Source organism: Arthrobacter mobilis (genome assembly GCF_012395835.1).
Lineage (GTDB): Bacteria > Actinomycetota > Actinomycetes > Actinomycetales > Micrococcaceae > Crystallibacter > Crystallibacter mobilis.
Genome location: NZ_JAAZSQ010000018.1, coordinates 11,770 through 94,959, shown reverse-complemented (window position 1 = coordinate 94,959; position 83,190 = coordinate 11,770). Strand labels below are relative to the sequence as shown.

Annotated in this window: 101 protein-coding genes, 8 tRNA genes and 1 riboswitch; of the genes, 55 read left to right on the top strand and 54 right to left on the bottom strand. The window is 67.6% G+C overall.

Annotated elements, in window-relative coordinates; all coding sequences use genetic code 11:
* Nucleotides 1-36: 36 nt before the first annotated feature.
* Genes ybaK through HGG74_RS16255 form a run of 3 tightly spaced genes read right to left on the bottom strand, consistent with a single transcriptional unit; the run spans nucleotide 37 to nucleotide 1,938 of the window.
* Nucleotides 37-531 carry a Cys-tRNA(Pro) deacylase gene (ybaK, locus tag HGG74_RS16265; RefSeq protein ID WP_168488028.1) on the bottom strand — a complete coding sequence of 165 codons (495 nt, stop codon included), beginning with the start codon at nucleotides 529-531 and terminating at the stop codon, nucleotides 37-39.
* A gap of 15 nt (nucleotides 532-546) precedes the next feature.
* Nucleotides 547-978: a SufE family protein gene (locus HGG74_RS16260; RefSeq protein ID WP_168488041.1), complete on the bottom strand. Its 432-nt coding sequence runs from the start codon at nucleotides 976-978 to the stop codon at nucleotides 547-549.
* Between the two features lie 39 nt (nucleotides 979-1,017).
* Nucleotides 1,018-1,938 (bottom strand): sulfurtransferase, encoded by a 921-nt coding sequence (locus HGG74_RS16255; protein ID WP_168488026.1) that lies wholly within the window; start codon nucleotides 1,936-1,938, stop codon nucleotides 1,018-1,020.
* Between the two features lie 202 nt (nucleotides 1,939-2,140).
* On the opposite strand from HGG74_RS16255, the gene zapE reads away from it, so the two are divergent.
* On the top strand, nucleotides 2,141-3,184 hold the full coding sequence (gene zapE / locus HGG74_RS16250) for a cell division protein ZapE (RefSeq protein ID WP_168488024.1): 1,044 nt from the start codon (nucleotides 2,141-2,143) through the stop codon (nucleotides 3,182-3,184).
* Between the two features lie 89 nt (nucleotides 3,185-3,273).
* Here zapE and HGG74_RS16245 read toward each other — a convergent pair whose 3' ends face one another.
* Together HGG74_RS16245 and HGG74_RS16240 are read right to left on the bottom strand one after the other, a co-directional pair.
* Nucleotides 3,274-3,528, bottom strand: coding sequence for an antitoxin (locus tag HGG74_RS16245; protein WP_168488022.1), 255 nt, complete (start codon nucleotides 3,526-3,528; stop codon nucleotides 3,274-3,276).
* A gap of 86 nt (nucleotides 3,529-3,614) precedes the next feature.
* Entirely contained in the window at nucleotides 3,615-5,117 is a 1,503-nt protein-coding gene (locus HGG74_RS16240) for a PucR family transcriptional regulator (protein ID WP_168488020.1), read from the bottom strand.
* 116 nt (nucleotides 5,118-5,233) lie between these two features.
* Here HGG74_RS16240 and pxpA point away from each other — a divergent pair, with 116 nt between their 5' ends.
* From pxpA to HGG74_RS16215, 5 genes are read left to right on the top strand one after another with little or no spacing between them, the layout of a single operon-like run.
* Nucleotides 5,234-6,004 carry a 5-oxoprolinase subunit PxpA gene (pxpA, locus tag HGG74_RS16235; RefSeq protein WP_168488018.1) on the top strand — a complete coding sequence of 257 codons (771 nt, stop codon included), beginning with the start codon at nucleotides 5,234-5,236 and terminating at the stop codon, nucleotides 6,002-6,004.
* An 11-nt stretch (nucleotides 6,005-6,015) separates the two neighbouring features.
* Complete coding sequence (locus HGG74_RS16230) at nucleotides 6,016-6,255, top strand: acetyl-CoA carboxylase (RefSeq protein WP_168488016.1); 240 nt, start codon at nucleotides 6,016-6,018, stop codon at nucleotides 6,253-6,255.
* Between the two features lie 5 nt (nucleotides 6,256-6,260).
* Entirely contained in the window at nucleotides 6,261-7,616 is a 1,356-nt protein-coding gene (locus HGG74_RS16225) for an acetyl-CoA carboxylase biotin carboxylase subunit (protein ID WP_168488014.1), read from the top strand.
* Nucleotides 7,613-8,512 carry a 5-oxoprolinase subunit B family protein gene (locus HGG74_RS16220; protein WP_168488012.1) on the top strand — a complete coding sequence of 300 codons (900 nt, stop codon included), beginning with the start codon at nucleotides 7,613-7,615 and terminating at the stop codon, nucleotides 8,510-8,512. The genes HGG74_RS16225 and HGG74_RS16220 overlap by 4 nt, the downstream gene beginning before the upstream one ends.
* A complete protein-coding gene (locus tag HGG74_RS16215; protein WP_168488011.1) occupies nucleotides 8,502-9,482 on the top strand; it encodes a 5-oxoprolinase subunit C family protein in 981 nt (326 codons plus the stop codon). The genes HGG74_RS16220 and HGG74_RS16215 overlap by 11 nt, the downstream gene beginning before the upstream one ends.
* 18 nt (nucleotides 9,483-9,500) lie before the next feature.
* Here HGG74_RS16215 and HGG74_RS16210 read toward each other — a convergent pair whose 3' ends face one another.
* Nucleotides 9,501-10,523: a LacI family DNA-binding transcriptional regulator gene (locus tag HGG74_RS16210; protein WP_312856871.1), complete on the bottom strand. Its 1,023-nt coding sequence runs from the start codon at nucleotides 10,521-10,523 to the stop codon at nucleotides 9,501-9,503.
* 233 nt (nucleotides 10,524-10,756) lie between these two features.
* On the opposite strand from HGG74_RS16210, the gene HGG74_RS16205 reads away from it, so the two are divergent.
* Genes HGG74_RS16205 through HGG74_RS16185 form a run of 5 tightly spaced genes read left to right on the top strand, consistent with a single transcriptional unit; the run spans nucleotide 10,757 to nucleotide 15,591 of the window.
* Nucleotides 10,757-11,779 (top strand): asparaginase, encoded by a 1,023-nt coding sequence (locus HGG74_RS16205; RefSeq protein ID WP_168488009.1) that lies wholly within the window; start codon nucleotides 10,757-10,759, stop codon nucleotides 11,777-11,779.
* 48 nt (nucleotides 11,780-11,827) lie between these two features.
* Nucleotides 11,828-12,718: a polysaccharide deacetylase family protein gene (locus tag HGG74_RS16200; RefSeq protein WP_168488007.1), complete on the top strand. Its 891-nt coding sequence runs from the start codon at nucleotides 11,828-11,830 to the stop codon at nucleotides 12,716-12,718.
* The gene (locus tag HGG74_RS16195; protein WP_168488005.1) at nucleotides 12,715-14,112 is read left to right on the top strand and encodes an MFS transporter; all 1,398 of its coding nucleotides are present in this window, start codon (nucleotides 12,715-12,717) and stop codon (nucleotides 14,110-14,112) included. Before HGG74_RS16200 ends, HGG74_RS16195 begins: the two co-directional genes overlap by 4 nt.
* Nucleotides 14,096-14,872 (top strand): SDR family NAD(P)-dependent oxidoreductase, encoded by a 777-nt coding sequence (locus tag HGG74_RS16190; RefSeq protein WP_168488037.1) that lies wholly within the window; start codon nucleotides 14,096-14,098, stop codon nucleotides 14,870-14,872. The genes HGG74_RS16195 and HGG74_RS16190 overlap by 17 nt, the downstream gene beginning before the upstream one ends.
* Entirely contained in the window at nucleotides 14,872-15,591 is a 720-nt protein-coding gene (locus HGG74_RS16185; RefSeq protein WP_168488003.1) for an SDR family NAD(P)-dependent oxidoreductase, read from the top strand. The genes HGG74_RS16190 and HGG74_RS16185 overlap by 1 nt, the downstream gene beginning before the upstream one ends.
* A gap of 79 nt (nucleotides 15,592-15,670) precedes the next feature.
* Here the strand turns inward: HGG74_RS16185 and HGG74_RS16180 are convergent.
* The 6 genes from HGG74_RS16180 to HGG74_RS16155 form a co-directional block, all read right to left on the bottom strand.
* Nucleotides 15,671-15,744 (bottom strand) — tRNA-Gly (locus tag HGG74_RS16180).
* A gap of 25 nt (nucleotides 15,745-15,769) precedes the next feature.
* Nucleotides 15,770-15,841 (bottom strand) — tRNA-Val (locus HGG74_RS16175).
* Nucleotides 15,842-15,892: 51 nt separating this feature from the next.
* Nucleotides 15,893-15,969: transfer RNA gene (locus HGG74_RS16170), tRNA-Gly, on the bottom strand.
* Between the two features lie 25 nt (nucleotides 15,970-15,994).
* Nucleotides 15,995-16,066, bottom strand: a tRNA-Val gene (locus tag HGG74_RS16165).
* Nucleotides 16,067-16,140: 74 nt separating this feature from the next.
* Nucleotides 16,141-16,211 (bottom strand) — tRNA-Cys (locus tag HGG74_RS16160).
* A gap of 53 nt (nucleotides 16,212-16,264) precedes the next feature.
* A tRNA-Gly gene (locus HGG74_RS16155) sits at nucleotides 16,265-16,338 on the bottom strand.
* Nucleotides 16,339-16,632: 294 nt separating this feature from the next.
* On the opposite strand from HGG74_RS16155, the gene HGG74_RS16150 reads away from it, so the two are divergent.
* The 16 genes from HGG74_RS16150 (at nucleotide 16,633) to HGG74_RS16080 (ending at nucleotide 28,262) form a co-directional block, all read left to right on the top strand.
* A tRNA-Val gene (locus HGG74_RS16150) sits at nucleotides 16,633-16,704 on the top strand.
* Between the two features lie 97 nt (nucleotides 16,705-16,801).
* Nucleotides 16,802-17,665, top strand: a complete 864-nt coding sequence (locus tag HGG74_RS16145) for a PD-(D/E)XK nuclease family protein (protein ID WP_168488001.1) — start codon at nucleotides 16,802-16,804, stop codon at nucleotides 17,663-17,665.
* A 72-nt stretch (nucleotides 17,666-17,737) separates the two neighbouring features.
* The gene (gene def / locus HGG74_RS16140) at nucleotides 17,738-18,313 is read left to right on the top strand and encodes a peptide deformylase (protein WP_168487999.1); all 576 of its coding nucleotides are present in this window, start codon (nucleotides 17,738-17,740) and stop codon (nucleotides 18,311-18,313) included.
* 14 nt (nucleotides 18,314-18,327) lie between these two features.
* Nucleotides 18,328-19,248: a methionyl-tRNA formyltransferase gene (fmt, locus tag HGG74_RS16135; protein WP_168487997.1), complete on the top strand. Its 921-nt coding sequence runs from the start codon at nucleotides 18,328-18,330 to the stop codon at nucleotides 19,246-19,248.
* On the top strand, nucleotides 19,245-20,807 hold the full coding sequence (locus HGG74_RS16130) for an RsmB/NOP family class I SAM-dependent RNA methyltransferase (RefSeq protein WP_168487995.1): 1,563 nt from the start codon (nucleotides 19,245-19,247) through the stop codon (nucleotides 20,805-20,807). The genes fmt and HGG74_RS16130 overlap by 4 nt, the downstream gene beginning before the upstream one ends.
* 11 nt (nucleotides 20,808-20,818) lie before the next feature.
* Complete coding sequence (gene rpe, locus HGG74_RS16125) at nucleotides 20,819-21,475, top strand: ribulose-phosphate 3-epimerase (protein ID WP_168487993.1); 657 nt, start codon at nucleotides 20,819-20,821, stop codon at nucleotides 21,473-21,475.
* 137 nt (nucleotides 21,476-21,612) lie between these two features.
* Nucleotides 21,613-21,758: riboswitch (FMN riboswitch) on the top strand.
* 107 nt (nucleotides 21,759-21,865) lie between these two features.
* Nucleotides 21,866-22,000 (top strand): hypothetical protein, encoded by a 135-nt coding sequence (locus tag HGG74_RS21995; protein WP_281356158.1) that lies wholly within the window; start codon nucleotides 21,866-21,868, stop codon nucleotides 21,998-22,000.
* Nucleotides 21,997-23,097 (top strand): bifunctional diaminohydroxyphosphoribosylaminopyrimidine deaminase/5-amino-6-(5-phosphoribosylamino)uracil reductase RibD, encoded by a 1,101-nt coding sequence (gene ribD, locus HGG74_RS16120; RefSeq protein WP_312856870.1) that lies wholly within the window; start codon nucleotides 21,997-21,999, stop codon nucleotides 23,095-23,097. The genes HGG74_RS21995 and ribD overlap by 4 nt, the downstream gene beginning before the upstream one ends.
* Nucleotides 23,098-23,099: 2 nt before the next feature.
* Nucleotides 23,100-23,753 (top strand): riboflavin synthase, encoded by a 654-nt coding sequence (locus tag HGG74_RS16115; RefSeq protein WP_168487989.1) that lies wholly within the window; start codon nucleotides 23,100-23,102, stop codon nucleotides 23,751-23,753.
* The gene (gene ribB / locus HGG74_RS16110) at nucleotides 23,750-24,421 is read left to right on the top strand and encodes a 3,4-dihydroxy-2-butanone-4-phosphate synthase (RefSeq protein WP_168487987.1); all 672 of its coding nucleotides are present in this window, start codon (nucleotides 23,750-23,752) and stop codon (nucleotides 24,419-24,421) included. Before HGG74_RS16115 ends, ribB begins: the two co-directional genes overlap by 4 nt.
* Nucleotides 24,418-25,101: a GTP cyclohydrolase II gene (gene ribA / locus HGG74_RS16105; protein ID WP_168487985.1), complete on the top strand. Its 684-nt coding sequence runs from the start codon at nucleotides 24,418-24,420 to the stop codon at nucleotides 25,099-25,101. Before ribB ends, ribA begins: the two co-directional genes overlap by 4 nt.
* A 31-nt stretch (nucleotides 25,102-25,132) precedes the next feature.
* On the top strand, nucleotides 25,133-25,615 hold the full coding sequence (ribH, locus tag HGG74_RS16100) for a 6,7-dimethyl-8-ribityllumazine synthase (RefSeq protein ID WP_168487983.1): 483 nt from the start codon (nucleotides 25,133-25,135) through the stop codon (nucleotides 25,613-25,615).
* A 146-nt stretch (nucleotides 25,616-25,761) separates the two neighbouring features.
* On the top strand, nucleotides 25,762-26,025 hold the full coding sequence (locus HGG74_RS16095) for a phosphoribosyl-ATP diphosphatase (protein ID WP_168487981.1): 264 nt from the start codon (nucleotides 25,762-25,764) through the stop codon (nucleotides 26,023-26,025).
* A gap of 116 nt (nucleotides 26,026-26,141) precedes the next feature.
* The gene (gene hisG, locus HGG74_RS16090) at nucleotides 26,142-26,984 is read left to right on the top strand and encodes an ATP phosphoribosyltransferase (protein WP_168487979.1); all 843 of its coding nucleotides are present in this window, start codon (nucleotides 26,142-26,144) and stop codon (nucleotides 26,982-26,984) included.
* Nucleotides 26,985-26,997: 13 nt separating this feature from the next.
* Nucleotides 26,998-27,768 (top strand): imidazole glycerol phosphate synthase subunit HisF, encoded by a 771-nt coding sequence (hisF, locus tag HGG74_RS16085; RefSeq protein WP_168487977.1) that lies wholly within the window; start codon nucleotides 26,998-27,000, stop codon nucleotides 27,766-27,768.
* Nucleotides 27,769-27,821: 53 nt separating this feature from the next.
* The gene (locus HGG74_RS16080; protein WP_168487975.1) at nucleotides 27,822-28,262 is read left to right on the top strand and encodes a pyrimidine dimer DNA glycosylase/endonuclease V; all 441 of its coding nucleotides are present in this window, start codon (nucleotides 27,822-27,824) and stop codon (nucleotides 28,260-28,262) included.
* A gap of 54 nt (nucleotides 28,263-28,316) precedes the next feature.
* On the opposite strand, the gene HGG74_RS16075 is transcribed toward HGG74_RS16080, so the two are convergent.
* Nucleotides 28,317-28,961 (bottom strand): TIGR03085 family metal-binding protein, encoded by a 645-nt coding sequence (locus HGG74_RS16075; RefSeq protein ID WP_168487973.1) that lies wholly within the window; start codon nucleotides 28,959-28,961, stop codon nucleotides 28,317-28,319.
* Nucleotides 28,962-29,242: 281 nt separating this feature from the next.
* On the opposite strand from HGG74_RS16075, the gene hisI reads away from it, so the two are divergent.
* The 11 genes from hisI (at nucleotide 29,243) to pyk (ending at nucleotide 44,475) form a co-directional block, all read left to right on the top strand.
* Nucleotides 29,243-29,677, top strand: coding sequence for a phosphoribosyl-AMP cyclohydrolase (gene hisI, locus HGG74_RS16070; protein WP_168487971.1), 435 nt, complete (start codon nucleotides 29,243-29,245; stop codon nucleotides 29,675-29,677).
* A complete protein-coding gene (locus HGG74_RS16065) occupies nucleotides 29,677-31,251 on the top strand; it encodes an anthranilate synthase component I (RefSeq protein ID WP_168487969.1) in 1,575 nt (524 codons plus the stop codon). The genes hisI and HGG74_RS16065 overlap by 1 nt, the downstream gene beginning before the upstream one ends.
* A complete protein-coding gene (locus tag HGG74_RS16060; RefSeq protein WP_168487967.1) occupies nucleotides 31,248-31,883 on the top strand; it encodes a Trp biosynthesis-associated membrane protein in 636 nt (211 codons plus the stop codon). Before HGG74_RS16065 ends, HGG74_RS16060 begins: the two co-directional genes overlap by 4 nt.
* Nucleotides 31,884-31,979: 96 nt before the next feature.
* Nucleotides 31,980-32,255 carry an HGxxPAAW family protein gene (locus HGG74_RS16055; protein WP_168487965.1) on the top strand — a complete coding sequence of 92 codons (276 nt, stop codon included), beginning with the start codon at nucleotides 31,980-31,982 and terminating at the stop codon, nucleotides 32,253-32,255.
* A 2-nt stretch (nucleotides 32,256-32,257) separates the two neighbouring features.
* The gene (gene trpC / locus HGG74_RS16050) at nucleotides 32,258-33,076 is read left to right on the top strand and encodes an indole-3-glycerol phosphate synthase TrpC (RefSeq protein WP_168487964.1); all 819 of its coding nucleotides are present in this window, start codon (nucleotides 32,258-32,260) and stop codon (nucleotides 33,074-33,076) included.
* A gap of 152 nt (nucleotides 33,077-33,228) precedes the next feature.
* Nucleotides 33,229-34,554, top strand: a complete 1,326-nt coding sequence (gene trpB / locus HGG74_RS16045; protein WP_168487963.1) for a tryptophan synthase subunit beta — start codon at nucleotides 33,229-33,231, stop codon at nucleotides 34,552-34,554.
* Nucleotides 34,551-35,366 (top strand): tryptophan synthase subunit alpha, encoded by an 816-nt coding sequence (gene trpA / locus HGG74_RS16040; RefSeq protein ID WP_312856869.1) that lies wholly within the window; start codon nucleotides 34,551-34,553, stop codon nucleotides 35,364-35,366. Before trpB ends, trpA begins: the two co-directional genes overlap by 4 nt.
* Nucleotides 35,367-35,410: 44 nt before the next feature.
* Nucleotides 35,411-36,550 carry a prolipoprotein diacylglyceryl transferase gene (gene lgt / locus HGG74_RS16035; RefSeq protein WP_168487961.1) on the top strand — a complete coding sequence of 380 codons (1,140 nt, stop codon included), beginning with the start codon at nucleotides 35,411-35,413 and terminating at the stop codon, nucleotides 36,548-36,550.
* 272 nt (nucleotides 36,551-36,822) lie between these two features.
* Entirely contained in the window at nucleotides 36,823-41,454 is a 4,632-nt protein-coding gene (gene gltB / locus HGG74_RS16030) for a glutamate synthase large subunit (RefSeq protein ID WP_168487960.1), read from the top strand.
* Nucleotides 41,447-42,907: a glutamate synthase subunit beta gene (locus HGG74_RS16025; protein WP_168487959.1), complete on the top strand. Its 1,461-nt coding sequence runs from the start codon at nucleotides 41,447-41,449 to the stop codon at nucleotides 42,905-42,907. Before gltB ends, HGG74_RS16025 begins: the two co-directional genes overlap by 8 nt.
* A gap of 86 nt (nucleotides 42,908-42,993) precedes the next feature.
* The gene (pyk, locus tag HGG74_RS16020; protein WP_168487958.1) at nucleotides 42,994-44,475 is read left to right on the top strand and encodes a pyruvate kinase; all 1,482 of its coding nucleotides are present in this window, start codon (nucleotides 42,994-42,996) and stop codon (nucleotides 44,473-44,475) included.
* Between the two features lie 79 nt (nucleotides 44,476-44,554).
* Here pyk and HGG74_RS16015 read toward each other — a convergent pair whose 3' ends face one another.
* The gene (locus HGG74_RS16015) at nucleotides 44,555-45,148 is read right to left on the bottom strand and encodes an ANTAR domain-containing response regulator (RefSeq protein WP_168487957.1); all 594 of its coding nucleotides are present in this window, start codon (nucleotides 45,146-45,148) and stop codon (nucleotides 44,555-44,557) included.
* 143 nt (nucleotides 45,149-45,291) lie between these two features.
* Here HGG74_RS16015 and HGG74_RS16010 point away from each other — a divergent pair.
* The 3 genes from HGG74_RS16010 to HGG74_RS16000 all read left to right on the top strand — a co-directional run bounded on the left by HGG74_RS16010 (nucleotide 45,292) and on the right by HGG74_RS16000 (nucleotide 47,689).
* Nucleotides 45,292-45,373: transfer RNA gene (locus HGG74_RS16010), tRNA-Leu, on the top strand.
* Nucleotides 45,374-45,888: 515 nt separating this feature from the next.
* Nucleotides 45,889-47,259 carry a recombinase family protein gene (locus HGG74_RS16005; protein WP_168487956.1) on the top strand — a complete coding sequence of 457 codons (1,371 nt, stop codon included), beginning with the start codon at nucleotides 45,889-45,891 and terminating at the stop codon, nucleotides 47,257-47,259.
* Between the two features lie 151 nt (nucleotides 47,260-47,410).
* Complete coding sequence (locus HGG74_RS16000; RefSeq protein ID WP_168487857.1) at nucleotides 47,411-47,689, top strand: hypothetical protein; 279 nt, start codon at nucleotides 47,411-47,413, stop codon at nucleotides 47,687-47,689.
* Nucleotides 47,690-48,288: 599 nt separating this feature from the next.
* Here HGG74_RS16000 and HGG74_RS15995 read toward each other — a convergent pair.
* Nucleotides 48,289-48,504: a MerR family transcriptional regulator gene (locus HGG74_RS15995; protein WP_168487954.1), complete on the bottom strand. Its 216-nt coding sequence runs from the start codon at nucleotides 48,502-48,504 to the stop codon at nucleotides 48,289-48,291.
* A 137-nt stretch (nucleotides 48,505-48,641) separates the two neighbouring features.
* On the opposite strand from HGG74_RS15995, the gene HGG74_RS15990 reads away from it, so the two are divergent.
* Entirely contained in the window at nucleotides 48,642-48,986 is a 345-nt protein-coding gene (locus HGG74_RS15990; protein WP_168487953.1) for a hypothetical protein, read from the top strand.
* Between the two features lie 76 nt (nucleotides 48,987-49,062).
* On the opposite strand, the gene HGG74_RS15985 is transcribed toward HGG74_RS15990, so the two are convergent.
* From HGG74_RS15985 to HGG74_RS15975, 3 genes are all read right to left on the bottom strand, one after another.
* Complete coding sequence (locus tag HGG74_RS15985) at nucleotides 49,063-49,581, bottom strand: hypothetical protein (RefSeq protein ID WP_168487952.1); 519 nt, start codon at nucleotides 49,579-49,581, stop codon at nucleotides 49,063-49,065.
* On the bottom strand, nucleotides 49,578-51,725 hold the full coding sequence (locus HGG74_RS15980; protein ID WP_168487951.1) for an AAA family ATPase: 2,148 nt from the start codon (nucleotides 51,723-51,725) through the stop codon (nucleotides 49,578-49,580). Before HGG74_RS15980 ends, HGG74_RS15985 begins: the two co-directional genes overlap by 4 nt.
* Nucleotides 51,726-52,254: 529 nt before the next feature.
* Entirely contained in the window at nucleotides 52,255-53,217 is a 963-nt protein-coding gene (locus HGG74_RS15975; RefSeq protein ID WP_168487949.1) for a thermonuclease family protein, read from the bottom strand.
* 431 nt (nucleotides 53,218-53,648) lie between these two features.
* Here HGG74_RS15975 and HGG74_RS15970 point away from each other — a divergent pair, with 431 nt between their 5' ends.
* Nucleotides 53,649-54,566: a DUF4190 domain-containing protein gene (locus HGG74_RS15970; protein ID WP_168487947.1), complete on the top strand. Its 918-nt coding sequence runs from the start codon at nucleotides 53,649-53,651 to the stop codon at nucleotides 54,564-54,566.
* Nucleotides 54,567-54,628: 62 nt separating this feature from the next.
* Here HGG74_RS15970 and HGG74_RS15965 read toward each other — a convergent pair whose 3' ends face one another.
* The 17 genes from HGG74_RS15965 to HGG74_RS15890 all read right to left on the bottom strand — a co-directional run bounded on the left by HGG74_RS15965 (nucleotide 54,629) and on the right by HGG74_RS15890 (nucleotide 62,417).
* Nucleotides 54,629-55,012 carry a hypothetical protein gene (locus tag HGG74_RS15965; protein WP_168487945.1) on the bottom strand — a complete coding sequence of 128 codons (384 nt, stop codon included), beginning with the start codon at nucleotides 55,010-55,012 and terminating at the stop codon, nucleotides 54,629-54,631.
* Complete coding sequence (locus HGG74_RS15960) at nucleotides 55,009-55,365, bottom strand: hypothetical protein (RefSeq protein ID WP_168487943.1); 357 nt, start codon at nucleotides 55,363-55,365, stop codon at nucleotides 55,009-55,011. Before HGG74_RS15960 ends, HGG74_RS15965 begins: the two co-directional genes overlap by 4 nt.
* A gap of 104 nt (nucleotides 55,366-55,469) precedes the next feature.
* Nucleotides 55,470-55,691, bottom strand: coding sequence for a hypothetical protein (locus HGG74_RS15955; RefSeq protein WP_168487941.1), 222 nt, complete (start codon nucleotides 55,689-55,691; stop codon nucleotides 55,470-55,472).
* Nucleotides 55,692-55,763: 72 nt separating this feature from the next.
* Complete coding sequence (locus tag HGG74_RS15950) at nucleotides 55,764-56,000, bottom strand: hypothetical protein (protein WP_168487939.1); 237 nt, start codon at nucleotides 55,998-56,000, stop codon at nucleotides 55,764-55,766.
* Nucleotides 56,001-56,123: 123 nt separating this feature from the next.
* Nucleotides 56,124-56,435, bottom strand: a complete 312-nt coding sequence (locus tag HGG74_RS15945) for a hypothetical protein (RefSeq protein ID WP_168487937.1) — start codon at nucleotides 56,433-56,435, stop codon at nucleotides 56,124-56,126.
* Between the two features lie 344 nt (nucleotides 56,436-56,779).
* Nucleotides 56,780-57,220: a hypothetical protein gene (locus HGG74_RS15940; protein ID WP_168487935.1), complete on the bottom strand. Its 441-nt coding sequence runs from the start codon at nucleotides 57,218-57,220 to the stop codon at nucleotides 56,780-56,782.
* Between the two features lie 15 nt (nucleotides 57,221-57,235).
* Nucleotides 57,236-57,820 (bottom strand): hypothetical protein, encoded by a 585-nt coding sequence (locus HGG74_RS15935; RefSeq protein ID WP_168487933.1) that lies wholly within the window; start codon nucleotides 57,818-57,820, stop codon nucleotides 57,236-57,238.
* A gap of 81 nt (nucleotides 57,821-57,901) precedes the next feature.
* Nucleotides 57,902-58,036, bottom strand: a complete 135-nt coding sequence (locus HGG74_RS21990) for a hypothetical protein (RefSeq protein WP_281356157.1) — start codon at nucleotides 58,034-58,036, stop codon at nucleotides 57,902-57,904.
* Between the two features lie 228 nt (nucleotides 58,037-58,264).
* Nucleotides 58,265-58,624, bottom strand: a complete 360-nt coding sequence (locus HGG74_RS15930) for a hypothetical protein (RefSeq protein ID WP_168487931.1) — start codon at nucleotides 58,622-58,624, stop codon at nucleotides 58,265-58,267.
* 81 nt (nucleotides 58,625-58,705) lie between these two features.
* Nucleotides 58,706-59,353 (bottom strand): hypothetical protein, encoded by a 648-nt coding sequence (locus HGG74_RS15925; protein WP_168487929.1) that lies wholly within the window; start codon nucleotides 59,351-59,353, stop codon nucleotides 58,706-58,708.
* A gap of 283 nt (nucleotides 59,354-59,636) precedes the next feature.
* Nucleotides 59,637-59,918, bottom strand: coding sequence for a hypothetical protein (locus HGG74_RS15920; RefSeq protein ID WP_246262952.1), 282 nt, complete (start codon nucleotides 59,916-59,918; stop codon nucleotides 59,637-59,639).
* A complete protein-coding gene (locus tag HGG74_RS15915; RefSeq protein ID WP_168487927.1) occupies nucleotides 59,915-60,250 on the bottom strand; it encodes a hypothetical protein in 336 nt (111 codons plus the stop codon). Before HGG74_RS15915 ends, HGG74_RS15920 begins: the two co-directional genes overlap by 4 nt.
* A complete protein-coding gene (locus HGG74_RS15910; RefSeq protein ID WP_168487926.1) occupies nucleotides 60,240-60,617 on the bottom strand; it encodes a hypothetical protein in 378 nt (125 codons plus the stop codon). The genes HGG74_RS15915 and HGG74_RS15910 overlap by 11 nt, the downstream gene beginning before the upstream one ends.
* Nucleotides 60,614-60,886 (bottom strand): hypothetical protein, encoded by a 273-nt coding sequence (locus tag HGG74_RS15905; RefSeq protein ID WP_168487924.1) that lies wholly within the window; start codon nucleotides 60,884-60,886, stop codon nucleotides 60,614-60,616. The genes HGG74_RS15910 and HGG74_RS15905 overlap by 4 nt, the downstream gene beginning before the upstream one ends.
* Nucleotides 60,887-60,975: 89 nt before the next feature.
* A complete protein-coding gene (locus HGG74_RS15900; RefSeq protein WP_168487923.1) occupies nucleotides 60,976-61,356 on the bottom strand; it encodes a hypothetical protein in 381 nt (126 codons plus the stop codon).
* Complete coding sequence (locus HGG74_RS15895) at nucleotides 61,308-62,177, bottom strand: helicase associated domain-containing protein (protein WP_168487921.1); 870 nt, start codon at nucleotides 62,175-62,177, stop codon at nucleotides 61,308-61,310. The genes HGG74_RS15900 and HGG74_RS15895 overlap by 49 nt, the downstream gene beginning before the upstream one ends.
* Before the next feature lie 72 nt (nucleotides 62,178-62,249).
* On the bottom strand, nucleotides 62,250-62,417 hold the full coding sequence (locus HGG74_RS15890; RefSeq protein ID WP_168487919.1) for a hypothetical protein: 168 nt from the start codon (nucleotides 62,415-62,417) through the stop codon (nucleotides 62,250-62,252).
* A 680-nt stretch (nucleotides 62,418-63,097) separates the two neighbouring features.
* Here HGG74_RS15890 and HGG74_RS15885 point away from each other — a divergent pair.
* Nucleotides 63,098-63,445 carry a glycosyltransferase family protein gene (locus HGG74_RS15885; protein ID WP_246262951.1) on the top strand — a complete coding sequence of 116 codons (348 nt, stop codon included), beginning with the start codon at nucleotides 63,098-63,100 and terminating at the stop codon, nucleotides 63,443-63,445.
* Here HGG74_RS15885 and HGG74_RS15880 read toward each other — a convergent pair.
* From HGG74_RS15880 to HGG74_RS15870, 3 genes are all read right to left on the bottom strand, one after another.
* On the bottom strand, nucleotides 63,402-63,809 hold the full coding sequence (locus tag HGG74_RS15880) for a hypothetical protein (RefSeq protein WP_168487917.1): 408 nt from the start codon (nucleotides 63,807-63,809) through the stop codon (nucleotides 63,402-63,404). The two genes, HGG74_RS15885 and HGG74_RS15880, sit on opposite strands and share 44 nt — an antisense overlap.
* 195 nt (nucleotides 63,810-64,004) lie before the next feature.
* The gene (locus HGG74_RS15875) at nucleotides 64,005-64,352 is read right to left on the bottom strand and encodes a hypothetical protein (RefSeq protein WP_168487915.1); all 348 of its coding nucleotides are present in this window, start codon (nucleotides 64,350-64,352) and stop codon (nucleotides 64,005-64,007) included.
* A gap of 55 nt (nucleotides 64,353-64,407) precedes the next feature.
* Nucleotides 64,408-64,731 (bottom strand): 3'-5' exonuclease family protein, encoded by a 324-nt coding sequence (locus tag HGG74_RS15870; RefSeq protein WP_168487913.1) that lies wholly within the window; start codon nucleotides 64,729-64,731, stop codon nucleotides 64,408-64,410.
* 298 nt (nucleotides 64,732-65,029) lie between these two features.
* On the opposite strand from HGG74_RS15870, the gene HGG74_RS15865 reads away from it, so the two are divergent.
* A complete protein-coding gene (locus HGG74_RS15865; protein ID WP_168487911.1) occupies nucleotides 65,030-65,206 on the top strand; it encodes a hypothetical protein in 177 nt (58 codons plus the stop codon).
* A gap of 122 nt (nucleotides 65,207-65,328) precedes the next feature.
* Entirely contained in the window at nucleotides 65,329-66,327 is a 999-nt protein-coding gene (locus HGG74_RS15860; RefSeq protein WP_168487909.1) for a PASTA domain-containing protein, read from the top strand.
* Nucleotides 66,328-66,386: 59 nt separating this feature from the next.
* On the opposite strand, the gene HGG74_RS15855 is transcribed toward HGG74_RS15860, so the two are convergent.
* Nucleotides 66,387-66,668, bottom strand: coding sequence for a hypothetical protein (locus HGG74_RS15855; RefSeq protein ID WP_168487907.1), 282 nt, complete (start codon nucleotides 66,666-66,668; stop codon nucleotides 66,387-66,389).
* 410 nt (nucleotides 66,669-67,078) lie between these two features.
* Nucleotides 67,079-67,804 (bottom strand): hypothetical protein, encoded by a 726-nt coding sequence (locus HGG74_RS15850; protein WP_168487906.1) that lies wholly within the window; start codon nucleotides 67,802-67,804, stop codon nucleotides 67,079-67,081.
* A gap of 182 nt (nucleotides 67,805-67,986) precedes the next feature.
* Between HGG74_RS15850 and HGG74_RS15845 the strand changes: the two genes are divergently transcribed.
* Nucleotides 67,987-68,367 carry a hypothetical protein gene (locus tag HGG74_RS15845; RefSeq protein WP_168487905.1) on the top strand — a complete coding sequence of 127 codons (381 nt, stop codon included), beginning with the start codon at nucleotides 67,987-67,989 and terminating at the stop codon, nucleotides 68,365-68,367.
* A gap of 10 nt (nucleotides 68,368-68,377) precedes the next feature.
* Here HGG74_RS15845 and HGG74_RS15840 read toward each other — a convergent pair whose 3' ends face one another.
* A complete protein-coding gene (locus HGG74_RS15840) occupies nucleotides 68,378-68,704 on the bottom strand; it encodes a hypothetical protein (RefSeq protein WP_168487904.1) in 327 nt (108 codons plus the stop codon).
* Between the two features lie 84 nt (nucleotides 68,705-68,788).
* On the opposite strand from HGG74_RS15840, the gene HGG74_RS15835 reads away from it, so the two are divergent.
* From HGG74_RS15835 to HGG74_RS15825, 3 genes are all read left to right on the top strand, one after another.
* Nucleotides 68,789-70,012 (top strand): hypothetical protein, encoded by a 1,224-nt coding sequence (locus tag HGG74_RS15835; RefSeq protein WP_168487903.1) that lies wholly within the window; start codon nucleotides 68,789-68,791, stop codon nucleotides 70,010-70,012.
* A complete protein-coding gene (locus tag HGG74_RS15830; RefSeq protein ID WP_168487902.1) occupies nucleotides 69,931-70,344 on the top strand; it encodes a ribonuclease H-like domain-containing protein in 414 nt (137 codons plus the stop codon). Before HGG74_RS15835 ends, HGG74_RS15830 begins: the two co-directional genes overlap by 82 nt.
* A gap of 190 nt (nucleotides 70,345-70,534) precedes the next feature.
* Nucleotides 70,535-70,714: a hypothetical protein gene (locus HGG74_RS15825; RefSeq protein ID WP_168487900.1), complete on the top strand. Its 180-nt coding sequence runs from the start codon at nucleotides 70,535-70,537 to the stop codon at nucleotides 70,712-70,714.
* A 227-nt stretch (nucleotides 70,715-70,941) separates the two neighbouring features.
* On the opposite strand, the gene HGG74_RS15820 is transcribed toward HGG74_RS15825, so the two are convergent.
* Complete coding sequence (locus tag HGG74_RS15820) at nucleotides 70,942-71,214, bottom strand: hypothetical protein (protein ID WP_168487898.1); 273 nt, start codon at nucleotides 71,212-71,214, stop codon at nucleotides 70,942-70,944.
* A 193-nt stretch (nucleotides 71,215-71,407) separates the two neighbouring features.
* On the opposite strand from HGG74_RS15820, the gene HGG74_RS15815 reads away from it, so the two are divergent.
* From HGG74_RS15815 to HGG74_RS15805, 3 genes are all read left to right on the top strand, one after another.
* Nucleotides 71,408-71,578, top strand: a complete 171-nt coding sequence (locus HGG74_RS15815) for a hypothetical protein (RefSeq protein ID WP_168487896.1) — start codon at nucleotides 71,408-71,410, stop codon at nucleotides 71,576-71,578.
* Nucleotides 71,579-72,485: 907 nt separating this feature from the next.
* Nucleotides 72,486-73,460, top strand: a complete 975-nt coding sequence (locus HGG74_RS15810; protein ID WP_168487894.1) for a hypothetical protein — start codon at nucleotides 72,486-72,488, stop codon at nucleotides 73,458-73,460.
* Nucleotides 73,461-73,649: 189 nt separating this feature from the next.
* Entirely contained in the window at nucleotides 73,650-74,384 is a 735-nt protein-coding gene (locus tag HGG74_RS15805) for a metallophosphoesterase family protein (protein ID WP_168487892.1), read from the top strand.
* A gap of 60 nt (nucleotides 74,385-74,444) precedes the next feature.
* Here the strand turns inward: HGG74_RS15805 and HGG74_RS15800 are convergent, their stop codons facing one another.
* The 11 genes from HGG74_RS15800 to HGG74_RS15750 all read right to left on the bottom strand — a co-directional run bounded on the left by HGG74_RS15800 (nucleotide 74,445) and on the right by HGG74_RS15750 (nucleotide 80,361).
* A complete protein-coding gene (locus tag HGG74_RS15800) occupies nucleotides 74,445-74,948 on the bottom strand; it encodes a hypothetical protein (protein ID WP_168487890.1) in 504 nt (167 codons plus the stop codon).
* Between the two features lie 7 nt (nucleotides 74,949-74,955).
* Nucleotides 74,956-75,267: a hypothetical protein gene (locus HGG74_RS15795; RefSeq protein WP_205762028.1), complete on the bottom strand. Its 312-nt coding sequence runs from the start codon at nucleotides 75,265-75,267 to the stop codon at nucleotides 74,956-74,958.
* Between the two features lie 59 nt (nucleotides 75,268-75,326).
* Nucleotides 75,327-75,806 (bottom strand): hypothetical protein, encoded by a 480-nt coding sequence (locus HGG74_RS15790; RefSeq protein WP_168487888.1) that lies wholly within the window; start codon nucleotides 75,804-75,806, stop codon nucleotides 75,327-75,329.
* Nucleotides 75,807-75,842: 36 nt separating this feature from the next.
* Nucleotides 75,843-76,448: a hypothetical protein gene (locus HGG74_RS15785; protein WP_168487887.1), complete on the bottom strand. Its 606-nt coding sequence runs from the start codon at nucleotides 76,446-76,448 to the stop codon at nucleotides 75,843-75,845.
* 642 nt (nucleotides 76,449-77,090) lie between these two features.
* On the bottom strand, nucleotides 77,091-77,939 hold the full coding sequence (locus tag HGG74_RS15780; protein ID WP_168487885.1) for a metal-dependent hydrolase: 849 nt from the start codon (nucleotides 77,937-77,939) through the stop codon (nucleotides 77,091-77,093).
* 189 nt (nucleotides 77,940-78,128) lie between these two features.
* Nucleotides 78,129-78,605 carry a hypothetical protein gene (locus tag HGG74_RS15775; protein WP_168487883.1) on the bottom strand — a complete coding sequence of 159 codons (477 nt, stop codon included), beginning with the start codon at nucleotides 78,603-78,605 and terminating at the stop codon, nucleotides 78,129-78,131.
* Nucleotides 78,606-78,648: 43 nt separating this feature from the next.
* Nucleotides 78,649-78,876, bottom strand: coding sequence for a hypothetical protein (locus HGG74_RS15770; RefSeq protein ID WP_168487881.1), 228 nt, complete (start codon nucleotides 78,874-78,876; stop codon nucleotides 78,649-78,651).
* Between the two features lie 29 nt (nucleotides 78,877-78,905).
* Nucleotides 78,906-79,091 (bottom strand): hypothetical protein, encoded by a 186-nt coding sequence (locus tag HGG74_RS15765; RefSeq protein WP_168487880.1) that lies wholly within the window; start codon nucleotides 79,089-79,091, stop codon nucleotides 78,906-78,908.
* Nucleotides 79,088-79,642 carry a hypothetical protein gene (locus HGG74_RS15760; RefSeq protein ID WP_168487878.1) on the bottom strand — a complete coding sequence of 185 codons (555 nt, stop codon included), beginning with the start codon at nucleotides 79,640-79,642 and terminating at the stop codon, nucleotides 79,088-79,090. The genes HGG74_RS15765 and HGG74_RS15760 overlap by 4 nt, the downstream gene beginning before the upstream one ends.
* Nucleotides 79,639-80,022, bottom strand: coding sequence for a hypothetical protein (locus HGG74_RS15755; protein ID WP_168487877.1), 384 nt, complete (start codon nucleotides 80,020-80,022; stop codon nucleotides 79,639-79,641). Before HGG74_RS15755 ends, HGG74_RS15760 begins: the two co-directional genes overlap by 4 nt.
* 9 nt (nucleotides 80,023-80,031) lie before the next feature.
* Nucleotides 80,032-80,361: a hypothetical protein gene (locus HGG74_RS15750; protein WP_168487876.1), complete on the bottom strand. Its 330-nt coding sequence runs from the start codon at nucleotides 80,359-80,361 to the stop codon at nucleotides 80,032-80,034.
* Between the two features lie 186 nt (nucleotides 80,362-80,547).
* Here HGG74_RS15750 and HGG74_RS15745 point away from each other — a divergent pair, with 186 nt between their 5' ends.
* On the top strand, nucleotides 80,548-82,278 hold the full coding sequence (locus tag HGG74_RS15745; RefSeq protein ID WP_168487875.1) for a hypothetical protein: 1,731 nt from the start codon (nucleotides 80,548-80,550) through the stop codon (nucleotides 82,276-82,278).
* Here HGG74_RS15745 and HGG74_RS15740 read toward each other — a convergent pair.
* A complete protein-coding gene (locus tag HGG74_RS15740) occupies nucleotides 82,275-82,499 on the bottom strand; it encodes a hypothetical protein (RefSeq protein ID WP_168487874.1) in 225 nt (74 codons plus the stop codon). The genes HGG74_RS15745 and HGG74_RS15740 overlap by 4 nt on opposite strands.
* A 124-nt stretch (nucleotides 82,500-82,623) precedes the next feature.
* On the opposite strand from HGG74_RS15740, the gene HGG74_RS21660 reads away from it, so the two are divergent.
* Nucleotides 82,624-83,190: GmrSD restriction endonuclease domain-containing protein (locus HGG74_RS21660; protein WP_246262950.1), on the top strand; the 567-nt coding region annotated here is incomplete at its 3' end.

The following is an 83,190-nucleotide window of genomic DNA, read 5'->3' as shown; positions in this document are numbered from 1 at the left end:
GGCCAGCCGCGTACCCAACCTCTCAGGTCAGTACAGCTAGCTGCTCCGGATGGCTGCCGTGCGCGCCCGGGTCAGCCGGACCAGGTCCGCCGGGTCGAGCTCGATGTCCAGGCCGCGCCGGCCCCCGGAGACCAGCACGGTGGCGAACAGCAGGGCGGACTCGTCGATGACCGTGGGGGAGGGCTGGCGCTGTCCCAGCGGGGAAATGCCCCCGAGCACATAGCCGGTGCGCCGCTGGGCCTGCACGGGATCGGCCATGGCGGCCCGCTTCATCCCGAGCGCGGCAGCGCATTTTTTCAGGTCCAGCGAGCCGCTGACCGGAACGACGGCGACGGCGAGGGTTCCTTCGGCAGAGACCAGCAGGGTCTTGAAGACCCGGTCAGGATCGACGCCCAACTCGGCGGCCGCTTCCAGCCCGTAGCTGGTCGTGGCCGGATCATGGTCATAGCTGTGCAGGGTATGCGGAACCCCGGCCGCCACGAGGATCCTGGTGGCCGGGGTTCCGGAAGCGTTCCGTGCTGTTCGTGCCATCTGCGCCGGCTGCTGTCAGGCAGCCGTAGCTTCGCGCACCAGGCGCTTGATGCGGCCGAGCATTGCCGCCATGCCGCGCATGCGCAGCGGCGAAATGGCGCGGGTCAGGCCCAGCTGGTCGGTGACGTCGTCGGGAACGGCCAGGATCTCCGCCGCCGGCAGCCCGTTCAGCCCCTCGTGCAGCACCGAGGCGAAGCCGCGGGTCGTGGGCGCTTCCGGCGGCGCGGAGAAGTACAGCTGCACGGGCTGCTCCGGCGCCTGTCCGACCTCGACGCTCAGAAACAGCGGGGACTGGCACTCGACCACCTGCTCGAGCAGCTCCGGGCGGTCCGCAAGGTGCCCGGGCAGCTCCGGCAGCGACCGCGCGAAGTCCAGCAGCAGCTCCAGGCGCTCGGATTCCTCCATCGACTGGAAGTCGTTGACGATTTCGGCCAGCTGCGCCGGCATTTTCTGTGGTGTCACAAAGCTTAATTCTACGCGTGCTGCCTAAGCCCCGTGCTTCCCGCGCCGCGTCGCCGGGGCGGTGCCCGGCTCGCTGCCCTTGACGATCGGCACCCGCACCGCATTGCCCCACTCGGTCCAGGAGCCGTCGTAGTTGCGCACGTTTTCGAAGCCCAGCAGGTACTTGAGCACGAACCAGGTGTGGCTGGACCGCTCGCCGATGCGGCAGTAGGCCACGACGTTGTCGCCGTCGGACAGGCCGGCCTCCTCCTTGTAGATCTTCTCGAGTTCGGCGCGGGTGCGGAAGGTGCCGTCCTCGGCCGCGGCGCGGCCCCACGGCACCGAGACGGCGCTGGGGATGTGGCCGCCGCGCAGCGTGCCCTCCTCGGGGTAGGCAGGCATGGTGGTGCGCTCCCCGGAGTATTCCTCGGGCGAGCGGACGTCGATCAGCGGGTTGCCGAAGTGGTTGAGCACATCCCCGATGTAGGCGCGGATGGAAGCGTCGTCGCGTTCGACGACGGGGTACTCCACCGGCGTGACTGCGGGCTTTTCCGTGGTCAGCGGCCGGCCTTCGGCGATCCACTTGTCGCGGCCGCCGTCGAGCAGGCGCACGTCCTCGTGGCCGAACAGGGTGAAGACCCACAGCGCGTAGGCTGCCCACCAATTGCTCTTGTCCCCGTAGATGACCACCGTGGTGTCGCGGCCGATGCCGCGCGAGCCGGCGACGGCGGCGAAGGTTTCGCCGTCGATGTAGTCGCGGGTCACCGGGTCGTTCAGGTCCGTGTGCCAGTCGATTTTCAGGGCGCCGGGGATATGGCCGGTTTCGTAGAGCAGGATGTCCTCGTCCGATTCGAGCACCACCAGGTCGCTGCTGCCGAGGTGGTCGGCCAGCCACTCGGTGGAGACCAGCCGCCAGGGCTGGGCATAGGCGGCGAACTTCTCGTTCTGTTCTGCAGGTGCAGGCATTGATGTCCCTTTCGAGGGTGCGCAGTCGGCTGTTTCCTGCCTAGCCTAACCAGCACTGTGGCGTTTTGCTGCCGTGTGGCGTCCGTCGTGCTTCAGCTGCGAATCAGTGATTGGGCCCGCCGTGGCGTATCGTTTTCGTGGCGGCAAATCACCGCAGCACCCTCTGCAGCGCAAGAATACGGAAGGCAACGGTCAGTCCAGCGTGCCCCAGATTGAACAGCTTTCACGCCGTACGCCGAAGGTTTCGGTGGACGAACTCCTCCAAGGTTTCCATCCGTCGCCGCGTTTCGGCGCGGTGTCCTTCGCCAGCTACCGGCCCGATCCGGCCCAGCCGTCCCAGGCCGCCGCCGTCGCCGCCCTCAAGAAGTTCGCCGCCTCCGTGGACCATCAGGAACCCTCCGGGTTCCTGAGTTTCTTCAGCCGGAAGAAGTCCCCGGCCACCCGCTCCGGGATCTACCTGGACGGCGGCTTCGGCGTCGGCAAGACCCACCTGCTCGCCTCGCTCTGGCACAGCGTGCACGGGCCCAAAGCCTTCGGCACCTTCGTCGAGTACACCAACCTGGTAGGTGCGCTCTCCTTCCGCAAGACGGTGGATGCGCTCAGCAGCTACGAGCTCGTCTGCATCGACGAATTCGAACTCGACGATCCGGGGGACACGGTGCTGATGTCCCGGCTGATGCGCGAACTGTCCGACGCCGGGGTGCGGCTGGCCGCGACCTCCAACACCCTGCCCGGTTCCCTGGGCGAGGGCCGCTTTGCGGCCGTGGACTTCCAGCGCGAGATCCAGGTGCTGGCGGACCAGTTCGACGTCGTGCGGATCGACGGCGAGGACTTCCGGCACCGCGGGCTGCCGGCAGCTCCGGAGCCGCTGACCGACCTGGAGCTCAAGCGCCGGATCCACCACGGCTTCGACGGCAAGGTGGTGGCCGCGGACGAGTTCTCGGACCTGGTCGCGCACCTGTCCGGGGTGCATCCGAGCCGCTACCGCCAGTTTATCGACGGCATCGACGCGGTGGCCTGGCACAACGTGGAAACCATCACCGAGCAGGCGGTGGCACTGCGTTTCGTGGTGCTGGCGGACCGGCTGTACGACAAGGACGTGCCGATCATTGCCAGCGGCGTGCCGTTCGACCAGGTCTTCACCCCGGAAATGATGTCCGGCGGATATATGAAGAAGTACTTCCGGGCGGTGTCCAGGCTCACCGCGCTGGCCCGCGAAGGCCAGAAGGGCGAAGCCGCCGCGTAAGGGAGTGCCCCACTCCAGCGACGGCAAAGGCGCCGGTACCGCCTCCCGGCGGGACCGGCGCCTCCTTTGCCGCGCCCGAGGGGTTTGGCTTAGACAGCAGGGTTGCCCCCGGACGGAGCCGCAGGCCCGTTCCGGTGCTTGCGGTCAGCCTTGTCGATCAGCTCCGCGGCCTTGGCCTGCAGGCTGCCGACCCTGCCGGCGTACTTGCCGCCGGTCTTCTGGTCGATGAAGCCACCGACATGCCCGACGGCGCCCTTGAGCCTGCCGGCGTTGCCGCCGACCAGGTGCTCCGCTTTGTCCTTGAGCCCTGAAGCCTTGCCCTTGAGCTGGTCAAATACAGACACAGACACCTCCCTTCTGCCGTGGGGAGCCCGTCGCTCCCGCCGGCGTCCATCCTAGGCACGGCCGGTTCCGGCCGGGAAGGGCGTTCCTACTCCTGGTGCAGGTCCGGCTGCAGATGCAGTGCCATGAGGCAGGCTGTCTGTCCTTCCAGGGTGTCCAGACGCACCTGGAGCAGCGATTCGAGCTTGCGGATGCGCTGGGCAAGGGTGTTCCGGTGGATAAAGAGCCTGTGGCACGTCCGCGACGGGTGGCAGTCGCTGTCCAGATAGGTCCTCAGGGTCGCGAGCAGGGCACCGGTGTGCTGCTGATCGTAGGCCACAACCGGTGCCAGCAGCTTGCGTGCACCGGCGCGTGCACCCTGGTCCGCTGCCACGGCCAGAACGCTGTCCAGGTCGAGGTCCGCAGCCATCACGGGCCCGCTGACTTCCCGCACCAGCCGGACCGCATGGTGAAGGCTGAGCCGCAGCTCGCCCGGGCTGTTGCTCAGGCCCTTAAGGACAACAGGCAGGTCCGGGACGACCGACCGGAAAAGTTCCGTGAGCGACGCGGTCAGGCTGCCATCGCCGCAGGCTTGCGCCGAACCGGCCCCGGGCCGCTGGGCCACTGCGACGACGAGATCGCCGAGAACGGTCATCCGAAGCACCTCGAACACTTCCTGGAGAGCGAGCCGGATCTTCCAGACATCGGCCAGGCGGCCTTCCTCAAGAGCCGCGGTGACGATCAGCGTCGGCTGGTCAGCCTCCAGCCCGGTGGAACGGAAGGTGCCGGCGAACTTCTCCAGCGCCACGCCCTGCCAATCCGATGCCTCCAGGAGAAGCGCTTGGAGCTGGGCCTGTTTGTGCGAGGTGGTTTGCAGGGCGCTTCGCAGCTGGACCGCGATGATCGAGGCGGCCGGGGCCAGCAGGGTCGCCAGGGGCTCGTCCCGGGCTTTGCCGCGGGTGACGAGCTGGAACGAGCCGCCGCCCATCGGAAGCGGCACCGCGCGTTCGTCGTCGTCCATCGCGGCCCGGCGCAGGTCCTCGCCCGTCCAGCGCACCGCTGCCGGCCACTGGGCGAGGACGGAGCCGCTGCCATCCATGATCGCCACCGGAGCGCCCACGTTCCTGCCGACCTCGGCCAGGATCGTGCGGACCGAGGCTCCCGAGGCTGCGTGGCGGGAGCAGGCTTCGGCCAGTTGCCAGGACCGGGTGCGCGCGGCATAGTGCTCGGCCTGGAGGACGTTGGTGACGTACCGGTGGACCTGCAGGAAGGAGACGGCCCGGGGGATTTCGAGCAGCGGAATATCGAGTCTGGTGGCGGCCTTGACCAGGCCTGGGGGCAGCAGCCGGTGGGCGGTGCCTGTGCCGAAGGCAACCGCGGAGACGGGAACGGCGGCGAGTCGCTCCACGTAGGCCTGCCAGGTCCGGTCGTCCCCGGCCTGCAGGCCAATGCCGTTGGTCAGCACCAGGACGTTCCGGCTCAGCCATGGTGTGGGGTCGGTGACCTCGGTCGGCGCGCACCAGCTGATCCTGGAGTCGAGGCGGGTGGCGGAGGACGGCGTGTGAAGGCGCAGCTGCAGGGTGTCCTCGGCAAGCAGGTCGGCCACGATCATGGGACTTCCCTTTCGGCGCTTGCCACAAGGTTATGGGCAAACGTCCCGCTTGGGGAGCCCAGTAACGGGCAACTGCCCACTTCCCTGCCGCCCTCGGTGGTCCTAGGGTGGGTGCCATGTCCCAGTCTGTGCCCGCCGGCGGGCAGTTGACGCTCAATTCCGACCTCGGGGAATCCCTGGGCCTGCATTCCTTCGGCAACGACCTGGACCTCATGGGCATCATCGACGTGGCCAACGTCGCCTGCGGATTCCACGCCGGGGACCCGGACACGATGGCGGCCACGGTCGAGGCGGCTGCGGCGAGAGGCGTGCGGATCGGGGCTCATCCCGGTCTGCCGGACCTGGTCGGTTTCGGCCGCCGGGAGATGAAGCTGGCGGCGGACGAGGTGGAGAACCTGCTCCTGTACCAGGTCGGGGCGCTCGCCGGGTTCCTGCGCAAGGCCGGCCTCGAGCTTAACCACCTCAAGCCCCACGGTTCGCTCTACGGGATGCTCGCCCGCGACGCCGAGCTGATGGGGGCTGCGGCCAGAGTGGCGGCGCTGTACGGGGTGCCGTTCTACGGACTGGCCGGAACCGAACACGAGCGGGTGTGCGCCGAAGCCGGCGTGACCTTCGTGGGGGAGCTGTACGTGGATCTGAACTACGGTTCCCGGGGTGAGCTCCTGATCAAGCGCCGGCCTGAACCTACCGACCCGCAGGCCGCCGCGGAACGGGTCCGGCGGGTGCTGGCCGAGGGTGTGGTGGAAGCAGTGGACGGCACACTGCTCAACATCAGTTTCGAAAGTGTCTGCGTGCATTCGGATGCTCCGAATGCCGTCGACGTCGCGGCAGCGGTGCGCGAGGCACTGTCGGCGAACGGTCCTGCCGCTGTTTCCAACGCCTCCTGAAAGGGGTTCCCGTGGCCGAAATCCTCTCCCCGCTGCCGGGTATTTTCTACCGCAGGCCCGGGCCGGACAAGGATCCGTACGTCAAGGAAGGAGACCGGGTCGACGTCGGCCAGACCGTCGGCGTGGTGGAAGTCATGAAGCAGTTCACCGAAGTGCGCAGCGATGCCGCCGGCACACTCGACCGGTTCCATATCGAGGATGCCGGGACCGTGAATCCGGGGGACGTGATCGCCACGGTCAGCGAGGGGTGACCGGTGTGGAACGGCTGTTTATCGCCAACCGGGGCGAGATAGCGGTCCGCGTCATCCGCTCGGCCCGGGAGCTGGGCCTGCGCACGGTGCTGGCCGTCAGCGAGCCGGACGAAAAGTCCCGTGCCGCACAGCTGGCCGACGAATACCGGCTCATTGGCCCGGCCCCCGCGAGCAAGAGCTACCTCGACCAGTCCGCGGTCCTCGCCGCCGCCCTCGACAGCGGGTGCGACGCCGTGCATCCCGGCTATGGCTTCCTGTCGGAGAACGCCCGCTTCGCGGCCGCAGTGATGGAGGCCGGCCTCACCTGGGTGGGTCCTTCCCCGGAAGCCATTGAACTCATGGGGGACAAGGCCCGGGCCCGGGACGCGGCCCGGCGGGCCGGCGTGCCCATCCTGAAGGGCAGCGAGGGGGCCGTAGGGCACGGCGAGGACCTCCTTGCCGAAGGGCGGGAGATCGGCTACCCGCTGGTGGTCAAGGCCTCGGCCGGCGGTGGGGGGCGAGGCATCCGCCTGGTCGCGACCGAGCAGGAGCTGGTGCCGACCGTTGAAGTGGCCCAGGCGGAAGCCCGGGCGGCCTTCGGCAGTGCCGACGTGTACCTGGAGCGGTTCCTGGGCCGGGCCAGGCACGTGGAAGTACAGATCCTCGGGGACGGGCAGGATGCCATCCACCTGGGCGACCGGGACTGTTCCATGCAGCGGCGCCAGCAGAAAATCCTCGAGGAGGCACCCGCCCCTGCGTTGCCCGACGCGGTCCGGGAAAGGATCCAGCAGTCCTCGGTGGAGCTGGCCCGCGAATGCCACTACCGGGGCCTGGGCACGGTCGAGTTCCTCTACGATCCCGAATCGCACGAGGCGGCGTTCATCGAGATGAACACGCGCCTGCAGGTCGAGCATCCGGTAACCGAGATGGTCACCGGCCTGGACCTGGTGCGCGAACAGTTGCTCGTCGCCGGCGAGGGAAAACTGCCCCTGTCCCAGGACCAGGTCCAGTTCAGGGGACATGCCTTCGAATTCCGCCTCAACGCCGAGGATCCGGCCAGCGGTTTCATGCCCAGTCCCGGCACCCTCGAACGGCTGGACTGGCCGGGGGGACCTGGAGTGCGCATCGACTCCGGGTTCGTGGCCGGTTCGGTGGTCGCCCCGTTCTACGACTCGCTGCTGGCCAAGCTGATCGTCTGGGATGCCAGCAGGGCCGAGGCGATTGCCCGGTCGCTGCGAGCCCTGGATGAGGTGGACGTGGAGGGGGTCAAGACCACCTTGCCCCTGCTCACCGCCCTGATCCAGCGGCCCGAGCTGCGGGATGTGGAGCATCATTCGAAATTCATTGAAACCACGCCGGGCCTGCTGGGAGATGTGGCATGACAACGGCTGCCGCCGGACCCGGCGCCCGCTATACCTGGGGCGGGGACGAGTTCCTCTTCGTGGAAATCGACGAGGCCATGAGCCTGGCCGCCAACTTCAGATCCAATGCGATGGCGTCCCTGCTCGCCGCGGACCACGTTGACGGCGTCAGCGACATTTGTCCCGCCAATGCCTCATTGCTGATCCGGTTTGATCCGGACGTGCTGCCTCCGGGAGATCTGGAGGCGCGGGTGCGGCGGATCGAGGAAGCGGTCGCCCGCACCGCCCATCCCACCCTCGAGACCCGCGTCGTGGAAGTGCCGGTCTGGTACAACGATCCGTACACCAACGAGACCGCCGCCCGGTTCCGCGCCAACCACCAGCGCCCGGAGGGGACGGACCTCGAGTTCGCCGCGGCGGAAAACGGCTTATCCTCGGTCGACGAGTTCATCCAGCGGCACCACGGCTCCCCCTGGCTGGTGTCGATGGTGGGTTTTGTCGCCGGCCTGCCCTTCATGTTCCAGATTGTTCCGCAGGAGCAGCAGCTGGAGGTGCCGAAGTACCTCAGTCCCCGGACCGACACTCCGGCCCTGACTGTCGGACACGGCGGCTGCTTTGCCTGCATCTATTCAGTCCGCGGTGCCGGCGGCTACCAGATGTTCGGCATTGCCGCGGCACCCATTTTCGACCCGGCCCAGTCACTGCCCGACTTCAAGGATTTCATGGTCTTTTTCCGGCCGGGGGACATCGTGAAGTTCCGGCCCGTCGATGAGGCCGGATACCGGCAGATCCAAGGCGAAGTCGAAGCCGGAACCTTCAGGTACAGGCAGGCGCCGGTGCAGTTCGACTTGGAGCGGGCGCTGGACGACCCGGCCGGGTACAACCGGGAGATACTGGAGCGGCTCAATGGCGTTTGAAATCCTCGAACCCGGCCTGGCGACGACGGTCCAGGACCGCGGCCGTTTTGGATATTACAACGTCGGCATTCCGCAGAGCGGGGCCATGGACGAACTCTCCGCGGAAATGGCCAACGCCTTGGCCGGAAACACTCCCGCCGAGGCGGTGCTCGAATGCACCTACATGGGTCCCCGGTTCCGTACGGACATGGACGCGGTCATTGCCGTGACGGGCGCGCCGGTGGACGTCAAGGTCAATGGCAGGGTGCGCGCACAGTGGTCCCGGCTGGAGCTGGCTGCCGGTGACGAAGTGTCCTTCGGCATCCTCCAGGGCGGGACCCGCTTTTACATCGGGGTGCGCGGAGGCATCGATGTGCCCGTGGTGCTGGGCAGCCGCTCAACCTACGGCCTCGGGGGCATCGGCGGTTTCGCCGGCCGGCCGCTCCGCGCCGGCGACCTGGTTCCCGTCGGCGGCGGCGCGGGCGCCCTGGGCGGGCAGGAGCCGCGGCAGGAGATCGACGACGGGCTGCGTCCGCGCTTCGAGAAGGAGATTTCCGTCCGGGTGATGCCCGGGCTGTACGACCACCGGCTCACGGAGCAGGGAATGGAGACCCTGCTCGGCGCCACGTGGACGCTCACCCCGGTAGCCGACCGTACCGGCCTGCGCTATTCCGGGCCGGAGATGGAATGGCGGCCCCGGCAGCAGCCCTTCGGTGCCGGGTCGGACCCGTCGAATATTGTGGACGCCGGCTACGCCGTCGGGTCCATCCAGATCCCCGGCGGCAAGGAGCCGATTGTCCTGCACCGGGATGCAGTGTCGGGCGGGGGGTACGCCATGGTGGCCACCGTGATCAGTGCGGACATGGACCTGCTGGCACGCAGCGCGCCGGGTACCAGGACGCGTTTCCGCCCGGTGGGCATGGAGGAGGCGCTGGCCGCCCGGCACGAGCGGCGGGCCCTGCTCGCACAGCTGTGGGGGACCGGAACCTGACATCCGCCGGCCGGTGTGTCAGGCACTGCTCTCGCGCACCTGGAGCACCGGCTTCAGCCGGATGGATTCCGCAGGCTCATGGTTGAGCACCCGGCGGAGCAGTTCCACCGCGGCACGGCCGATCTCCAGCATGGGCGAGCGTACCGAGGACAGCGGGATGGGGAGTTGGGCGGCCACGGGCGTGTCGTTGAATCCGACCACGGCGATGTCCCGGCCCACGGTCAGCCCGTGGGAACGCAGCGCTCCCATTGCCCCGATGGCGGCGAAGTCGTTCACGGCAAAGACGGCAGTGGGCAGGACACGGGCGGTCCGCAGGATGGCGGCGACGGCCTCGCGGCCTCCGGTCGTGTCGAACCTTGACCACACCACAGCCCCCTGGCCGATGTCGCCGCCGAGGGCACGCCAGCGGTCGACGAAGCCCGACGTGCGGTCGACAGCGGTACTGGCATACGGCTCCCCGGCGACGACGGCGACGTTGCGGTGTCCTTGGTCCCACAGATGGTCCGCCACAAGCTGGCCACCAAGGACGTCGTCGCAGGTGGCGGAGGGAAACCCGCGAAGCCTGCGGTTCATCAGCACGAACGGGACGCCGCGGCGCGCCAGCTCCGGCATCAGGGGGCAGTCCAGGTGGACGTCGCCGAAGATCAGCCCGTCCACCCTCCGCGCGAGCATGATCTCAGTCTTGCGGCGCTGTTCCTCCATGTCATCCCGGGAGTTCATGACGAAGGCCGAATACTTGAGTTCGGCTGCTGCCTCCTCGACGCCCTCGTACATGATGGCCAGGACCAGGTCCGACAGCCGGGGAACGATCGTGCCCAGAAGGTGCGTGCGGCCGGTCCGCAGGCCCGAGGCCTGCGGATGCGGGGAATAGCCCAGCTTCCGCGCCAGCTCCCGGACCTTCCGGGCGGTCTCTGCCGAGGCCGCACTCCGTGCGACTTCGGCCTCGGAATGGAGTACACGGGACACGGTTGACGGATGCACTCCCAGCTCGCTGGCCAGGTCCTTGATCGTCACCGGGCGCCGGCGGCTGCTCTCGTTCACGGATGCCTCCTGCATGCCACCCATGAATGCTGTCGGCACACCATACCGCGCGGGCGGAGCCATGCCGGAGCCACTGATGTTGACGTGATCTCGATCACATCGTAGAGTATTGGCCACCTTACCCAATCGATTGGGTGAGGGGAAGAGGGTCCGGTGGCTCCGGGGGAAGCCGCCATCGGCGGAGCGGCACCCGCTCCGTACACCAGCTGTCTAGAGCCGTATCCGGAGCAGTCATGACCCCCCTAGAGGACAGCAAAACCCACCTGGTGCTGCTGGCAACAGGAGGAACCATCGCCTCCCGGTCCCGCCCCGAGGCCGGGGGAGCCGCCGTTGCTGCGGACACGGGGGAGCAGCTGCTGGGGAGCCTCGGCGTCCCGTCTCCCTGCCCGGTGCGCGTCGTGGATGTGCTCCGCAAAGGTTCCTACCTGCTGGATTTCGGCGAGATGGTGCAGGTTTGCTCCGCCATCCGGGAGGCGCTCGCCGATCCGGCCGTCCTCGGCGTCGTGGTTACGCACGGCACGGACACCATGGAGGAAACGTCCTTCCTGGCGGATTTGACCCACGACGATCCGCGTCCGGTTGTCTTCACCGGGGCTCAGAAAGCGGCCGATTCCGCTTCGCCGGATGGGCCGGCGAACCTGGCGCAGGCGGTGGCCGTCGCCGCGTCGCCGCAGGCCCGGGACCGCGGCGTGCTGCTGTCCTTCGCCGGCAGGATTTTCCCGTCCCGGGGTGTGCAGAAAGCGCAGACCACCGGCCTGGACGCCTTCGCCAACCCCGACGTTGGCCCTGCCGGCTGGGTCACTGCCGCCGGTGGAGTGCATCTGGGGGACGTGCCGCCGCGGATGGAACCGTTCCGGCTGCCGTCTGCCGCTCCGGATGGTCCGCGGGTCGATGTGGTCGCGTCCTACCCGGGCGCGGACGATGTCCTGCTGCGTGCATCCCTCGCCGCGGGCGCGGCGGGAATCGTGCTGGAGGCCACCGGCAGCGGCAATGCGAACCGGACCCTGTGCGCGGCGATCGCCGAGGCGACCGCTGCCGGCATCGTCGTCGTGACCAGTACCCGCGTGCCCGCCGGTCCCGTCGTGCCCATCTACGGCGACGGCGGCGGCAGGGACCTGCTGGCGGCCGGCGCCATTCCCTCGGGCATCCTGCGCCCGTCCCAGTCCCTGGTCCTGCTCAGCCTCCTGCTCAGGCTGGAGATGCCCCGGTCCAGGATTGCCGAGAGCTTTGAGCGCTGCGGGCGGCCGCTCTCCTAGGGCAGATGCCTACGTTCCCGTTCAACTATCGAAGAGGAAGGTCAGCTCATGGCAAAGGATATTCAGGTCGCGTTTGGTGTCGATGTGGATGCGGTGGCCGGCATGCTCGGTTCCTACGGCGGCCAGGACTCCCCGTGCGACATTTCGCGCGGGCTCTTCGCCGGCGAGGTCGGGGGCCCCCGGATCCTGCGGCTCTTCGACAAGTACCAGCTGCCGTCGACATGGTTCATCCCGGGACACTCGATAGAAACCTTTCCCGACCTGACCCACATGGTCGCCGAGGCCGGGCACGAAATCGGGGTCCACGGCTATTCGCACGAGAACCCCATTGCCATGACCCGCGAACAGGAGACGGCAATCCTGGACCGCTGCATCGAACTGATCGAGAAGATTTCGGGAAAACGGCCCACCGGCTACGTGGCGCCATGGTGGGAATTCTCCGCCGTCACCAACGAGATCCTGCTCGAACGCGGCATCAAATACGACCATTCCCTCATGCACCGCGACTTCGAGCCGTACTACGTGCGGGTCGGGGACCGGTGGACCAAGATCAACTACAACGAGTCCGCCGAAACCTGGATGGAACCGCTCGTCCGCGGCGAGGAAACCGACCTCGTCGAGATCCCGGCCAACTGGTACCTGGACGACCTGCCCCCGATGCTGTTCATCAAGGCGGCGGCGAACTCGCACGGCTTCGTCAATCCCCGCGACATCGAACAGATGTGGCGGGACCAGTTCGACTGGGTCTACCGCGAAATGGACCAGGCCGCCTTCACGATGACCATCCACCCGGATGTCTCCGGCCGGCCCCAGGTGCTGCTCATGCTCGAGCGGCTCATTGAGCACATCAACGGCCACGACGGCGTCAGCTGGCTCACCTTCGACCAGATTGCCGACTCCTTCATCCAACGCTCGCCGCGAAAGGAAGCAAACCCGTGAGCACCCGTGAGGTCAGTGTCGACCTGAGCACTCCCACCGCCGGCGAGAAGCGCCGCTTCCCGTCCTTCGACAAGAAGACCACCACCACCTCCACCGTCCTGGCCCTGCTGGCCTGGACGGTTGCCGTCTTCGACTTTGGGCTTTTCGGTACGCTGCTGCCGGCCATGCAGGACGAATTCGGCTGGACCGCCCCCGAGGCCTACGCGATCAACACCTGGATCGCTGTCGGTACCGCGATCGTGTGCTTCGGCATCGGCCCGGTGATCGACCGCCTCGGCCGGCGCAAGGGAATGATGACCACCATCGGCGGCACCGCCGTCGTCTCGGGCCTGACGGCGCTCATTCCCACGGGGCTGGGCTTCATCAGCAATGCCTTGGTCGTCTTCATCAGGTCCTTTGGCGGCCTTGGCTTCTCCGAGCAGGCCGTCAACGCGACCTACATGAACGAGGTCTACCAGGTCACCGAGGACGAAAAGCGGCGCCGGCGCCCCGGCTTCCACTACTCCTTCATCCAAGGCGGCTGGCCGCTGGGCTTCCTGCTGGCCAGCGCCCTGTCCCTGGCCTTCCTGCCCATCTTCGGCTGGCGCATCCTCTACATCATCGCGTGCATTCCCGCAGCAGTCATTATGTGGGTGATCGCGAAGAAACTCCGTGAGACCCCGCAGTTCGAACTGCACCACCGGCTCACCGAGCTGGAGAAGCACGGACAAAGCGACGAGGCCCACGCCCTGGCCCACGCCTACGGGGTGGAACACTCCTCGGCCGCACCGCTGAAGAGGATCTGGGAACCGCATCTGGCCAGGAACACCGTGGTGTTTTCGCTGGCCTGGATTGTCAACTTCTTCGGCATTACGATCTTCAGCATCCTGGGCAGCTCAGTGCTCTTTAACGCCAAGGGCGTGGAACTGACCACGGCGTTCTGGCTGCTGATCGTCATCAACGCTCTGGCCTATTTCGGCTACGTCTTCCATGGCTGGCTCGGCGACATTATCGGCCGGAAAAAGACGATTGTTATCGGGTGGATCATCTCGGGCATCTGCTTCAGCATCATGCTCAGCCCGGTGGCGACGAACGCCGGCATGATCATCCTGACCTACGGCGCGGGCCTGTTCTTCCTGGTCGGTCCCTACGCGGCCATCCAGTACTTCATGGCCGAGTGCTACCCCGTCAGCTGCCGCGCCACCGGCACCGCATTCATCGGCGCTATGAGCCAGCCCGGAACCATCATCGGCGGCGCGCTCTTCACCGTGGTGGCAGCCGAGGCGGGCACCGGCGCGGCTGCTCTGTGGGTGGGGGCCGTCGGAACTTTGGTGTCCGGTCTCCTGATGATCGCCGCCAAGCCGCCGATCGAGGCCATACTGGAGGATCATCCCCATGATGTCGATGTCGCCTGATAATGCCTCGGTAGCAATCATCACCGGCGCCGCCAGCGGCATCGGCCGCGCGCTCGCGGCCCACTACGCGCAGCGCGGCGTGCACAGCGTCATCGGCACCTTTCCGGGGGATCCGCACGATCCCGAGGAGACCCTGCGCCTGGTGACCGAAGCCGGCGGCCAGGGCGTCATCCACGAAGTCGACGTGCGCAGTACCGCCTCGGTGGATGCCTTTGCCGAGCGGGCCGTGCAGGAGTTCGGGCGGCTGGACTATGCCATTGCCAACGCAGGCATCCTGCGCAACGCCGCCTTGGCGGAACTGTCCGACGAGCGCTGGACCGACATGCTCGACGTCGACCTGACCGGCGTGCTGCGCACGCTGCGGTCCGGGGCCGCGAAGATGACCGACGGCGGAGCCATGGTCGCGGTGTCCTCGATCGCCGGCGGGGTCTACGGCTGGGAGGAGCACGCCCACTACGCCGCGGCGAAGGCAGGAGTGCTCGGACTCGTCCGCAGCGTGGCAGTGGAGCTCGGGCCGCGCGGGATCCGCACCAATGCCGTCATCCCGGGGTTGATCGAAACGCCCCAGTCGCTGGACCCGGTCAACTCGCTGGGTCCGGAAGGACTGGAGCGGGCCGGCAAGGACATTCCGTGGGGGCGGGTCGGCCGGCCGGAGGAAGTCGCCAGCGTCATCGGCTTCCTCACCTCTTCCGACGCCCGCTATGTCACCGGCCAGGCCATCGTCGTGGACGGCGGGCTCACGATCAAGATGCGTGCCTGATGGACGGACAGCCTGGTCTCGGGGCGGCAGGACGTGCGGTGGTGGTCACGGGCGGTGCCAGCGGGATCGGCCAGGCCATCGCCGAGGCTTTCAGGGCCAACGGCGACCGCGTAGTCGTCCTGGACCGGGCTGCAGGTTCCGGAACAATCCAGGTCGATGTAGCCGGCGAAACGAGCGTGCACGAAGCCTTTGGCTCGGCGCGGGAACAGCTGGGCGGCATCGACATTCTGGTCAATAGTGCAGGGCTGCTGACGGAGTCCCCCTTGGAAGAGATGTCCCTCTCCACCTGGAATGAAACGCTGGCGGTGGACCTGACCGGTGTCTTCCTGTGCTGCCGCGAGGTGGTTGGGCACATGCGCCGCCAGCGCTGGGGCCGGATCATCAACATCTCCTCGCAGCTGGCCATCAAGGGAGGGACCGGGCTCAGCCACTACAGCGCAGCCAAGGCAGGAGTCATTGGCCTGACAAAGTCCCTGGCACTGGAACTGGCGCCGCACAACGTCCTGGTGAACAGTATTGCCCCGGGGCCGGTCGCGACGCCTCTTGTGGACGGGATTTCCGAGAGCTGGAAGGCCGCCAAACGTGCCGAACTGCCCCTGGGACGGTTCGGGACACCGGCCGAGGTGGCCCCTACCGCGGTCCTGCTCGCCAGCGACCCGGGCGGCAACCTCTATGTTGGCCAGACGCTCGGGCCCAATTCCGGCGACGTCATGCCATGACCTTGGCGGAGCAGGGTGCCGCGGGGAGGGACCGGATACGACTATGGCCGCTGCTGGGCAGCGGCCATAGTCACTTCGGAGCGGACGACGGGATTCGAACCCGCGACATCCACCTTGGCAAGGTGGTGCTCTAGCCAGCTGAGCTACGTCCGCGCGGAACAGCGGTGCGCTGTTCCAGTGGGCGATACTGGGATCGAACCCGTGACCTCTTCCGTGTCAGGGAAGCGCGCTACCGCTGCGCCAATCGCCCGCCCCGGCACCAAGCGCGGTGCCGCTGCAGAATTCCGGGAAGACCCGGAACTGGAGCGGACGACGGGATTCGAACCCGCGACATCCACCTTGGCAAGGTGGTGCTCTAGCCAGCTGAGCTACGTCCGCGCGGAACAGCGGTGCGCTGTTCCAGTGGGCGATACTGGGATCGAACCAGTGACCTCTTCCGTGTCAGGGAAGCGCGCTACCGCTGCGCCAATCGCCCATTGCCTTCACAATGTACATCACTTGCAGACCAGCTCCTTGGAAATCCGAAGGAGAACCGCGGTACTGCAAACGAGGTGGGGACGGGATTCGAACCCGCGTATACGGCTTTGCAGGCCGCTGCCTCGCCTCTCGGCCACCCCACCGTGGCCTGGACTCCAGGACCGGCCGGCTGCGCCGGCTCTTACAGTGATCTGCGAGCGGACGACGGGATTCGAACCCGCGACATCCACCTTGGCAAGGTGGTGCTCTAGCCAGCTGAGCTACGTCCGCATGTGGTACCCGCAGATCCGGCCGGCGGGGCGTTCTGCCATCCGCCAGGAGCGTTCCTGCGTTTCCAACGAGTAAAAACTCTAGCCGACGATGCGGCCTTTCGTCCAATCCGACTGTTTCTGCCCGTGTTTCCGGGCCGCGAGGGGATGACAACGGTGTAATTCGGGCCGTTTGCCGCACGAGAAGTCCGGTGGGTTCTCCGGAAGTTCGCGGCAGGCCGGCAGCCGTTTTGCATGGGCGGAACTGTCTTGCTAATGTTTTCTAGGTCGTTCCCCACGGGGTGCGGCAGAGTCCGGGCGATTGGCGCAGTGGTAGCGCGCTTCGTTCACACCGAAGAGGTCACTGGTTCGAACCCAGTATCGCCCACCCGGAAGGAAGGCCCCCGCCGTACAGCGGGGGCCTTCCTGCGTCCGGGGCCGCCGGCAGCAGTCCGGCTGTCCCTGGCGTCTGACATGATTTTGCTATGACTTCTCCGGCACTTGCCCACCAGACGGAAAACGGGCGGATGTACTCGCGCTCCCTCGATGCCCTGCCCACGGTGCCGTCCATCACCACCGTGATCGCCCAGGCGCCCTCGGACATGAGCGGCTGGGCCGGCCACATGGCGGCCACTTCGCTGGCGCGCGATCCAGGCCTGGCCGAAGCGGCCGCAAACCCGGCGCTGCTCCGCGGCCTGGCCAAGGAGGCATCCAAGGCGGCCGACCGCTACCGCGACGCCGCCGCGGAGCGCGGGGACCGGGTGCATGCCTACGCCGAGCAGGTGGCCCTGCGCGCCCTCGGCAGGCCGCACCGGCTGGGGGAGGCCCGGGAGGAGCTCAGGGCCTGTGGCGAAGAAGCCTTCGCCATGCGTTTCGACGAATGGTGGCAGCTGTACGGAGTGGAGCCGGTGGCTCCCGAAATCACCGTCTGGAACCACGAGGTGGGTTATGCCGGGACGCTGGACCTGGTGGCCAAAATCGGCGGCCGGCTCTGCCTGATCGACTTCAAGACCAAGGGCACGGACCGCAACGGCCAGGTCAAGGCCATGGACGACAAGGTCGTCATGCAGCTCGTGGCGGGCATGAAGGCGCAGGAATCCCTGGTGGACGCGGAGGCCGGGAGCTGGGAGCCCTGGGCGTACGGCACCGACCCGATCCTGCTCGGGGTGGCGGTCGGCGAAACGGAGGTGCGGCCCATGCAGGCCAACCCCGAGGTGCTGCGCTACCACTGGTACAAGTTCTGTGCCCTGCGCCGGGTCTGGGAAGTGCAGCTGCAGGCGGCCGAGGCCGGACGCGCCCTGCTGCCGATCGGCCCTCCGGTGGTCCGCCCGTCCATGCAGCAGGCCTGAGCGCCGCGGGCAGGCAGCGAACGCTAGGCTGGTGGGTGGGGAGCCAGCACCAACAGTGAGGAAGCATTTTCAATGACGATCCTGAGCATCCGGATCATCGGAGACCCGGTCCTGAGGACGAAGGCGGAGCCGGTCACGGATTTCGGTCCGGACCTGGCCAAGCTGGTCGAGGACATGGACCAGACGATGGAGGACGTTGACGGCGCGGGCCTGGCTGCTCCGCAGGTCGGCGCCAGCCTGCGCGTCTTCACTTTCCGGATCGACGGGCGCCGCGGGCACATCATCAATCCCGTGCTGGAGACCAGCGAGGATTTCCAGTCCGACCAGGTGGAAGGCTGCCTGTCCATCCCCGGACTCGGCTTCCCGGTCCGGCGCCGCCGCTGGGCCCGTGCCACCGGCGTGGACATCCACGGCAACGAGGTGGTGGTCGAGGGCGAGGGCATGCTGGCGCGCTGCCTGCAGCACGAGACGGACCATCTGGACGGCATCCTGTACACGGACCGGCTGACCGGCGAGGACCGGAAGAAGGCGCTGCGGGCCATCCGCAACGCCGCCTACAACACGGTGGCGGAGGATACCGCTGCCCAGCGCGCCGCCAGTGTGGGTTCGGGCTTCGGCACCGGTTCCTTCGGGCAGTCCCGGGCGTGACCGGGGACCGCCCGATGCGGGTACTGTTCGCCGGCACCCCGGCCGTGGCCGTGCCGTCGCTGGAGCGGCTGCTGGAGGCCGGCTTCGACGTCGTTGCCGTCCTGACCCGCGACGACGCACCGGTGGGCCGAAAGCGCATCCTGACTCCTTCCCCGGTGGCCGCCCGTGCCGAGGAACTGGGCCTGCCGGTGATCCGTGCCAACCGGATCGACGCCGCGGCCACAGCAGCGATTGCCGCGGCCCGGCCTGATGTCGCCGCGATCGTGGCCTACGGCGGACTCGTGCCGCCGGCAGCCCTGGAAATTCCCCGGTACGGCTGGGTCAACCTGCATTTTTCCCTGCTGCCGGCCTGGCGCGGCGCCGCGCCCGTGCAGCACAGCGTGATCCACGGGGACGAGCTGACCGGGGCCAGCACGTTCCTGCTGGAGCCGGGCCTGGACACCGGCCCGGTCTACGGGACGCTCACCGAAGCCGTCCGGCCCGAAGACACCAGCGGAGACCTGCTGGAGCGGCTCTCGCACAGCGGCGCCGTGCTGCTGGCGCAGACACTTTCCGCCATCGCCGCCGGCAAGGCCGTGGCGGTGCCGCAGTCCGGAGATGTGTCGCTGGCCCCGAAGCTGACGCTGGCCGACGGCCGGATCAGCTGGGACCAGCCGGCCCTGGCCATCCGGCGGCGGATCAACGGCGTCACCCCCGAACCCGGCGCCTGGACGATGCTCGAGGGCCAGCGCTTCAAGCTTGGCCCCGTGCAGCTGCGGCAGGACCGCCGGGATCTGGCTCCCGGGCAGGTGCTGGCGGGCAAGGACGGGGTGCTGGTCGGCTCCGGTTCCTGCGCCGTCGAACTTGGGCAGGTGCAGCCTGCCGGCAAGAAGATGATGGCCGCGGCGGATTGGGCCCGCGGCCTGGGACAACGCGAGGATGTGCACTTCGAGTGAACGGCCAGGACAGACCACGCCGGCACGGCGGCAGCGGAGACCAGCACGGCGGCCGCGGACAGCAGTCCCACCGCCGGCGTGACGAGGCCGGGCGCGAGCGCAACCGCGGCGGCACCCGGCAGTTTTCCAAGACCGCGCCGTCGCAGCGGACCCGGTTGGCGGATCCGGCCCGGCTGGCCGCCTTCGAGGTGCTGCGCGCGGTGGAGCGGGACGACGCCTATGCGAACCTCGTGCTGCCGGCCCGGATCCGGCAGCACCGGCTGGACCGCCGGGACGCCGGGTTCGCCACCGAGCTGGCCTACGGTGCCCTGCGCGGGCAGGGCATCTATGATGCCATCCTGGCCCGCTGCGTGGACCGGCCGCTGGAGCAGCTGGACCCGGCCATCCTCGACGCCCTTCGCTTGGGAGCCCACCAGCTGCTGGCCATGCGGGTGCCGGCGCATGCCGCCCTGGACCAGACGGTCGGCCTGGCCCGGGCGGTCATCGGTGCCGGACCGGGCTCGCTGGTCAATGCCGTGCTGCGCCGGGTCAGCGCCAAGGACCTGGACGCCTGGACCGCCGAACTGACCGAGGCCGAAACCGATCCGGCCAAACGGGCGGCCATCGTGCACAGCCATCCCGAATGGATTGTCCGGGCCATGCGCCAGTCGCTGGCCGGGCACGGCCGCAACGTGGACGAGCTGGAGGAACTGCTGGCGGCGGACAATGCCGCCCCGGTGGTGAACCTGGTGGCCCTGCCCGGCCTGGGCAGCCTGGACGAGGCGTTCGACGCCGGCGCGGAACCGGGCCGGCTGGTCGAGGACTCGGCGCTGTATGCCGGCGGCGACGTTGGCCGGCTGGCCGGCATCCGGGCCGGAACCGTGCGGGTCCAGGATGCCGGCTCGCAGCTGATCGCCCGCGCCGTCGCGGCAGTGCCGCTGGACGCAGGCCCGGACGGCCAAAGGCCCGAGCGCTGGCTGGACCTGTGCGCCGGCCCCGGGGGCAAGGCCGCCCTGCTGGGCGCGCTGGCGGCCGGCTCCGGAGCCACGCTGCTGGCGAACGAGCCGGCGGAGCACCGCGCCGAACTGGTCCGCAAGGCCCTGGCGCCGGTGGATCGGAAGGTGTGGGAGGTGCGCACCGGGGACGGCCGGGACCTGGGCCGGCTGGAGCCTGGTGGCTTCGACCGGGTGCTCGTGGACGTGCCCTGCACCGGGCTGGGCGCCCTGCGGCGGCGCCCGGAATCGCGCTGGCGGCGGCAGCCTTCGGACCTGGTGCAGCTCGGTCCGCTGCAGCGGCAGCTGCTCGAATCCGCGGTGGACGCGGTCCGGCCCGGGGGCATCGTCGCCTATGTGACCTGTTCGCCGCACCCGGCGGAAACCACCGCCGTCGTCGCGGACATGCTGCGCCGCCGCCCGGACCTGGAGCTGCTGGATTCGGCGGCCGCGCTGGAGGCCGCCAGCCTGTCCGGCGGGCTGCAGGCGGGCCAGCCCGGACCCGGCAGCGGCGGTACCACTGCCCAGCTCTGGCCGCACCTGCACGGCACGGACGCAATGTTCATGGCACTTCTCAGGCGAAAGTAGGCCCTTCTCCGATGGCACAGTGCTGCATCAACCCCAGTATCCTCTCCGCTGACTTCGTCAACCTTGAGACCGAGCTGCGCCGGATCGACACGGCCGACGCAGTCCATGTGGACGTGATGGACAACCACTTCGTCCCGAACCTGACCATCGGGCTGCCGGTGGTGTCCAGGATCCAGAAAGTCAGCCCGGTTCCGCTGGATGCGCACCTGATGATTGCCGATCCGGACCGCTGGGCCCCTGCCTATGCCGATGCCGGCGTGGCCTCGGTGACCTTCCATGTCGAGGCCGCGGCGGCACCGGTGCGGCTGGCCCGCGAGCTGCGCGCCCGCGGCGCCAAGGCGGGCATGGCACTGCGGCCGGCCACCGCCGTCGAACCCTACCTGGACCTGCTGCCGGAAATGGACCTGCTGCTGATCATGACGGTGGAGCCGGGTTTCGGCGGACAGGCGTTCCTGGACGTGGCGCTGCCGAAGATCCGCCGGGCGGCCTCCGCTGTGGCAGGGTCAGGACTGCCCGTGGCCATCCAGGTCGACGGCGGAATCACCGAGGAGACCATCGTCCGTGCCGCCGAGGCAGGAGCGACCGTGTTCGTGGCCGGCTCGGCCGTGTACGGGGCGGAGGATCCGAACGCGGCGATCGCCAGGCTCCGCTCGGCCGCGTCCCGCTGATCCGCATCAACTCGCCGGGCAAGGCCCGTCGCGGCGGGAAAGGGCGTCATCCGGCACCGTGGACGCACGGGATCTGTTACACCGGATGACACCGATGTGACGTGCGCCCGGCCGGATATGGAACAATGGCAACGTACAAACGTGCTCCGGGGTCGGTGAAAGTCCGAACCGGCGGTGATAGTCCGCGACCCGTTGCCAAAAGTCCCGAAGGGGCCGGAGGCTGCGGCTGAGCCGGTGGAATTCCGGTACCGACAGTTACAGTCTGGATGGGAGAAGCACGTACAGGCGGTCTGCGAAGGCGCACCGGCTGCGCCACAGGCGCGGGCCGGATTCCTTCCCGCCCCGCACTGTCGTTACCCCGGAGCCGCCGCGGCTTTGAAAGGGGACGACATGGATCTTCTGCGGTGGCTCTTAGATGCCCGGGTTCCCGCCGGCAGCGCCCTGCTGCCGGACGAGGCGCCGGGCCGCAATTCCTTCTTTTCCGGTCCTGCCGGGCTTTCGGGCCGTGACGGGGCCGCGCAGTGAGCGCGCCGGTGGCGCCCGCTGCGTCCGCCCAGGTTTTTTCCCCGGCGGAAACCCGGGCCATGCAGGCTGCGCTGGATGCAGCAGGGCAGGGTCCGCGCGGTGCCAACCCGCTGGTGGGCGCCGCCATCCTGGCCCCTGACGGCACGGTCCTCAGCGTGGGCTACCACCGCGGCGCCGGCACCGCCCATGCCGAAATCGACGCGCTGGCGGTGCTGAGGGAGAAGTCCGGCGGCTCCCTGCCCAATCTGTCCGCCTGCACCATGGTGGTCACCTTGGAACCCTGCAGCCATCACGGCCGCACGGGCCCCTGCGCGGCGGCCATCGCCGAAGCCGGGGTCGGCGCTATCGTCTACGCGGCCGCGGACCCGACGGCCGAGGCCGCCGGCGGCGCCCGCTACCTGCTCGACGCCGGCGTGGCCGTGCGCGCCGGCCTGTTGTCCGGCCCGGCACTTGAGCTGAACCAGCGCTGGTTCAGGGCCAAGGCCGAAGACCGGCCGTTCACCACGCTGCATATCGCGCAGACCCTGGACGGACTGATTGCCGCCGCGGACGGGACCAGCCAGTGGATCACCGGGGCGGCGGCCAGGCAGGACAGCCACGGCATCCGCGCCCGCGTGGACGCCATCGTCGCAGGCACCGGCACCGTGCTGGCGGACGACCCGCGCCTGACCGCCCGGGACGCGGACGGACGCGAGCTGGAACGCCAGCCGCTGCGTGTGGTGGTAGGCCGGCGCGAGGTCCCCGCCTCCGCGGCAGTGCGCGGCCGCGACGGGAAGTTCCTGCAGCTGGCCGGCCACGATCCGGCGGCCGTCCTCGGCGAGCTGGCCGCCCGCGGCGCCGGCCACGTGATGATCGAAGGCGGGGCCACCGTCGCCGGAGCCTTCCTCGCCGCGGACCTGGTGGACGAACTGGTGCTGTACCTGGCGCCGCTGATGCTGGGGACCGGGATCCGGTCCACCGGCGACCTGGGCATTTCCACCCTTGCCGATGCCTCCCGCTGGCGCTGGGACCCCGTTGCCCCGGCCAGAACCCTGGGCGCGGATCTGCGCCTGACCCTTGAACCCCTGCCGCTTGCCCGGCACAACGAAAGGCCATGAGGATGTTTACCGGAATTATCACCGAACGCGGCAGGGTGGAATCGCTCGTGCTGCGCCCTGAAACGGATTCGGCGGTGCTGACCTTCAGCGCTCCGGCCACCGGCAAGGACCTGGAGCTGGGCGGCTCGATTGCCGTCAACGGCGTCTGCCTGACGGCGGTGTCCATCGGCGGCGGCCAGGTGAGCGTGGACGTGATGGGGGAGACCCTGGCCCGCACGACGACGGGCGGGCTGGCCGCGGGCATGAAGGTGAACCTCGAGCGCTGCGTTCCGGCCGGGGGCCGGCTGGACGGGCACGTGGTGCAGGGGCATGTCGACGGCGTTGGCAGCCTGCTCGAGCGCGAGGACAAGGGGGAATGGGAGCGGCTGCGCTTCGCGGTCCCGCAGCCCCTGGCCAGGTACATCGCCGAAAAGGGCTCCATCGCCGTGGACGGGGTTTCCCTGACCGTGACGGCGGTCAGCCCGGCCGGTGCCGCCGGGCAGGCCTGGTTCGAGGTTGGTTTGATCCCGACGACGCTGGCCGAAACCGGTCTCGGGAGCAAGCAGCCCGGGGACCCGGTGAACCTGGAGGTGGACGTGCTGGCCAAGTACGCCGAGCGCCTGCTCGCGTTCGCGGTCCCCGCCGGCACCACTGCTGCCGCAGGGGGTGCCCGGTGAGCGCCGCCGTCGAACCGGCCATCCGGCTGGACGCGATCGAACTGGCCATCTCGGCCATCGCCGCCGGCCGCCCCGTGGTGGTGGTCGATGACGAGGACCGCGAGAACGAGGGCGACATCATCTTCGCCGCGGACGCGGCCACCCCGTCCCTGATGGGCTGGACCATCCGCCACACCTCCGGGGTGGTCTGCATTCCGATGCCCGGATCGCGCGCGGACGAACTCGGCCTGCCGCCGATGGTGGAGGTCAACCAGGACGCCAAGGGCACCGCCTACACGGTCTCCTGCGATGCCACCGCCGGTGTGACTACCGGCATCAGCGCCGCGGACCGCGCGCTGACTGCCGCGCTGTTGGCCTCCCCCGACTGCACCGCCGCGGACCTGACCCGTCCCGGACACATGTTCCCGCTGCGCGCGGTCGACGGCGGCGTGCTGGAGCGCCGAGGGCATACCGAGGCCGCGGTGGACCTGTGCCGGCTGGGCGGGCGGGCTCCGGTGGGCGTCATCGCCGAGCTGGTCCACGACGACGGCGACATGATGCGCCTGCCGGCCCTGCGGGCCTTCGCCGACGAGTTCGGCCTCCCGCTGGTCTCCATCGAAAACCTCGCCGGCTACCTGTCCGCCGCCGAGCCGGCGGGCATCGGCGCTGCCTCGGAGCGGCCGTCATGAGCGGCGTCTTCACCGGCGGGACCGGGGACGGCCGGCAGCCGGCAGGAGCCGCCGTGGTTCTTCCCGAGCCTGTCTCCGGCGGGCCCGCGGTCCAGCTGCCGACCGCCTTCGGCGTCTTCACCGTCCGGGCGTGGACGGACGCGGCCACGAGCGTGGAGCACCTGAGCATCAGCTCGCCGGTGCCGGCGTCCGAGGCTCCGCTGGTGCGCCTGCACTCGGAGTGCCTGACCGGGGACGTGTTCGGCTCCTACCGCTGCGACTGCGGCGAACAGCTGGACCAGGCGCTCTCGCTCATCGCCGAGCAAGGCGGCACTGTGCTCTACCTGCGCGGCCAGGAGGGCCGGGGGATCGGGCTGGCCAACAAGATGCGGGCCTATGCCCTGCAGGAAGCCGGGGCGGACACGGTGGAGGCCAACGAACAGCTGGGCCTGCCGGTGGACGCGCGGGACTACCGGGCCGCCGCGGCCATCCTGCAGGCGATGGGCATGCAGTCCGTCCGGCTGCTGAGCAACAACCCGGCCAAGCGCGACAAGCTGGAGGACCTGGGCATCACGGTCGCGGAAATGGTCTCCTCCGAAGTGCCCTCACGCGAGCACAACCGGCGCTACCTGCAGACCAAGCGGGACCGCATGGACCACCGGCTGTCCCTGCTTGAGGACAACCCGGTCCAGCAAAGCTGACACCACACCCACGACAGTAAGGACATCATCTATGAGCGGTCAGGGCGCACCTGCCATCGACATTTCTTCCGTGAAGACCGGCGGCGAGCTGAAGCTGGCGATCGTCGCCGCCAGCTGGCACACGCAGATCATGGACGGCCTGGTGGCCGGCGCCCTGCGCGCGGCCGCCGAGGCCGGCATCGCCGAGCCGGCGCTGGTCCGGGTTCCCGGGGCCTTCGAGCTGCCGGTCGCGGCGGCCCGGCTGGCACCGCACTACGACGCCGTGGTGGCCCTCGGCGTCGTCATCCGCGGGGGCACCCCGCACTTCGAGTACGTCTGCGACGCCGCCACCAGCGGGCTGACCAGCGTCAGCGTGGCCACCGGCAAGCCCGTCGGCTTCGGCGTGCTCACCTGCGACACGGAGCAGCAGGGCCTGGACCGCGCCGGCCTGGAAGGCTCTTCCGAGGACAAGGGCCACGAAGCGGTCAGCGCCGCTCTGGCGACCGCCGCCACCCTCCGCGGCCTCGGCGTCTGAGATGGGGGCGCTCCCGAAGCGTGGAGTGGGGCCCTCACGCCCCACTCCACGCTTCGGGAGCGGCTGATTTTCGGCCGGGGAGGTGTTCGTCACATAGCCGGGCGGCGTTTGTGGCGGCGGCGGTGGGCTGACGTAACCTTGAGAGCGTGAAATCCTTCGATACCCTCTTTGCCGAGCTGAGCGAGAAAGCGCAGCAGCGCCCCGCCGGCTCCCGTACCGTTGCCGAGCTGGACTCGGGCATCCACGGCATCGGAAAGAAGGTAGTCGAGGAGGCCGCCGAGGTCTGGATGGCGGCGGAATACGAGTCCGACGAGGCCGCGGCCGAGGAAATTTCCCAGCTGCTCTACCATTTGCAGGTGCTGATGCTGGCCAAGGGCCTGAACCTGGAAGACGTCTACAAGCATCTTTAGCGGTACGCTGCCCCCGCTCCACCGGCATTGCCGGATGGACGGGCGGTGTTCCGCCTCAGCCCAGTCCCCGGCCCCCGGCCGCGAACCGGCCGATCCTTGAAGCAGAAAGTCCTGACATGCTCCGCGTAGCAGTTCCCAACAAAGGTTCCCTGTCCGAAGCCGCCTCCGGCATGCTCTCCGAGGCCGGCTACCGCCAGCGCCGCGACAGCCGCGAACTGGTGATGGTGGATCCGGACAACGACATTGAATTCTTCTACCTGCGCCCGCGCGACATTGCCGTCTACGTGGGCACCGGCACCCTGGACGTGGGCATTACCGGGCGCGACCTGTTCCTGGACGCCCAGGTCGAAGCCGAGGAGCTGCTGACCCTGGGCTTCGGGGGCTCCACCTTCCGCTTCGCCGGGCCCGTCGGCGAGTTCACCGATGTCACGCAGCTGCATGGTCGGCGGCTCGCAACCAGCTACGACGGACTGCTGCGCTCCTACCTGGCCGACCGCGGCGTCGAAGCCAAGGTGGTCCGGCTGGATGGGGCAGTGGAATCCTCCGTGCGCCTGGGCGTGGCCGACGCCATCGCCGACGTCGTGGAAACCGGCAACACGCTCAAGGCCGCCGGGATGGAGATCTTCGGCGAGCCGATCCTGAAGTCCGAGGCGGTGCTGATCGGACGCCCAGGTGAGGCTGCCGCTGGCCTGGACGTGCTGATCCGCCGGCTGCGCGGGGTGATCGTGGCCCGCGAGTACGTGATGATGGACTACGACGTGCGCAAGGAACTGGTCGAGGAGGCCGCCGCCCTGACCCCCGGCCTGGAATCCCCCACCGTGTCCCCGCTGCGGGACACCGACTGGGTTGCCGTGCGGTCCATGGTCAAGCGCAACCAGACCAACCGCATCATGGACGAGCTCTACGAACTGGGCGCCCGCGCCATCCTGGTCAGCTCCATCCACGCCTGCCGCATCTAGCCGGGAGTCAATAATGAGCGTTGCAATCCGAGTCATTCCCTGCCTGGACGTCGACGCCGGCCGGGTGGTCAAGGGTATCAACTTCGAGGGCCTGCGCGATGCCGGGGATCCGGTGGAGCTGGCCCACCGCTACGACCGCGCCGGCGCCGACGAGCTGACCTTCCTGGACGTGACCGCGTCCTCGGGCAACCGCGAAACCACCTTCGACGTGGTGGCGCGCACCGCGGAGGAAGTCTTCATTCCGCTGACCGTCGGCGGCGGCGTGCGCGAGGTGGCGGACGTGGACAAGCTGCTGCGCTACGGCGCGGACAAGGCAGCCATCAACACCGCCGCGGTGGCCCGCCCGGAAGTGATTGACGAGATCACCCGGCACTTCGGCTCCCAGGTGCTGGTGCTGTCGCTGGACGCCCGCCGGGCGCCCGGGGCTGGCGTTCCCTCCGGCTTCGAGGTGACCACCCACGGCGGACGCAAGGGCACCGGAATCGACGCCGTCGCCTGGGCCCGGGAGGCAGCCGACCGCGGGGTGGGCGAAATCCTGCTCAACTCCATCGACGCCGACGGCACCAAGGACGGTTTCGACCTGGAGATGATCGCCGCGGTGCGCGCCGCGGTGAAGGTGCCGCTGATTGCCTCGGGCGGTGCCGGCAAGCCCGAGCACTTCCCGCCGGCGGTGGCGGCCGGTGCTGACGCAGTGTTGGCGGCCTCGGTGTTCCACTTCGGCCCGGACGACGCGATCGCCCAGGTCAAGAAGGCCATCCAGGACGCCGGTTTCCCTGTCCGCTGAATCCGGGCCGGAAGGAACGCTTGTCCGCCGGCGCCGCGCTAAGGTTGATTTTCGTGAGATTGTGGTCCGTCCATCCCCGTTACCTGGACCGGCAGGCGCTGACCGCCTGTTGGCGCGAAGCGCTGCTGGCGCAGGCCGTGCTCAATGGGGCCACCCGCGGATACACCATGCATCCGCAGTTGGCGCGCTTCCGCTCCCAGCCGTCCCCGCTGCAGGCTGTCGGCGCGTACCTTTTGAGCATTGCGGATGAGGCTGGCTCGCGCGGCTACCGGTTCGACCGCAGCAAGGTCCTCCACCTGCCGCCCCGGCCGGTGCTGCTGTCGCTGGAAATCGGGCAGTTGGACTACGAGTGGAACCACTTGATGCGCAAGCTCGAAGTGCGCAGTCCGGATATCGCAACCCGCTGGGCGGAGGTCCTGCGGCCCGATCCGCATCCGCTGTTCACGCTGGTCGAGGGGCCGGTCGCCGTATGGGAGCGCCCGGGAAAGTCCTAGCGCGGTCGACCCGCGTCCCTCACGGTCGGCCCCAGGCCCCGGGCAGGCTGGTCCCTACAGCCCGATTTCGGCACTTTCGAGCAGGGCGACGGCATCCGGCTGGCCCTCATAGGTGACGAGGGCGTGCCGGGTCCGGCCGTGGGCGTGCATCAGCAGTTCGCCGGGCTCGCCGACGATTGCCACCGAGACGGGCGCGCGCTTGGCCACATGCCGCGGCCCGTCCGGCCGGACCAGGATGATCCCCAGGTCGACGCCGCGGTACAGGAACGCCGCCCGCTTGACCAGTTCGTTCCACAAGGCCTCCGAGTAGTTCCCGTCCAGGGCGCGCGGCGCCCAGCGCGAAGAGGCACGGCGCACGTCCTCGGTGTGGACGAAGTACTCGATCAGGTTCGCCGCCTTGGCGACCGGCTTCAAGTGCAGGGGGCTGAGCCTGGGCGGACCGGCCAGGAAGGCCCGGACCAAGGCCGCGTAGGTGTCGGCGGCGCGCGACTTGCTCGCCAGTTTCCGGACGGCACGGTCGGAAACTCCGGCCAGCGGCTTGACCACGTTGCCCAGGGCCACCACGGGCCGGTGCTCGCGCAGGTAGAGATGAGCTGCGAGCTCCTCGGTCTGCCAGCCGGCGCACAGCGTGGGGGATCCCGGGCCGGCCGCCAGCAGCGTTTCGGCCAGGACTTCGCGGGACGGGTCTACGAAATGCATCAATGCTGAACCTAGCATGAAGCGCCGCCGCACGGCGTCACTCCCGTAGCGTCCATCTGTCTCCCCGTTCGCCGCCTGCCCCACACGCTCCGCGTGCGGGGACCCCTGGCCGCTCCCTTAGCTCGCTTCGCTCACGGCGGGTCCCTCGACAAGGGAGGGACGCGAGGGGCCCGTCGTGGCGACGAAGTCGCTATGACGGGGGCGTCACTCCTGTAGCGTCCATCTGTCTCCCGCCGCTCGCTTCGCTCACGGCGGGTCCCTCGACAGATAGACTGGTAGGGATGTCCTCCCAAACTGATCCCCAGAAAACCATGCCCGCAGCCGCCGGTTCCACCGCGCTGCCGGCCGAGGTAGCCGCGCGGCTCAAGCGCGACCCTGCCGGCCTGGTGGCGGCGATCGTCCAGCAGCATGATACCGACGAGGTGCTCATGCTCGGCTGGATGGACGACGAGGCCCTTCACCGCACGCTGACCACCGGCCGCGCCACCTATTACTCCCGGTCCCGCCAGGAGTACTGGCGCAAGGGGGATACGTCCGGCCACGTGCAGTGGGTCAAGTCCGTGTCGCTGGACTGCGACGGCGATGCCCTGCTGGTCAAGGTTGACCAGGTCGGCGCCGCCTGCCACACCGGCACCCGCACCTGCTTCGACGACCGCCGGCTCGACGCCGTCATTGGCTCCGGCGCGCCGGCACCCGGAGCCGAGGGGGTGCGCTGATGCAGGAATTCGGGGTCATCAGCCCCACGCTCGAGGAGTTCCGCGCGCTGGCGGCCGGCCACCGCGTGGTTCCGGTGACGGTGAAGGTCCTCGCCGACGACCTGACGCCGATTTCGCTCTACCGCAAGCTGGGCGGCGGGCAGCCGGGCACCTTCCTGCTCGAGTCCGCAGCGGTGGGCGGGGTCTGGTCGCGCTATTCCTTCATCGGTACGCACTCGCGCGCCGTGCTCACCACCCGGGACGGCCAGGCGCACTGGCTGGGCGAACCGCCGGCCGGGCTGCCGCTGGACGGCAACCCGGTGGAGGCGCTGCGCGCCACGGTGGAGGCCCTGCAGACGGAGCGGTTCGAGGGCCTGCCGCCGCTCACCTCGGGCCTGGTGGGCTTTGTCGGCTGGGAGGCCGTGCGGCACTGGGAGCGGCTCACCAGCCCGCCCGAGGACGACCTGGACCTGCCCGAGCTGGCCATGTGCCTGGTCACCGACCTGGCCGTGCACGACAATGCCGAAGGCAGCGTGACGCTGATCGCCAATGCCATCAATTTCGACGGCAGCGACGAACGCGTGGACGAGGCCTGGCAGGATGCCGTCCGGCGGATCCAGCGGATGCTGGGCGAACTGACAGCCCCGCTGGCACAGCAGGTCTCGGTACTCACCGGAGAGCCCATGGACACCGCGGGGCTGATGGCCGAGGTCACCCACCGGTGGGCCGAGGACCGCTACAAGGCCGCCGTGGAGCGCGGCAAGGAAGCCATTGTGGACGGCGAGGTGTTCCAGGTGGTCATCTCCCGGCGCTTCGAGATGGACTGCGCGGCCCCGGCCCTGGACGTCTACCGGGTGCTGCGGAACCTGAATCCGAGCCCGTACATGTACCTGTTCAGCTTCGAGGACGCCGACGGCAACGGCTATTCGATCGTGGGTTCCTCGCCCGAGGCCCTGGTCACCGTCACCGGCGACGAAGTGGTCACCCATCCGATCGCCGGCTCCCGGCCGCGCGGACGCACGGTCGAGCAGGACCGCGAGCTGGCGGAGGAACTGCTGGCGGACCAGAAGGAACGGGCCGAACACCTGATGCTCGTGGATCTGGCCCGCAATGACATTTCCAAGGTCTGCGACCCGGGCACGGTGGACGTCACCCAGTTCATGGAGGTGGAGAAGTTCAGTCACATCATGCACCTGGTCTCCACCGTGGTGGGCCGGCTCTCCCCGGACAAGACTGCCTACGATGTGCTGGCCGCGACCTTCCCTGCCGGCACGCTCTCGGGAGCGCCCAAGCCCCGTGCCCTGCGGCTGCTGGACGAACTTGAACCGCACCGCCGGGGGATCTACGGCGGCGTGGTCGGCTACCTGGACTTCGCCGGGGACATGGACATGGCGATCGCGATCCGTTCGGCCCTGCTGCGCAACGGCAAGGCCTACGTGCAGTCCGGCGGCGGCATTGTCGCCGACTCGCAGCTGGACGCCGAGGCGCTGGAGACGGTGAACAAGGCGGCAGCCCCGCTGCGCGCCGTCGCGCTGGCCGCCCGGCTGCAGCCAGCCGACCCGGCGGTCCTGGCCGTCCAGGAACCGGCCCCGTGAGTTCCTCAGCGACCGGGCACCCAAAGCGTGCTCCGGCCTGGCGGCGCAAGGGTACCGTCGTACTGGCCTCCGTGCTGGTCCCGCTGGCGGCCTTCGCCACCACCACGCAGACCTGGCTGTACGTGAGGCTGCCCCAGGGCGGGGTGCAGACCCCGGACCTGAGCGTGGCCGGCAGCGATGCGGCCACCTCGGTCACGGCGTTTGCGCTGGTGGGCGTGGCCGCGGCGCTGGCCAGCTCGATTGCCGGCCGGGTGGCCCGGGTGGTGACGGCCGTGCTGTTGGCCCTGGCCGGACTTGGCATCGCCTGGACCAGCGCCGGCATGCTGGCCGATCCCGCCGCGGCGGCTTCGGCCGCGGTCGGCAAGGCCACGGGCATGACCGGCGGGGACGCGGCCATCGAGCTCACCGTCTTCCCGTCCCTGGCGGCGGTGGCCGGAGTCCTGATGATGCTGTGCGGGGCGTGGATCCTGGCCGCCGGACGGTACTGGCCGGCAGCGCGGAAGTACGGCGCGTCCCCGCGCGCCGGGACCGGGCCGCGGAAGGCCGACGGCAGCCCGGCGGACCGGACCGGACCGGTGGACGAGATCGACAGCTGGGATCAGCTGAGCCGGGGCAAGGACCCCACCGACTAAAGCGGCGGGCACCGGCGGCACGGGACCGCGGTGGCCGGAGCCTGTCCCAAACAATGGCAGAATAAAGACAAGCAACGTACTCGAGGGAGATTTACCATGGCCAACACCGCCACCAGCCAGGCACAGCAGGACGAGGGCGTCGTGGACATCCACGCCGAGCCCATCGGCCACGGCAACAGCCCGGCGGCCTGGACCTGCGTGCTGATCATGTTGGTCGGGGCCGTCGCCGCCGCCATAGGCTTCATTATCGCCAGCCACCTGGTCTTCTGGATTTCCATCGCCGTCATGGTGGTCGGCCTGATCGTGGGCGGGATCATGAAGAAGGCCGGATATGGCGTGGGCGGCAGCAAGCTGAAGAATCGCGGGCACTGAGAGTGACGGTTCTCGACGAGATCATCGCCGGGGTACGCGAGGACCTTCAGGCGCGCCAGGCCCAGGTGCCGCTGGCCGAACTTAAGCAGCTTGCCGCCCAGGCGCCGGCGCCGCGGGACGCGCATGCCGCCCTCGGCGGTGCCGATCCCGCCCGGGCGCAGCTGGAGGTCATCGCCGAGGTCAAGCGCAAGAGCCCGTCCAAGGGTGCCTTGGCCGACATCGCCGATCCTGCCGAGCTGGCGGTCCGCTACGAGCGCGGCGGCGCAGCCGTGATCAGCGTGCTGACCGAGCAGCGGCGCTTCAACGGTTCGCTGGCGGACTTCGACGCCGTGCGCGCCGCCGTCGGCATTCCGCTGCTGCGCAAGGACTTCACCGTCGACGAGTACCAGATCTGGGAAGCGCGCGCCCACGGCGCGGACCTGGTCCTGCTCATTGTGGCGGCGCTGGACGACGTGCAGCTGCGCAGCTTCCTGGCGCTGACCCATGAGCTGGGCATGAACGCCCTGGTGGAGACGCACACCTCCGAGGAGATCGACCGGGCCGTGGCCGCCGGCGCCCGCATCATCGGGGTCAACGTACGCAACCTGAAGACCCTGGACGTGGACCGCTCCATCTTCGCCGCCCTGGCCGGCAGGATCCCCGCCGGCGCCGTGGTGGTGGCCGAGTCCGGCGTCCGGGACGCCGCCGACGTCGAACACTACGCGGCCCACGGCGCCCACGCCGTACTGGTGGGCGAGGCACTGGTCAAGGGCAGCGACCCTACGGAAGCCATTGCGACATTCCGCGCAGCCGGCGCCGCCGCCATCGCCGCCCAGGCCTGAGGCATCCGGCCGGTCCGGCACCGGCAGCAGCCGACCGGACAAGCAGCTGCCCGCCGGACGGGCAGCTGGTGAAGCTATCGAATTCAAGGGGACGGCGGGCATGTCCTGGACAGGGCGGCCGCCGGTCCCGGTAAGGAAAGACAGGAACGGCCATGACCCAGAGCCCTGACAAGCCCTCCGGCACGCTGCCGGATACCGCCGACGCCTTCCTCGCCGCCGGCGGCACCCTGCGCCATGCGCCCGGGCCGTACTTCGGCAACTACGGCGGCCGCTGGATGCCCGAATCCCTGATCGCCGCCCTCGACGAGCTGGCGGACACCTTCGACAAGGCCAAGGCCGACCCGGAATTCACCGGCCGCGTCGCCGAGCTGAACCGGAACTACTCCGGCCGGCCCTCGCTGCTCACCGAGGCCAAGCGCTTCGCCGCACATGCCGGGGGAGCGCGGATCTTCCTCAAGCGCGAGGACCTGAACCACACCGGCTCGCACAAGATCAACAACGTGCTGGGCCAGGCGCTGCTGGCCCAGCGGATGGGCAAGACCCGCCTGATCGCCGAAACCGGAGCCGGCCAGCACGGCGTCGCCAGCGCCACCGCCGCGGCCCTGCTGGGCCTGGAGTGCGTGGTCTACATGGGAGCCGAGGACTGCCGCCGGCAGGCGCTGAACGTGGCCCGGATGGAACTGCTGGGCGCCACCGTGGTCCCGGTGACAGCCGGGTCGCAGACGCTCAAGGACGCCATCAACGAAGCCCTGCGTGACTGGGTGGCCAATGTGCACAATACCCACTACCTGCTGGGCACCGCCGCCGGCGCACACCCGTTCCCGGCCATGGTCCGCTACTTCCACGAAGTCATCGGCGAGGAAGCCCGCGCCCAGATCCTGGAACAGACCGGCAGGCTGCCCGACGCCGTCTGCGCCTGCATCGGCGGCGGTTCCAACGCCATCGGCATCTTCCACGGCTTCCTGGACGACCGCTCGGTGCAGCTCTACGGCTTCGAGGCCGGCGGCGAGGGCGTCGAGAGCGGCCGGCACGCCGCCACGATCACCCTGGGGCGTCCAGGCGTGCTGCACGGAGCCCGGTCCTACCTGATGCAGGACGAGGACGGCCAGACCATCGAATCGCACTCGATTTCTGCAGGACTGGACTACCCCGGCGTCGGGCCCGAGCACGCGTACCTGGCGGACATCGGCCGGGCCAGCTACGAGCCGGTCACGGACAGCGAAGCCATGGACGCCTTCCGCCTCCTGTGCCGCACCGAAGGCATCATCCCCGCAATCGAGTCCTCGCACGCCCTGGCCGGCGCGCTGCGGGTCGGCAAGCGGCTGACCGAGGGCCGGAAGAACCCCCAGGACGTCATCATCGTGGTGAGCCTGTCCGGCCGCGGGGACAAGGACGTGGCCACCGCAGCCGAATGGTTCAACCTGCTCGAAAAGGACACTCCGGAAGCGGAGATCGGCGCCGAAGGAGAACAACTGTGAGCACCACCGCCATCATCAGCAAGACCGCCGCCGCCATCGACCGCGCCCTGGCCGACGGACGCACCGCGCTGGTCGGCTACCTGCCGGCCGGTTTCCCGGACGTGCAGACCACCATCGACGCCGCCGTCGCGCTCGCCGAGAACGGGGTCGACGTCATCGAAATCGGCATTCCGTACTCGGACCCCGTCATGGACGGCCAGGTCATCCAGGCCGCGACCGTGCAGGCGCTGCAGAACGGGTTCCGCGTGCGCCAGGTCTTCGACATCGTGGCCGGGATCACGGCCCGCTGCGACGCCGCGGTGCTGGTGATGACCTACTGGAACCCGGTGATGCGCATGGGCGTGGACGAATTCTCCCGCCGCCTGGCCGAGGCCGGGGGAGCCGGGCTGATCACCCCGGACCTGATCCCGGACGAGGCCGCCGAGTGGTTCGAGGCCTCGGACAAATACGGACTGGACCGGGTATTCCTCGTGGCTCCGTCCACGTCCCCGGAACGCATGGCGATGACAGTCAAGGCCAGCCGCGGCTTTGTCTACGCGGTCTCGCTCATGGGCGTCACCGGCGCCCGGGCGAATGTCAGCGACGCGGCCCAGCGGGTGGTCGAGGCAGCCCACGCCGCCGGCGCCGAACGCGTCTGCGTCGGCCTGGGAGTCTCCAAGGCCGAGCATGTGCGCGAGATCGGCGAGTACGCCGAAGGCGCGATCGTGGGCACCGCACTGGTTGCAGCGCTCGGATCGCAGGGTGTCGACGCCGTCGGCCGGCTCGCCGCGGAGCTGAGCAGCGGCACCCCCCGGTCCCGGACCGGCGCCTAGCAGCCCGCACCGCACCATCGAGGACCGACCGAAGGACTACCGCCATGAACAGCCTTGCCGCAGCAGTTCCTGCCGCCATCCCCAGTCCGGGATGGTCCGGATTCACCATCGGGCCGGTGACCATCCACGCCTACGCCCTGTGCATCCTGGCCGGCATCGCAGCGGCCCTGTGGCTGACCGACCGGCGCTGGAAGGCCCGCTCCGGCCCGGAAGGTGCGGTGTGGGACATCGCGATCTGGGCCATTCCGTTCGGGATTATCGGCGGGCGGCTCTACCACGTCGTGTCCTCGCCGGACGCGTATTTCGGCCCCAACGGGGATCTGGGACTGATCCCGCAGGTCTGGCGCGGCGGCCTGGGCATCTGGGGTGCGGTGGCGCTCGGCCTGGTCGGCGCCTGGATCGGCTGCCGGCGGGCGGGGCTGAAACTGAGCGCGTTCATGGACGTGGCCGCGCCCGGCGTGCTGCTGGCCCAGGCGATCGGCCGCTGGGGCAACTGGTTCAACCAGGAGCTTTTCGGCGCGCCCACCACGCTGCCCTGGGGCCTGCAGATCGATCCGGGCAACCCGAACTTCCCGCCGGGCATGGCCCCGGACACGCTGTTCCACCCCACCTTCCTGTACGAGTCGCTGTGGAACCTCGCCGGCGTGGCCCTGCTGCTGGCCCTGGACAAGCGTTTCAGGTTCCGCCGCGGACTGCTGTTCTGGCTCTACGTGGCGATCTACACCCTGGGCCGGGTCTGGATCGAAATGCTGCGGATCGACGACGCCGAAATGGTCTCCCTCTTCGGCGTGACCGCGCGGCTGAATGTCTGGACCAGCCTGCTGCTGTTCGCGGTATCGGTCGTCATCTTCGTGCTGCTGGCCCGGCGCCCGCGCACCGAAGCCGATGAGTCGCTCTACCTGGAGGGCCGGGCGCCGGAGGCGGCTGCAGCCGGTGCCGGAACCGCCCCGAAGGGCGGCGCCGAAACGGCCTCCGGCCGCAGCGTCGACGGGTCCGGTGCCGGCGGAACAGTTAACAATTCCGAAATCTCCGGGAAAAATGCGGTGCCGGCTGTGTCATCGGGAACACGCCGTGCTAATCTCGCTGATACTTCTTCGGAGGCGGACAACGGCTCCGGCTCCGGTGGCAGCGAAACCCGCCTCGATGGCGGGCGGCGCGGCCGCACGGAGGACGAGAAGAAATAGTCCGGCGGGTCACCACCCGCCTCCGGCTATTTGCCACATAGACGTGGATGCCCCGGCAACGGATCCACGCACCATGTGAGGGCCCTGCCGGCGGCGAGGGAGCTATATAGCGTAGGCAGCCAGATCCAGTGCACCAAAAATGCTGCACACCGAGAGCTATGCCATAAAATTCCTTTACCAGTACATGGCGGGCCTGTCCCATGCCGGCCGTGTGTCCCGGGGCCAGCGTTGTCCCCTTCTCAAGTTCGATTACGGGAGAAGGACAATCCGACATGACTCCTCCATTCACTGGATCCAGCACTCCGCGCCGGCACGGCAGCGGCGGTGAGGGCACAGCCGGGCCGGTCTCGCCCTTTACCCGGTTCGCTGCCTACCCGCAGCAGAGCGGCCTGTACGATCCGGCCAATGAAAAGGACGCGTGCGGCCTCGCCGTCGTCGCCACCCTCCGCGGGGAGCCGGGACACGACATCGTCGACGCGGCCCTGACGGCCCTGCGCAACCTCGAGCACCGCGGTGCCGTCGGTGCCGACGAAGGCACCGGCGACGGCGCCGGCCTGCTGACGCAGATTCCGGATGAGTTCTTCCGCGCCGTGGCCGGCTTCGAGCTGCCTCCGGCCGGCGAATACGCCGTGGGAACGGCGTTCCTGCCCAGCGAGGACGCCGAGGCCGCTGTGGCCAGGGAAGGCATCGAGTCGCTGGCCACGTCCGAAGGACTGAAGGTCCTGGGCTGGCGCGAAGTGCCCGTGGTGGCCGAACTGGTCGGCGCCATGGCGCGTGCCTGCATGCCGCACTTTGTGCAGGTCTTCCTCGGCGTGGACCCGGAGGCCGGGGGATCGCTGCAGGACCTGGACGCCCGGGTCTTCCGCGTCCGCAAGCGCGCCCAGAACAAGTTCGGCGTCTACTTCCCCTCGCTGTCCTCCCAGACCATCGTCTACAAGGGCATGCTCACCACGGCCCAGCTCGAGCCGTTCTACCCCGACCTGTCGGACAGCCGCTTCAAGACCAAGCTCGGCATCGTCCACTCGCGCTTTTCCACCAACACGTTCCCGTCCTGGCCGCTGGCCCAGCCGTTCCGCACCATCGCCCACAACGGCGAAATCAACACGGTCAAGGGCAACCGCAACTGGATGCGCGCCCGGCAGTCGCAGCTGAGCAATCCGCTGCTGGGCGAGACCCCGGAGGAGCTCTACCCGATCTGCACCCCGGGTGCCTCGGACTCGGCGTCCTTCGACGAGGTGGCCGAGCTGCTGATGCTCTCCGGCCGGCCGATCACGCACGCGATCATGATGATGATCCCGGAGGCCTGGGAGAACCACGCCACCATGGATCCGGAGCGGCGGGCCTTCTACCAGTACCACTCGATGCTGATGGAACCGTGGGACGGACCCGCAGCGGTGTCCTTCACCGACGGCAAGCTGGTCGGGGCCGTGCTGGACCGCAACGGCCTGCGCCCGGCCCGCTACTGGGTCACCGAGGACGGCCTGGTGGTCCTGGCCTCCGAGGTCGGCGTCGTGGACATCGAGCCCGAACGCGTGGTCCGCAAGGGCCGGGTGTCCCCGGGCAAGATGTTCCTGGTGGACACCGAGGCCGGCCGGCTGATCGAGGACCAGGAGATCAAGGCCGAAATCGCCACCGCCAACCCGTGGGGCGAATGGCTCAAGGACAACATGATCCGGCTGGAGGACCTGCCCGAGCGCGAGCACGTGGTCCACACCACCGCTTCGGTCAACCGCCGCCAGCGCACCTTCGGCTACACCCAGGAGGAACTGCGCATCCTGCTCGGCCCGATGGCCCGCACCGGCGCCGAACCGCTCGGTGCCATGGGCACCGACACCCCGATCGCCGTGCTGTCCAAGCGCCCGCGCCTGCTCTTCGACTACTTCGTGCAGTCCTTCGCGCAGGTGACCAACCCGCCGCTGGATGCGATCCGCGAGGAACTGGTGACCTCGCTGCGTTCCTCCATCGGACCGGACGGGAACCTGCTTGCCACCGGCCCGGTGCGCACCAAGCAGGTGGCGTTGAAGTTCCCGGTGATCAACAACGACGAACTGGCCAAGATCGCCGCGCTGGAGACCGAGGAAGGCACGCGGGCCACGCTCAAGGTCCGCGGCCTGTACCGTCCCGAGGGCGGCGAGGCCGAACTGCGCGCGCGCCTGCAGGAGATCTGCGAGAAGGTCTCGGCAGCGGTCAACCGCGGCGTGCAGTTCATCATCCTCTCCGACCGGGATTCGAACGCCCAGTGGGCGCCGATCCCGTCCCTGCTGCTCACCAGCGCGGTGCACCACCACCTGCTCAAGAGCGCCAACCGCACCAAGATCTCGCTGCTGGTCGAGGCCGGCGACGTGCGCGAAGTGCACCACGTGGCCGTGCTGATCGGCTACGGCGCCTCCGCCGTCAACCCCTACCTGGCGATGGAAAGCTGCGAGGAACTGGTCCGCAACGGGGACATCCACGGTGTGACCGCGGAGGAAGCGGTCTACAACCTGATCAAGGGCCTGGGCAAGGGCGTGCTGAAGATCATGTCCAAGATGGGCATCTCCACCGTCGCCTCCTATTGCGGCGCCCAGACCTTCGAGGCCCTGGGCCTGTCCCAGGACCTGGTCGACCAGTACTTCGCCGGCACCCAGTCCCAGCTCGGCGGCGTCGGCCTGGACGTGATCGCGGCGGAGACCGCGGCCCGGCACGCCCAGGCCTACCCGGGCGACGGCATCGACGACCCCCACCGCAGCCTGGAAACCGGCGGCGAGTACCAGTGGCGCCGCGAGGGCCCGCCGCACCTGTTCAACCCGGAGACCGTCTTCCGGCTGCAGCACTCCACCCGGGAGCGCCGCTACGACGTGTTCAAGGCGTACACCCAGGGCGTGGACGACCAGTCCAAGGACCTGATGACCCTGCGCGGGCTGCTGAAGTTCAAGACCGGGGAGCGTCCGGCGGTGCCGCTGGAGGAAGTGGAGCCGGTCTCGAGCATCGTCAAGCGGTTCTCCACCGGCGCGATGAGCTACGGCTCGATCTCCAAGGAGGCGCACGAGACCCTGGCCATCGCCATGAACCGGCTGGGCGCCAAGTCCAACACCGGCGAGGGCGGCGAGGACCCCGACCGGCTGCTGGATCCGGAGCGCCGCTCGGCGATCAAGCAGGTGGCGTCCGGCCGCTTCGGCGTGACCAGCCTGTACCTGACCCACGCCGACGACATCCAGATCAAGATGGCCCAGGGCGCCAAGCCCGGCGAGGGCGGCCAGCTGATGAGCCAGAAGGTCTACCCGTGGGTGGCCCGGACCCGGCACTCCACGCCCGGTGTGGGGCTGATCTCCCCGCCGCCGCACCATGACATCTACTCGATCGAGGACCTGGCGCAGCTGATCTACGACCTCAAGCGCTCGAACCCCGCGGCCCGGGTGCACGTGAAGCTGGTGTCGGAAGTCGGCATCGGCACGGTGGCGGCCGGGGTGACCAAGGCCAAGGCCGACGTCGTGCTGGTGTCCGGGCACGACGGCGGCACCGGTGCCTCTCCGCTGAACTCGCTCAAGCACGCCGGCGCGCCCTGGGAACTCGGCCTGGCCGAGACCCAGCAGACGCTGATGCTCAACGGCCTGCGCGACCGCGTGGTGGTGCAGGTGGACGGCCAGCTCAAGACCGGCCGCGACGTCGTGATCGCCGCGCTGCTGGGCGGCGAGGAATTCGGCTTCGCCACCGCCCCGCTGGTGGTCTCCGGCTGCATCATGATGCGCGTGTGCCACCTGGACACCTGCCCGGTGGGCGTGGCCACGCAGAACCCGGAGCTGCGCTCCCGGTTCACCGGAAAGCCCGAATTCGTGGTCAACTTCTTCGAGTTCGTGGCCGAAGAGGTCCGCGAGATCCTCGCCGAGCTGGGCTTCCGTACCCTGGACGAGGCGATCGGGCACTCGGAACTGCTGGATACCCGCGAAGCGGTTGACCACTGGAAGGCCTCGGGGCTGGACCTGGAACCGATCCTGAACGGCTATGAACTCGACGGGCATTCCGCGCTGCGCAACACCACCGGGCAGAACCACGAGCTGGACAAGCACTTCGACAACCAGCTGATTGCCATGAGCGCCGAGGCGCTCAGCTCCCGGCAGCCGGTGCGGATCAGCCTGGACGTGGTGAACACCGACCGGTCCGTCGGCACGATGCTCGGCCATGAGGTGACCAAGCGCTTCGGGCTCGATACGCTCGCTGACGACACGATCGACGTGACGCTGTACGGCCAGGCCGGACAGTCCCTGGGCGCGTTCCTGCCTGCGGGCATCACCCTGCGGCTGTACGGCGACTCGAACGACTATGTGGGCAAGGGCCTCTCCGGCGGGCGGATCATCGTCCGCCAGGACCGGGCCAACGCCTTCGTCTCCGAACGCAACGTGATCGCCGGCAACGTCATCGGCTACGGCGCCACCAGCGGCGAAATGTTCCTGCGCGGCCAGGTCGGCGAACGCTTCCTGGTCCGCAACTCCGGTGCCACCGCCGTCGTCGAAGGCATCGGCGACCACGGGTGCGAGTACATGACCGGCGGCCTGGCCCTGGTCCTGGGCCGCACCGGCCGCAACTTCGGTGCCGGCATGTCCGGCGGCATCGCCTACGTGCTGGACCTGGACCGCACGCGGCTGAACAAGCAGAGCCTGGATTCCGGGGAGCTGATGCTCCTGGCTCCGGACGCGGAGGACGGCGAACTCGTCGCCTCGCTGCTGAAGAAGCACGCGGAGGAAACCGGCTCGCAACTGGCAGCAGACCTGCTGCAGGACATCAGCGGCACCCTGTCGCGCATAACCAAGGTGCTGCCGCGGGACTACGCGGCCGTGCTGCAGGCCCGGGCGGATGCCGAAAGCCAGGGCCTGGACCCCGACGGCGACGTCGTCTGGAAGCGGATTTTGGAGGTTACCGGTGGCTGACCCACGCGGATTTTTGAAGGTACGCCAGCGGGAAACCCAGCCGCGGCGCCCCGTGCCGGTGCGCATCATGGACTGGAAGGAAGTCTATGAGGCGCAGGAGAAAGGCACCCTGAAGAGCCAGGCCGGCCGCTGCATGGACTGCGGCATCCCGTTCTGCCACCAGGGCTGCCCGCTGGGCAACCTGATTCCGGAATGGAACGACCTGCTCTGGCGCGGCAAGGACCAGGAAGCGATCGAGCGCCTGCATGCGACGAACAACTTTCCGGAGTTCACCGGCAGGCTGTGCCCGGCTCCGTGCGAGGCCTCCTGCGTGCTGGGCATCAACCAGCCGGCGGTGACCATCAAGCAGGTCGAGGTGTCGATCGCGGACCAGGCCTTCGAGAATGGCTGGGTCACCCCGCACGCTCCCGAACGGCTCACCGGCCAGACCATCGCCGTCGTCGGTTCCGGCCCCGCCGGCCTGGCCGCGGCCCAGCAGCTCACCCGTGCCGGCCACACCGTGGCCGTCTACGAGCGGGACGACAAGGTGGGCGGCCTGCTGCGCTACGGCATTCCGGACTTCAAGATGGAGAAGGAGCACCTGGAACGCCGGCTGGAGCAGATGTCCGCCGAGGGCACGCGCTTCCGCACCGGCATCGAGGTGGGCAAGGACGTCAGCTGGGACCAGCTGCGCCGCCGGTACGACGCCGTGATCATCGCCACCGGGGCTACCGTGCCCCGGGACCTGCCGATCCCGGGGCGGGAACTGCAGGGCGTGCATTTCGCGATGGAATATCTGACCCAGGCCAACCGGGTGGTGGCGGGGGAGCAGGTGCCCCACCAGATCGACGCCCGCGGCAAGCACGTGGTCATCCTCGGCGGCGGTGACACCGGTGCCGACTGCATCGGCACCGCCCACCGGCAGCAGGCAGCCTCGGTGACCACACTGGCCATTGGCAAGCAGCCGCCGACGGAACGGGCTCCGCACCAGCCCTGGCCCACCTTCCCGACCCTGTTCGAGATGGCCAGTGCCCACGAAGAAGGCGGTGAGCGGACCTACCTGGCCTCCACCGTCGAGTTCGTCGGCGAAAACGGCGTGCTCAAGGCGCTCAAGGTCGCCGAGACCGAGTTCGTGGACGGTAAGCGTCTGCCCAAGCCCGGCACCGAGCGGGAGATCCCGGCGGACCTGGTCTTCCTGTCCCTGGGCTTTACCGGCGCCGAGCCGGCGGGCATCACCGAGCAGGTCAAGGCCGAGTTCGACACCCGCGGCAACGTGGGCCGGGACGCCTCCTACATGACCAATACCGAGGGTGTGTTCGTGGCCGGCGACGCCGGGCGCGGCCAGTCGCTGATTGTCTGGGCGATTGCCGAGGGCCGTGCCTGCGCGGCCGCGGTGGACGAGTGGCTGACCGGTTCGACCCGGCTGCCCGCACCGGTAGCCCCGACGGACCGTGCCATTTCGGTCCTGCCATAACCGAGAAATACCCGGAACCAGCGCCGGGGCAGGCGCCTGCCTGCCCCGGCGTTCCTGTAGGCAGCAAGTGAACTAGGGTGGGAATTATGAGGCGTGCGAAGATTGTGGCCACCTTCGGGCCGGCCATTGCCAGTTACGAGATGACCTTGGCGGTGCTCAGGGCAGGAGTTGACGTGGCGCGGCTGAACATGAGCCACGGCGACCACGGCATGCACCAGGAAACCTACGAGAACGTGCGCAAGGCCGCGGCCGAGCTGGGCAGGCCGGTGGGGATCTTCGCGGACCTGCAGGGACCGAAGATCCGGCTGGGCCGGTTCGCCGACGGCCCGCAAGAGCTGGCGGCGGGGGACCGGTTCACGATCACCGTCGAGGACGTGCCCGGTACCAGGGAGGTCTGCTCGACCACGTACAAGGGCCTGCCCGGGGACGTCAAGCCCGGGGACCGGCTGCTGATCGATGACGGCAAGGTGGCCCTGCGCGCCGTCGCCGTCGACGAGGTAAGCGTGGTCACCGAGGTGATGGTGGGCGGCACCGTGTCCAACAACAAGGGGATCAACCTGCCCGGAGCGGCGGTGAACGTGCCGGCCCTGAGCGGCAAGGACGAGGCGGACCTGCGCTGGGCGCTGGCGGCCGGGGTGGACATGGTCGCCCTGTCCTTCGTGCGCAATGCGGCAGACGTCAAGCGGGTGCACGAGATTATGGACGAGGCCGGGCGCAGGATCCCGGTGATTGCCAAGATCGAAAAGCCCCAGGCGGTGGAGTCCCTGAGCGACATCATTGATGCGTTCGATGCGATCATGGTCGCCCGCGGGGACCTGGGCGTGGAGCTGCCGCTGGAGGAGGTTCCGGTGGTGCAGAAGCGGGCCATCGAGCTGGCCCGGCGCTGGGCCAAGCCGGTGATCGTGGCCACCCAGGTCCTGGAGTCGATGATCGAAAACCCGCGTCCGACGAGGGCCGAGGCCTCGGACTGCGCGAACGCCGTGCTCGACGGGGCCGACGCGGTGATGCTCTCCGGGGAAACCAGCATCGGGGCCTACCCGCTGGAAACCGTGGAGACCATGGCGAGGATCATCGAGTCCACCGAACAGCACGGCCTGGAGCGGGTCCCGCCGCTAGGCTCGCGTCCGCACACCCGTGGCGGGGCGATCACCCGGGCCGCGGTGGAGATCGCCGATCAGCTGGACGCGCGGTACATCTGCACCTTCACCCAGTCCGGGGACTCGGCCCGCCGGCTGTCCCGGCTGCGCCCGGTCAGGCCGATGTTCGCGTTCACCCCGCTGGCCTCCACCCGCAACTTCATGGCGCTGATCTGGGGCATCCAGCCGATACTGGTGGACTTCGCCTCGCACACCGACCAGATGACGGCCCAGGTGGACAAGGTCCTTTTCGACGCCGGCCTGGTGGAAATCGACGACCTGGTGGTCATCGCCGCCGGATCGCCCCCCGGCGTCGTCGGCTCCACCAACATGGTCAAGGTCCACCGCGTCGGGGACCTGGCCGACGCCGGCGGGAACCTGCCCCGCCGCCGCGAAAAGGTCGGCCCCTGGCCGGCCAACCCGCCCGCCTGAGCCTGGGGCGGGCACAAAAGCGGCCGGCCGATGCCTTCGGGCACCGGCCGGCCGCTTCCGTTTGTGTCCGGGAGCGTCCTTAGTGGACCTGGTTGATGATGGTCTCGGCGACCTCGCGCATGCTCAGCCGGCGGTCCATGGACGTCTTCTGGATCCAGCGGAAGGCCTCGGGCTCGGTCAGGCCCATCTTGGTCATCAGCAGGCTCTTGGCCCGGTCCACCAGCTTCCGTGTGGTGAACTGCTCCTGCAGATCCGACACCTCGGCTTCGAGCGCCTTGATCTCCTGGTGCCGCGAGAGGGCGATCTCGATCGCAGGCACCAGATCCGCCGGAGTGAAGGGCTTGACCACGTAGGCCATGGCGCCGGCGTCCCGGGCGCGCTCCACCAGTTCCTTCTGGCTGAAGGCGGTCAGCAGCACCACCGGGGCAATCCGGGCCTTGACGATCTGCTCCGCGGCGGAGATGCCGTCCATCACCGGCATCTTGACATCCATCAGGACCAGGTCGGGCTTGAGCTCCTGCGCCAGCTGGACGGCCTTTTCGCCGTTGTCCGCCTCGGCGACGACATCAAATCCTTCCCCGCGCAGGATCTCGACAATGTCGAGGCGGATGAGTGTTTCGTCTTCGGCGACGACAACGCGGCGTGTGGGGGCGGACTCTGTTTGCTCGGACACGGCGGCTCCTTGAAGGCGATCGGTTGAACCGTGTTACGGGTTCACGCAAATAGCCTATCGGCATGTAGAGTAGATTTCCGCACGGACGAAACATGACGGTCTTCACAGGTTTGGCAGTGATGGCCGCCGGAAGCCGGCGACAGGCCCGAGTGGCGGAATTGGCAGACGCACCGCACTCAAAATGCGGCGCCGAAAGGTGTGTGGGTTCGAGTCCCACCTCGGGCACGGGGTTTCCCCAAGTCAGATAGGTATTCCTCTTTGAGTGCGTGCACTTTGTGCACGGATGCCTCTGGCTTGTTTTCCGGGAGGGGTGCGGGGGCCCGGCGGGATATGGAGTTGTCCGGTCGGGGGAGTTGCTGGCTTACCCGGTGGCGGCCCCGGTTGCGGCGGGGCCGTTGGTGGTGTGGTTCCCCTTTCTGTTCTGCCGGTGCCGGCGGTTTTCCTGCCGACACCTCTCCATGCGCCGAGGCGGCTTCGGGAACATGACCTGAGCCAGCCATTGGCGGAAATATTCCGGCGGGACGTCAAGTGCCTGCCTATGCACTGAGTGCGCTGTTGACAAGGCCGGATTGACTGCCTCCGCAAGGTGTGAGGGGGAGCATGCCCCTTAGTAGTCGAGACGTCGTTAGTAGTCGAGACGTCGACTTTGGTGCATGCTAACAGCGTCCCTGAGGGCGTGAATACAGAAACACATGTACTCAATGCCGGGAATTTGGTGGCAGCCGCGGCATAGTTGCTGTGTGATTGATCAGAAGCCGACACGCGCCGCAATTTATGCCCGAATCTCTGCCGACTTGGAGCAGGAAGGCAAAGGCGTAGCCCGTCAACTGAAGGATTGTAAAGCCTTGGCGGCGGAGCGTGGCTGGACTGTTGTCGGTGAGTATGCGGACAACGACATCTCGGCATACTCGGGCAAGATTAGGCCGGAGTATGAAAGGCTCCAAGACTCCATGCGCGCTGGCGACGTGGACGTAGTCGTTGCTTGGGCAACGGACCGGCTGTTTCGCCGGTCCAGACAGCTCGAAGACTGGATCGACCTCTGTGAGGAAACGGGGATCGGTATTCACTCGGTCACGGCCGGCACCGTGGACCTCTCGACACCAACGGGGCGGGCCGTGGCTCGGGCTATGACGGCGTTCGCTTCACTTGAGGTTGATATGTTGACGCTTCGAGTGCAGCGTAAGCACGAGGAGCTGGCCGAATCCGGAGCCTGGCCTGGCGCGCGCGTCTACGGGTATGCGAAGGATTCGGCGGTCATCCCAGAAGAAGCCGAGATCATCCGCGAGATGGCGGACCGCGTTTTGGCGGGAGAAGGATTCAATGAAATCGCTCGTGATCTGAACCGTCGCGGCGTGAAGACAACCCGCGGGGCACAGTGGCGGGCCGCCACTATTGTCGGCATCCTGCGTGCACCACGCCTAGCCGGTCTCCGGGTCCACCAGGGACGCATCGCCTCCAAGGGGACTTGGGAGCCGATTCTGTCCGAGGAATTGTCGGCCGTCCTGCGGGCGCGATTGGCTCCCGGACGCTCCCAAGGGACCCGCGGCGGCCGCAGGAAGCACCTGCTTGTCGGGATCCTCAAATGCGGCCGATGTGGCACCGGTATGGTCCGCGGCCTTGGAGGCAAGACGAAGACCCCAAACTACCGCTGTCCTAAGAACCAGGGTGCAGCCGCGTGCGGCCGAATGACGGTCGTCGCCGACAAAATTGAGACTTGGGTTTCAGAACAGGCCTTCCATACTGTGCATCTGGCTGCCGGCAAGCCGGCTCCAGACGAGGGGGAGTGGCTGCAGAGGACCAAGGAGCTAGCAGCGCGGCGTGAGCAGCTCGGTGCTGACTACGCCGAGGGACTGATCGACAGGGAGACCATGCTGGCCGGTACGAAAGCCATCCGCGCCCAAGAGGCACAGCTTCAGCCCCCTACGGCGAGGAAGCCGAAACTCCAGGTGTCCGAGGATAGGCTGCGCGCTGCCTGGCCGCATATGACTACCAGTGAGCAGCGCTCGGTGCTGGAAACGCTCATCGAGCGAATCACCGTAAACCCTGTCCTCATCACGACTGGTGCGAAGAAGTTCGATCCGCGCCGCTTCGAGATTGAGTGGAAGGTCTAGAGTGAGTCTCCTGATGCAGTGAACCAGCCCCGGGCCCAGCAGCAGTACCAATGGCCACCGCGTCGCCGGACATGGGCCTCTGATTCGCTCCGGACTAGCGTGACGGGACTGGTCGCCACGTTTAGCACCATGAACAAAAAGGGGAGTGCAGATGCCCACCGGTTCCAAACACAAGCGCACAACAGAAATCGAGTTCGACGGCGAGGGAAACGAAATGCGGCGTTATTTCGTAGAGTGTCGCTGCACGCTCGGTGAAGATCACGACGATGCTGGCGTCGTTCATAGTCCCTATAGCGGCGATGAGGAGGACGAAGGCGAGGCCATCAGCGTCTATGACGCGGCCGATATATGGCGCTCGAGCGGCATGGACGAGGACTACACGTTCGGGTACAGCGAGGACGAGCTTGGCCGAGCCGCGGACGAGAAGTGATGCCGCGATTCACGGTCCTGATGCCGCCGGGCAACATGACGCCTAGACTCGCCCATCTCCGTCGCCTGGGATGGGGAGGCACGTCCTAGGCTGCCGCAGCGGCAGCTTCCGCAGCCCTAGACTCGGCACGCTCGACAATAGACCGAATTCGCGCGAGAGCCCCACGATCCTCCCCCTTGGGCGGAAGCCCCTGCTCGGTGCGAGTAGAAGTGACCCATGCTTTGACGTTGTTGTTGTCCATGGCCGCTCCTATGCGGAGGGCGTTCCGGGCCGGTGTCACTATTTCGCTCGCAGTGGCAAAGATCACAGGCCTCCCATGAATAGGGCCTGTGGGACATGCAGCGGCAGGCCACGTGGACGTGTGAAATGTGGGCCGGGTGCCCGCTTGCCAAACCTGATTTGAGAGCGGCAGGAATACTCAGCATTGCGCTTATCGATGCTCGCTGCGGTCATGTCGCGATGTGCAAGCTCCTTCGTCTGGATGCTCCACGGCGAATTGTGGCTCGTGCGCGCCTTCGGCAAAGGTCATTTACAGAATCCCTGTCTGGCCTTCGGCAGAGTTCGTGAACTTCCTGCGGGGACCTCAGATGGGATCGGAGTCACTTCTTGAGCTCGCGCTTGTAGGTGTGGACGTCTGCCCTATAGAGGCGGACCGTTCGTCCGATGGTTACGGACCTGAGGCGTCCGGCACCACCGCCGCGATAGATGTACGAGCGAAGGCTCATCTCTTTCATCTCGAGGCACTCGGCTGCTTCGGTGAAGTCCATGGTCTGTTGCTCAAGGAGGTCTACGAGCTGTTCCGGGGTCTGCTGCATGATCATTCCTGTCTGTGGCTATTGCCAAATCAATTGGCATAGGGTCACCCTAAGTGAGAACCGCTCAAAATGCAAATTCAATTTGCATTGATGGTATCCTGTGCTGATGTCATTGTCGGCACGGCTACGATTACCGTATGGCCAGGAAGCGCTCCAAAGAACCTCACCCTTTGCTCGCCGAAGCGGCCAAAGAGCTGATCGACCAGGACATTCGGCGCCTCGTGGTTAGGCAGGCGGCCGTGCTTGCCCCAAAGCTTGGGCGCAGCGAGGCCATGACCGCGGCAGCCCTTGCAGACGTGCTGGAGACCGGCGCGCTCCGCGAGCTGACCGAGCAGTTGACTCTTGATCTGGAGGAATCCGTCGACAGCGGCATCATCGCCCTGCGGCAGGACTTAGCCGACCTTATCGGGACGACCAGGTCAAACCTCGAACTCCGCTATAAAGACGCTCGTGCAGCGCGCAAGCCAGCTGGCAACGCCTGAAGGCTGTCAGGACTCCTGACGGCACCAGTGCCGGCACCCGCCTTGTCGAGAGGGTGCCGGCCCTGGTATGCGTGGGTCAGAAGATGTCCGGGGCGTAGTCGAGGGTCCGATGGCGGTCCCTGATGTCGAGGAGACTCTTGGCTATCCTTGCGTACTGCGGGTCGTCGCCCCGGACGATCGCCTCCAGCATCCGGTCAGAGCACTTGGGGTTGGCCATCACCCAGAACCGGATTGCAGGCCTCATCTGCCGCCATGCCCGCTCGAGGAAGCGCTCCGTCGCCGTCCAACTGAAGACGCAGTCAATCTGCGCCATCAGATCGTCCGGGTAGCGTTCGGTCATCTCGAAGCTGCGCTTCCAGATGGCGTCCAGGACGCGGACGTCGGCCAGCGGGTGGTGGATCAGGACGTGGGCCGCTTCGTGACTCTTCAGGGGTGCCGTGCGGGCAGCCTCCAGCAGCGACTCGGCATCTGGGAAGTCCGGCGTTCGCCAGTCCTGGCCCAGTTCGTCGCCACAGGTCTGGCGAAGCTCCCAGATCCCAGCCAGGTCCGCCTTGGCGGCTGCATAGTCGTAGGTCAGGCCCTCTGGCAGGTTCACGCCACTTCCTCCACCTGCCGGATGAGCGTGCATTCGTAGCACCCCATGATTTCGTCTTCCGCGGCGACGATATGCTCCTCGCACGTCTCAGCCGGGATGTCGAAGGCCGGCGTCGGCCGGACCGGGACGGCCTTGACAGGGATCTCCGGCGTTTCCGGCCCGTTGCCTTTGTCCAAAGGCCTATTCCCGCGGAACTGGCGGACGTGCTGGTACAGCTTGCTGTTGTTCTTGCCGGGCGTCATTGAGACGTAGTCCGAGCGGACCAGCGCAGCTAGAGCTTCCTGAATGGTTGGGCGCTTGCCGCCGACACCGCCCTGAGCATGGGGCTTGGCGATCTCATTGAAGGTGTGTTGGCCACCCACCGCCTCGAGCCACGCGGAGCACCTCTCCGCGAAGATCCGGACATAGTCCTTGCCGCCGGTCTCGGCGCCCTCCCAAGGCGTCAGCTCGATGACCGGAACCGTGCCGGTGGAGTCCACCTTGAACCGTGCTGCCTCTTGGAGACGGTCCTTACCGGCCTCGGGGGCGCAGTGACCGCGGACGTTGCCGGGACGGTCCTTGCCCACGCTAAGCTTCAGCACGCCGGCACGGCCGACTCCCAGCGGGGCGATCACGTCCACGGTGATGGCGGTGCCGGTCAGGATGCTCATCTTCGCCTGGCCGCCGATGCCGAAGCGGCCGCGGGACTCCGCGTCCTTGGTGACGTGGTCGATCATGACAACGGCCGCACCGGTGTAGTCGGCGATCTTGCGGGGGAACCTGCGGCCCCACACGGTGATGGAGTCGTTGTCCTTGGTGGCGCCGCCGGCGACGGTCAGGGACTCGGTGACCCCGTCGATGATGGCCAGGTCGTACGGTTTGGAGAGGACCTGGCCCCAAGCGATGGCTTCTGCGTGGTTCGTGTCCGGATCGACGGCCGGGTTGACGTAGGTGAAGTGTTCCAGGATTGCCGCCTTGCGCACCTGGAATACGTTCACCAGGCGGGCCACGATGTTCGCCGGATCCGACTCGAAGTCGACATACAGCACCTTGCATCCGGCCTTGACCAGCCTGGCGCACTCCCACTGAGCGACCATCGACTTGCCGGACTCGGACTCGCCGTGGAGCGAATGGATCTCGCCGCGGTACCACAGTGCCTGACCGTCGCTGCGCACCAGGAACTCCGGGTGCTTCGGCTCGATCCGACCTTGCAGGTAAGAAGTCAGATCGATGGGGTCCCAGCTGGCCACGGCCTTGACAGTGCCCTCGGCCTTCTCCTCGTCGGTTTCCAGCAGGTCCTCGGGGACCTCGACCAGGTCTTCCAGGCTCAAGCCGGCGGCCAAGTGGTCGCTGACGTCAGCACCGACCTTGTCCAGCGGGGTGTGCACGATCTCGATCTTCCCACCGAGGCCGATCTGCGCCTTCATCAGGTCTTCACGTACCCGCTTGGCGTAGCTGTATCCGACCTTGTCTTTGTCGGCGATAATGGTCACTTTTCCGGCCCCCTCCAGGATGGACAGGTTCACGCCACCCTGACGTGGCGGCGTGCCGGCACCGGCATGGGTTGTCACGGCTACCTCGCCGACACCACGGAGCGCCTCGACGTCCCCCTCGCCCTCGGACCAGAACAGCCGCTTGCCCTTCTTGGCGGCCTGAAATGCTTCGACTGCGTTATAAAGCGGCATCATGTCCGACTCGCGCAGATCCCCCAGAACGTCCGGGTAGCTCTTGTCGTAATCGAACGACTTCTTACCTGGGACGGGGCTCTTCAGATGGCGGAACTTGATGTGGGTGAAGTACCACTTGCCCTGGTGGTCCGTGAACGAGTATTCGGCCTCCTTGGTACGCGGGCCGTGGTCTACATTCGACTTCTTGGCCGCCTTGGGCTTCCGAGACTGAATCGCGACGACGTTGCTGCCGGACCCGGTGCCCTTCATCTGCGTCTCGAGGGCAGTCATGATGTCCTTGTACTCGCAGCCGTGCGAGAAGCACTTCGCCGCGACCTTGCCGTCGATGACCCGGATGCTGCAGTTCTCGTCCCCGCCGTCGTGGGCTGGGCACTGACACATGATGCCGCCGTTCGACTGGGGGGAGTGCGACAGTCCGAGGCTGTCGAGGGCCTGAATGGCCTCATCCAGGGTTGATACAATGGGGGACGTACTCACCGTACACCTGCTTTCTCGCAAGGCCGGTCCGTTCCAGCGGGCCGGCCTTTTGCTTGATCCTTCAGCCGAATGGTCGGCTGCGTGCTGACGGCGATCGAAGAAGCGAGGATTGCAAAATGATTTTTGCATCATGCTCCCATTGCCGTCGTACTGCGCCTATGCAGGGCTGGTGAGGGTTGGTGACACTTTTTTGGGGAGAGTCTTCTGCGGACGTTCCGAGTGGTTACCGGATGGTCTGAAGAAAATGGGTTATTCGGGTGGTGACTGATTCCCACCCCTATACCGGGGGGTGGGAATCACTCACTTCGAGTGGTTCCCGGACATTCAGGAACCACTCGGGAACCGGTCACTCACAGGAGCATCTCAGGGACATCTCCGCTCGAGAGGCGCCGTTCCTCGGCACACGGACGGAGACGGTCCCGCTCACCCGGCAGGCATTCGGAGATGGGGGAGTGCGAGCCGCCCGATTGTCGGGCCTAACTATTCACAGGAAATGTCGAGGCGGTCTGCAAGGACCGGCCTAACATCGCTACCCGCAGGGAACGTAGGTTTTCCCGCCCGGGGCATAACAACGGGGGCCGGTGTACCCGTCGTAGCCGGACCCCGGACTTGATTCCGTGCCGGAATACGGGCTCGAGGGGGCAGGAACAATGGCCGGTGCCTCCAGCTCGTTAAGCCGGGATTCCAGCTCGCTGATCCTCGTGCTGGCATCACCCGCGGAATCCTCGAGCGGCATTGTGAAGTACGGGCTGAAACGGGCGTACAGCCGGTGCATTGCCGGGCCTTCGTCCCGGTCGAGTTTCTCCAGACGGTCATGCAGTTTCATCGCCCGGTTGTAGGCCTTTTCCAAGGCGCCGATTGACTTCCTGATGGCCGCAGCCGATCCCGAGCTCTCGTCAACCGCATCCCTGAGCGCGCGGTCGATGCCCTTCTGGGCCTTAACAACCGAGGCGGCAAACGTGCACCCGTGGTCGGGGTCGAAGAGGCCTCGGTTCTTCTTGACGGCCTGGTCCTCGATGTCCTCCATGTGATTCCAATCGACGGATGGGCCATGGACAGGGGCATCCGGTTCCACAAACGCCATGCCCAAGCCTTGGGTGACAATGCCCTCCACCACGGATTTCTCGTTGACTTCAATGCCCACGACGTCCATGCCTTCGGGGGGATCGTCCGTGGTGTGGATGGTGACCTTGGAGCCCACCGGCAGGACCTGCCCCAGATGGACCCGCGCCTCCTTAGCCAAACACTTCGCCTCTTCGGTTCCCGCTGCCGGATCGGGGACGGCTACTTCCCCGAGGCGGAAGGTGCGCCGGTCGTCGCCCTGCTCGGCGACGAAGGTTGAACCGGTCGGTACCTCGACTACTGTCCACTGATCTCCCGGCGCGAACGCCGCCCGCAGCAGGAAGCCGGCTAGGCCGATGACGACGAGCAGGGCTGTGCCGCCATTCATGCCTTTGCTCGGTGCTGCCTTCTTCGGCCGCGAAGTTTTCACGGCTCCTGCCTGCCGGTCCGGGCGGCAAGGCCTGCTGGTTCAGCTGTCAATGTTCATACCCCCGCAACGAGCGTAATCCACCAGAGGCCGGAATCACCGGAACCGGGATCGCCCGCTGTCCGTGTCAAAACAATGCAACCACGGCTGGCAACCTGCGGACACCTCCAGGACGATCGGTTCGATGAGCATGGCATGCACCGGCGTGCGTCCGGTGGTGAGCCGGTCGGGGCCACGACCTTGTCCCCGGGCATGTGTACGGAGGCCGGCAGGTGTCTCTCCACAGTTTTCAGGGAGGGGTCGCACCCGTTTTGACAGGCAATTCCCCACCGTGGTCTGATCGCCCTTGGCAGCAGTCCGGGTGGGGGCGGGTGTTGCCGCTGCGGTCTGCTGCAGCGATCCCTCCGCCACTGGATCCGTTGCAAGGAGCGAACATGACATTGACCCCGGATTCCGGGGCCACGGCCACCGTTGACGAGGCCGTTTCCACCGAGAAGACCACACCCGCGCAGGGGGCCCACATGCCGCGGTACGCCGCCGGACTGGCCCTCGTGCTGGCCGCCTACTGCGTGTCGGGCCTGGGCAGCTTCATCAGCTACCGCCTCGGCGGGGAATCTCTGAAGACGTTCGCCGCTACCATCACGGTCCTGATCCCGCTGCTGGCCGCAGCCGGCTTTATCATTTTACCGGCCCGGCCGCTGAACCGGATGGGTGCGGTGGCTGCTGCTGCTGCAGCGTGGCTCGGCGGGTACTTCATCCCGTCCGCCCTGAGGCAGGTGGACGACCTCGACACCGCGATGCTCCTGGGGAAACTCTGGGGAGCCGTTTTCACGACACTGATCGTGGCGGCCTGGCTGATTGCCAGGACGCGATCCCGGACGTCATTGGCGGTCGTCCTGCCCGCGGCTGCCGTGCTTTCGTTCATCCTGATGTTCGTCATCGCCGCGATTCCTGCCGATGTCTACATGTACTTCCCGGCCGCATTCTTCCTCCGGCTCGGGCTCCTGGGCGCACTGGCCTGGGCCGCCTGGGCCATCGATAACCGCGGGCAGTTGCAGGGCGTTTTCCAGACCTCGGCACCGACTGCAGGCAGGCATTCAGCGGCTTCCGTTCCGGCCATGCCGGTGCAGGCTGGAACGAACGGGCTGGCGATCGCCGCGTTCGTGATGTCGCTGGTGCTGCCGGTCATCGGCCTCATCCTCGGCTACATGGCCAGCGGGCAGCTGAAGCGTGAAGGCGGCCAGGGCGCCGGACTTGCCCAGGCCGCGATCATCATCAGCTGGATCTTCATCGGACTCTGGGCAGTGGGCCTGCTCATCTTTGTGATGGCAGGAATCGCGGCGTCCAGCTGACGACCGTCCGGACATGGAGAAGCCCGCCGTCCCATTCCGGGGCGGCGGGCTTTTTACCGGTCTCAGTCCCTGGCCGGCGGCCTGCCGGTCGCCGAATCCAGTCCAGCTTCGGTCATGATCTGGTCCAGGTGAGCCTGGATGTAGAGCGGTACGTCCCGGTCCTGCATTTCGGAGGCCAGGGACGGCAGGCGCGCTGCCATGTCCCGGAGCAGGGCGAGTTCGTCGAGCAGCGGCCTCAGCACCTGAACCTGATGACCGGCGAATACCGTATCGGACTGGCTCGTCCCGTATTCGCTGGCGGGGCAGGGGAATTTGACCGATGCTCGGCAGGTGCAGTCCATGCGGAAGGTGCCATCCACCCGGTACTCGTCTGCGACATGGTGCCCCGCAAGCAGCTTCACGGCCTCGGCGTTGATGGCCTCCGCCGTCTCCGGGTTGGGGATCAAGCTGCCTTCACCTCGGTGATGAACTCGGCCAGGTGGACGGCCATGCCGCCGTGCCGGGGCGTGGCCGGAGTCAGGGCGTGGATGAGGCCGAACCTGGCGCCGGATCCGAAGGCGACGCTGCGGGCGTTCTCGAAGGTGGACAGGCGGTAGTGGTCCCCGTCCTCGGGGGTGTAGGAGTGCCTGACGCAGAACTCGTGGTCATCCGGGACGGTGAGGGTCACCTCGGCAACCACCGTGTCCTTCGGGATGCTGTCCCGGGCCGTTGCCAGGTCGCGGAACAGTTCCGGCTGGCGGGCTCGCAGTTCGGCCGGCCCTTCGCCGGCCCGGATGTGGGTGAAGGCATTGATGATCATGCCTATCTATGTGTGCGGCGCCGGGACGCAGTCTCACCGGCCCGGAAAGCAGAGGACCCGCCCCTCCGGTTTGGAAAGGCGGGCCCATGGTGTCGAGCTGCAAATCAGGCGGCAGCTTCGACGGCCGTGTAGTAGGCGGAGAGCTTGACCGGCTCCCAGTGCTCCGGGGCGAGCCGGGCCAGCTCCGACTCTTTGGGCTCCATCGACAGAGTCAGGAAGTACTCGTCGCCGACCTTTTTCACGTCCGGGAAGAGCATGTAGCCCTGGCCGTCCACTGTCGGGGTGTGCAGTTTGCGCGGGGCCTGGGGGTAGCGGTTGCCGTCCAACGACAGGCGTGCCAGTTCCTTGGCGATTTCCTTGCCCTCGGGGGTGCGCTTGGCCGGGACTGCCCAGGTGCTTTATCCGTCACGGCGCCATCCGGCGGGCAGTTCCTCGCTGTACGACTCGATCTGGAAGCCGGTGACCGAGAATCCGCCGTCGAGGAATCGGGTTCCGAACAGCGTGCGGCCGCCAAGCTTCTCCTCGAACGCCTTGGTGTCGTTCCGAAACGCCTCCTCCTTGACCTCGCGCTCGGCAAGGTAGGCGTCGATGATTCCGGGCTGGCGGGACTTGAAGCCTACGGCGGGGTTGGACACGGGTGGCTCCTCGATTCGGCGTACTGGTCAGGCACTATGTGTGCGGAGGCGGCAGCTGCTCTTCCCGGCAGCAAAAAAGCCCGTCGCCTCAGGGGGCAGCGGGCTGTGCCGGACCGGCTCCTCCTACAACATTCCGGTGGCCAGCGCGACGGGGATCGGCATGGTGAAGGCCGCAATGTCACGGTTGGCCAGGGCCTGGCGGTTCAGCCCGGCGACACCGACGAGGGAACCGTCCTTGAACAGAATCATGGCCGTCCCGGAGTGCACGATGTCGTAGCGGGAACCGGCGTCCTTCCAAGACATCAGGTCGGTGAATTCCGCTTGGTTGTAGGATCCGTTACCCAGCAGGTCGGCGGCGGAAAGGAGCCCGGGAAGCTGCTGCGAGTAGTGGCCGAGGAGGCGGTCGAGGTGAACCTCAAGGATTTCGGTGATCATAGGGGGCCATCCTTTCACGCGCCAGGTCGAGGCCGTGGGTGTCGGGTCACGCCGTCTCAGGCCTGCCACCGGCGGGCGATGATCTCGGGGATCGTCTCGCCGGTGACTGCCTGCAAGGGGTCGGAGCCGACACGGGAGACGAGTTCGAATTCGATGCCCGGCTGTGCCGAGGCACCTCGGAGGCGTGCGCGTAGGCGGCGGCAAGGTTGGGGTGGGCAACGGGGTCGCCCGTGACGGTGGAGTAGGAGGAGAACAGGGCAGCCCACTCCTTGGCGGGCGCGGCTGCGTCAGTATCGGTCATGACCTTAATGTGTGCGGCAGGGACTGGTGTCCTCCCCGGACGGCTAATCGTCGTTCTCGTACCCCAGGATGCTCTCGATGTTCTGCCTGAACTCGGGATCCTCCACCAGGGCCGACGCGATCTCTTCGGTGGTTTGGTCGTCCACCATCCGGATTTTGCCGGGTCCGGCCTCGGCCCGCTCGGAGAGGTCAGCTCCAATCACGTCTTCGACGCGATGGGTCCAGCTGTATCTATCGAGGGCCGCAGCCGCCGTCCGGGAGTCGATCCGGCCCATGCCTTCCGCCAACGCTCCCTTCTCGATTTCCCTGTTGAGCTTCTCGGCAAACAGCTCGGAATTGATGCCGACAACCTCCGTTCCGGAGAAGATCTTCACTACCGGCCATTCCGGGATGTTGAAACCGCCTGCGCCGAAGTACTTCCCGGAGCCCTGTCCGGATCCCGGCTCCCATTCCGGGCCGGGCCCATAGGTACTGCCACTGGTCATGTCGTCCACCTTTGCCTACAGGGATTCGATGATCCCCACCACCAGTAATGCGACGGATGCCGCCAGAAGGATGGCCCCCAGTCTGACGAGCCGGGCCTTGGAAATCAGACGGTTCATGTCGGTCCGCACCCGCGGGATTTTCACCTGGGCCAGGGCGCTTGCGAACTCAAGGTTGGTGGCCTTGTCGATGTTGTTGAACATGAAGTTCAGGTCGGCGGCGCCGGATTTCATTGGCATCAGGGCCCAGATGCCGATCACGGCCGCCGCCACGGCCATGCTGATTGACCCGACGATCCAGCCGTTCATGATCTTGCCCGTGGTGAGGGTTGCGGCGATGCTCGCCGCGCCGACCAGCAGGACGGCTCGCTGCTGGATGCCGCTTCCGCTGGTGGCGACGGTGTCTTCCTGTCGCGCGACCTCGTTCAGGAGAGTGTCCAAATTCAGCAGAGTGTCCGAGGGCGGGCCTTCGGGCCCCGGTTTTCCGCCGGGTGAGCTACCCGCTTCGACCGGCGCCGGTTGGCCGCGGCCGAGAAGCCATGCGATGAAGCCGAGGTAGCCGGCAACTGCGGCGCCCGCCAGGAAGCGGGTAGCCCGGTCCATGCAAAGACCTCCCTCCGCCGTTGGCCTAGACGTCACGGGCACGGCTGACTGCCCGGTGAAGCATATTGTGGGGGCGGTGCGTTACCGGCCCGTTACGGGCTGCCGGATGACATCGCGGGCCAGGCGGTCCAGGCCGGCAAGCAGCCGGGCACAGGCGTCGTCGATGCTCTCAAGAGCGCTTACCCTGACGGCCAGATCGGTGCCGGCCAGGCGCACAGAGTCGACGGTCGCCTGCCCGCCTTTCCCGTCCGGGAAGGTGCGGCCGACCAGGAGCAGATCAGGGTGGCCGTCGATGGGGAACTCGGCAGTCTCAGGGTCGGGGTGTTCGGGTCGGGCTTGGTCTTAGTGCACATAACTCCCCATGTGTGCGGCGAACGGAGGGTGCCTCACCAGGCCTGCCGGATTGGGCCGGCACTCCGGTAATCGCCAGGGCTCCGGCTGGGGTTACACCCCGTGCCCGTCCCGGTCCTGCTCGGGTATGTCCTGGAGGAACAGGTCGGCGACTTCGTAGTCGAAACCGCGGCGCCGGTGCAGTTCGGCGACCGCGAGCAGGTGGAACCGGGCCAGGCCCATACCGGGCCGGCGGGGCAGGGACAGGATCAGCACCGGGTCGGTCTGGTCAGCCTCCAGGCCGGTGCCGTCAATGTCAGAAACCCAGGAGCGCACCGCGGTCGCCTCGAAGCCGTCGCGGGTGCTAACCGAGGTGAGGGTGACGATCTCCTGGGGCAGCTCCGAATCGATGAAGTCGAAGACCGGCCAGGCCATGCTGCGCCGGTATACCTGCCGGTCCGTGACGGAGTCCATGAGCGAATCATCCACCCCTGGGCCGGGCAGGGGAATAGTAAACCGGATCTGCCTCCGGACTGTGATGTCGTGCCAGCAGTGCTAATGGGGTGCCGGCGGGCCCTTCGGCGGAAGGTCTTCGAACTCACCGGCTAGGCTCCGGTATCCCGGTGCGAGCCAGTGCGGGCGCATCCGCGGGAAGATTCTTGCACCGATCCACAGGATCTCCAGGCACAAGGCGGCTCCCACGGTCAGCAGCCCGACCACCTGGGGGACTGACTGGCCGGAAACGGGTAGGAACAGCAGGGCCAGTCCCACAAGGAACAGTACGAGCCCCAGGTTGTAAGAAGCATCAGTCCGCCTGAAATAGCGTTTTTGCAGCTCAAAGTCCTTCTTCTGGACACGCTCTGCGCCAACGAGGAACTCCGGACGAGGATTGCCGCTCTCGTCGCGAGGTAGCCAGGCCAGACGCTCCGCGGGCGGGGCCGCATACTGGAGCCCGGAGAAGGTGAACTGCAGGGCGAACACGAATGCAGCCGAGGCGGCGACGAACAGACTCGAACTCCATTCGTAGAGGACGGGGCGCGTACCCGCAGTCATCAGGCCCATCGCTGCGGCCAGCGAAAAGCCCGCCAGCAGCGCTGAAACAGTCGTCATCGAGCGGTACGCCTCTACCCGGCCCAGTGGGTAGTCGAACTTCCAGCGCCGGTTGGGAGCCCCGATCACAAGCTGCCGTTTGATTGAGAGCACCAATCCTGATGGTCGATTTTCCCCCGACGGCGGCCTTCACCGCACTCAGGGCACACGTCTTCATCGAGAGGAGAAGCCTCCTCGCCATCATCTTGGGGATCGTCCCCCAGATGACCGTAGAGTACGGCTTGGGGATCGTCCCACCCATGATCGTCAGATCCGTCCTGGGAAGTGTCCCACCAGCGATCATCAGGTCCGTCTGCATTTCCCGCCGACATATGAACTCACAATCCGGGCACTCTTGCTTGATAGGGGCCCATTATGGCCTGCGGAGATGAGGGGTTCAAGGGGACTGGTGCGCCTCGCGCAGCTCGAGGGCTCGGAAGTTCCGGCGCAGCAGCCGTAGCTGCCGGACCTTCTCATCGGACCAGCCGAACTTGGCGGCCAGCTCGCGCATGGCCGGTCCGTCCCAGCTGACTACGACCCCGTAGATCCAGGCCGTGTCCCGGGCGTCGCCCCAGTACATGGAGCCGAAGCTGATCGCATTGTGCAGGGCTTCGAGCGGGCCCGTGCCGCCAGGTTCCGTGGCCCAGTCGGTTGCCATGATGACGGTCGGAGTGCTCATCCTTTTCCTGCTTCCTTCTGCGCCTCGGCATCTTCAATGGCTTCCGTTGTGCCGATCCGCTTGACCTCGTCAAGGGCGTCCAGGGCATCCGGATAGCTGCCGCGGCGGCCGCCCTTGTCCCACCGGTTGATCATGGCCCAGCCGCCGTCCTCAACGGCGGTCAGGACCATCGGGACCATGGCTTCGTTCAGAGGCTGGTGCCGGGTCCAGGGCTCGTCCCGCCCATAGGCCTCCTGCAGCTCGCGGGTGGCCTCGAAGATGCGGTCCTGCAGCGGGACGGCACCCGGCTCGAGGTGCTCACCGTTCAGCGGATAGGGAGCATCAGGATCCATCGGTTCCTCCGGTGGTGTCGTTGAAGATGTACGCGGTGCCGTGGGCACGGACGCGGCCTCCGGGCAGCACGTTGTCCGCGGTGCGGCCGCCGTCGGCCTCCCAGATGAAGTGGCCTTCCCCGGACATATACTCCCATCGGGTGCCCTCAGCATCGACTGCGGTGAAAACATCGGCCAGCGGCGGTTTCCAGTTGGGGTCGCCGGCCCAGATGCCCATGTCCCGGTGGTTCGGGGCCTGGTGCTTCCGGATGACCACGAAGTTGCGGCGGGTGATCGTGTACACCTTGTGCGGGCAGTTGAACTCGCAGACCCGCTCCTCGAAGGTGGCGGAGCGCTCGTCCACGGTGACGGTCTGACCGATCTTCATCGCGCAGCCACATCCGGCTCGGTGACGGGCTCCCAGGCTCCGGCCATCCGGCGTTCGACGGTGTAGCCGCGCTCGAGCATCAGGCCGATGTGCCACGGATCCAGGTCCTGCCAGCCCCAGCCGTTGTCGCTGCGGTCCACCCGGTAGACCCAGGCAGGCTCGAAGGCCTCCAGTGCGTCCACCAGATCGTCCCGCAGGTCATGGAAGTCATGGTCCGGGTAGTTCTTCAGATCGGCGATCTCACGCAGGCGCTTCAGCAGTTCGTCCATGAAGCCCCATGTGTGCGGAAGGCCCGCGCCCGCTCTCCGGGCATGCAGAAGGCCCGGGGCAGACGCCACGGGCCTTCTGCGGGAGTGTCCTACCGGCGGGCGGCCCGGGCTCCGGCCGGGTGGGTCTGGCGCAGCCGCAGGATCATCTCATGGCGTTCGCGCGCCGTGCCCTGCTTGGCCTCCAGGATGCCCTTCACCTGGTTGGAGGCCCACTTAGCCAGCTTCTGGGTTTCGGCCGGCTGGCTGGCCGTGTCCTTGGGCATGCGCCCGTGCTCGTGCACGTAGTCGAGCAGGACCTGCATCATCTCGGCGGGGTCGCTGCGGGTCCGGCGGGTGAAGTTCATGATCCCCAGAATCGTACGGGCCTGGGCCAGGATGGCTTCGCTGGCCTCGCCCCGGCGGATCCGCGGACGCAGACCGTTCACCAGGTAGTTGCCCAGGGCCGCCTCGGCCGGGTCCTCGGCGCCCATCTTCGGCAGCCGTGAGTGCGGTGGAAAGCGGCCAGCTGCTCCAGCCGGGCCGTGGGGGAGTTCATGCTGTACGTTTCCAGCGCCCCGGGGTGGCGTGCGAGCAGTTCCCTGCGCTCGTCCGGCAGCTTGTCCTCGCGCAGCAGCTTCCGCTGGTTGAACAGGAAGTCGTACTGGCGCATCTCCTGTTTGTCCGGATCGTTCCGCATCGGCAACCGCCCGTTTTCCTTCACCCGGGCGGCGAACTCGTCGTAGCGGGCCTGCCACTGCTCAGGGGTCTGGGTGTTCAACTTCCGCATCCTCTCGGCCTTGACCTCGCGGCTGACGGGTTCGAGCATGCCGGGGGTCGCGGCCAGCAGCTTCACCTTCGCGGCGTCGGCCCTGCCGTTCATTGCCCGGTCACGCCACCGGTAGACCCACTTGGCCATCTCGGCGTCTTCCTTGGGCGTGGGCAGGCGGCTCAGCCGTTGGCAGGTGTCCTTGAGCCGGGTGAAGGCCGTGGTGAACTCGTACTCGGTCAGGTTCGGGGCATCCAGGAGGTTCTTGACGCGGGCCGCAGCGTCGGCCGGCAGCTCACCCTTCTCCAGCATGGTGCGGAGCCGGGCGAGCCTGCCGTGCATGGTCCGCTCGTTGGTGGCGCCGGGACGGTATCCGTGGGTGTTCACGAATTCCTCCAGCACCTGGATCCGCTCTTCGACCTCGGGGTCCAAGCCGGCCTGCGGTGCGGACAGCTTCAGGCCAGGGCTCTCCTGGTGGGTGGTGTGGCTGAACTGTCCGCCCTCGCGGACGCCACGTTGGACGCGGTTCTGAGTAAGTGTTCCCATATTGCTTCTGTGTGCGGCGTGGATCCGGGCATGGAGAGGCCCCGCCGGACAGCCGGCGGGGCCTGCGGCGTCCTAGCCCTCGATGTCCCAGTGGATACGCAGCGCCTCGGCGACCGGACCGGACTTCACATCGACGGTCTTGACGACCGGTGCCTCGCCCTTCTCCCGGGCGGTCTGGTCATGGTAGACGCGCCCGCACACCGGGCACAGCGAGTACAGTTCCTCGACGTCGTCGGGCATCTCGGCCAGGCCTGCCGGCACCCCGTCGGTGCGCAGGTGGAAGGCGACGCCGTCCTCGTCGCACTGGACCTTCCTAGCCGCATATTGGGCGCGGTCGCACCGGTAGCGCTGCCAGACGTCGGCGACGATGTCGGCAGGCGCCTTCTCGGTCTGACCCCAGAGGATCTCGTAGGCACCCTCGGTCTGGCCCTTGGTGACGCGGTTGTGGCCATGCGGCGCAGAGTATGGCGGTGGAACTCCACGTCCACGGCCGACGGGTCCGGCATGGTGGCTGGGGCGGGGCGGGCCTTGAGCAGCGCTACGCGCTCGGCCTTGGTGGACTTGCCCGGGCGGGCAATGGCCGCAGCCAAGGCCTCGTGCAGGGTGGCCGGCGTATCGGGGAGGTATGGATGCTCATGAAACCCATGTGCCCGGAGAGCGCCGCCGGCCTCCTCGGATGCCGCGGCGCGCCGCCGTCGGACATGTCCAACGCGGCGGGCCCGGACCGGGGTAGGTTGAACATATCGCCGGAGCAGCGCAGATCCGGTGCCGGTCCCTACCCCCAGCCAGGGCGGGGCCCTTTCGCCAGTGCTGACAGCCCGTTCCGGTTCCGTATCAGGGGGAGTGCGCCGCCGCACGGGCGCCTACGCATGTTCACAGGTGAAGTACCTCTTCACTCAGCACCGATGAAAGGGGCAGTCATGTCCGAGAACCCTCCCTCCTACCCGCAGCAGACACCGCCGGCCGAGCCCGGTTACCCGTCCGCTTACCCGCAGCAGGGCTCGCCCGTGCAGTACATGCAGTCCGACGAGATGTTCCGCGGCCAGAAGCACGCCCAGACGTCGCTGATCTTCGGCATCATCGGCCTGTTCTTCCTCGGTGTCGTCTTCGGCCCGCTGGCCATCGTGCAGGCCAACAAGGCCGAGGCGCTGAAGCAGCCTGCCACCGCCGGCAAGGTGCTCGGCTGGATCGACACCATCTTCGGCGTCATCAGCATCATCATCTTCATCGTGATGATGGGCGGGATGTTCGCAGCCATGGGCAGCTAGTCAGCCAAGGCAGAAGGGCCGGACGGGGAGCTGAAATGGTCCCGTCCGGCCCTTCGCTGTCTGCGGCTAGGCTTCCCCGTCCAGCAGCGGGTGACCGGCGGGGACGTGGACCGTGGTGCGCCAGGGGCGGCCCAGCGGGTCCAGTCCGGCCGGGACGGTGGCTGTCCATGACGTGGCGCCCATCCAGCCAGCGCTCGAGCTTCACGCCGATCAGGCCGCGGTCCAGGGCCTTAGCCGAAATGAACTTGCCGGAGACCATGCGGCCGCGGATGTCGGCGAAGTCGGTGTTCACCTGCAGCCCGGCAATCTCCTCGGCGCGGCTGATCAGGTCGTCATTCGGGATGCTGCGCAGTTCGATGGCCATCGGATGTCCTTCCGTCCCAACACCCCGGCCGGGCGCCTCCGGAAGCCATGTGTGCGGACTCCTCCCCATGCCCTCCCCAGGGTGCTCTGTGCCATAGCGCGGCGTATCCGGGGAAAGCTGGCGCGGACGGGGCGGTCCCCGGGGCAAAGCAAAAGGCCGGGAGGAGCTTCCACCCGGCCTACCGTGCGCCTGCTGTTAGTCGACGGTGTAATCCTTGCAGAACGCCTTGAACTCGTCCATCAGCCTCTCAGCGTCGGCCTCGTCGAGTGGGCTGTCGCCGTCGAAGGAGGGGAGAAGCGCTGCTGCCATGTTTTTCACCGGACCGTAGCCCTCATCCGCAAGTGTGGTCATGACCTCCTTCAGGTCCTCGATGTTCTCGGGGGTGGGGTCGGCCTCGCCGGTGAGCATCCTGGTCATCATGCCGCATTGGGCAATGGCGGTGTTCTCGTCGATTTTCTCCTCGGCGGCATCGGGCCCGGACCCGGCGCATCCCGAGAGCAGCAGGGCTGCCGCGGCGGTGACGGGCAGCATGACACGGCGCATGTAGTATTTCAAAAATCCCCCTGGAATCGGTGTGAGTGAACCTTAATATATCGTTTCACCAGAGGGCTTCCGGCAATGGACGGGTTTGTTGCGCCGGGCAGCGAAAACGCCATCTCCCCCCGTGCGGGAAGGCGGCATCCGGGGCAGGCCAGGCAGCCATTGCGGCATGATCGTGCGGTCGTAGCACAGCACCCATGATGCCCTCCCGGATGTCGGCCATAGCCGTGTGGTCGCTGGCCTTCGGCGGCAGCGCCTCCCAGCCGGGCCGTTTCCAGTGCCGGGCCAATTTCCCGACCGAGGAGGCGTCAATGATCCGGTAGTCCGTCATGACACGGGTTGTCGGGAAGAGCCCGTTGACGATGTCGAAGTCCAGCTTCACGCTGTTGCCGGCCAGTATGGTGCCCCGGTACTTGGAGCCGTCGCCGAGGATTTCGTCCTTGGCCGGGAAGTACGGCGTGACGAAATCGGCCAGCGTGACGTCGCAGTCCTCGGAGACCCCGGACGCTGGCGTGACACCGGCCGGCCGCCGAACAGGAGCTCAATCTTCACCTCACAGCCGGGCACCACCTGGTCCCCGCCGAGATCGGTGACCACCACGGTGACAGCCCGGCGGACGCCGGCAGCCAAATTGCTGCCATGATCCGCTGTCAAAACCCCGTGTACCCGACCCCATCGGCGTGCCCCTGTTGTGGGCCCTGGCCGATACCGGGATGGACACCTCCACGATCATCGCTTCGTACTACCAGGGGCAGCAGTCGGTGAACCTCGGGGGCATGCATCCGGACACCCGCCGGTACGTGCGCCAGGTGAAGGCCAAGCTGCGCCGCTACCGCCGCCCGTTCCTGGGGTCCTGAAGCATCCGCCGGGGCCGGTTCCGTCGGCGTAGGCTTGGACATGGACAACGGGCCGTCCGGCCATGTTGGGGGAACCGCCGGGGCATATCCATGTGCGCCGGCCAGGCTGGAAGGCACCGTCCTTGAACAAACGCGCCCTGTCGCTTCTCGCACTCACCATGCTGCTGCTCACCGGCTGCGCCCAGGCCGGTCCGGACCCTTCCGCGGCCGCCGAGACGGCTGCCGAGACCGCCATTGAAGCAACCGGCGAAGCCGACCTGGTTGATTTGCCCGATCTCACCGGAACGACCGTCAGCGAAGCGACCGACAAGCTGGAAGAGGCGGGCTTCACCGTGGCCGGCTACACGAATCAGTTCGGCGACCAGGTCCAGGCCGGAAGCGACTGGGACGTGTACGACGTGGCCTACCCGTCCGGGGCCAGCGCGGCCAGGGGATCCGCGGTGACCCTCGACGTCTTCGACCCGGCCGCCGACGAGGCCGACAAGGCAGTCGCCGGTCCGATCATCGTGCCCGATGTCGTCGGAATGACCGTCGAGGAGGCTGAAGCGGCCATCGCCGACGCAGGCATGACCGTCGATAGATACTTCGACGACGAGACCTTCTCCCGTAAGGAAATGATCAAGGGCGAGCTCGACACCGTGGAGCCTGCGGACAACTGGGTGGTGACAGAGGTGTACCCGCTGGCCGGCGTCCAGCTCCCCGACTCCTCGGACAGGAAGGCCATCCTCCTCGTGAAGGATGCCAAGACGGCCGCGGCCGAGAAGAAGGAGGAGGCCGAGGCGAAGAAGTATGAGGACCATTGGGTCATCAAGTACACGGTCGAGTCCGATGCGGCCGTCGATCTGGTCACCTACACGAACATGGTCGACTTCGAGATGAACCAGGAGCAGGACGCCTCCGCCTCGAAAACCAAGGTCGTGAAGACGTACAGGTTCGACGCCGATAAGTTCGGCGGCAGCTACACGGCCTGGTCCTTCGGGGTCAGTGCCATGGCCGGGGGCTACGCCAGCACCATCACCTGCCGGATCGAGGTCAACGGGCGCGAGGTGGCCAAGCAGACCTCCACAGGTCCGTACGCCAATGTGACCTGCCACGACGGGGATTACGAGGCGAGCTTCTGACAGCAGAGAAAAGGGCCCTGGGGATGATCCTCGGGGCCCTTTTCTGTCCTTGGGAAAGGTCAGTCGGCGGCTGCAGGCCGCTTCGCGGTTCCCGCAACGAGTCCCGCTCCGGCGGCCAGGAGGGTGCCGGCGGCGGCCGCGGCGACGAGCGTGGCCAGGGTCCGCAGGGCCTCGATCCAGGGTCCGGCGTACGCGGTGAAGGGCGGGAAGAGGAACCAGACGCTGCCTGCGCCCAGGAGGACGGCGGCCGCCGCGAGCATGAGCAGCAGCCTTGAAGGGGGCAGGTCCAGGGCCTCGGAGGATGCCGCTGCGGGGTCTGTGGTCTGCTTGTCCAGTGTCACGGGATCCTCTCTGCCGTGCATGTCGCGGGTTCCCACCTTTTCCGCGACCCGGACGCACTCCGGCCCGGTCCCGGTGCACCAGAGTTTGAGTGAAAATTCCGCGTGATTTCGGGGTTTTTCGCCGTTCGGGCCACCAAACCACCTGCCGCACCGGGGAACACGCCAGTATACGAGGAAGGGTAGGGAAACGAATCGGGCGTATGTTGCTTCCCCCTGTATAGGCGTAGGGGTGCAAAACAGGTGTGCGGGGTGGCCCGCAATGGGCCACCTATATACATATCTCTCTATTTTCCTTGAAAGAGAGAGGTTTATAGGGGGCCCCAGTGTTCCGGAAACCGGGCCACCCACGGGTGGGGACCGGGTGGCCGGCGGTGCACCCGCCCGTTTCGGGCGTTTTCGCACGGTTTGGCTCAGTGGTAGATGTCGGCAACCTTTTCGGCGGTGTCCTTGAGCCGGTTCCAGCCACGCAGGGCGGCCCGCTCGGCGGCGGGGTCGATCTCCCTCCCGTCCCGGCGCAGGATGTGGACCAGGGTCGCATCGGTGACGTCCTGGTGCAGGCCCTCTACCAGGTAGCGGCTGATCCGGTACCGCTCGGGGAACCGGCGCTTCTTCAGCAGGCTGTTCACGGCCCTGGAACCGAAGAACAGGTACATGACCGTCACCGGGAGGCCGACGGACGGTTCGGTGCCGGAGAACGCCATGACGAGGATCAGCGCCGGCAGGCCCAGCAGGAACGCCACGAGGCCCAGGGCCGGCGGCAGGAAACGGACTGCGCCGTTCGAGGTCTTCAGCATGCCCTTGACGTGCCGCTCCCAGAACGGCCCGGAAGCGGCCCGGTGCCACCGGCGAGGACTGTCCAGGTGCTCGGCAGCTGCCTTCAGGGCCTCCGCGTGCTCCTTCGGGTTGTCGGTGCGCAGCGCGGCCAGCAGCTCAGCCTCGTTGTCGGCCGTCGGGCGCAGGGAGCGCAGCGAGGCGGCCATGGCCAGCTGATGCAGGTCCAGGCGCGCAGCCTCCTCGGCCGGGGCCCGACCGGACAGTGCAGCCTTCGGCGCCGACGGGGTCGGGGCGGCGTCCTGGGTGCGGATGCCGTAGCGGGGCGAGCCGTCGGCGAGCAGGTATTCGGAACGGATGGTCAATGGGTCCTCCTGGTCAGGTGTTTGGACCCATGTGTGCGGAAGCGCTCGTCTCCCGTCCCCGCCGGCTGCCGCGGGCTGCGGTCCTGGTGGCCCTTCGTTGGGTCGGTGCCCAGCTCCCCTGTGGCCCGCGACAGGAGGCACTATTGCAGGCATGGGGAAGCTGCGGGCCTGATAATCGGTCCATGATTTCCTCTGCAGGATCGCCGCGGCCCGAGTTGCCCTTTGGGCCTGCGGGACAGGATCGGGTCTCTGTTGGGCTCTGCCGCGCTGGCTCACACGCCGGGTGCTACGTCCTGTACTTCTCCTACTTTTCGAGCACGCCCGACTGGTATCTGTTCGAGTTTGCCGGCCCGGAGTGCATGGTGGAGCTGCAGGACAGTGACTACTCGTTCTTCGCCGAGGACAAGCCTGAGATGGAGCAGAAGCTCGATGAGTTGGACGTTGCCTGGTACTCCGGCAGGGAGGCGGAAGCCGTGATGTTCGAGCACTTCCCCAGCCAACGCCCGGAAGAACCAGGCACGCTCCAGCGCTTCACCGACTGGATATGGCGACGGCTTCCCTAGGAAGACCTCGCTAGTCCTCGATCACCAGGTCGGCCAGGGCCGCGTGCGGGTGCCCGACCGAGTTGACCTCCAGGCCGTCGACCAGCCCGCCTTCGTGCCAGAGCAGCACCGAAAGGGCGCCCGTGCCTTCGCCGACGCCAAAGGCCAGCGGACACTCGGTCCCTTCGGGCAGTCTGGGCAAATCACCGGAGACCTCGATGTCGAAGCATTCACCGCAGCCTTCCATCGGCTCGGTCCGGCAGGAGGCGAACTGGGCCTCCAGCACGGAAGCCAGGTTGCCGGCGTGGTCGACGATCTGACCGAGGATGGCCCGCTGGGGGCCGGTCGGAGATTCCATGCACCCAGCCTAGGGCCGAGAGCACCAGGGCCGTCTGCGCATGTTCACGGGGAAACGCACTTCCCCGACGCCCAGGAGGTTCCCGTGTTCCTGCTTCCCACCGACAATGCCCGGCCGGCCCTGGTGCTCTCGGCCTCGGACCTTGCCGCCGGCTCCACCTGCCTGTTCGCCCTGAAGCGCCGCCTGGATGTGCTCACCGGCCGGGTCCCGCCGCCGGACCGCGGGGACGAAATGGCCGAGCTGCTGCGCACCCGGGGGGTGGCCCATGAATACCGGGTGCTCGACGGGTTCACCCGCACCCGGAAGGTCGCCGGCCTGACCGCCCCCGAGGGTGTCTTCTCCCGGTCCCTGCTGGAGCGGGCCCACGCCGAGACCCTGGCCGCGCTGGCCTCGGACGCCGAGGTCGTCTACCAGGGGTCGTTCTTCGACGGGGCCTTCCACGGCAAGGCCGACTTCCTCGTCCGCGAGGAGACCGGCGCCTGGTCGGTCAACGACACCAAGCTGGCGTCCAAGGCCAAGCCCGAGCACCGGATCCAGCTGGCAGCCTACGCCGACCAGCTCACTGCCGCAGGCATCGACGTCCACCCGGCCGCCCGGGTCATCCTCCGCGACGGCACCGCCGAGGAGCTCGACGTCGCCGCGATCCTGGCCGAGCTGCACGCTGTCCGGGCCCGGGTCGTGCCCGCGCTCCGGGACCACCTGGAGTCCGGGACCCCGGCTGCCTGGGATGCGGACGGGGGAGGGGCCTGCCGGAAGGCGGACTGCCCCGACTGCCAGGACGAGATCGCCCGGAGCCGGGACCTGCTGCTGGTCGCCGGCATGCCCACGGCGAAGAAGTACCGCACCCTGCTGCGCGCCGCCGGCATCGCCACCGTCGAGGACCTGGCCGCTGCCGAGCTGGATTCCCCGGATGGGAAGCTGGCCGGCCTGCAGGACCAGGCCCGGCTGCAGGCCGGGATCGGGGAGTGCGACGGTGAGGCCGGAGGGGTCCGCTACCGGGTCGCCGACCGGACTGCGCTGGAGGAGCTGCCGGCCCCGGATCCGGGGGACATCTTCTTCGACTTCGAGGGCGACCCGAACTGGCGCGACCCCGACGGGGACACCTGGGGGCTGGAGTACCTGTTCGGGCTGCTGGCCCGGCCGCTTGGGGACCCGGAGGCGGATCCGGAATTCGTCCCGCTGACCGCCCACACCCGGGCCGGGGGGGCAGGGCCTTTGCTGCCTTCATGCGCCTGGTCGCCGAGCGCCGGGCGGTGCATCCGGGGCTGCGGATCTACCACTACGCCCATTACGAGAAGAACGCCCTGAGCCAGCTGGCCGAGCGGCACGGCATCTACCGTGACCAGGTGGCCGAGCTGAACGGACAGGTGCTCTTCGACCTGCGCCCGGTGGTGTCGAAGGCCATCCGGATCTCGGAGAAGTCCCTGAGCATCAAGAAGCTCGAACCGCTCTACCGCACCGGGGCCCGCGAAGGGGTCTCCACCGCGGTGGACTCGATCACCGCGTACTCCTCGTTCATGGCCGCCTGGGAACTCGGGGACCATGCGGAGGCCGGCCGGATCATGGACGCAATCCTGGCCTACAACCGCGACGACTGCGAGAGCACCCTGCAGCTGCGCGACTGGCTGCTGGCCCTGTGACAGGCCCCGGCGGAGGAACGTGAAGCCTCCTTCGGATTGTTGCTAAGGTGGGCAAGGCCCGAAAGGGTCCTGGAAGGTCCTCCTGCGGTTCCCCCCAACACGCAGGAGGACCTTTCGCCTTCCCGGCCGCGATGTCACTGCGGCAGGGTAGGCTCCGGCGCACAAGGCACGGCGAGGGGGACCGGAGGCAATGGCGGGGAAGAAGGAGCTGCCCGACCGGCAGCAGCTGCAGAAGATGCGCACCGACGGCTGGCGCCTGGACGAGCTCGAGACCGTCTTTGGGATCCCCGGCAGCTCGGTCTGGGCGATCCTGACCTCCGAGATCACGGACGAGGAAACCGAGGCGTTTTTCCGTGAAAACGGCGTCTGAGCCCTTTTTCTGTTCCGGACGCGGTCCGCTCCTAGTGGAAGCCCCCGACAGCGGGCCGATATTGGCCCTTCTGTGGCCTTGGGGCGCTCCAAGGCAGGGAAGCACCTCCAGGCCCCTGAAGGCCTCTCAGAGGCGCTCAGAGCGTTTCCGCTTGTCGGCTGCCGGGCTGGCCGGCATTGAGGGCCCTTACTCTTTCCGGCCCGTCCCCGCCCTTATGCTGTCCGGGCCTAGTCCGGGTGGTTCCATTCGGCGGGGTTCGGCTCCTGGTCCGGTCCGGACCCGCCGGTGGACCAGCCAGTACCCTCCTCATAGGCGGCCACGATTTCCCCGGTGCCGGGCTCTTCGTCAGGTTGAATACACCAGCGCACCACTCCAGCCTGGCAGCCTGCCTCCCGGAGCATGCCGGTGGCCGCCGCTGTGGCCTCCTCAAGCGTCTCGCCCGGCACGGCGGAGCGGATCTCAGTGACTCCGTGGACCACGTACTCGAGATAGAACGGCATAGCGGAAGGGTGTCACACCGGCGCGCCGTGCGGCTACGGTTCCGGGCCTGCCTGCGGGTCTTCGATGGCAATTCCGCCGGCACGCCGGAAGGACACGGCATTGCCCCTGCTCCTGCGATGCATCCGGAAGCGGTGAGCGGGCCCGGACCCTCCGCACACATGGGAAAACATGATCCCACGCGAAGACCTCGACATGACCGCTATCATGCATAAGGCCGCGGACGCTGTCCTGACATCCATCGAGGGCGCCGGCACGCTCAGCTCGCTGAATCTGGCCGCCAGGGAGAAGCTGCTTTCCAACATGACCCCGATTGTCTGGAACGCCTCCCGGAGATCCTCGCCCAGGTCGAGCAGGTCCGCCTGAAGCAGGCCGAGGCCCTGGTCTCCGACTTCGTTGTCCCCGACACCATCGAAGGCCTGGGCTGATGGCCCGGCCGATCCTGGGCACGTTCGAGGCCGAGGGCGGCGGCCTGGCCGCAGACTGACCGTCCTGCAAGCAGAAGGGCGCCCCGCCGTACTGGCAGGGTGCCCTTCTGCTTGCCCGCCAATCAGGCGAACGAATCGTCGTCCGGGAGGTGGATGTGCGGCGCCGGGAACGACTTGGCGCGAAAACGCCCGAAACGGGCGGGTGCACCGCCGGCCACCCGGTCCCCACCCGTGGGTGGCCCGGTTCCGGGACCAAGGGGCCCCCTATAGAACCCTCTCTCTATAAGGATTAGAGAGAGATATGTATAGAGGTGGCCCAATGCGGGCCACCCCGCACACCTGTTTTGCACCCCTTCGCCTAATGCAGGGGGAACAACATGGGCCCGGTTTGTTTCCTTACCCTCCCTCGTATACTGGCGTGTTCCCCGGTGCGGCAGGTGGTTTGGTGGACCAAAGGCCGAAAAGCCCCGGAATCACGCGGAGGTTTGTCTGCGAACCCGGTGCACCGGGGCCGGCCCGGAGTGCATCCGGGTCGCGGAAAAGGTGGGAACCGGATTTTGCCGATTTGCCTACACATGCTACGCAGAAGGCGAAGCGTGAGCTTGCGAACCTGGCGGCAGAGCCGAAGCGTAGCATGTGACCGGAAAACCGGCCTTCTCCGGCCCTGCTCCTCAGCCCAAGTGGAAAACGTGGGCGAAATGAGCAAAACCCCTCGTCGACACCAGCCGGGCAGGCCGACGGGAAGCAGACTGCGACGCCACGGACGTGTCTTTGTCCGAGGTCCCGCGCCAATGCAGGACTGCGACTATCGAACTTGCCGCTGAGTCGGCAGGGAGGGCGGACTGGTGTCGGAGAAGAAGCAGGCGTTCATGCCGGAGAAGCAGAAGGCCATGCTCCGGCGGGCCTTCGCCGAATACCGGGCGGCCAGGGACCCCTTCGACCCGCGGGCAGTGAGCAAGCTGGCCTCGGTGACCAACTCGGCCCACGCCGCTGGCTGGTCCCGGCGCAGCATCGCCGGCGCCCTGGGTATCAGTACCGAGCGCATCCGCCGCCTGGCCGAGGTCACCGATGCCCCGGAACTTGAGGTTCCGCGGTACCGGGCCGGCGAGTCCTTTCCCGCCTCCGTCGTGAGCGCGTTCCGCCGCGCCGAAGACCAGATCAGGTCCCGGATGGCTGCCACCGAGCGGAAGCTGACCGCCCTGCTGCGCTTCGCCCACGCTTCCGGTTGGCCCTTCCAAACGCTGGCCGACATCATCGGGGACGTGACGGGGGAGCGGCTGCGCCAGCTGGCCGAATCTGACCTGGACACCTCCGGGATCGAGCCGCCGGTGTTGTTCGAGGAATTCAACCGCGCGGTAAAGCGTAGCCGCACGCCGAAGGCCCTGCCGCGCGGGCAGCTGACCAATGAGGAAAAGCAGCGGTTGGGTGAACTGGCCGCAATCGCCGGCAGGGCCACCAGAATGGGGCAGAAGTCACGGCGCAAGGGGGCGGAGTTCATCGAGGAGCACTTGACCGTCCGCCAGGCCTCCGAGGAGCTGAGTGCGCTGATCGCCGAAGTGAAGCGGCGCAACGTTATCTGGGCCGACATTGACTATGCCTGCGGGTACAGGCGCGGCAGCGCCCGGGCCCGGGCCGCACGGCACGGCTACGGCAGCACGCCCCCGTCCATGCGCGGCTACACCCGGACCGATCCGGAGGCCTTCAGGGATGTGCTCCAGGAGAGCAGACCGGTTAGGCATGAAAAAGGTGCGGACCCCGGGCAGGGTCCGAGCCTTGCCGCTGTCAGTCCTCCGGGCGCCTCCCCGAATTCTTGTAAATAGCGGCCTGTCATGCAACCAGGTCGCGGCGGCGGCGCTTCTTACTCGGCGGCCAGGGCACGCCCCAGTGAGCCAGTTGGGCTTTGGTCCATCCGCCGCCCGCGGTGCGAGTCGCTTCGATCACTTCCAGAGTGGGCAGGCCCACCATCAAACCACGGCACCAGAAACTGCCCCTCCGGGCATAGTGAGGACATGACGAAGATCCTGATCGCTGGTGACTGGCACGGCAACACGGTGTGGATGGAGAAGGCCCTGCGCACGGCCGCGAAGACCGGTATCTCCACACTGGTCCATGTCGGTGACCTTGCCGTGCTCTGGCCGGCGGTCAACGGCGACAGGTTCACCAAGATCCTCAAGCGCCGCCTGAACGAGCACGGGATCACGATGATCTTTGTCGACGGCAACCACGACGTGCACCCGAAGCTGCGCGCCCTGGCACTGAACGCCGGCGGTTTCGGGGTCATCAGCGACCGGCTGCTGTACGCGCCCCGCGGGCACCGCTGGGAGCTGGACGGGGTCCGGTTTGGGGCCCTGGGCGGCGCCTTTAGTATCGATCGGCGTTTTCGAAAGCTGGGCTCCACCTGGTGGGAAGGCGAGGAAGTCGTGCCGGAGGACGTGGAGCGGCTTGGCAACGGAGAGCTGGACGTGTTGATCACCCACGAGGTGCCCGCCGGTATCGACGTCATCTCCGAACTCGACCTGCCTGAGGCCCTCGAACGGGACTCCTACGCCAGCCGCCTGCTGGTCCGCGACGCGGTGAGGAACACGAAGCCGGCCCTGGTGTTCTCCGGGCACTGGCACCAGCGGCGCACCGGCATGATGCCGGGCATGGAAACTCGGGTCCACGTCCTGCACAAGGAGTTTTTCAACGGCAACCTCGTCACCCTGGATCTGAAGACCCTGGCCGTAGAGGAGTTCGCAGCCTGAGCCGGGGAGTGCTGCGGGTCCGGGCAGGCGGACTGCTCCGAAGTTTACCGGACGGACGCTCTAAGCGCCGTGCCCGGTCAGGGCGGCTGCCAGATCGGCGACGTAGCGAGCCGCGTCTTGAACTTCCTTGACAGTCCAAGTTTCGGGAGCCGACCAACTCGACTGAGTGTGGTTGAAGCAGAACGCGAAGCCGTTCTGCGGCGGAAAGTGGAAGCTGACGTACGGATGGCTGTCGGTCTTTTTCTGACCCGGCCGCATGACGCATAGCGTTGGCCCCTTGAACAGCCGCCCGGCCGTAGTAACGAACATGCCGTCAAGCTTCCGAGGCAACACCCATCCTGTCTCCTTCTGCTGGAAGGACGTGGCTCGGCGGTGCCCGAGCAGCCCCGTGGGGCCGAGGTCGTAATGGAAGCCGATCGGAATGGGGGCGACTTGCAGGCGGCGCATGCGGTCGGAGAAGTCGGCCAGAAGTGCGGCAGATTGGTGGACGGCTTCCGTACGGGCCTGTTCGGCTTCGTGGTGGCGCTGCAGCGCCCCAATGGTCCGGATGCCAAATCGGGGCAAGGTGGCCTTACGGGCCTTCGTCTAAACCCGTGTGGATTCCCGGGACCAACCACTGGCTTCCTGTCTGTCGCATGCAGTAGTCGGCCGAGGCCCGGATCGCCTGCTCCTTCGTCATGGCGGCCACGTCGTCTTCGGGGAGGGCAGCCCCGATCAGCTGCCGGACGAGTGCCAGCGGGACGGCTTCGGCCTGTGCGTCGGGCAGTCCGCGGTTGGGAAGGACCCCGTCGTGGGCGCAGGCCCAAAGCTGCTCTTCGGTGACCTCAAGCTGGTCCTTGAGAACGTGGTTCCAAATGCTCCCGCGGTAGGTCGTGCGGTCCACGGGCCGGGAGGTCGGCGCCGGAGACTCCTCACGCAGCCGCCTCCGGCGCCGGCGGCCGGTCAGCCGATGCCGGCCGAGGGCTTTTGGATCAGCGGGATGATTGCCTCGCCGGTTTCCGTGTCGTAGCCGTGGCCATGGTTGCGGTAGAAGTATCCGTCATTGGGCCAGCTAAGGTGCGTGGACAACGCCGGGGCAGAGTTGGTCTCATCCGTCCTGTGCTGCCAGTTGTCGGTGTGGGCCGTGCCGTCCCCGGCGGGGATGACCTGCCCGTCACGCAGCTTCAGTGAGGATACAGTCACGAAGCTGCGCCCGGAGCGCTCTGACCGCGTCTGAAGCCGCAGTTCGGCCGCGTCCAGGAAGTCGCGCAGCACGCATGACGCGGTCAGCTCGACGGCCGGCTCATCCCCGCCGAGATGGTGGTGGCGCCTGGCGGTGGCCCGGATCCGGGTGAAGACCCCGGCCGGGTCCAGGTCAACACCCAGGGAGGGGCGGACCACCGAGCCGGGGTCCGTGAACCGCTCCAGGAGGGCATGCCGCATGCCCGGAAATGTACCTGCCGGCTGCGACAGCCAGGGTCAGAGGCCGTCCTTGAAGACCTCGTCGGCGTCGAAGTCCCGGATCTGGCGCCAGTACAGGCGCGGGTACTCCGGGTGCGGTTTGAACCCGAGGCGCCGGACATGGCGCAGCGATCCGGACTCGATCCGCAGCCCGTCCCCGTTCTTCTCGCAGATCGGGTGGTAGAAGGCGGTGCAGGACCGGCCCGAGCCGTGGTGCTCCAGGAAAGCGGCTGCGGCCAGCAGCAGTGTCTCCAGCCGCGGCTCCCCCATGGGCAGGTTGAGGCTGTCCAGGGTGATCAGGTGCGTGGTTCCCTCCGTCAGGCTGCCCCGGACCGCCCCGATCAGCCCCTTCAGGTCCTCATCAGACAGGGCTGCCAAGGCGCCTGCCTTCCGGAGGTCGATGAGCCGGCCGGTGCACGCCGTTGGCCCGCCTGCATCTTCGCCGCGGCCGAATTCGCCCCGCTCCTCGTGGTACCGCCTCACATAGGTGCGGATGTCGGTGACGGCGTCCATGTCGTCCCGCGTCATGTCCGAGGGGTCGTACCAGATGGCCTGGGAGGCTTCATGGCTGGCGGAGACGTGCGAGTCCTCGGTGTGGAACAGGTCGAGGGTGGCATTCAGCATGCCGGTATCGTTTCACCTCGCCGGTCGGGTCGGGAATCGTTACGGCAGCACCCCGAAAAGGCCGCGGCAGAAGGTCCGGGAGCGTGTATTTTCCGCCCCCGTCGGGGGCTTTCGGCCTAGCCTCTGTCAGGACGGTTCCCATGGAAGAATGCGTTACCGGGGCCCACCTGTGGCGTGTTGGCCTGGTCCGGGCGGTCAACCTGGCTCCTATCCAGCCCTCTGGGGGATGAAGGCGGTACCGGCCTCGGCCTTGCGGACCGCGCAATCTCCAAGCTGTCATCACTGGAAAGTGAGTGATCGCTGGTGCCCGGCCTGTTGCCGTGGTCGGTTTCGCTGGCTGCATTCGCCGGGGGCGCGAGGGCGAGTGAGGAGAGCACCACGGCGGCGGCGGCAAGTGACTTGCGCATAATTGTTCCTCCATTGGAACGGCATCATCGACGGTGAGGCCTTTATTGAACGGCTTTCCATGGCCGCCGGGCGGTACTTGCCGTAATCGCCCCGGGCCCTGGCAGGGTCCTACACAATACCCCGCGGTCCGGTGGCAATGGAATAGGGATCCCGGTGTTACCGCCCCATTTTTCTGGACACGGGTGGCACTTTTGGGGGCCGTTCCCGATGCCGGGGGCATGGGATGCGCACCGCTTAGAACATGGCCATCATGTTCTCAACCCCGGTCTGCCCCATGTCCACGGTGGCCATGATGACCCCGGCGGCGGCGTAGAGGCTGATCGGGATGAGCAGGAACCATTCGCGCACTGAGCCGGCGTTGCCCAGGACGGGAAACGAGACGTAGCCGTTGCGCTGCCAGATCCGGTTCAGGAACGGGATTTTCTGCACGGCCTTCGGCGGCTTGATGGACAGGGGCCAGACCAGGTTGCAGCCGCCGGTGGTCATCATGTCCCCGAGGATGTGCACGATCACGCCGACGCCCATGGCGAAAACGAACCAGCCCTGGTCTTCGGGCCCGAACAGGGCGATGAACGCACCGAAGAAGATGCCCACCGCCCACGGGGTCTTGCGCAGCCGGTCCGGCATCAGCTTCAGGGCCTTGGCGGCGAACGCGGTCAGCAGCACGGTGAGGATGCCGGCCCCGGCGTACACGGCGCCGAAGGCGTCGGTGTCGATCACCCACAGGCCGGCCACGAAGGCGACGGCCACGAAGGCGATGACGCCCAGGATGGAGTGGGTGCCGTGGCGGTGGCCGCCGGAAACCTTGCCGATGGCCCCGCAGACCACATTGGACAGCGGCGGCAGGGAGTGGGCGATGGTGGCGTTGTGGTGGTCGGCGTCCGGGACCAGGGCGGCTCCGGCGCAGACCAGGGCCCCGGTGATGATGCCCATGGGGGAGAGGTCCAGCAGGCCCATGCCCAGGGTGAGGGAGTCGGGCAGCCAGGGGGCGTTCTGCTGGACCGCGGCCAGGCTGACTTCGGCCTGGCTGGTCAGTGCGACCCAGGCTGCGGCGCCGCAGGCGGCGTGGTGTGCTCCCATCATGGCGGGCGGATTTCCTCTCGGGCTGGTGCTTCGTCTGCACTGCCTATGTGTGCGGCGGCATCGACGGGCCTCCACAGGCACGGGAACCGGCAGGATGTTGCCGGTTTCGGGCCTCAGGCCAACCCGGGGCAGCAAAACCGCCCGGACCGGCAGGATGTTGCCGGTTTCGGGCGATGGCGGAAATTCTGGCTAGGCGGCTTCGGAGAGGCCGGTGATGAGCCCGGTGTCCTCGGGGAAGACAGTCAGCCACAGCTGCACTGCTGCCTCGATGTCCGCAGCGTCCAGATAGTCGAATGCCCAGGCGGCCTGGGCCAGCTTGGCCAGGGCCTCCTCGATCTGCCTGGCGGTGCGCTCGGCGGAGCTGCGGGTCCGGCGGTTTCCGTCCCCGCCGGTGTTCAGGCCGAGGCGGTCGGGGAGACTGCCGATGGAATCAACGGCGTCGAGGTAGGGCCGCCCCACGTCGAACTGTCCGGCGTCCAGCATGGCGGAGAGCTTGGCGATCTGGCCGCTCGTGATGCGCACGGCCAGGCCGTCCCGGTTGGGGCTTCCGGGGTTCCTGCGGCAGAGGATGTCGAATTCGCGCACGAGCATCTGGGCATCGCGCAGCTGCAGGTTCGGGAGCCGCTGCCCCAGGGCAGCCAGAAGGGGATGGGTCTGAAGGGTCATGCCGCACATGTGTACGGCATGGGCGGCCGCCGTCCCCGGCCGGTCAGGCAGCCTTGTCGGTGTACTCGGCGGTGGTGAGGTAATCGTCGACCGGGCATTCGCACGGCGGTTCCGCTGGATTGGCGTCCTCGGCGATGAACCAGGCCGAGACGCGCGGGTCCTTGGACCTCCAGGTCTTCTCGGGGTGGTCCGGGCACCTGAATGTGACCTTGGTGCTGCGGTCGTACCGGCGGATCGTGCCGATGCGGGTGCCGGCGGGATGGGTGGCCATGGGGAGTCCTTTCGGGTCAGGCGTCCTGCCTAGAAGGGCGGGGCGTCCGGGGCCTTCTGCGCGGAGGGCGTTCCGGTGCCGTACCGGGCCACCAGGGAGCGGAGCTGCTCGGAGGCGTTGAACCGGATGCCGCCGGGGCCGATGAATTCCGGGGTGCCGGCGATGGCGTTGTCCATGTCGTCGGCCATCCTGAGCAGCTCCCGGTCCAGGCTCACAGGTCAGCGTCCGGAGCCGCGCGCTGTGCGGCGAGGATTTCGGCCAGGGCCAGCAAAACCTGGTCGGCGTCCCCGGTGCGGGTGCCGGAGCGCTCGGTCAGCCCGTTGAGCAGGGCCCGGTCCTGCCACAGCTCCATCGGGAGCGGATCGACCACGGGGTAGGCGGGGTCGCGCGGTGCGGTGAGCGAATAGATCTCCTCGGTGGACCACCGTGCATCCGGTGTGTGGTGGTTGATCAGGTGCCCTTCACCGGTGACGTCGGCGAACAGCTGCTTCACCCAGGCCGGGGCGTTGCGGATGCTGTACTCCGGGTTGGGCGAGGTGTTGTCGTAGTCCATGGACTGCATCGGCCGGTCTTTTCCGAACAGCTTGACGCTGAGCTTGTTGAACGGCGCTGCGTCGTGCGGAGCGGAAACATACAGGACCGCCAGGTACGGGGCGAACTCGGGGTGTGTGCGCATCCGGTCCGGGACGGTCCCGGCGTTGGTCAGCTTCACCCGCCATTCGCGGTGCCGGCCGGAACGCAGGTTTTCGATCTCGAAGACGGTCACCGGGCCGCCTCCTCGCCCGTGTCGGCCGGCTGCGCTTCCCCGGGGTTGTTCCAGGACTTGTCCGGGTCGTCGAGGTCGCCCCACGCACGGTAGTAGAGGTCCGGCTGCCCGGTCATTTCCTTGAAGTGCTCCCAGACGGCGTCGTAGCTGCGGTTGGCGTAGACCTCCTCGCCGTCGGCATACAGGACGTGGAGCTCGCGCTCCTGGTCCGCCCCGATGACGTAGGCCGGCTCGTGGAAGCGGCGGACTTCCTGCCTCACGATGGAGCGGACGTCCCCGGCGTCCAGGTAGTCGGGCTGGAAGCCGGCGCGCTCTTCCGGATTATCCGGAAGCTTGACGGTGTATTCGATGGTCTCGCGGATCGTAATGAAGTCAGGCATGAATCTCCTTCAGCTGCTGGCAGGAGCCGGAGCCGGGGCGAGCACCAGATACTCGGCGCGGATTTCAGCCAGCAGCTCGTGCCCGGGTTCGGCTCCGCTCCCTGCCGCATCCTCCAAGGCCGTCTCCAGCATAAAATCCAGATCGGCCTGCAGGTCGTTGGCCAGCACGACGGCCTGATGGTTGTAGATGTCCTGCCGGTTCAGGAAGATGACGCGGTTGCAGGCCTGGTTGCGGCAGGTCTGTCCGGGTCCGTTTTCACGCCGGACCGGCTGATGCCTGGCCAGGGAATCGGCAATACGGCCGAGGGCCCGCTTCCTGGATGTGTATTCGGCTGGCATGGCGGCCCTTCGGGTAGGGGATTGGCAGTTACCGGCTTTCATGTGTGCGGCAGTCGGCCGGGCAGTCCCCGCCTCACCGGCCACGCCAACGCCCGTGGGCGAATGCCCGCGGATAGGATGGATGCGGACGGCGGCCAGAGGGCGTTCGCCGCCGCCAGCCGTCCCGCGCCCTCGACCGGGGGAACTGTGAAACGTATCATCACCACCGCGCTGTCTGCAGCCCTGGCCATTGTTGGCCTGACCGCTCTGCCGGCCCAGGCGGCGAACCTGCTGCCACGCGGTTGTGAGGGCTACGGCCACGAAGCATCCGTGGAGGATTTCACCAGCATCCGGTGCACGGGCGTCACGGGCGCCAGTGATTTCACGCAGTACCCCAACCTCACCTACCTGGACCTGAACTACCTCGGGGGCGGGGTCACCACCAACATCACCCGCGTCCCGGCCATGCCGGCCTCGCTGGAGGAGCTGCGCATTGGGCACGTCACGGCCGCCGGGTGGGAGAACCTCTACGCCCTGCCGAACCTGGCCAGGATCGCCATCTACGACACGGCGGCCGTCCCCGACCTGGCCCGGCTTGCCGCTTCTGCGCCAGGCCTGGAATCCTTCATCGCCGGCGTCACCACCCCGGTCGGCAAGAACCCGGTGAACCTGACCGCCGCCCGCGCCATGCACAACCTGGAGACCTTCCGCCTGTACTACGAGCAGACCGGCGTGGCGGCCACCGGCATGGTCAACACCCCGATCAGGCACACCCCGATCAACGACATCACCGGCAAACCGCTGGCCTTCACCTCCACCGACCACTGGGGCAAGTCAGGCTCCGCGGGCCTGACCTACACGATGGAGGGCGACCATCAGGTCACCTACGACGGGGACCTCTACGACGCCCGGGAGTACCTGGACCACCTCGACGAGTGGTCGGTGACCCAGGAAAGCACTGTGCGCGTGCAGGACATGGCGGACCTGCACTACGTTCCCGAAGCAGACCGCGAACGCATCACCGGCACGACCCGGGTCGGCAGCCGGCTGGCCCTGGACGGGCGGACCCTGCCGCTGGGGTACGAAAAGTACCAGTGGCTGCGCGACGGCGAACCCATCCCCGGGGCCACCAAATCCACCTACGTGCAGACCGCGGCCGACATCGGCAAAAGGATCTCCGTGCAGTACACGGACACTGACGGCCGCTTCGTGGACGACCGGGGCAGCCGCGAGGGCGTCACCCGCTACTACGTGCCCGTGACCGCCACCGCGTCGGCCCGCTCGGTCACTCTCGGGCTCATGTCTCAGGCGAAGTCCCCAGCCATCACCGGCACCCGGAAGGTCAACTCGGTGCTGACTGCCAGGCCCAGCTTCGGGCTGTCCGGCACCACGGTGAAATACCAGTGGCTGCGAAACGGGAAGAAGATCACCGGCGCCACCAAGGCCAGATACCGCCTTCAGACCAGGGACTACGGCAAGAAGATCTCCGTCAAGGCCACCGCCTCGAAGAAGAACTACGTCACGGTGACCAAGAAGAGCGGCGCTGTCCGCCCGGCAGCCCGCCCGCTGAAGGCCACCAGTGCTCCGAAGATTACCGGCACGCTCAAGGCTGGCAGCAGGCTCAACGCCAGCACCGGGTCCTGGGCGGCGAAACCGTCCAAGGTCCGCTACCAGTGGTACCTCGACGGCATCGCCTGGTATCCGGGGACCGGGAGCACGTTCAAGGTCCCCGACAGCTATGACCGGCAGAAGATCAAGGTGCGCGCGTACGCTGTTCGCGATGGCTACACCGAGGGCAGGGTGATGTCTGCGGCGGTGAGTGTAAAACCGAACCTGAAGCGCGAGCCGGTCAGGAAGCCGAAGAGGACCTGCACGTTTGTTGCCATCAGGGACCTGAGCGGGAACGAAATCGGTGTCTGGTCCTGCAAGGTCAGCTAGGCAACGCGGATTCCTCGGGAGCGTCCGGACGGGCGATGAGCCGTTCTGTAGACGTCCAAGTCCGTCTGCTCCTTGCGGGTCAGGGTCTTCCAGCAATCCTGGGTCATCTCGGAGACCTTTTCCTTGTGCGCCGAGTCGGCGTCCTGAATGGCCTTGCGCAGGCAAGCGAATCCCGCAGCCGGCAGTTTGACCCTGTCTTCTTCCCATTCGCGGTGCCCCATGGCGTTCCTCCCGAGTTGATCCTGACCTTCTGTGTGCGGCGCGCCGGGCCGGCGGCATGGAGCGCGATCAGCGGGTGTGCCTGCATAGGCTGGGCAGGAAGCCACCGCACTCCTTGGGGGAACCATGACCGAACACCGCACCGCCCGCGCCCGTGCCTGGACGTCTCTGGCCGCCGCTACCCTCGCTGCCCTCGCCCTGGCCGGGTGCGGATCTGGGGCAGCTACCGTCGAGGGCGCGCCGCCGGCAGCCCTGGCCACCGGGACGCCACGGGCCCAGGAGACGACGGCTCCGTCGGCTGCTGAGAGCCCCTCCAAGGCTGCGGAATCGAAGAAGGCGGCTGCCGCCGCGAAGAAGGAGAAGCAAGCCGCCAAGGGCACCGCCCTGGCCCTGCTGGAGACCATCCCGGTCAAGGGCCGTGCCCCGAAGACCGGGTATGACCGCGACGAGTTCGGCAGCGGCTGGCAGGACCCGGACCGCAACGGCTGCGATGCCCGCAACGACATCCTCGCCCGCGACCTGACCGGCGAGACCTTCAGGCCCGGCACCAACAACTGCATCGTCACCTCCGGCACCCTGGCCGATCCGTTCACCGCCACGACCATCCACTTCGTCCGCGGCAACGCCACCAGCACCGCCGTGCAGATCGACCACGTCGTGCCCCTGAGCGATGCCTGGCAGAAGGGTGCCCGG

Excerpts from the sequence above, each read along its gene's own strand:
- HGG74_RS15935 (WP_168487933.1), bottom strand. The coding sequence starts at position 57,820 with ATGGACCGGGCTACCCGCTTCCTGGCGGGCGCCGCAGTTGCCGGCTAC.
- HGG74_RS15770 (WP_168487881.1), bottom strand. The coding sequence starts at position 78,876 with ATGGCCACCCATCCCGCCGGCACCCGCATCGGCACGATCCGCCGGTAC.
- HGG74_RS16185 (WP_168488003.1), top strand. The coding sequence starts at position 14,872 with ATGGACGGACAGCCTGGTCTCGGGGCGGCAGGACGTGCGGTGGTGGTC.
- HGG74_RS15830 (WP_168487902.1), top strand. The coding sequence starts at position 69,931 with ATGCGCCTGGTCGCCGAGCGCCGGGCGGTGCATCCGGGGCTGCGGATC.
- HGG74_RS15940 (WP_168487935.1), bottom strand. The coding sequence starts at position 57,220 with ATGACCAGTGGCAGTACCTATGGGCCCGGCCCGGAATGGGAGCCGGGA.
- ribH (WP_168487983.1), top strand. The coding sequence starts at position 25,133 with ATGAGCGGTCAGGGCGCACCTGCCATCGACATTTCTTCCGTGAAGACC.
- HGG74_RS15775 (WP_168487883.1), bottom strand. The coding sequence starts at position 78,605 with ATGACCCTTCAGACCCATCCCCTTCTGGCTGCCCTGGGGCAGCGGCTC.
- HGG74_RS16065 (WP_168487969.1), top strand. The coding sequence starts at position 29,677 with ATGCAGGAATTCGGGGTCATCAGCCCCACGCTCGAGGAGTTCCGCGCG.
- HGG74_RS15840 (WP_168487904.1), bottom strand. The coding sequence starts at position 68,704 with ATGGAATCTCCGACCGGCCCCCAGCGGGCCATCCTCGGTCAGATCGTC.
- trpB (WP_168487963.1), top strand. The coding sequence starts at position 33,229 with ATGACCCAGAGCCCTGACAAGCCCTCCGGCACGCTGCCGGATACCGCC.
- fmt (WP_168487997.1), top strand. The coding sequence starts at position 18,328 with ATGCGGGTACTGTTCGCCGGCACCCCGGCCGTGGCCGTGCCGTCGCTG.
- HGG74_RS15915 (WP_168487927.1), bottom strand. The coding sequence starts at position 60,250 with ATGGATCCTGATGCTCCCTATCCGCTGAACGGTGAGCACCTCGAGCCG.
- HGG74_RS16145 (WP_168488001.1), top strand. The coding sequence starts at position 16,802 with ATGACTTCTCCGGCACTTGCCCACCAGACGGAAAACGGGCGGATGTAC.
- HGG74_RS16260 (WP_168488041.1), bottom strand. The coding sequence starts at position 978 with ATGCCGGCGCAGCTGGCCGAAATCGTCAACGACTTCCAGTCGATGGAG.
- HGG74_RS15890 (WP_168487919.1), bottom strand. The coding sequence starts at position 62,417 with ATGCCCGACGACGTCGAGGAACTGTACTCGCTGTGCCCGGTGTGCGGG.
- hisF (WP_168487977.1), top strand. The coding sequence starts at position 26,998 with ATGAGCGTTGCAATCCGAGTCATTCCCTGCCTGGACGTCGACGCCGGC.
- HGG74_RS16255 (WP_168488026.1), bottom strand. The coding sequence starts at position 1,938 with ATGCCTGCACCTGCAGAACAGAACGAGAAGTTCGCCGCCTATGCCCAG.
- HGG74_RS16115 (WP_168487989.1), top strand. The coding sequence starts at position 23,100 with ATGTTTACCGGAATTATCACCGAACGCGGCAGGGTGGAATCGCTCGTG.
- HGG74_RS15930 (WP_168487931.1), bottom strand. The coding sequence starts at position 58,624 with ATGGACTCCGTCACGGACCGGCAGGTATACCGGCGCAGCATGGCCTGG.
- ribA (WP_168487985.1), top strand. The coding sequence starts at position 24,418 with ATGAGCGGCGTCTTCACCGGCGGGACCGGGGACGGCCGGCAGCCGGCA.
- rpe (WP_168487993.1), top strand. The coding sequence starts at position 20,819 with ATGGCACAGTGCTGCATCAACCCCAGTATCCTCTCCGCTGACTTCGTC.
- HGG74_RS15755 (WP_168487877.1), bottom strand. The coding sequence starts at position 80,022 with ATGCCTGACTTCATTACGATCCGCGAGACCATCGAATACACCGTCAAG.
- HGG74_RS15960 (WP_168487943.1), bottom strand. The coding sequence starts at position 55,365 with ATGATCATCAATGCCTTCACCCACATCCGGGCCGGCGAAGGGCCGGCC.
- pxpA (WP_168488018.1), top strand. The coding sequence starts at position 5,234 with ATGTCCCAGTCTGTGCCCGCCGGCGGGCAGTTGACGCTCAATTCCGAC.
- ybaK (WP_168488028.1), bottom strand. The coding sequence starts at position 531 with ATGGCACGAACAGCACGGAACGCTTCCGGAACCCCGGCCACCAGGATC.
- HGG74_RS15785 (WP_168487887.1), bottom strand. The coding sequence starts at position 76,448 with ATGCTGAATGCCACCCTCGACCTGTTCCACACCGAGGACTCGCACGTC.
- lgt (WP_168487961.1), top strand. The coding sequence starts at position 35,411 with ATGAACAGCCTTGCCGCAGCAGTTCCTGCCGCCATCCCCAGTCCGGGA.
- pyk (WP_168487958.1), top strand. The coding sequence starts at position 42,994 with ATGAGGCGTGCGAAGATTGTGGCCACCTTCGGGCCGGCCATTGCCAGT.
- gltB (WP_168487960.1), top strand. The coding sequence starts at position 36,823 with ATGACTCCTCCATTCACTGGATCCAGCACTCCGCGCCGGCACGGCAGC.
- HGG74_RS16215 (WP_168488011.1), top strand. The coding sequence starts at position 8,502 with ATGGCGTTTGAAATCCTCGAACCCGGCCTGGCGACGACGGTCCAGGAC.
- HGG74_RS15880 (WP_168487917.1), bottom strand. The coding sequence starts at position 63,809 with ATGGCCATCGAACTGCGCAGCATCCCGAATGACGACCTGATCAGCCGC.
- HGG74_RS15815 (WP_168487896.1), top strand. The coding sequence starts at position 71,408 with ATGACCGCTATCATGCATAAGGCCGCGGACGCTGTCCTGACATCCATC.
- HGG74_RS15990 (WP_168487953.1), top strand. The coding sequence starts at position 48,642 with ATGGCCAGGAAGCGCTCCAAAGAACCTCACCCTTTGCTCGCCGAAGCG.
- HGG74_RS15820 (WP_168487898.1), bottom strand. The coding sequence starts at position 71,214 with ATGCCGTTCTATCTCGAGTACGTGGTCCACGGAGTCACTGAGATCCGC.
- HGG74_RS15845 (WP_168487905.1), top strand. The coding sequence starts at position 67,987 with ATGATTTCCTCTGCAGGATCGCCGCGGCCCGAGTTGCCCTTTGGGCCT.
- HGG74_RS15875 (WP_168487915.1), bottom strand. The coding sequence starts at position 64,352 with ATGCGCCGTGTCATGCTGCCCGTCACCGCCGCGGCAGCCCTGCTGCTC.
- HGG74_RS16220 (WP_168488012.1), top strand. The coding sequence starts at position 7,613 with ATGACAACGGCTGCCGCCGGACCCGGCGCCCGCTATACCTGGGGCGGG.
- HGG74_RS15740 (WP_168487874.1), bottom strand. The coding sequence starts at position 82,499 with ATGGGGCACCGCGAATGGGAAGAAGACAGGGTCAAACTGCCGGCTGCG.
- hisG (WP_168487979.1), top strand. The coding sequence starts at position 26,142 with ATGCTCCGCGTAGCAGTTCCCAACAAAGGTTCCCTGTCCGAAGCCGCC.
- HGG74_RS15750 (WP_168487876.1), bottom strand. The coding sequence starts at position 80,361 with ATGCCAGCCGAATACACATCCAGGAAGCGGGCCCTCGGCCGTATTGCC.
- hisI (WP_168487971.1), top strand. The coding sequence starts at position 29,243 with ATGTCCTCCCAAACTGATCCCCAGAAAACCATGCCCGCAGCCGCCGGT.
- HGG74_RS15900 (WP_168487923.1), bottom strand. The coding sequence starts at position 61,356 with ATGGGCGCCGAGGACCCGGCCGAGGCGGCCCTGGGCAACTACCTGGTG.
- HGG74_RS15825 (WP_168487900.1), top strand. The coding sequence starts at position 70,535 with ATGGCGGGGAAGAAGGAGCTGCCCGACCGGCAGCAGCTGCAGAAGATG.
- HGG74_RS16075 (WP_168487973.1), bottom strand. The coding sequence starts at position 28,961 with ATGCATTTCGTAGACCCGTCCCGCGAAGTCCTGGCCGAAACGCTGCTG.
- HGG74_RS16240 (WP_168488020.1), bottom strand. The coding sequence starts at position 5,117 with ATGATCGTGGCCGACCTGCTTGCCGAGGACACCCTGCAGCTGCGCCTT.
- HGG74_RS15970 (WP_168487947.1), top strand. The coding sequence starts at position 53,649 with ATGACATTGACCCCGGATTCCGGGGCCACGGCCACCGTTGACGAGGCC.
- HGG74_RS21995 (WP_281356158.1), top strand. The coding sequence starts at position 21,866 with ATGGATCTTCTGCGGTGGCTCTTAGATGCCCGGGTTCCCGCCGGCAGC.
- HGG74_RS15910 (WP_168487926.1), bottom strand. The coding sequence starts at position 60,617 with ATGAAGATCGGTCAGACCGTCACCGTGGACGAGCGCTCCGCCACCTTC.
- HGG74_RS16205 (WP_168488009.1), top strand. The coding sequence starts at position 10,757 with ATGACCCCCCTAGAGGACAGCAAAACCCACCTGGTGCTGCTGGCAACA.
- HGG74_RS15945 (WP_168487937.1), bottom strand. The coding sequence starts at position 56,435 with ATGATCACCGAAATCCTTGAGGTTCACCTCGACCGCCTCCTCGGCCAC.
- HGG74_RS15895 (WP_168487921.1), bottom strand. The coding sequence starts at position 62,177 with ATGGGAACACTTACTCAGAACCGCGTCCAACGTGGCGTCCGCGAGGGC.
- HGG74_RS15905 (WP_168487924.1), bottom strand. The coding sequence starts at position 60,886 with ATGGACGAACTGCTGAAGCGCCTGCGTGAGATCGCCGATCTGAAGAAC.
- HGG74_RS15780 (WP_168487885.1), bottom strand. The coding sequence starts at position 77,939 with ATGATGGGAGCACACCACGCCGCCTGCGGCGCCGCAGCCTGGGTCGCA.
- def (WP_168487999.1), top strand. The coding sequence starts at position 17,738 with ATGACGATCCTGAGCATCCGGATCATCGGAGACCCGGTCCTGAGGACG.
- HGG74_RS16190 (WP_168488037.1), top strand. The coding sequence starts at position 14,096 with ATGTCGATGTCGCCTGATAATGCCTCGGTAGCAATCATCACCGGCGCC.
- HGG74_RS15995 (WP_168487954.1), bottom strand. The coding sequence starts at position 48,504 with ATGCAGCAGACCCCGGAACAGCTCGTAGACCTCCTTGAGCAACAGACC.
- HGG74_RS16200 (WP_168488007.1), top strand. The coding sequence starts at position 11,828 with ATGGCAAAGGATATTCAGGTCGCGTTTGGTGTCGATGTGGATGCGGTG.
- HGG74_RS16055 (WP_168487965.1), top strand. The coding sequence starts at position 31,980 with ATGGCCAACACCGCCACCAGCCAGGCACAGCAGGACGAGGGCGTCGTG.
- HGG74_RS15885 (WP_246262951.1), top strand. The coding sequence starts at position 63,098 with ATGTCCGAGAACCCTCCCTCCTACCCGCAGCAGACACCGCCGGCCGAG.
- HGG74_RS15790 (WP_168487888.1), bottom strand. The coding sequence starts at position 75,806 with ATGCGGCATGCCCTCCTGGAGCGGTTCACGGACCCCGGCTCGGTGGTC.
- HGG74_RS15920 (WP_246262952.1), bottom strand. The coding sequence starts at position 59,918 with ATGAGCACTCCGACCGTCATCATGGCAACCGACTGGGCCACGGAACCT.
- HGG74_RS16000 (WP_168487857.1), top strand. The coding sequence starts at position 47,411 with ATGCCCACCGGTTCCAAACACAAGCGCACAACAGAAATCGAGTTCGAC.
- HGG74_RS15805 (WP_168487892.1), top strand. The coding sequence starts at position 73,650 with ATGACGAAGATCCTGATCGCTGGTGACTGGCACGGCAACACGGTGTGG.